The organism is Pseudomonas sp. ES4 (genome assembly GCF_050586665.1).
GTDB lineage: Bacteria > Pseudomonadota > Gammaproteobacteria > Pseudomonadales > Pseudomonadaceae > Aquipseudomonas > Aquipseudomonas frederiksbergensis.
The window spans coordinates 1-110,390 of sequence record NZ_JBOBDO010000020.1 but is presented as its reverse complement, the minus strand read 5'-3'; the positions used below and the strand labels follow the sequence as shown (position 1 = coordinate 110,390).

Below are 110,390 nucleotides of genomic sequence, written 5' to 3'. Positions count from 1 at the left end.
GCGGCACGTGTCCGGTGGCGACCACCTCGCGGGCCAACTCGCAATGACCGGCCTGATCATCGAAAAACACATCGGCGGCAAAGGCTTCGAGAAACGCTGACTTGGTCAGGCCGCCGAGAAACAGCGACTCGTCCAAACGAATGTCCCATTCGCGCAAGGTACGGATCACTCGCTCATGGGCCGGCGCCGACCGCGCGGTCACCAGTGCGGTGCGGATCGGACAGGCGTCTTCCGGGAACTCCCGTTGCAGCAAATTCAGGGCGGCGAGGAAGCCTTTGAACGGCCCGCCGCGCAGGGGCTCGCGGGCAGCCTCACGCTCGCTGGCCTGAAACGCTTCCAGGCCACCGGACTGATAGACGCGCTCCGATTCGTCGGAAAACAGCACCGCGTCACCATCGAAAGCAATGCGCAATTCATCACTGGCCGCACGGCTAGCGCCACCCGACAGAATGGTCGCCGCGGCGAACCCGGCATCCAGCGCACTGCGCACGTCTTCGGCATGCGTCGAGAGAAACAGGTCACAGCCGAAGGCCTTGAGGTACGGATAAGGACTGCGCCCGCCGACAAACGCCGCGCGGGAAATCGCCAGGCCATAGTGGTGGATCGAATTGAAAACCCGCAGGCCGGTGTCGGCACTGTTGCGTGACACCAGGATCACCTCGACCCGGGCGCGGCCAAGGCTGGCGTTCAAGTTAAGGAGTTTCTGTACCAAGGGAAATGCATCACCGGGCTCGAGGATTTCGTCTTCGTGTTCGATCTGATATTGCCGATAGGCTTCGACGCCGCTCGACAGATAGACCTTGTGGCTTTCGCTCAGGTCGAACAGCGCACGCGAAGAAATCGCCAGCACCAGTTTGTCGTCGATAGTCTTTGCCATGCCCTTCCCCCTCAGGTTGATCGACTCAGGTGTTACGTCGATCGATAAAACTCAAACTGCGATACAAGGCTTCGATTCGCGGCAACTCGCACCCTGCAGCCTTGGCTGCCGCCAGTGGCCGGGCGTAAATGGCCTCCAGCTCAAGCGGTCGTTTGTGCAGAAAGTCGTGGTACATGCTCGGCCAATAGTCCGGCATTTTCTCGGTCATCATGAACAGATGATCGGCATAACCGGCCGGTACGTCGTGACCGCAGGCGATTGCTCCCTGAACCACTTCAGCCATCAGCGCCTTGATCAGTTCCCGACTGTCGGCATCGGCCATCAACGGCGTGGTGCTGGCCTCGTGCAGCACCGACAGACCGTTGTAAGGGATATTCCAGACCAGTTTTTGCCAGCGCGCCTGATGCAGGTTCGCCATGGCCTGGGAGTCGATGCCGGCGGCGCGGAACAGTCCGGCGCCCTCCTCGACAATCGCCATGCGCGCCTGCTGGTCGGTTGCTGGGCCGCTGTGATAGCCGACATTGACCGCGCCGAGCGCCTGATGAGTGATGACGCCTGGTCCGTCGCGATGGACGCAGATATAGCAGAGCCCACCGAGCACGTGCAGCGAATCGGGAAGCAACGCTCGCAGACTGTCTTCAACGTCCAGGCCATTTTGCATCAGCAGCACTTTGGCATTCGGTGCTGCGGCTTGAATGATTGTCGGTGCCAGTTGGGCGTTGTTGGTGGTTTTCGCGCCCACCAGCAACCAGTCACAGGGCGGCATGTCTTCGGCACTCGAATACGCCTGAACCGGATTCAATGTCAGCGCGCCGTGCACTGCACTGTTGAGCCGCAATCCGCACTCGGCCACCGCCGAAAACTCACTGCGTAACAGAAAATGCACATCGAAACCGGCACGCGCCAGCATCAATCCGTAGAAACCGCCAATCGCGCCGGTTCCGATAATACCGATTGTCGGTTTGGTCACTGCCCCCATCATGGCAACTCCTCTGCAATTCGACTCAACGCCTGAGCCACGGCTGCATTGAGCTCCGTGCGGGTCAGGCGCGATTTTAATGCCCCGAAAAATTCGCCGTCGCGCACCACAAACAGCGCAGGCAAATAGAAAACCTGGTAACGCTCGACCACCCCGCCATTGTTCCCGGCATCGATCCAGCAAAGCCGATCGACATCCAGATCGAGTCGCGGCAATTGCTCACGGGCAAAACGGCAACTGGCGCAGCCGACGCTGGTGAAAATGACCAGCGACACACCGCTCATCGCCAGCAGCCGTTGGTCGGCGTCGAAATCAGTCAGTTCCGATTCGACCACTATACTGGGTGGAACAATGTCAGATGGCCGACACATGGAGTCCGTGTTCATGGGACGTTTTATTCCTCACCCTGACGATGTGCCCGTCGAATTAACGTTGCTCAAACCTGAGTGTATTTCACGGCAACAGCTGCACACTATCAGCCTCGGGGGCATGGCTTGCAATTATCACCGGGCGTGGCGCCACGGTACGGCGCTGGAAGTTCGCATGCCGACGTTGAACCCCGACATGCGTTTTCTGGGCTATGTAGCCTGGTGCCTGCGACGAAAACGCGGTTATCTGGTAGGCATCGCCTTCGTTGACGAACAGATGATGTTCAGTGCCCGGATGGGCGAGCAGGTGTGCCAGATCGAACGTTACTGCCGACTGCATGATGCGCATCACGATCTGCAGGAGATGCAGGCCCTGGCCCTCGAATGGGTCCAGGAACATGCCGAAGAGTTCTCTCACGACACGGTTCGCAAGGCATTTGCACAGGTCCTGCTGGATTAGCAGGAGCATTCTCAATTAGCTTTCCCCGCGAAAACTAATTGAGAATGCCCCTTAAACCGGTGTCTGCCCATTGTCGAGCCACGGTGTAACGCGCTAAGGTTCTGCTCCCCGACGCGCTTAATTTGCTGTGCTCCGCCGCGCGGGTTCGCTGGCGGCCGGCACCCGTGACCTGACGAGTAAACGATGGCTGATTTACCGATCAACGACCTAAACGTCGCTTCCAACGAGACGCTGATCACTCCCGATCAGCTCAAGCGTGATATCCCTCTGAGCGACGCTGCCCTGCGCACCGTCACCAAGGGCCGCGAAGTCATTCGCAACATTCTTGATGGCACCGACCACCGCCTGTTTGTTGTCATCGGGCCTTGCTCGATCCACGACATCAAGGCTGCCCACGAATACGCCGAGCGCCTGAAAGCGCTTGCGGCTGAAGTGTCCGATACCCTGTATCTGGTCATGCGCGTGTATTTCGAGAAGCCACGCACCACCGTCGGCTGGAAAGGTTTGATCAACGATCCGTACCTGGACGACTCCTTCAAGATTCAGGACGGTCTGCACATCGGTCGTCAATTGTTGCTGGACCTGGCCGAAATGGGCCTGCCGACCGCAACTGAAGCCCTCGACCCGATCTCCCCGCAGTACTTGCAGGACCTGATCAGCTGGTCGGCCATCGGTGCGCGCACCACAGAATCCCAAACCCACCGTGAAATGGCCTCCGGCCTGTCCTCGGCAGTCGGCTTCAAGAACGGCACCGACGGCGGCTTGACGGTCGCTATCAACGCCCTGCAATCGGTTTCCAGCCCTCACCGCTTCCTGGGTATCAACCAGGAAGGTGGCGTGTCGATCGTCACCACCAAGGGCAATGCCTACGGTCACGTGGTACTGCGCGGTGGCAACGGCAAGCCGAACTACGATTCGGTCAGCGTCGCACTCTGCGAGCAAGCGCTGAACAAAGCGAAGATAAAGCCGAACATCATGGTCGATTGCAGCCACGCCAACTCCAACAAGGACCCGGCCTTGCAACCGCTGGTGATGGAGAACGTCGCCAACCAGATTCTCGAAGGCAACCAGTCGATCATCGGCCTGATGGTCGAAAGTCACCTGAACTGGGGCTGCCAGGCGATCCCGAAAGACCTCGCCGACCTGCAATACGGCGTGTCGATCACCGATGCCTGCATCGACTGGACCGCCACCGAAAACACCTTGCGCAGCATGCACGCCAAGCTCAAGGATGTGCTGCCAAAACGCGATCGCAGCTGATCACTTTTCGCCGTACAAAAAAACGCCGGGCAATGACCCGGCGTTTTTTATGCGTTCGATTCTATGAAGCTTACTGGCTCAGCTTGGCTGCATGCCGCTGGTGGCGCTCCATGTAGCGCTCCACGTAGGAACACGATGGAATGACGGTGTAACCCATTTCCTCAGCGTACTCCAACGCCTTCTCGGTCAAGGCTGCCGCAATGCCGCGGCCACGCAGCGCGTTGGGCACGAAGGTGCGATAGATATCCAGGGTCTGTTTCCCCAGATCCATATAGGTCAGGTAGGCACGATGACCGTCCACATTGGTCTCGAACTGATGACCAGCCTGGTCATGGTGGATGGACAACGCCTCGCTCATCACTACTCCTCGCGGGTCTGGAATTCTGACCCCTACCTTACCGATGTTTTTCCGGCGAAGGAACATCTACGCCACCCCGTGCCTGAATGGACACCGAGAAGAACTGCACCCATCTCGCGCAACCGAGCACATATCAAATAGTAGGCACCATTGGCAGAAATGCTCAAGGTACGCTCGTCATCATGCTAAGTGCGGGGGGTACTGCTCCGGGTTACGCAGAGACGGCTCGACCAAGATCTCTGAAGATCGACAGCCTGAACATTGCCGGATGTTGAGACTTAAGACGAGCGCCCTTTGTTAAAGTCACCTCAACATGGAGAAAGATATGAGAGACGCCACGCAAAATCCGTACAAAAGTGTGGACGAATCCATCTAGACAGACTTTAGCCAAGATTCGGAAAAGAGCCGTGGCGCCGGAACTTTTCTTCGGCGGCTCGCTCAGCTCGGGCCTCCCAGCTGGGTATTTTTTAAACAATGCAGTTAAAAGTTGCTCGAAAAAGAATCAACGCCTACAATTTTTTTGGCTTCTTGCTTTACGTCAGTTTACTTACGACAAGTAATGGGTAGTATGTACGCCGGCTATTTCCTCACTCTGAGGAGACAGCTAACTTAATAGAAAGTCCTTGAAGGGGAACACGATGAACAACGTTCTGAAATTCTCTGCTCTGGCTCTGGCCGCAGTTCTGGCTACCGGTTGCAGCAGCGTATCGAAAGAAACCGAAGCACGTCTGACCGCTACTGAAGACGCAGCTGCTCGCTCCCAGGCTCGTGCAGACGAAGCTTACCGTAAAGCTGATGAAGCTCTGGCTGCTGCTCAAAAAGCACAACAGACTGCTGACGAAGCTAACGAGCGTGCACTGCGCATGCTGGACAAAGCTAGCCGCAAGTAATAGTCCTTCGGGATTGTTATCAAGCCGACCCATTTTTTGGGTCGGCTTTTTTATTGCCCGCTATTTCATACCGGCAATAAAAAACCCGCCGAGGCAGTCAGCACCGGCGGGTTCCTTTCATTGCATTACTGCAGCGGGTCGATCGGCGCAGTCGTCACCATCGGCGCCGAGGCATTTGGCACTCCGATTTCCACCGGCAAACCATCTTCGGCCGCAACCACGTCGCGGACCACATCCCAGTCCATGCGCAGGTTGTTGGTGATGTCCTCACGCTTGAGCATCGCGTTGATCACCGCGGTGTGCTTGTCGACCACAGAGGGATTGCCCTTGTCGTCCAGCGGCGTGTGTGCTTCCAGGTACACCTTGCCGCCACTGACACCGAACTTGTACGGGTCGCTGATAATGCGCACCGACGTGCCTACCGGCACCATGCTCGCCATTTCCAGCACGTTGTTGTTGAACATGCGGAAGCAACCGTGGCTGGTGCGCATGCCGATGCCGAACTTCTTGTTCGAACCGTGGATCAGGTAGCCCGGCGTGCCTAACGTGAACTTGAACGGCCCCAGAGGGTTGTCCGGGCCGGCCGGCACCACGTTCGGCAACGGGTCGCCATCGGCGGCGTGCTCGGCCTTGATCGACGCTGGAGGGGTCCAGGTCGGGTTCGGCGTCTTGGCGATGATGCTGGTATGGGCAATCGGCGAGCCCCAGCCTTCACGGCCGATACCCAGCGGGAAGGTGTACACCACGTTCCGGCCTTTGGGGAAGTAATAGAGGCGGTACTCGGCCAGGTTGATGACGATGCCTTCACGCGGGCCAGGTGGCAGGATGAAACGCGTCGGCAGCACCACTTCGGTGCCAGCGCCCGGCAGCCATGGATCGACGCCTGGGTTGGCCGCGACCATTTCCGAATAGCCCAGATCGTAGGTGGTACCAAGGTCGGCGAAGGTATCTTCGTACTTGGCCTTGATCACCTGGACCTGACCGATGATGTCTTCACCGGGCGGTGGCAGGGGCAGCTCCAATGCTGCTACGGGACCCGCCACACAGAGGGCGGCGAGAGACAGGTAGCGGGTGACGGCAGGAAAGCGCGGCAACATCCGGAAAATCCTTCGCATGATCGACAAGGGTATAAAAACGGGATTGTACACCGGCATCTGGAAATTCGGGGAGTTGACCGATAGCAAGCAATCTATCGGATTCTAAAGCTCGAAACGCAGTTCCGGCCAGATCGGCGAGGTGCCGCGTTTTTGCGATTCCAGAATGGCCCGGCACAGCGAGCACAGACGCTGGTCCTGGAACACACGGCGATCGACGCTCGACCAGCGCGGTTGTGCTGGCAACAGGCTGCCGCACAAGGTCCGGTCCGCCGAGCCGCCCAACTCCAGCTGACGGGTCACCAGATGTACCCGCACTTCCTGGCAGGCAAACAGATCCAGCTGTTCGTCAGGCTCGATCAGTTGGTAGGCAAAAAGTGACCAGGCAGGACGCGGCATCGGGGGCTCCAAATCGGGGGCGCCACCTTAGCCGAAACACCGCCGCTAGAAAAGCGTCAAAGCAGCGGTTTCAGTGTAGGCCAGACATTTTCCAGCAACTTGCCCTGAGCCCCGACAGTCGGGTGCAGGCCGTCGGCTTGCATCAAGTCTGGATGACCGCCTACGCCGTCGAGAAAAAACGGCACCAGGGGGATCTTTTTCTCCTCGGCCAACGTGCTGTAGACCTTCGCGAAGGCCTCGGTATAACGAACACCGTAGTTGGGTGGCAATTGCATGCCGAGTAGCAGCACCTTGGCGCCACTGGCGCGGGAGCTGTCGATCATTGCTGCAAGGTTTTGTTGCAATTGTGTTGGCAGCAATCCGCGCAGGCCATCGTTACCGCCCAACTCGAGGATTACCAACTCAGGCTTATGCTCTGCAAGCAGCGCGGGCAGGCGCGCCCGGCCTCCGGCACTGGTGTCGCCGCCAATGGACGCATTGACTACCTTATCGTCGAAACCTTCGCGCTTGAGCCGGTCCTCAAGCAGGGATACCCATCCCAACCGGGTATCCAGCCCGAAACCCGCGCTGATACTATCGCCAACGATCAGGACAGTACCCGCCGCTGCGCTCTGGGCCATGCACATCAAGGCCAGGCCAGCACTCAAAAACCACACACGCATCGGATTCTCCATGGGCGCAAGCATTCTCACCGCGAAGAACCTCAGCAAAGTGGTTCCCAGCGCGGAAGGTGAACTGACTATCCTGCACGAACTGAGCCTGAAACTGAACAAGGGCGACAGTCTGGCCATCGTCGGCGCCTCCGGTTCGGGCAAATCCACCCTTTTGGGCCTGCTCGCCGGTCTCGATCTGCCGAGCAGCGGTGAAGTCACGCTCGCGGGTCAAGCCCTGAGCAATCTCGATGAAGACCAACGGGCGCGCATCCGCGCCGAGCACGTGGGTTTTGTCTTTCAATCATTCCAGTTGCTGGACAGCCTCAACGCTCTCGAAAACGTGATGCTGCCGCTGGAACTCGATGGGCGCAAGGACGCCCGTGCGCGCGCCACCGAACTGCTGCAACGCGTCGGACTGGGCCAACGCCTGACCCATTCGCCCCGCCAGCTCTCCGGCGGGGAACAACAGCGCGTGGCGATTGCCCGAGCCTTTGCCGCCGAGCCCGATGTGCTGTTTGCCGACGAACCCACCGGCAACCTCGACAGCCATACCGGCGAGCGCATCAGCGATCTGCTGTTCGAGCTCAATCAGGAACGTGGCACGACCCTGGTGCTGGTGACCCACGATGAACGCCTGGCACATCGCTGCCGACGCCTGATCCGCCTTGACGCCGGCCTGCTCGTCCCGCCCCTGGAGGTTTAATGGCACGCCTGCCGCTGTTGCGCCTGTTCAGTCTTGCCATCCGCCAACTGCTGCGCGATGCCCGCGCCGGTGAGTTGCGCGTGTTGTTCTTTGCCTTGCTGGTGGCTGTGGCGGCGAGTACCGCCATCGGCTACTTCGGCGCCCGTCTGAACGGCGCCATGATGCTGCGTGCCACCGAGTTTCTCGGTGCCGACTTGCTGCTTGAAGGCAGCTCTCCCGCACGACCCGAACAGATAAAAAGCGGCACGGAGCTGGGCCTCGAACACGCTCAAGTGGTGGAATTTTCCAGCGTCATCGCCACTGACAATGGTATTCAGCTGTCCAGCATCAAGGCGGCCGACGACGTCTATCCACTGCGCGGCGAACTGAAAAGCGCCCCAGAGCCCTTCGCCCCGGAAGAACCCGGTGGCGGACCGAAACCCGGTGAGGCCTGGGTCGAAGCGCGACTGTTGACTGCGCTGGACCTGAAGATCGGAGACAGCATCGACGTCGGCATGCGCACTCTCAAACTGGCGCGAGTGCTGACCTATGAGCCGGACCGCGCCGGTAATTTCTACAGCCTGACGCCACGAGTACTGATCAACCTCAACGACCTCGCCGCGACCGGCGTGGTGCAACCCGGCAGCCGGGTCAGTTACCGCGAACTCTGGCGCGGTAAAGCCGAGGCGCTGGAAACCTATCGTCAATTGATCAAACCCAGCCTGGCCGCCAACCAGCGTTTGCAGGATGCCCGCGATGGTAACCGACAGATCGGCGGCGCCTTGGGCAAGGCCGAGCGCTACTTGAACATGGCCAGCCTGGTGGCGGTTCTGCTGTCCGGTGTGGCGGTGGCGTTGTCGGCGACACGCTTCGCTACCCGCCGATTCGATGCCAGTGCATTGCTGCGTTGCCTGGGTTTGTCCCGACGGGAAACCATGGTGCTGTTCAGTTTGCAACTGACGGTACTAGGGCTACTCGCCAGTTTCTGCGGCGCCCTCATCGGCTGGTTCGCGCAGTTGGGACTGTTCGCGCTGCTGCATGATTTATTACCGACCGACGTTCCACCGGGCGGTCTGTTTCCCGCTATTGCCGGGATTGGCACCGGATTGGTCGCGCTGGCAGGGTTTGCCTTGCCACCACTGGCGGCACTGGGTCGGGTTCCGCCATTGCGGGTGTTGCGTCGGGACATGTTGCCGATCCCTTCCAGCACCTGGATGGTGTACGGCGCGGCATTGGGCGCTCTTGGGCTGATCATGTGGCGTCTGAGCCTGGATCTGCTGCTGACGTTCGCCCTGCTTGGTGGTGGCGTGATCGCAGCGCTGATCCTTGGCGGCTTGTTGTTGCTGCTCCTGAAGAGTCTGCGCCGAATGCTGGCGCGCGCCTCTTTGCCGTGGCGCCTCGGGCTGGGCCAATTGCTGCGTCATCCACTGGCGGCCGCGGGGCAATCCCTGTCCTTCGGCTTGATTCTGCTGTCGATGGCGTTGATTGCATTGCTGCGTGGCGAGTTGCTGGACACCTGGCAGAACCAGCTACCGAAAAACGCGCCCAATTATTTCGCGCTGAACATCCTGCCGGCGGACAAACAGGCGTTTACCGATCGCCTGATCGAACTGTCGGCACAATCGGCGCCGCTCTATCCGGTGGTACCTGGACGGCTGATCAGCGTCAACGGTGAGCCGGTTCAGGAAATCGTCAGCAAGGACTCGGCCGGCGACCGAGCGATCCAGCGCGACCTGAGCCTGACATGGGCAGCGGATTTGCCGACGGGCAACAAACTCACTGCGGGTAACTGGTGGGCCGAACAGACCCCGGACGACATTCCCGGCGTATCGGTGGAAGGCAAAGTCGCCGAAAGCCTGAAGCTCAAGCTCGGCGATCACATGGTGTTTACCGTGGGTGGCGTCAATCGCGAAGCAAAGGTCACCAGCCTGCGGGAGGTCAACTGGGACAACTTCCAGCCTAACTTCTTCATGATCTTCCAGCCCGGCACACTGAAGGATCTGCCGGCGACCTACCTGACCAGTTTCTATCTGGCGGCCGGTCATGATCAGCAGATCGTGGATCTGTCCCGGGCGTTTCCCGCGGTAACCATCTTGCAAGTCGAAGCCTTGCTCGAACAGCTGCGCAGCATCCTCGCCCAAGTAACTCTGGCGGTGGAATACGTGCTGTTGTTCGTGTTGGCGGCAGGGATGGCGGTGTTGTTTTCAGGCTTGCAGGCGACGCTCGATGAACGCATTCGCCAAGGCGCCTTGTTGCGAGCGCTAGGGGCCGAGCGCCAACTGTTGGTCAAGGCCCGGCGGATCGAGTTCGGTTTGCTTGGAGCGGTCAGCGGATTGTTGGCAGCGCTGGGTTCGGAACTGGTAAGTATGGTGCTCTACCGCTACGCCTTCGACCTGCCGTGGCACCCCCATCCGTGGTTATTGGTGCTGCCACTGATCGGTGCGGTGCTGATCGGGGGAGCCGGTGTGTTTGGTACGCGCCGTGCGCTGAACGCCAGCCCCCTGACAGTCTTGCGCGAGGGTTGATAGACTCAAGCTCTCTCTATCACAAGAAGTTGCCATGAGCCGTTATCGCCCTCCCCGCCCCGCTGGCACCGCGCTGATCACGCCCGAAGGTGAAGCGCGAATGCGGGCCGAGTTTCATGAGCTCTGGCATGTTCGGCGGCCGCAGGTGACACAGTCAGTCAGCGAGGCCGCGGCACAGGGCGATCGCTCGGAAAACGCCGAATACACCTACGGCAAAAAGATGCTGCGCGAGATCGACAGTCGAGTGCGCTTTCTCACCAAACGGCTGGAAGCGCTCAAAGTCGTCAGCGAAAAACCGAGCGATCCGAACAAGGTTTATTTTGGCGCCTGGGTCACAATCGAAGACGAGGACGGCAAAGAGTCGCGCTACCGTATCGTCGGGCCGGATGAACTGGATTTGAAACTGGGCCTGATCAGCATCGATTCGCCGCTGGCCCGCGCCCTGATCGGCAAGGCGCTGGACGCCGAGGTTCGGGTTCAGACACCGACCGGTGAACAGTGCGTATATATCGTGGCTATCGATTATCTTTGAGCCGCAGCACTCTAAACCTCAACGGCGGGTAATCAGCCCCTGTCGGGCAACGCGAGTCAGTTGCTTGATCACTTCGGGTGCGTCCTCGAGGCTGGGCGATTGAATCACCGCCAGATCGAAACTGTCGCTGGCAAATCGAGCCAGCGATTCACCCTCTTCGACAAACTGGATCAGGAAGGCCACAGGCCCACCGGTGCGACGCGGCCAGCCATCGAGATAACGCAAGAGTGTCGGCTGATGTTTGCCGCCAAGCAGGATTTTTGGATTGCGCTGGGTGAGGTGTGCCGTGATCGGCGCGGGGCGTATAACAGGGCTTAGTGCATTCATTGTGTCGTGTCTCTGCCTCAAAAGTCTGCATGGCAGGTGAGAGGCAACACCGAACCAGCGCTTTAGCGGTATTTCGAAGCCTGTTTCAAGCTTCTATCGGCAACTGAATGAGTCACCTGGCGCCCCGCAAGTAGCTGTTTAAATCGGCGCATGGGCAGCATCCTAGAGAAGCTGACCGGACAGTGTCAAGAATGACGAGCAACAAAAAGGCCCGCGCAATGCGGGCCTTTTCATTGAGCCAGAGCGGTCAGCCGGCGATAGCGCGGTCAGCCGAGAGCTTGCCGGCGCCTTCGATCAGCACCGCGATGCTGCCGCCGAGTAGCGCCAGGGCAAATTCATAACCGTTGTTGGCCATGAACAGACCGTTAGGAAGGTGCACCGAGAAGATTGCCACCAGCGAGAGAAAGGTCAGGCCGAAGGCCGCTGGGCGAACCAGCAAGCCAATGATCAATGCCAGGCCGGCGAAGAACTCGGTACCACCGGCCAGCGTCGCCATCAGGTAGCCCGGCGCCAGGCCGATGCTTTCCATGTATTGCGCGGTGCCCGCCAGACCGTAACCACCGAACGCCCCAAAGAGTTTCTGTGAGCCGTGGGCAGCGAAGATGATGCCGACGAAAATCCGCAAGACAGTCAGGCCGTAGCCGGCGCGGGTAAACATTACCTTGTTGATCAGTGTGCTCATGCTGTGTCATCCGTTGTCAGTGTGTGTTGGTTGGCCGCTATATTAATCAGTAAATCACATGTTAAAAGCGCAATTAATCCGCCATAACAATCAGTTTATTCGATTATTTGCGTGAGGCAACTTTCTGCCCCTGGGGCTCCAACGACTCCCGCTCCCGATCGAACGCCAGGTAATACTTGTTCACGCTATTAACATAGCTGACGGCGCCCATTCCCACCTGTTCCATGGCGATGCGTTCAACCTGGAAGAACCACTGATTGGGATTCAAACCACGCCGACGAGCCTCGGCACGCATGCCCTGAACCCGTTCCGGCCCCATGTTGTAGGCCGCGAGCACGAACGCCATGCGCTCGCGCTCGTTGAGTTTGGGGCTGGCAAAGAACTTGCGACGAATCATCGCCAGGTACTTGGCCCCGGCCTGCACATTGGCATCGAGATTCTGAATGTTGTCGACCCCCACCCGTTGGGCGGCGGACGGGGTGATCTGCATCAGCCCGGTAGGGCCGCTGCCACTGCGGGCATTGGGTTGCAGGGCCGATTCCTTGAATGCCAGGGCCGCCAGATTCAACCAATCCATGCCTTGGGCTTCGGCGTGTTTTTGCAGCACCGGTCGAAGTTTCTCGAGGCGCTGTCGATCAGCTTTGGCCAATGGATAGTGCACTTGATACAAACGTCGATAGATCCGCAGGAACGCGGCATCCTGATCCGATGGTTTTTTGTAACCCGTCAGGAAGCGATCAATGCTCGCGCGCAACATTGAGGCGTCACGACGCACGAACCAGAACTCTTCGCCAGGCTCACTGATGAGCACCTGCCGATCAAAACGCAACTTGGGCAGGATCTTGCCCCAGCGTTCGGCAATGGGTTGCTCGACGATCGTCAGGTGAAAGATTCCCCCCTGAACCATCTCCAGTACATCCTCGACCGCCAGACTGGGATCGACCCACTCGATGGTCACCGGTGGCAGTTTGAGCAACGCGAGCTTTTGATTGATCTGGCTGACCGCGTCCCCGGCGGCACTGCCGGTGGGCAACGCCAGGGTTTTGCCAGAGAGTTGTTCGAGACGGGTGTAACGTCGCTCGCCTTTGATCCCGACCAATATCAACGGGATGTTGCTGGCAATCGGTTCACTGGTGCTGACCGCGTGGCCCGGTTGCAGGTCCAGCAGCTCCCCCGGCGCGACCAGATCACCCTCGCCGCGCTGCAACGCACCGATCAGTTGATCCTTGCCCTTGGGAATGATCTTGAGGGTAATTTCCTGACCGTCACGGGCGTGACCGTTGAGGTATTGCTCGAAGGCTCGCAAGCGGTGGTATTCAACACCGATGGCCTGGCCCTGGACTTCGCCGGAGCTGTTGCGGCTCTGGTTGACCAGCACCCGCAACACCCGACTGCTGCGAATTTCCGCCAAGTCGCGGACTTTCGCCGCAGGCACGGCTTGCAGCGGCCCGGCCAGACGCGCAACTGCCGGCATCGGCAGCAGCAACGAACAACACAGCAGTAGCAAAACCGAGGGACGTGTCATCCACTCTCCAGAAAGAATACTGGGCCGATTTCAAGAATTTTCATGAAATCGAACGACAGAAACAGAGCGCCGTGAGCGCTGGCAAAGTGCGAAAGACTGGCGCAGTGATGGCACCACGGCCACCCTGACCTGTCTCGCGGCATCAGGAGACAGCTTTAACTCATTGTAGTTCTTGGCTTTTCTTATAAATCTACAGCTCTGATATGCTTTCCGGCCTTTGGTCCGAGGTAGCACCATGCAACTCATCGATATCGGCGTCAACCTGACCAACCCCAGTTTTGCCGACAAACACCAGGCTGTACTCGACCGCGCCTACGCGGCCGGGGTCTGCCAATTGGTGCTCACCGGCACCAGTGTCGAGGGCAGCGAGCAAGCGCTGGAACTGTGCCGGCAACTGGACGAAACGGCTCAACGGCTGTTCGCCACCGCCGGCATTCATCCCCACAGCGCCAGCGACTGGAACGCCGACAGCGCCCAGCGCCTGCGCAGTTTGCTCAAGGAGCCAAACGTTGTGGCGGTCGGTGAATGCGGGCTGGATTTCAATCGTGATTTCTCGCCGCGCCCGCAGCAGGAAAAAGTCCTGGAAAAGCACTTGGAGTTGGCGGTCGAGCTGCAACTGCCGGTGTTCCTCCACGAACGCGACGCCAGCCAGCGCTTGCTGGAAATCCTTCGCGATTATCGTGATCAGTTGCCGGCCGCCGTGGTGCACTGCTTCACGGGCGAAAAGAAAGCGTTGTTCAGTTATCTCGATCTGGATTTGCACATCGGGATCACCGGCTGGATCTGCGACGAGCGCCGGGGCACGCACCTGCATCCGTTAGTGAAAGAGATCAAGCGGGGACGGTTGATGCTGGAGAGCGATGCACCGTATCTGTTGCCGCGCAGCCTGCGACCCAAGCCGAAAAATGGTCGCAACGAACCGGCGTATCTGACCGAAGTGTTGCGGGAAGTGGCGTTGCATCGCGGGGAGAGCGAAGAAGAGCTGGCGGCTCACAGCACGGCGTGTGCGCGAGCATTCTACGGGTTGCCTGCTGTTGACTGATGCAGCCTCAACGCTATCGCGAGCCTGATCAGGCCCGCGATACAAGCGTCGCGGTCTTGTCTTAGTGACTGCTACGCAACATTTCTTTAGGCACGTACTTGCCGATCTCGAACTTGCCGATCGCCGCGCGGTGCACTTCGTCCGGGCCGTCGGCCAGGCGCAGGGTGCGTTGCATCGCATACATGTAGGCCAGCGGGAAATCGTTGGACACCCCTGCCCCACCATGGATCTGGATCGCCCGGTCGATCACCCGTAAGGCCACGTTCGGTGCGACAACCTTGATCTGAGCGATTTCGCTTTTCGCAACCTTATTGCCGACGGTGTCCATCATGTACGCCGCTTTTAATGTCAGCAGACGTGCCATGTCGATTTCCATCCGCGAGTCGGCGATTTTGTCGATGTTGCCGCCCAGACGTGCCAAAGGTTTACCGAACGCAGTACGGGTTACCGCCCGTTTGCACATAAGTTCCAATGCACGTTCGGCCATGCCGATTGAACGCATGCAGTGGTGAATCCGCCCTGGGCCAAGGCGACCCTGAGCGATTTCGAAGCCGCGTCCTTCGCCCAACAGGACGTTTTCGTACGGCACACGGACGTTTTCGAACAGCACTTCGGCGTGGCCGTGAGGGGCGTCGTCGTAACCGAACACGGGCAGCGGACGAACGATCTTCACGCCTGGAGCATCCACCGGCACCAGAATCATCGAGTGCTGCGCATGACGCGGCGCGTCAGGATCGCTCAGGCCCATAAAGATCAGAATCTTGCAGCGTGGATCGCAGGCACCTGAAGTCCACCATTTTTTGCCGTTGATCACCCACTCGTCGCCATCACGCACGGCGCGGGCGGCCATGTTGGTGGCATCGGACGAGGCCACATCCGGTTCAGTCATAGCGAACGCCGAGCGGATCTCGCCACGCAGCAAAGGTTCGAGCCAGCGCTGCTTCTGCTCTTCGTTGGCATAACGCACCAGCACTTCCATGTTGCCGGTGTCTGGCGCGGAGCAGTTGAACGGCTCGGGGCCCAGCAGCGAACGGCCCATGATTTCGGCCAGCGGCGCGTACTCGAGGTTGGTCAGGCCGGCGCCGAGTTCGGACTCAGGCAGAAACAAATTCCACAAACCTTCAGCCTTGGCCTTGAGTTTGAGCTCCTCCATGATTGCCGTCGGCTGCCAGCGATCGCCTTCGGCGACCTGGCGCTCGAACACCGCTTCAGCGGGATAAACGTAGGTATCCATGAACGCGGTCACGCGCTCACGCAGTTCTTGCACCTTGGGCGAATAAGCGAAATCCATGGGCAGCTCTACCTTTTGACTGAGGGTTTTGATGAGTTGTTCAGGTCATGCAATCGATGCTAGAACAGCTACGAAAATTTACCTAGCCTATTCTCGGCGTGTATTAACATTCATCACCGATATATGATCGGCTGATCGAGAGCCCAACAATAAGAGTGCAGCGCAATGAATCTGAGCAAGGTCGACCTCAACCTTTTCATCGTCTTCGACGCGATCTACACCGAAGCCAACCTCACCCGCGCCGGGCAGATTGTCGGCATTACTCAACCGGCGGTCTCGAACGCCCTGGCCCGTCTGCGCGAGACCTTCAATGACCCGTTGTTCGTGCGCACCGCTCAGGGCATGGTCCCGACGCCCATGGCGCAGAACATTATCGGGCCGGTGCGCAACGCCCTCTCCCTGCTGCGGGTGTCGGTGCAGGAAAGCCGTATTTTCAACCCGTTGCAGGCGGTCAAGACCTACCGCATCAGCATGACCGACCTCACTGAAGCGGTAATCCTGCCGCCGCTGTTCCAGCGCCTGCGTCGCCTGGCACCGACGGTGATCATCGAAAGCTTCCTGTCCAAGCGCCGCGAGACCACCAAGGAACTGGCGGCCGGGCGACTTGATTTCGCGGTCGACGCGCCGCTCAATACAGACCCGCAAGTGCGCCACGTCAAGTTGATGGAAGACCGTTACGTGTGCGCCATGCGCAAGGGCCATCCGCTGGCAGGCAAAGAAAAGTTCACCCTCGACGATTACCTGTCGCTGACCCATATCCATATCTCCAGCCGCCGTAGCGGTCTGGGCCATGTCGACCTGGCCTTGGGCAAAATGGGCATCCAGCGCAAGATCGCCCTGCGATCCCAGCATTACTTGATGGCATCCCAGGTGTTGCAGCAGACCGACATGGTGATGACCGTGCCGGAACGCTTTGCCCGTCGCCATGATTTGTACTCGGTGAACCTGCCGGTCAACGATGTGCCGCCGGTAGAAACCCACCTTTATTGGCACGAAAGCACCGACCAGGACCCGGCCAACCGCTGGATGCGCGAGCAGATGATCGAGTTGTGCCAGCAGGTGACGGCACATGAGAAGAAGCTCGATAAGGTGTAGGACTTTGGACCGAGGTGCTCCCATCGCGAGCAGGCTCACTCCAGCATTTACCCGGGTCTTTCAGAAAGAATACGGTCGAATGTAGGAGCGAGCCTGCTCACGATGGGGCCGGCACTGACAGCAAAAACCCACGCCCCTTGACGTAAACGTCAACCTGCCATTAGCTTAGCGCCATGACCTTTTTCGAGCGCTTCCATGAGCAGCCAGACCTATAGCATTTCCGACCTCGCCCGCGAGCTCGACATCACCACCCGGGCCATTCGCTTTTATGAAGAGCAAGGCCTGCTCAGCCCCGAGCGGCGCGGTCAGGAGCGTATCTACTCGCCCCGTGACAAGGTCAGCCTGAAGCTGATCCTGCGGGGCAAGCGCATTGGTTTCTCCCTGGCCGAATGCCGCGAGCTGATCGAACTCTATGACCCCACCGGTGGCAATCAGAAACAGCTGCAAACCATGCTGACCAAAATCGCTGAACGCCGCGAACAGCTGGAGCAGCAGATGCTCGACATCGAACAGATGAAGCTGGAGCTGGACACCGCGCAGGAGCGTTGCACCCAGGCGCTGGAACAGACCATCAAAAACCAGGAACTCATCCAATAACCAAACGTAATGATCGTTCCCACGCTCCGCGTGGGAATGCAGCCCGTGACGCTCAGCGTCACACATCCAGAGCGTCCATTGCGGCATTCCCACGCAGAGCGTGGGAACGATCCCTAACTGAACAGGTGAATTGCTTATGTCCCTACCCACTCACGTTCGCCTGGTCGAAGTCGGCCCACGCGACGGTCTGCAAAACGAAGCCCAACCCATCAGCGTCGAGGACAAGGTGCAACTGGTCGACGCGCTGACCGCCGCCGGGCTCGGCTATATAGAAGTCGGCAGTTTCGTGTCGCCCAAATGGGTGCCGCAAATGGCCGGTTCCGCCGACGTCTTCGCGCAGATCCAGCGCAAGCCTGGGGTGACGTATGGTGCACTCGCCCCCAACCTGCGCGGGTTTGAAGATGCCATCGCAGCCGGGGTCAAGGAAGTCGCGGTCTTCGCTGCCGCGTCGGAATCGTTTTCCCAGCGCAACATCAATTGCTCGATCAGCGAAAGCCTGGAGCGTTTCGTGCCGATCATGGACGCCGCCAGGCAACACGGTGTCAGCGTGCGTGGTTACGTGTCCTGTGTGCTGGGCTGCCCTTACGAAGGTGACGTCGCGCCCGAGCAAGTCGCGCGGGTCGCTCGCGAGCTCTACGCGATGGGCTGCTATGAAGTGTCCCTTGGCGACACCATCGGCACCGGCACCGCTGGCGCGACCCGCAAGATGTTCGACGTGGTGTCGGCCGATGTACCCCGTGAAAAACTCGCCGGGCACTTCCACGACACCTATGGCCAGGCCATGGCCAACATTTATGCCAGCCTGCTGGAAGGCATCTCGGTGTTCGACAGCTCCATCGCCGGCCTCGGCGGCTGCCCCTACGCCAAGGGCGCCAGCGGTAACGTCGCGACCGAAGATGTGGTTTACCTGCTCAACGGCCTGGGTATCGAAACCGGTATCGACCTGGACGCGTTGATTCTGGCCGGTCAGCAGATTTGCACGGTGCTGGGGCGAGCGACCGGTTCGCGCGTGGCCAAGGCTCGTAGCGCACAGTGAGTGGGCGGATGTGTCCGGGTGTTACCGCTGCGTCTGAAACGTGGGGGGCAAGCGAGTAACACGGAAACAAATCGTCGGGTTTTGCCAGAACGAAAAATCCTACAAAATCACAAATCATTGTTTTTAAAGGATTTTTAAAAGTTGGCACGGCTTCTGCTATCTCTATGGCATAACAAGAACAAAAAAAGCGGCAAACCTAATAAAAATAAGACGTAACGACTCTGACATAACAAAAACAACACGGCAGAGACGCAGCTAACAGATTTTTTTGGAGAGGATGTGCTTTTCAGGGTGCTTTTCGGAGTAACCCGCAACCGGGCAGAGAACAATAAAACTACCTTCAGGTAGCTCCCGAACTGGTTGGATCGCTTGGCGAAAAAGTAGATCAGCGCTCAAAAAAATACGTTTGCTCTTGATCCCGGATGGGGATCGACAAAAACAGCGGTAAAGGGTCACGGTTTCCAAAAACAACAACAGACCGCCCCTCAATAATAAAAAAAGAGCACGTAACGACAAAATTAAAGGGGAGCTTCGGCTCCCCTTTGTGCTTTCTGGTGTTTGCCATTTCCGCTGCCCCCCCTGTGGGAGCGAGCCTGCTCGCGATAGCGGTGGTTCAGTCGACATCTATATTGGATGTGCTGCCGTCATCGCGGGCAGGCTCGCTCCCACAAGGAATGGTGGTCAGGCGTGATTACCGCGCAATTCCTCGATACTGATTTCCCGCATCCGAAACTTCTGGATCTTCCCGGTCACCGTCATCGGAAACTCATCGACGAATTTAAAGTAACGCGGTGTCTTGAAGTGCGCGATGCGTTCCTTGCACCACGCTTGCAGCTCCTGCTCGGTAGCACTGTGGCCCGGATGGAATTTGATCCAGGCGACAATCTCTTCGCCATACCGCGAGCACGGAATCCCGATCACTTGCACATCTGCCACCGCCGGGTGGGTAAAGAAGAATTCTTCCAGCTCCCGCGGGTAAATATTCTCACCGCCGCGGATGATCATGTCCTTGTTGCGTCCGGCAATGCATACGTAGCCTTCGTCATTCATGCTCGCCAGATCACCGGTGTGCATCCAGCCGGCCTGATCGATGGCCTCGGCGGTGCCTTGCGGATTGTTCCAGTAACCGAGCATCACGCTGTAGCCGCGGGTGCACAGCTCACCGATAGTGCCGCGCGGCACCAGGTTGCCCGCTTCGTCGATGATCTTGCTTTCCAATTGCGGCTGGGTGCGGCCGACGGTGGTAACACGCAATTCCAGTTCGTCTGACGGACCAGTCTGCAATGACACCGGACTTGTTTCCGTCATGCCGTAGGCAATCTGCACTTCGCTCATGTGCATTTCGCTGATGACCCGGCGCATCACTTCGATCGGACAGGTCGCCCCGGCCATGATCCCGGTGCGCAGGCTCGACAGATCGAATTCAGCACGCTTGGGCTGATCGAGCATGGCGATGAACATGGTCGGTACGCCGTAAAGCGCGGTGGCCTTTTCTTCGGCGACAGTGGTCAGGGTCAGCAATGGATCGAACGCATCGTTGGGGTAAATCATGGTGCTGCCGTGGGTCATGCAACCGAGGTTGCCCATGACCATGCCGAAGCAGTGATACAGCGGCACGGGGATGACCAGACGATCACTCGCGGTCAGGCCGAGGCTTTCGCCGACCATGTAACCGTTATTGAGAATGTTGTAGTGACTGAGGGTCGCGCCCTTGGGGAAGCCGGTGGTGCCAGAGGTGTACTGGATGTTTACCGCCTGGTCGAAATGCAGGCTGTTTTGACGTTCGCTCAACTGCTGTGCCGACACGCTCCCCGCAAGATCGGTCAATTGCGACCACGGCAGGAAACCCGATGGCGGCTGAGCATCAAGGCTGATGACACCGCGCAGCTCCGGCAGGCGTTCGCTCTGCAATTTTCCGATGGATTGCTCAGCCAGCTCGGGAACGAGGCCCTGCAGCATCCCGTGATAGTCGGAGGTCTTGAAGGCACCGGCGCAAACCAGCCATTGGCAACCGGATTGCTTCAATACGTACTCGAGTTCGGAGCTGCGGTAGGCCGGGTTGATGTTGACCAGAATCACGCCGATTTTCGCGCTGGCGAACTGGCTGATACACCATTGCGCGCAGTTCGGTGCCCAGATACCCAGACGATCACCGGCCTGCAAGCCCAGCGCCAACAGCGCTTTGGCATGCAGATCCACGGCTTCGGCCAGTTGCTGCCAGGTGTAGCGCAACTGTTGATGGCGCACGACCAGCGCCTCGCCGGTCGGGTATTGCGCGACGGTGTTATCGAACGCCTGGCCGATGGTCATCGCCAGCAAGGCTTTGTCCTGGGAACCACGGGTGTAACTACGCTGCGGGCTTGCACTGGGTTGATCCATGACGACCCCTATTGTCTTTATTAGTGGGTGTTACAGCGACCCCCAGAGGGAGCGACCTGTGGCGAGGGGATTGAGCGAAACGTCGCACCGCCCCGTTCGGCTGCGAAGCAGTCGCAAACCCGGTGAATACGGCTTCTCTGACACACCGTAATCACCGATTTGGGGCCGCTTCGCGACCCAACGGGGATAAATCCCCTCGCCACAGGTGCTCCCACAGAGGTTGTTCGCCTTCTATGAACTGGCTCTACTCTCGCTCAAGTTGACGTTAACGTAAAGGGTGATTGACAGCCATTCGTCACAGGCTTACGTTAACGTAAAGGTGAGAACCAAATCACGGCCTTCCCGACCCTACAAAAAAGCCAAAAGGTGACCCATGAGCTACCCATCCCTGAACTTTGCCCTCGGTGAAACCATCGACATGCTGCGCGATCAGGTTCAGTCCTTCGTCGCCAAAGAAATCGCGCCGCGCGCCGCTCAGATAGACATCGACAACCTGTTCCCTGCCGACCTCTGGCGTAAATTCGGCGACATGGGTCTGCTGGGTATCACTGTGCCGGAAGAATACGGCGGTGCGGGCCTGGGTTACCTGGCGCACGTCGTCGCTATGGAAGAAATCAGCCGCGGTTCGGCCTCGGTCGCCCTGTCCTACGGCGCGCACTCCAACCTCTGCGTCAACCAGATCAACCGCAACGGCAATCACGAACAGAAAAGCAAATACCTGCCGAAGCTGATCAGCGGCGAACACATCGGCGCCCTGGCCATGAGCGAACCGAATGCCGGTTCCGACGTGGTATCGATGAAACTACGCGCCGATAAACGCGGCGACCACTACGTCCTCAATGGCAGCAAGACCTGGATCACCAACGGCCCGGACGCCAACACCTATGTGATCTACGCCAAGACCGACCTGGAAAAAGGCCCGCATGGCATCACCGCGTTCATCGTAGAACGTGATTCCAAAGGCTTCAGCCGCAGCAACAAATTCGACAAGCTCGGCATGCGCGGTTCCAACACCTGCGAGCTGTTCTTCGACGACGTCGAAGTGCCGGAAGAAAACATCCTCGGCGTGCTCAATGGCGGCGTGAAGGTGCTGATGAGCGGTCTCGATTACGAACGCGTTGTGCTGTCCGGCGGCCCGACCGGGATCATGCAGGCCTGCATGGACTTGATCGTGCCGTACATCCACGACCGCAAGCAGTTCGGCCAAAGCATCGGCGAATTCCAGCTGATCCAGGGCAAGGTCGCCGACATGTACACCCAACTCAACGCCAGCCGCGCCTACCTCTATGCAGTAGCGCAAGCGTGCGAACGCGGCGAAACCGCCCGCAAGGACGCCGCCGGAGTCATCCTCTACAGCGCCGAATGCGCAACCCGAATGGCCCTCGACGCGATCCAGATTCTCGGTGGCAATGGCTACATCAACGAATTCCCGGCCGGTCGTCTGCTGCGTGACGCCAAGCTGTACGAAATCGGTGCCGGCACCAGTGAGATCCGTCGCATGCTGATCGGTCGCGAACTGTTCAACGAAACCCGCTAAACGGAGCTGTCCATGGCTATCCTGCATACCCAGCTCAACCCCCGTTCGGCGGAGTTCGCGACCAACAGCGCGGCGATGCTCAAACAGGTCGACGACCTGCACACCCTGCTCGCCAAAGTGCAGCAAGGTGGCGGCCCGAAGGCGCAAGAGCGCCACACCTCTCGGGGCAAACTGTTGCCTCGTGAACGGATCAATCGCCTGCTCGATCCGGGTTCGCCGTTTCTCGAGATCAGCCAATTGGCGGCTTACGAGGTGTATGGCGAAGACGTTCCGGCCGCAGGCGTGATTGCCGGGATCGGGCGTGTGGAAGGCGTCGAATGCATGATCGTCGCCAACGACGCCACCGTAAAAGGTGGCTCGTATTACCCGCTGACCGTGAAAAAACACCTGCGCGCCCAGACCATCGCCCAGCAGAACCGCTTGCCGTGCATTTATCTGGTGGACTCTGGCGGCGCCAACCTGCCGCGTCAGGATGAAGTGTTCCCGGACCGTGAGCACTTCGGACGGATCTTCTTCAACCAGGCCAACATGAGCGCCATGGGCATCCCGCAAATCGCGGTGGTCATGGGCTCCTGCACCGCCGGTGGCGCGTACGTGCCGGCCATGGCCGACGAAGCGATCATGGTGCGCGAGCAAGCGACGATTTTCCTCGCTGGCCCGCCGCTGGTGAAAGCCGCGACCGGTGAAGTGGTCAGCGCCGAAGACCTCGGCGGGGCCGATGTGCACTGCAAGATTTCCGGGGTGGCCGACCATTATGCCGAGAGCGACGAACACGCCTTGGCCATTGCGCGGCGCAGCATCGCCAACCTCAACTGGTGCAAGCTTGGCGAAGTGCAGCAGCGCACACCGATCGCTCCGCTCTACAACAGCGACGAGTTGTACGGCGTGGTGTCGGCGGATGCCAAGCAGCCGTTCGACGTGCGTGAAGTGATTGCGCGGTTGGTGGACGGTTCGGTGTTCGACGAATTCAAAGCGTTGTTCGGGACGACCCTGGTGTGCGGCTTTGCCCACTTGCACGGTTACCCGATCGCGATCCTCGCCAACAACGGCATTCTGTTCGCCGAAGCCGCGCAGAAAGGCGCGCACTTCATCGAGCTGGCCTGTCAGCGCGGCATTCCATTGCTGTTCCTGCAAAACATCACCGGTTTCATGGTCGGCCAAAAGTACGAGGCCGGCGGCATCGCCAAGCATGGCGCGAAACTGGTGACCGCGGTGGCGTGCGCCAAGGTGCCGAAATTCACCGTGATCATCGGCGGCAGTTTCGGTGCCGGTAACTACGGCATGTGTGGGCGAGCTTACGATCCACGTTTCCTGTGGATGTGGCCGAACGCACGCATCGGTGTGATGGGCGCCGAGCAGGCGGCGGGTGTTTTGGTGCAGGTCAAACGCGAGCAGGCCGAACGCAGTGGCCACGGTTTCAGCGCCGAGCAGGAAGCCGAGATCAAGCAACCGATCCTCGACCAGTATGAAGAACAGGGTCATCCCTACTACTCCAGCGCCCGGTTGTGGGACGACGGCGTCATCGACCCGGCGCAAACCCGGGATGTCTTGGCCCTGGCCTTGTCGGCGTCGCTGAATGCGCCAATCGAACCGAGCCGCTTCGGCGTGTTCCGGATGTGATCGGGAGAAAATCATGAGCGACTTCAATACCCTCGAACTGCTGACCGACCCGCGTGGTTTTGCGACCCTGTGGCTCAGCCGTGAAGAAAAGAACAACGCCTTCAACGCCGAAATGATCCGCGAACTGATCCTCGCGCTGGACAAAGTGTCGAGCGACACCAGCCTGCGGTTTCTGCTGGTGCGTGGACGCGGCAAGCATTTCAGCGCTGGTGCAGATCTGGCCTGGATGCAGCAATCGGCCGAACTCGATTACCACACCAACCTCGACGACGCCCGGGAACTGGCGGAGTTGATGTACAACCTCGCCAAGCTGAAAATCCCGACGCTGGCGGTGGTGCAAGGCGCTGCATTCGGTGGTGCGCTGGGCCTGATCAGTTGCTGCGACATGGCCATCGGCGCCGATGACGCGCAGTTCTGCCTGTCGGAAGTGCGCATCGGCCTGGCCCCGGCGGTGATCAGCCCGTTCGTGGTGCAAGCCATCGGCGAACGCGCGGCACGTCGCTACGCGCTGACTGCCGAGCGTTTCGGCGGACAACGCGCGCGGGAAATCGGCTTGTTGTCGGAGAGTTATCCGATCGCTGAGCTGGAACAGAAAGTCGAACAGTGGATCGACAACCTGCTGCTCAACAGTCCGGCCGCCATGCGCGCCAGCAAGGACTTGCTGCGCGAAGTCGGCCACGGCGCGCTGACCCCGGCACTACGCCGCTACACCGAAAACGCCATCGCCCGCATCCGCGTCAGCCCCGAAGGCCAGGAAGGCCTGCGAGCCTTTCTGCAAAAACGTCCACCGAGCTGGCAAGCCGAAACCACCACCAAGGAGCCGCGTTGATGAGCGCACCTGTTCTCACCACCCTGCTGGTGGCCAACCGCGGCGAAATCGCTTGCCGGGTGATGCGCACCGCCAAAGCCCTGGGCCTGACCACCGTCGCCGTGCACAGCGCCACCGACCGTGAAGCCCGACACAGCCGCGAAGCGGATATCCGCGTCGACCTCGGTGGCAGCAAAGCCGCCGACAGTTACCTGCAAATCGACAAACTGATCGCCGCCGCCAAGGCCAGTGGCGCTCAGGCGATTCATCCCGGTTATGGCTTTCTTTCCGAGAACGCCGGGTTCGCCCGCGCCATCGAAGAAGCGGGCCTGATTTTCCTCGGCCCGCCCGCCTCGGCCATCGATGCGATGGGCAGCAAATCCGCAGCCAAAGCCTTGATGGAAACCGCCGGCGTGCCATTGGTGCCCGGCTATCACGGTAAAGCGCAGGACTTCGACACGTTCCGCGACGCCTGCGCACGCATCGGTTATCCGGTGCTGCTCAAGGCCACCGCAGGCGGCGGCGGCAAAGGCATGAAAGTGGTCGAGGACGTCAGCCAGTTAGCCGAAGCCCTGGCCTCGGCCCAACGTGAAGCGAAATCCTCGTTCGGTGATTCGCGGATGCTGGTGGAAAAGTACCTGCTCAAACCACGTCACGTGGAAATCCAGGTTTTCGCCGACCAGCACGGCAATTGCCTGTACCTCAACGAACGTGATTGCTCGATACAGCGTCGCCACCAAAAAGTCGTTGAAGAAGCACCCGCTCCAGGCTTGAGCCCGGAGCTGCGTCGCGCCATGGGTGAGGCCGCCGTGCGATCGGCACAAGCCATCGGTTATGTCGGTGCTGGCACCGTGGAGTTTCTGTTGGATTCGCGGGGTGAGTTCTTCTTCATGGAGATGAACACCCGCCTGCAAGTCGAACACCCGGTCACCGAAGCCATCACCGGCCTCGATCTGGTGGCCTGGCAGATTCGTGTGGCCCGCGGCGAAGCGCTGCCGATGACTCAAGATCAGGTTCCGCTGATCGGCCATGCCATCGAAGTGCGGTTGTATGCTGAAGACCCGGGCAATGATTTCCTGCCGGCGACCGGTCGACTGGAGCTGTATCGCGAATCCGCGCATGGTCCGGGACGGCGGGTAGACAGCGGCGTCGAGGAAGGCGATGAGATTTCACCGTTCTACGACCCGATGCTCGGCAAACTGATTGCCTGGGGCGAGGATCGTGAACAGGCGCGACTGCGGCTGCTGAGCATGCTCGATGAATTTGCCATTGGCGGACTCAAGACCAACATCAACTTCCTGCGCCGGATCGTCGGTCATCCGGCGTTTGCTGCGGCCGAACTGGATACCGGGTTCATTCCGCGTTATCAGGAAGAGCTGCTGCCAGTCGCCTCAGATCTCAGTGACGAATTCTGGCAAGCCGCCGCCCAAGCATTTGCCCAAAGCCAGCCGAGGACAACTCGTGCCGATGACCCGGTTTCGCCTTGGGCCAACAGCAATGGTTTCCGGGCCGGACTGCCGACAGAAATCACCCTGCATTTGAGTTGTGAAGGCCAGGATCGCGCGCTGACGTTGGGCGACGCTGATGCCCACACCGCTCAACTCAAGGGCGACCAACTGCTGACCGAGCACAACGGCCTGCGCCGCCAGCATCGGGCAATCCGCCGGGGCGAGGTGCTGTATCTGCAATGGGAAGGTGAACTGCGCCGCATCGAGTCCTACGACCCGATCAGCGCCGTCGAAGCCAGCCACAGCCATCACGGCGGGCTGACCGCGCCCATGAATGGCAGCATCGTGCGGGTATTGGTGGAAGCCGGGCAAACGGTCGAAGCCGGGGCGCAGTTGGTGGTGCTGGAGGCGATGAAGATGGAACACAGCATTCGTGCACCACACGCCGGGGTGATCAAGGCACTGTATTGCCAGGAAGGCGAGATGGTCAGCGAAGGCAGTGCGTTGGTCGAGTTTGAAGACGCATGAAATGAAGATCGGTCCTACGCCTTGCGAGGACCGATCTGATTAGAACCTGGCGGTCGCCTGAACCACCACGCCGATAATTCGGCACTCCTCGGTGTAAAGGGCTTTCGGATACGTCGGATTGAGCGGGACCAGGTAACGCTGCCCGCCCTCTTCTATCAGTTTGCGGAAAACCGCCTCGGTGCTGTCCGGCCAGTGGGCAATCACCAACTTTCCGGGTTCCGGCACGATGGCCGGGTCCACCAGGATCATCATGCCCTCGGCAACGCTGATGCCAGTGGGTGCGGTCATCGCATCGCCGACCACCACCAGCCAGAATGCCGGACCCTGGGCGTGGTAATCGGTCAGTTCGAAACGTGGCTTGCCATACACCGGCAGTTCACCGTCGCGGACCTCGACAGGCGCCCGCCAGTCACTGACCGGGTAGCGGAAATAGGGGTTGTACTTTTGTGTCAGCGAAATCTCGTTGTCCTGTGGGACTAAAGGCTCCCGGATCACAATCGCCACTTCCAAAAAATCCATCCCGAGCGCCCGCAAGACACGGTTCATGTCTTCGATGCTCGGCTGACGGCGTTTATTCAGCCAGTGCCCCACGCCGCCCTGGGACATCCCGAGGCGATCTGCGAGTACTTCTTGAGTGACTTTGAGTTCACTCATCTTGGCCTTGACCAATTCAATCCATTTATCCATGTGCGGCACGATACGTGGGCACCTCCGGCCATCAAAACACAAATTGTAGTATTTAATCTCTCGTCATAAATACAGTTCGTACTAGGATTGGTTCACGGATCTGAATCTATCACGGAGTTTGCCATCGCCATGTCCATCCCCTGCAACGACCTGCCCGACATGCAAATCGACACTTCCCTCACCTCGCCAAAAGGCTCTGCTGCCGCGCAACGAGCGCTGGATTATTACTTGAAACCAGCTGTTTCAGAGGAAGTGGTCGAAGAACGTTTCTTTGACGTAAACCGCAACATCAGCAGCGAAGAAGCGCTGGTCCATGCCACGGATTTGCTGCGTTGTGCCGCCGCCATCGCGTACGAGTCAGCCAGCAATCTGCAAGGCGCACATCGGGACCTGGCGTTTTCGGCGGTGCACATGATCGACATGGCCAGGGCGATGGTGGATCGATCCCTGGAGGGCGATCAGAATGGATAAGACGCGGGTGCTGAGAAGGAGGACGGGAAAAGAACTTTCCTATCGCGCAGATAAAAACATTTGACTTGCAAACGAGAATGATTATTATTGCATGCAGCTGGTCGCGAGATCGGTCGATTGTCCAAGTGACCTTAGGTCGGTCTCCTGGACTATCTCCTCATCAGGCTAATCACGGTTTTTGACCCGGCTTTTTGCCGGGTCTTTTTTTTGCCAGTTATTCTGGCTTTACCTTCAGGCTAATGAAGTCTTTAAGTGCAGCAAATTCGAATGGCGCGGATGATATCAAAAGAATGTCCCATGGCAACAGAAGCCCGGCATCATTGGCCCAAACTAATCAAAAATAGCGCTTGAGAATCAATCGCACAGTCTCTAAGCTTCGTCGGCGTCATGGAGGACGCCCCCCGCTCAACCCAGAATTCCCCCCGGTTTTTCCCTTCCCAACGTGTAAAGTAACAGCCATAAAATCATATTCAGGAATCGACTATGACCGTGGCCAAATCCTCATTCGACATCAGTGCCAACTTCGACAGTGGCAATATTGAAGTGCTGGACATCAGCAATCCGTTGCAAGCCCTGCTGGCGATCAAACCAGACACCCGCAGTCAGCACTTTCAGTGGTTCCACTTCAAGGCCAGCGGTCTGCACGTCGGTCAGGAACACTGGTTTCGCCTGAACAATGCCAGCAAGTCCTCCTACAACAAAGCCTGGGATGGTTATCAGGCGGTGGCGTCCTACGACCACGTCAACTGGTTCCGGGTGCCGACCATTTTCGAAGGTGACTGCCTGCGCTTCAGCCTTGAAGCCACCGCCACCCACGCCTGGTTCGCCTACTTCGAACCCTACAGCCGTGGCCGTCATGACTGGCTGATCGAGCAAGCGCTGACCAAGGCTGGCACCGAACTGCTGGCCACCGGCAAAAGCGTCGAAGGTCGCGACATCCAGCTGCTGCGGAAAGGCACGGGCGCCGAAGGTCAACGCAAGGTCTGGATCATCGCCCAGCAACACCCCGGTGAACACATGGCCGAATGGTTCATGGAAGGCGTGATCGAACGCCTGGAAAATCACGACGATCCGATATTGAACAAACTGCTGACCAGCGCCGACCTGTATCTAGTGCCGAACATGAACCCGGACGGGGCTTTCCACGGTCACCTGCGCACCAACGCCATGGGCCAGGACCTGAACCGCGCCTGGCAGAGCGCCAGCCAGGAAATCAGTCCGGAAGTGCTGTTCGTTCAGCAGCAAATGGAAAAGTACGGCGTGGACCTGTTCCTCGACATCCATGGCGATGAAGAAATCCCTTACGTATTCACCGCCGGCTGCGAAGGCAACCCGGGCTACACGCCCCGGATCGAAAAACTCGAAGAGCACTTCCGCAGTCATCTCAAGCGCCAGACCAAGGACTTCCAGACCAAGCACGGCTACACCCGGGACGAACCGGGCAAAGCCAACATGACTTTGGCGTGCAACAGCGTTGGCGAGAAGTTCGACTGCCTGTCGCTGACCCTGGAAATGCCGTTCAAGGACAACAACGATGCGCCGAATGCGCTGACCGGCTGGTCTGGCAAACGCTCGAAGCAATTGGGCAAGGATGTGCTGACGACCGTGGCTGACATGGTCGATACCTTGCGCTGATCACCCTCGATGGCTGCATGTCCGGCATGCAGCCATGCCTCACTCGGCAGCGATCCGCTGGCAATCCTCAGGTCCCAGCAAGCGCCCATCCTCGGCACGTAATTCCAGCGTCTGCACCGGTCGGCCGTTCTGTCGGTCAACCACCCGCGAATGCGCCTCCCCTGCCTCATAGAAAAACGCCTCGCCCCATTGGCGCAATCCGATGATCAACGGGAACAGGCCTTTGCCCTTCTCGGTCAGCACATATTCCTGATACGCACTGCCGTCCGACGCCGGCACCAGGTCGAAAATGCCGTGGGCCACCAAAGTGCGCAGCCGCGCGGACAAAATATTCTTGGCCATGCCCAAACTGCGCTGAAACTCCCCGAACCGGCGTATGCCGTCAAACGCATCGCGCACGATCAGCAATGACCACCCATCACCAATGGCATCCAGGGAACGGGCAACCGGGCATTCGGCGTTTTCCATGCTTGTACGTTTAGCCATGAGCGCGCTCACATCCATCAAATGTAGTTGCAATATAAAACCAGCTTCCTTACCGTACAACTGGTTTCATTTTGAAACCACACAAGGAAGCCCGTCATGAAACCTGAACATCCATTGAGCGGCGCCGTGGTGCTGCTGTTTGCCATCGCCTGCGGCCTGGCCGTCGGCAATGTTTACTACGCACAAACACTGCTCGATGCCATGGCCGAGACTTTCGCCATGGACCCCGCAACCATCGGCATCGTCGTCACGCTGACGCAAGTCGGTTACGGCGCAGGCCTGGTGTTGCTGGTGCCGCTGGGTGACCTGCTCAATCGCCGGCGCCTGATCGTTACGCAAACTGTGCTGTCGGCGGTGGCCTTGCTCACGATCGCTCTGGCGCCTGACAACATCTGGCTGCTGATCGGCATGACATTGACCGGGTTATTGGCTGTCGTGACACAAGTGTTGGTGGCTTACGCCGCGACATTGGCCATCCCGAAACAGCGAGGGCGTGTGGTCGGTGTGGTCACCAGCGGCATCGTCGTCGGTATTCTGCTCGCCCGGACAGTGGCCGGCGGCATGGCCGACCTCGCCGGTTGGCGTTCGATCTATCTGTTGTCGGCGGGTTTGACGCTGGTGATGGCGTTGCTGCTGTTTCGTGTGTTGCCCAAACATGAAGCTGCGCAACCCGCCAGTTCCTACGGCGCTTTGCTGGGCTCGGTATTCAAGCTGTTCAAGGAAGAACCGGTGCTGCGCCAGCGTGCGGTGCTCGCGCTACTGACCTTCGCCAGTGCCATGGTGTTGTGGACGCCCATGGTGCTACCGCTGAGCGCCCCGCCGCTGTCGTTGTCCCACACACAAATCGGATTATTCGGGCTGGCAGGTGCCGCCGGTGCATTGGCCGCCGCTCGTGCCGGGCATCTGGCTGATCGTGGCCTGGGACAATGGACCAGCGGTTTGTCACTCTTGTTGATGCTGGTTTCCTGGCTGCCGATTGCCTTCACCCAGTCCTCGTTGTGGGCATTGCTGCTTGGCGTGATTACCCTGGATCTGGGTTTGCAGGCCGTGCACGTCACCAGCCAGAGCATGATCTACAGCGTGCGCCCCGAAGCCCAAAGCCGACTCACCGCCGGCTACATGCTGTTCTATTCGATTGGCAGCGCCTTGGGGTCGATCGGTTCGACGGCGATGTACGCGTGGGCCGGTTGGCTCGGCGTATGCCTGCTGGGCGCAGGCATCAATGCTGTGGCGTTGATTTATTGGTGGCTGACACTCGCCACAAAGGTCCAACCATTGGAAGCCGCGTCGCACTGACTGTGTAGCAGCTGTCGAGCCTGCGAGGCTGCTGCTACAAGTGAACGTAAGGGATCAGCCGCGATCCTTGCCCCGCAACATGCTGTCCAGCACGTCATCGCGGCGCACCCAGCCGTGAAATAATGCCGCCGCCAAATGCACCAGCACCGTCAGGAACAGCAAGTACGCCAGATACCCGTGAGCCTTGCGCAGGAACGCAAACACCTGCGCATTCGCCGGTACGATCGACGGCAACTGCAGCGAGCTGCTGAGCATCACCGGATCCCCCGCCGCTGAAATCATCGCCCAACCCAGCAGCGGCAGGATCAGCATCAACGCGTACAGCAAAACATGCGAAGCCTTGGCCGCCAGCGCTTGCCAACCCGGCAGATCCGCTGGCAGCGGTGGCTGTCGAGTGGAAAAGCGCACGGCCAGGCGAACGATCACCAACAGCAGAATCGCAACGCCCAAGGGTTTGTGCAGATGAATCAGCCACTCATGACGCTCGGACACTGAAGCGGCCATGCCCGCGCCGATAAACAGCATGGCAATGATCATCAGCGCCATCAGCCAGTGCAGCAATCGCGCTAATGGCGCGAAGTGGTTCGGTTGAGCGCTCATTGACGAGACTCCTGTTTATGGGCAGAGGGCAACTGGCTGACTTCGCTGGTACGACGCAAGTAGGAATTGGCGTACCCCGCTGAACGAGCGGCGAGCAATGGGTCGTCGGAACCTTCGATGCCGGCGGGCAGTACCAGCGGGTCGTAGTTGATATCGCGACATTCGCCACTGAGTTGCGGCTGGGTGCTTTCAAGTACGAGGGTGCCGGCGTTCAACACTTTGCGACCCTCGGGCCAGGCCTTGCTGGCGTCGTTGACCGGATCGCCAGGGTTGGCCAGCGTGATGTTCAACTGCCAACGCAGCGGTCCTGCGGAAATGCGCTGAACCAGGTCTTTCTCCAGGAATTCCCCCCCTTCAGGCGCCGTAGCACCCGCGGCATCCTGAGCGACGGGCACCATGCTCCAGCGCACTGCTTGCCGTTGCCCGGCCGCGTTCACCAGGTAAAACGCATTGACGCTGTTGTAGGTTTCCGTCACGTAACTGGCCGACGGCTTGGCGGTTTTGATCCAGGCCAGGAACGGTCCTGCTTCCGGATGCGAACCGAAGAATGCTGGCACGGCAGCCGGGTTCGGCTTGCCGGTGGCCGGGTCCGGTGACTGGGCCTGCTGCAATTGATAGAACGCTTCGGGGGTGCCCACCGGGAACACTGGCATGCTGTTCATCCCGGTGCGCCACTGCTGGCCGTTGGCCTGGGTGAATCGCAACGCCAGGCTGCGGATCGGCACGCTGTTGTCCGGCGCATAAGGATTGCCGGCCGGCAAGGCGAAACGCCCCACCACGGGGGTCCGCGCAACATTGAACACCTGAGCGCTGGAATAGCTGCGCGCCTCGCCACTGCTCTCGAAATGCCCGATCACGCACACGCCTTTGGAGTGATTGCGTCGGAAGCCGGGGTGCACGCCGTTGTTGGTCTCCAGCACATTGACCAGTTTTTTCGGGGTCAGGCGCTGTGGGTCAAAGGTGCCGTTGACGTAGGCAAAAGCCCCAGCCAGGGCGGCAACCACCACAGCGATACCGGCCAGACGTAATGTCAGGCTCGCGGCACTCAAGGGTGGCCGGGTTGGCGGTGACGAGCGATCTACCATGAAAGACTCCAGGGCCATCGGCCACAAGTGAGAAGGATCAAGCAGACGAACACCGTGGCGGTTTATTCCATCGCGCGGTATTTATTTTTTCAGGCGTGGAATAACCTCCAATGCCGGGCGTCTTCCTAGTCCAAAGCGTAGTGACTAGCCAGAACTTCATGAACGATATCGACGAACAACTGCGAGAAATCATTCCCGGACTGCGCCGGTTTGCCGTGTCATTGACGCGCAATCCCAGCAGCGCCGACGACCTGGTGCAGTCTTGCCTTGAACGCGCGCTGTCGAGTTGGGGCGACAAACACCCCGACGGCGACTTGCGCGCCTGGCTGTTTTCGATTCTGTATCGACAGTTTCTCGATGCTCACCGACGCTCCCGGCGTTATGCGCGGATGCTCGAATTCTTTACCGGGCGTGACGATTCACAGCCATCGGTGGAACGCACCGTGATCGCCCAATCAACCCTGCAAGCTTTCGACCAGCTCACCACCGAACAACGCGCCCTGCTGCTCTGGGTCTCGGTCGAAGGCTTGAGTTATAAGGAGGTCGCCGAGATTCTCGACGTCCCCACCGGCACCGTGATGTCCCGCCTGTCCCGTGCCCGCCAGGCCTTGCGCCAGTTGAGCGACGGCGAAATCACCCGCCCTTCCCTGCGGAGACTCAAATGATCAGCCTGCCCCCAAGCGAGCGTGACCTGCACGCCTATGTCGACCAGCAACTCAGCGATGCCGACCGACGTCTGGTGGAGACTTTTCTGGCCAGCAACGCGGAAGTGGCTGCCCAAGTGCGTGCCTGGCAGCAGGACGCCCAACAATTGCGCGCGGCATTGAGCGGCGCGCTGCAGCAACCGGCCAACCCGGATCTCGACCCGGCGCTGATTCGCCAACGCCTAAAACGACAATCTCGCCGTCACCTGGCCAGCGCCGCCGTGTTGCTGATCGCGGTCAGCGTCGGCGGATTCAGCGGCTGGCAAGCCCGGGAGATGACGCTCATCAGTGCCCAACTACCAATGACCGATGCCCTGCAGGCCTATCGCCTGATTGCCCAGCAAGGCATCCTGCCGGCCGATTACAAAGTCAGTGATGACGGTGACATGCAGGGTTGGCTCGACCGCTATTTCACTCAGGCCAATCGCTTGCCTGACCTTTCGGGCGCCGGTTTCAAACCGGTCAGCGGACGCTTGCTGAGCACCGAGCAAGGGCCGGCGGCGATGGTGGTCTACGAGGATCAGGGCGGCCATAAAGTCAGCTTCTACGTCCGCCCACCGGGTCCGAAAAACTACCTGTTGCCGAGGGGCAGTCGCAGCGATGGCGGGTTGCAGGCCGAGTACTGGTCAGGGGGCGGGTACAACTACGCGATGGTCAGCCCCACTGATACGCCGGCGGCGCAGATGCTCAAGCAAACCGTGCAGTTCTGACTTCCGATACTGATCGTTCCCACGCTCGGCGTGGGAATGCCTCACCGGACGCTCCGCGTCCGTTTTGGGACGCAGAGCGTCCCGGACTGCATTCCCACGCGGAGCGTGGGAACGATCGATTCCCTGTGGGAGCGGGGTCAGCCCTGCCCAAACACTTGCGAAGGCCTACGCAATAAAGGGTCGAACGGATTGATCCGCGGTCCGATCAGCGCCGCTTCGCGCTTAAGCATTTCGACCACCGTCGGCAATCGATCCGGCCCCAGCCGATCACTCACGGTCGCCACGCTCAGTGCCGCGACCGCCCGCCCTTCACGATCCAGAATCGGCACCGCCACCCCGGCCATGCCCTGCAACACGCCGGTGTTGCGCCCGGCATAACCGAGCTTGCGCACGTTCTCGACTTCCGAGCGCAGGAACACCTCGTCGTACAGGTGGAAATCCTTGAGCCTCGGCAAGTTGTAGTGAATCACCGTGTCGCGCTCTTCTTCCGGCAGGAACGCCAGAATCGCCAGGCTGCCCTGCCCCACGCCCAGCGCCACCCGCCCGCCGATGTCACCGGTAAAGGTGCGGATCGGAAACGGCCCTTCGCTGCGATCCAGGCAAATCGCATCAAAACCACTGCGCGCCAGCAAGAACAACGAATCCCCCAACGACGCCGACAGCCGCAGCAACGCCGGACGCACCAGTTCGCGCAGGTTTCCGGTGTTCCCGGCACGGGCCGCCAGGGCAAAAAACTCCAGACTCAAGCGATAGCGTTTGCTGCGCGCATCCTGCTCGACCATCCCTTCATCCATCAAACTACGCAGCAATCGGTGCGTGGTCGGTTGTGACAAGCCAATGCGCTGGGCCAGTTGTGTCACCCGTTCCCCGCCCTCGACGTTGTCACCCAGACTGCGCAGCACGGCAAACAGTCTGGAGACCGCGCCGACACCGACATCACTTTTGCTTTCATTCCGATCAATGGAATCTGTCATGGGTTTTCTCGAGTATTAATTTACTCACCGAATGAAACTGAAAATAGTCATCGTCTCAGTGAAATAGGCCATTGAGCCCATCCTATTCTTCGTCCTACTCTGCGTCCAGACAGGGGCGATTCGAACAACAGCGGCAGCCGACAGAAGTCGAGCGCCAACGCACCCCGCAAGACCTTTTCGTATCTGCCCATACAAAAAAGCGCGCCTTCGGGCGATGCATAACAATCTCAGGTGGAGCGCAGTTATGGCTTTTGTGCAACTTGAAGGACTCGGCAAACGCTACGGTGAGATCGACGCCGTCGTGGCCACCAACCTCTCGGTCGAGAAAGGCGAGTTCGTCTCGCTGCTCGGCCCCTCCGGCTGCGGTAAAACCACCACTCTGCAAATGATCGCCGGCTTCGTCGAAGTCAGCAGCGGACGCATTGTGCTGGACGGTCGCGACATCACCCACGCCAAACCCGCCAGCCGTGGTTTGGGCGTGGTGTTCCAGAGTTACGCGCTGTTCCCGCACATGACCGTGAAAGACAACGTCGCCTTCGGCCTGCGCATGCGCAAAGTGGCCAATGGCGAGTTGCAGCAGCGAGTGGACCGGGTGCTGAAACTGGTGCGCCTCAACCAGCATGCCGAGCGTTATCCGCGAGAGCTTTCCGGCGGCCAGCGTCAGCGTGTTGCGTTGGCTCGAGCTTTGGTGATCGAGCCGCCGGTGCTGCTGCTCGATGAGCCGCTGTCCAACCTCGACGCCAACCTGCGCGAAGAGATGCAGTACGAGATCCGCCGCATCCAGCGCGAAGTCGGGATCACCACGCTGATGGTCACCCATGACCAGTCCGAAGCGCTGTCCATCAGCGACCGGGTGGTGGTGATGCAGGCCGGGCGCATCACCCAGATCGACGCGCCGTACACCCTCTACGAACACCCGCGCACCGAGTTCATTTCCGGGTTCGTCGGCAAGGCCAATCTGCTGCCCGGCGAGCGTGATGACGCGGGTGTGGTCCAGGTTCGCAGTGGCGGCGAACTGATCCTGAGCCTGCGTCCGGAAAAAATCGACCTGCGGGACAAAGGTCAAGGCCGCCTGCAAGGCAATATCGTCAGCCGCTTCTTTCTCGGCAGCCAATGGTTGTACGGCGTCTCGACAACCCTGGGCGAACTCAGCGTGGTGCGCCGCAACGACGGTTCGGCACCGCTGACCGAAGGCACGGCGGTCGGGCTCGATTGGGACGCAACGTTGCTGCGGGTGCTAACCGTCGACGAGGTGCCGGCATGAGTACGCTTGTCGCCATTCGCCACGGACGCCAGGGTTACTGGCTGTCGGCACCGGCCCTGGCCTTGTACCTCGGCCTGCTGGTGATCCCGCTGCTGCTGACCTTGGTGCTGTCGTTCAACGTCTTCGACTACAGCTCGGGGATCAACGGCGACGCCTACACCCTTGATCACTACAGCAGCTTGCTGGGCGATCCGTACTTCTACGAAATCTTTCTGCGCACGATGTGGATCAGCGCCCTGACCACCCTGCTCTGCGTGGTGATCGGCGTGCCCGAGGCCTACATCCTCAGCCGCATGGGCGCGCCGTGGCGCTCGATTTTCCTGATTCTGATCCTCACCCCGCTGTTGATTTCGGTGGTGGTGCGCGCCTTCGGCTGGAGCCTGTTGCTGGGTGCCGACGGCCTGGTCAACCAGATCCTGCAAGCCTTTGGCGGCTCGCCGATGAAGCTGCTCTACACGCCGTTCGCAGTGGTGATTGCGTTGGTCCACGTGATGCTGCCGTTCATGATCATTCCGGTCTGGACCTCGCTGCAGAAACTCGACCCGGCCGCCGAACAAGCCGCGATGTCCCTCGGTGCCAGCCACTTCACCGTGATGCGCCAAGTGGTGCTGCCGCAGATCATGCCGGGCGTGCTCTCCGGCACCTTGATCGTGTTCGGCCTCGCCGCCAGCTCTTTCGCGATTCCCGGCCTGCTCGGCGGACGCCGGATAAAAATGGTCGCCACGCTGATCTACGACCAGTACCTGTCGGAGCTCAACTGGCCGATGGGCGCGGCCATCGCCGTGGCCCTGTTGTTGCTCAACCTGCTGATCATGCTCTCGTGGAACCGGATGATCGAAGGCCGCTACAAGAAGTCATTGGGATAACTCGTCATGTCCAAGAACGGTCCTTTCGCCCTGCTGTTCCATACCCTGGTGGTGCTGTTCATGCTGGCGCCGCTGGTGGTGGTCTGCCTCGTGGCCTTCACCCCGGAAAACACCTTGAGCCTGCCCACCACGGAGTTTTCCCTGCGCTGGTTCCGCGCCGTGTTCGAGCGTGCTGACTTTGTCGATGCGTTCTACAACAGCCTGATCCTGGCGTTTTGCGCGGCCAGTCTGGCGACGCTGATTGCGGTGCCGGCGGCGCTGGCAATCACTCGCTTCGAGTTCCCCGGCCGCGACTTTCTCAACGGTCTGTTCCTGTCGCCGATCATCATTCCGCACTTGGTGCTGGGTGTGGCGTTGCTGCGGTTGTTTGCGCTGATGGGGGTCAACGGCAGCTTCGCCTGGCTGATCTTCGCCCACGTGCTGGTGATCACGCCGTACGTGCTGCGACTAGTGTTGGCGTCGGCCATCGGCCTGGATCGCAGCGCCGAACACGCCGCGCAATCGCTCGGTGCCGGGCGCTTCACGCTGTTCCGGGAAATCACCTTGCCGATGATTCTGCCGGGGGTGGCCGGTGGCTGGCTGCTGGCGTTCATCAACAGTTTCGATGAGGTCACGCTGTCGATTTTCGTCACCTCGCCGGCCACGCAAACCTTGCCGGTGCGGATGTACGTGTACGCCACCGAATCCATCGATCCGATGATGGCGGCGGTGTCGGCACTGGTGATTGGGTTGACCGCGTTGACGATGATTTTGCTCGACCGGGTCTACGGCCTCGATCGGGTTCTGGTGGGCAAACAATGAGGGCGCCATGGCTCTGCTGAAACGACTGGCCGAAGGCGACCGCCCGGCCCTGGACTTTACCCTCGACGGCACGCCGGCCACCGGCCTGCTCGGCGACACTTTGCTGACGGCGGTGCTGACCTGCAGCGAACACTTGCGCGGCAGCGACTTCAGCGCCGAACCCCGTGCCGGGTTTTGCATGATGGGTGCGTGTCAGGACTGCTGGGTTCGACTGGGCGATGGTCGACGCGTGCGTGCCTGCTCGACGCTGCTCGAAGCCGGTCAGCAGATCAGCCGCGAACCGGGGCGGTCCCTATGAACACCTTTTCAATCTGCCGAAACCGGATCCCCTGTGGGAGCGAGCCTGCTCGCGATAGCAATCTGTCAGCCAGCATTAATGTTGAATGTACCGCCGTCATCGCGAGCAGGCTCGCTCCCACAAGGGATCTGCGTCGCTCACACATGAGGTGGGTATGAATTCGGTGGTCATCATTGGTGCCGGTCCGGCCGGCATTCGGGCAGCGCAGACGCTGGTTGCGCATGGACTTCGCCCGGTGCTGCTGGACGAAGCAGCACACGGGGGCGGGCAGATTTATCGGCGCCAACCGGCAAACTTCAAGCGCTCGCCGGTCAAGCTGTATGGCTTCGAAGCCGGCAAGGCCAACGCGCTGCATCGGACGATTGACGCGCTGCGCGAGCAACTCGATTACCGTCCCGAGACGTTGGTGTGGAACGCCGAGGATAGCGCGCTCGACACCTTGCATGAAGGCCGCGCCGCGCGGCTGGCGTTCTCCCGTGTGATTGTCGCCACGGGCGCCACCGACCGGATTCTGCCGGTGCCAGGCTGGACCCTTCCCGGGGTTTACAGCCTCGGCGCGGCGCAGATCGCCCTCAAGTTTCAAGGCTGCGCCATCGGTGAACGCGTGGTGTTCGCCGGCAGTGGGCCGTTGCTGTACCTGGTGGCATATCAATACGCCAAGGCCGGCGCCAAGGTGGTCGCGGTGCTCGACAGCTCGCCGTTCAGCGCTCAGGCCCGCGCCCTGTCCGGTCTGCTCTCGCAGCCGGCCACCCTGGCCAAAGGCATTTATTACCGCAGTTGGCTGACCGCCCACGGCATCCCGGTGCACCAAGGTGCCAGCCTCACAGGCATCGACGGCAAACAGCGTGTGCAATCGCTGACCTGGCGCAACGCCAAGGGCGATCAGCAACTGGAGTGCGACGCCGTCGCCTTCGCCCACGGCCTGCGCAGTGAAACCCAACTCGCCGACCTGCTCGGCTGTGAATTCGCCTGGAACCCGCTCAACCGCGCCTGGCTGCCGCAACGGGACAGCGCCGGTCGCAGCAGTGTCGCCGAGGTTTACCTGGCCGGTGACGGCGCCGGCATCATGGGCGCCGACGCGGCGGAAATGGCCGGTGAACGCGCGGCCCTGGCGTTGCTCGAAGACATCGGTTACCTGATCCCGCCGCAACGTGGGGCGCAATTGGAGCAAGCGCTGGGACGGATCGATACCTTCCGCCAAGGCCTGGAACGGGCCTTCATCTTTCCCGAACATTGGGCCGCCGAGGCCCCGAATGACGTGATGATCTGCCGCTGCGAAGAAGTGCGCGCCGGCGACATCCGCCAGGTTGTGCGCGAGGGTCATTGGGAGATCAACCGGGTCAAGGCGCATTGCCGGATCGGCATGGGCCGCTGCCAGGGACGGATGTGCGGCGCCGCCGCAGCGGAAATCATTGCCTGCGAAAGCCAGCGCGCCATCTCCGACATTGGTCGCCTGAGGGCTCAGGCCCCCATCAAACCCCTGCCGTTTGGTCTGGAGGTCGAGTCATGATCGAAGTCGATGCCGTCATCATTGGCGGCGGAATTGTCGGCGCCTCCGCCGCGCTGTTTCTGAGCAAGGCCGGGCGTCGCGTGGCGCTACTGGAGCGGGACTTCTGTGGCTCGCATTCCAGCGGCGTGAACTACGGCGGCGTGCGGCGCCAGGGGCGACCACTCTCGCAACTACCGCTGTCGCAACGGGCCCACGACATCTGGGGACAACTGCCACAGCTGATTGGCATCGACGGTGAGTATCAGCGCAGCGGCCACCTGAAACTGGCCCGCAGCCTCAACGATTTGCACGCCTTGCAAGACTATGCCGCCAGCAGTCGGGGCTTTGGTCTCGACTTACAGGTGCTTGAGCGCAGTGAATTACGCGCACGTTTTCCGTGGGTCGGCGAGGTGGCGGTCGGTGCCTCGTTTTGCCCCGATGACGGTCACGCCAACCCACGACTGGTGTCCCCGGCGTTTGCCCGGGCGGCGCGGCGACATGGCGCGCAGGTCCATGAACAATGCGCGGTGACGGCGGTGGAACATGACGGCCAAGGTTTTCGTATCAGCACGCAAACCGGTCTCGACCTGCACGCGCCCTGGCTTTTGAACTGCGCCGGAGCCTGGGCCGGCAGCCTGGCATCACAGTTCGGTGAGGCGGTGCCGATGCACGCCGGGCACCCGGCGATGTTGGTCACTGAGCCGTTGCCGCTGGTGATGAATGCCAGCACCGGGGTCGAGGGCGGCGGTATCTATGCCCGTCAGGTCGCTCGCGGCAATTGCGTATTGGGTGGCGGCCAGGGTTTTGCCCTTGATGGCGCCCGCGCCCGGCCGGGCCAGCACGCCGTGATCGAGATCCTGCGTCAAGCCGTCGAGCTTTATCCGTTTCTTGAAGGCGCCCAGGCGATTCGCACCTGGAGCGGCACCGAAGGTTACCTGCCCGATCGCCAACCGGTGATCGGCCACAGTGGCACTCAACCCGGTCTGTTACACGCATTCGGCTTTGCCGGTGCGGGCTTTCAGATCGGCCCCGCGGTGGGCCAGGCGCTCACCGAAATCATCTGCAGCGGCGCTTCAAAAACGTCGCTGGATGCGTTTTCCATCACCCGGTTTCACTCCATCTCCGTTGCTTGATAGAGGAAGGTCGCGCTAATGAATAACGTCAAACGCACTGCACTGCTCGGTATCTCCTGCTTGGGCGCCCTGCTCGCCGCCACCCAGGCCCAGGCCGAACCGACGCTTTACCTGGGCATGAACGGCGGGACCATGGAGCGGCTCTATGCCGACAAGGTGCTACCGGTTTTCGAGAAGGCCAACAACGTCAAAGTGGTGATCGTGCCAGGCACCTCCGCCGACATTCTGGCCAAGGTCCAGGCCAGCAAAGGCAACCCGCAGATGCACGTGATGTTCCTCGACGACGGCATCATGTACCGCGCCATCGCCATGGGGCTGTGCGACAAACTTGAAGACAGCGCCCCGCTGGCGCAGATTCCGGCCAAGGGTCGCATCAAGGATCAAGCGGTGGCGGTCAGCCTCGGCGTGACCGGGCTGGCGTACAACACGCGGCTGTTCAAGGAGAAAGGCTGGACCGCACCGACCTCGTGGATGGACATGGCTGACCCGCGCTTCAAGGACAAACTGGTGTTCCAGTCGATGGCCTCCTCGACCTTTGGCCTGCACGGGTTTTTGATGTTCAACCGGATTCAGGGCGGCAGCGAAACCGACGTCGAACCAGGCTTCAAGGCGTGGCCGAACACCGTCGGGCGCAACGTGCTGGAGTACATTCCGAGCTCGGCGAAGATTTCCGAAATGCTTCAGACCGACGAAGCCGCGTTGTTCCCGTTGACGCCGACCCAGGTCACCGCGCTGAAACTCAAGGGCATGCCGGTGGAGTATGCGCAGCCGAAGGAAGGCGCCGTGGTGCTCAACGTGGCCGAATGTGCCATCGCCAACAACACTCAGCCGGAATTGGCACAAAAACTCGCCGCTTTCTTGCTGACGCCTGAAGCCCAGGCCGCCGCGCTTGAAGACGGTGACCAGATCCCGTCCAACCCGAATACCCCGACCACCGACAAGACTCGTGGCCAGGTCGAAGCGATGAAACAGTACCTGGCCACTGCCATTGCGATCGATTGGGATCAGGTCAACGAACAGCGCCCAGCGTGGAATGCGCGGTGGAATCGCAGTATCGAGCGCTAACCCGAGGCAACACAGCAAACCCTGTGGGAGCGGGCTTGCCCGCGAATGCGTAAGGTCAGGAAACCGAATGGTGAATGACACACCGCCTTCGCGAGCAAGCCCGCTCCCACATTGGATCGGTGTACAACACAACTTCAGTGTGGGAGCGAGCCTGCTCGCGATAGCGGTTTAACAGCCACCCCACCTTTGCCGGTATCATGTCGCCCGCTTCCGGGCCTGTGCGCCCTCCTCTCGATCAATAGTGAATCTGTTCATGGATACCCTTGCCCAACTACGCGCCGGCCAACTGTCGGGCATTACCCGTCTGGACCTCAGCGGCGGCCTGACGGAGTTTCCGAGGGAAATCTTCGACCTGGCGGACTCGCTGGAAGTCCTCGACCTCAGCGGCAATGCCTTGAGCAGCCTGCCGGACGACTTGCACCGCCTGACCCGTTTACGCGTGCTGTTCTGCGCGGACAATCTGTTCACCGAGCTGCCCGTTTGCCTGGGCCAATGCGCCGCACTGACGATGGTCGGCTTCAAGGCCAATCGTATCGAGCGCGTGCCAGGCGCGGCCCTGCCACCGTTGCTGCGCTGGCTGATCCTGACCGATAACTGCATCACTGAGCTGCCGGCCGAACTGGGTGAACGCCCGCTCCTGCAAAAACTCATGCTGGCTGGCAACCGCTTGCAAGATTTGCCGCAGAGCTTGCGGCATTGCCATCGACTCGAACTGATCCGCATCGCCGCCAATCAGTTGAGCGAGTTGCCCGAGTGGCTGCTGACCCTGCCCAGCCTGAGCTGGTTGGCGTACGCCGGTAACCCGCTGGAGACCGAAGCCGATGCGGCTGCCCTCGAAGCCACACCCCGCATTCCGTGGTCTGAACTGCGTCTGGAGCAGCAACTGGGCGAAGGCGCGTCAGGGGTTATTTATCGGGCTGTTTGGGATCGACCGAACCACCCGGCCACAGCGGTCGCCGTCAAGCTCTACAAAGGCGAAATGACCAGCGATGGCTCGCCGTTACACGAGATGAACGCCTGCATCACCGCCGGTAGTCACCCCAACCTGATCCGGGTTAAAGGCCGCATCGTCGGGCATCCGGAAGCCCAGGCCGGGCTGGTGATGCAATTGATCGATCCGAGCTATCGCAATCTGGCCGGCCTGCCGAGCCTGGCGTCATGCACCCGCGACGTTTACGCCAACGACACCCGGCTCAGCGCTGGCGTAGCATTGCGCATCGCCTCTGGTATCGCCTCGGCAGCCGAACATTTGCACCAGCATGGCATCACCCACGGCGACCTCTACGGCCACAACATTTTGTGGAACGAGCACGGTGATTGCCTGTTGGGGGATTTTGGCGCCGCGTCTTTCCATGCCATCTCGGACAGCCTTGAAAGCCGTGCGCTGCAACGGATAGAAGTGCGAGCGTTCGGGATTTTGCTGGGGGAATTGCTGGAGCGGATCGACTCGGGGTTGAGCGATGAAGGTCGTGTGCATCTGGAGCAATTGCAGCAGCGCTGCTGTCAGCCGCAGGTGCTGGAGCGACCGGGGTTCGCGGAGATTGTACGAGTACTGGAAAATCGGTGACCGCTGCGCGGTCATTCGCGAGCAAGCCCGCTCCCACATTAGATCGCGTCCTTACAGACAACTCGGTCAATTGTGGGAGTGAGCCTGCTCGCGATAGCGGTATCACTGAAAAATCAAATTACCCCGCCAACCCGACAAACATGTCCTGCACGTCATCGTGGTTATCAAGGCCTTCAAGGAAGGCCTCGACTTCAGCCATCTGCTCATCGCTCAGACCGCTGACCGGGTTTTTCGGCTGATAGCCCAGCTTGGCCGACAACACGGTGAACCCTTGCTCGGGCAGGGCTTTCTGCACGGCGTCCAGGTCCGCAGGCTCGGTCAGGAACAGGGTCGTGCCCTCTTCGTCACCCGCCTCGAAATCCTGGGCGCCGGCTTCGATGGCGGCCATTTCCGGATCGGCGTCCGGGCTGTCCGGGGACGCCTCGATCATGCCGACATGGTTGAAGTCCCACGCTACCGAACCGGAAGCGCCCAATTGGCCCTTGCGGAACGCAACGCGGATTTCAGCGACGGTGCGGTTGATGTTGTCGGTCACGCATTCAACGATCAGTGGCACCTGATGCGGTGCGAAGCCTTCATAGGTCACGCGATGGTACTGCACGGTTTCACCCAGCAGGCCCGCGCCTTTCTTGATCGCGCGATCCAGGGTTTCCTTGGGCATCGAGGCTTTCTTGGCCTGTTCAACCACCAGCCGCAGATGTGCGTTGGTCGCGACATCGGCACCGTTACGCGCAGCGATGGTGATTTCTTTTACCAGTTTGCCGAAGATCTTGCCCTTGGCGTTAGATGCCGCTTCTTTGTGTTTAACCTTCCACTGTGCGCCCATTACTCACTCTCTTGATCTGTGGCGCCGAGACATCTATTGGCCGACGCATGGGCGCAAGTTTATACGCCCTAAAGTTGGCAATCGACCAAAAAATCCACCCTGTTAACCCGCATGACCCATCGACATCTTCACCGTCAGTTGTAGGGCGATTCTGAAACTTCGATTTGCGGTGACTATAAAGGGCTATGGTTTCGTACCCTCTGCGCCCGAATTCCATGGCAGAAGCGCGTTCGATGCACAACGACAAGGAAAGCCCCTTCACCCTGACACTTCTCGACGGCGATTTGAGTTTGCAGGTGTTGCAGTTCAGTGGCCGAGAAGCCCTCAACCAGCCCTATCGATTCGACATCGAAGTGATCGGCCTCGCGCCGGCCATGAACCTCGACCGATTGCTGCAACAACCGGTGTTCCTCAGCCTGATGGAGGGCCAGGGTCTTCATGGCGTACTTCACAGTGCCAGTCGCGAACATCGCGGCCCACACCGGATCGGCTACAAACTGGTGCTCGTGCCCTACATTCAATGGCTCGACCGGCAGCGTTCACGCCGGGTCTTTCATCACCTCAGCGTACCGATGATCCTGCGCCAACTGCTGGAGGAACATGATGTGCCCGAGGCGAGCTATCGCTTCGAATTATCCAGCGGACACTATCCCGTCCGGCCTTTTTGCATTCAGTACGAGGAGAGCGACCTGGCATTACTGCAACGGCTGTGCGAAGAAGAAGGCATTCACTATCACTTCGAACATCAGCGCGAAGGGCATGTGCTGATCCTGGCAGATGACAGCCTGAGCTTCCCCCAGGACCCCGTCCTTACGCCATTCCAGGGCAACGCGCCCGAAGACAGTGACGGGCCGACGATCAGTGAGTTGTTCCAGCGCCATGACTCGCCGCCCATTCCCTCACGACTGGAGGCCAGGAATCGTGGCTCGCAAAAACCCGACGATGGCGCGGCCAACCACGCGCTCAGCAAACCCTTACCGGTCATGGTCCGCCCCGCGCCCGAGCACATCCATCACGATCAGTTGAGCCGACGACAACTGGAACGTCTGCGTTGCCAGTACCTGCAGATCCACGGTCAAAGCAACCAGTGCGCACTGCGCAGCGCACGGATCGTGCAAGTGTCGGAACATCCACTGGCGAATTTCAACGATCAATGGCTGCTCACCGAAACCCGACATCAAGGGCAACAACCTTCGATTCTTGCCACCGACAAACCGGTCACTGTCGTTCATTACCGCAATCAGTTCACCGCCATTCCCTGGTCAACGGTATTCAGGCCGGCACTCAAACAGACCAGGCCGAGCATCCCGGGTTACCAGCCCGCCCGGGTACTGGGCCCTGCCGGGCAACCGCCGGCGCTGGATGATCGAGGTCGAATACAAGTCAGGCTGTGGCCAACCGCGCAAGCGGATCCGCTTGAATCTGTGGGTATCTGGTTACCGGTGGCCTTTGCAACGCCGGACGGTCGGATTGATGCGTCCAGCCTGCCAAAGGCCGGCAGCGACGTCCTGATCAGTTTTCTCGACAGTGACCCGGACCGACCGGTGCTGTGTATCGGCATGGGCCATCACCCGCGCACCCGGCCTGATCCCGAGCCACGCCGCGATAGCGATTTGCTGCTCGATTGGCTGGTCAATCGCTCGGACCCATCGCCCTGACTCAGCCCTTGTCGGCCTTGCCTGCCGCCGCCGCGAATTTCGCCAGACGCACATCCAGATGCCGCGGCCGATGCCCATGATCTTCGGCGCGCTCCTTGCGGCGGATGGCGTTGCGCACCATCAATGAGCCGAGGTAACGAATCGGTTCCGGCGGAAACAAGCCCAACGGGCCGTTGACCAGAGGCGAACGGGTCCAGGCATTATCCAGCCCTTGAACCATCGAGGCGAGAATCTGCCCGCCCATATGACACGGGCCAACCCCGCTGCCGGAGTATCCGAAACCATAAAACACGTTGCCGCTGGCGCTCATCTGACCGAAAAACGGCAAACCGGTGACCGAGCGATCAGACGGACCGTTCCAGGTCGCCTCGACCTTGACCTGGGCAAACGCCGGAAAGAACTCGCCCAGGCTGTGTTGCAACAAACCGGCATAGGGCGATGGCTGATCGAACACCGGCAACATTCGCCCGCCGTAAGCAAAGGTATTGCCGCCCTTGCCGAGCATGATTCGGCCGTCCGGGGTGTTGTGGTAGTAGTGCACGAAAATCCGCGAATCGAGCACGGTGACGCCGCTGGTCAAACCGATTTCGTCAAGCAGATCGGGGCGCGGTTCGGTGATCAGCATGTCGCTGGAAACAATCGCCACACTGCGCTCGAACTGTGGAAACGCCCGGGCCATCCAGGCGTTCATCGCCAGCACCACGCGATCCGCGCGAACTGTGCCGTTCGAGGTTTGTACCAGCGCAGGCTTGCCCTCCTGCAACCTCGTCATGGCGGTATGCTCGTGAATCTTCACCCCCAGCTGCAAGGCGACCCGGCGCAAGCCGCGCACCAGTTTGCCCGGTTGCACGCTGGCCGCCGCCGGGGAAAACCAGCCTTCCAGATGTTTGCTGGAACCGGCCATGCGTTGCACGTCGGCCACCGGTCGTTGGCTGAAAGAGTTGATGCCATTGCGCTCCAACGCTGCGATCACAGCATCGGTCGAGCCGCATTGAGCGCGGTTGGTGGCGGTATAGAGCGTACCGTCGAGGCGGTAATCGGCGTCCACCGCGTACTGCTCGCAAAAGGCGCCGATGGCATGAATGCTGCGCTCCGATTCCTTGACCAGCCGCACGGCTTCTTCGACGCCGAACAGCCGTTCAAGGGTGAAGTACTTGGCCGACCACGACAGTGCACAACCACCGTTGCGACCACTGGCGCCGGCGCCGCAGATATCGGCCTCGATCAACAGCACATCCAGTTCGGGGTTCTGTTGCTTGAGCATGATCGCCGTCCACAACCCGGTGTAGCCACCGCCGACAATGCAGACATCGGCGCGGGTGTCGCCCGCCAAGGGTTCGCATGGCGCGCAGGACTCGGCCGCCAGCGCCTGTTCCAGCCAGAAAGGTCTCATGGGTCAATCCTTAAGTACGCAGAGGTTTTACGCTGATCGGTTGGTCAGGTACGAAAGTGCTTTCGGCACGCAGGCCAGCCGGACGGCTGTTCCAGTGTGGGATCAACACCAGGGCCGAAAACAACGCGCAGCCAGCGAAGACGATGAACACCGTGACCGAGTCGAAGTAGCCCGGCAGCAATCCGCCGAGAATCGCCCCGACCGAGCCGCAACCGTTGACGAAACCGGCCGCTGTAGCACCCGCCTTGGCGGTGCCGAAATCGATCGCCGCCGCGCCGCTGATCATCGAGTCCGGTCCGTACAGGGTCAGGCCCATGACGAACAGCAGCGCCACCACCAGCATCACGCTGCCGGTATGCAGGGCACCCATGAACAACGCCAGGGTCACGGTCAGCGCCAACAGGCTGAGCACACACGCCGGCATGCGTCGAGCGCCGAACAGTTTGTCCGATGCCAGCCCCAGCAGAATCGGCCCAAGCAACCCGGCCAGTTCAAAGGCAGTCGGAATGATGGCCGCGCCGACCTTGCCCACCGAGGGCATCTGCTCGAAGACGATCACCGGGCCCCAGAGCAGAATCGCGTAGCGTGCCGGTTTCAGCAGAAAGTACGCGAGCCCCAGGACCAGCACGGTGCGGTTGCGCAGGATTTCTTTCAACGGTTCCAGAATGCTGATCCTGCTTTGCGCATCAGCCTCTTGCGCCGTCAGTTGCGGCTCCGGTTCCACCGCCGGCAAGCCAACGTCTTCGGGTTTGTTGCGCTGAAAAATAAAAAACAGCACGGCGACCAGCCCAACCACCGCCGCACTGGAAAAGAACGCCGCATGCCAGGTGCCGATCAGCGTATACGCCCACCAGCCAGCAAACGGCGACGCCACCAACCCACCAAAGGCGTAGCAGGAACTCCACAGCCCCAGCACCCGCCCGCGCTGTTCAGAGGGAAAGAAACTCCCGAGGTTCTTGCACAGCCCGGACCAGCCGGTGGACTGGGCGAACCCTTGAATCAACATGCAGGTAGCGAAGATTGGCAACGTCGCAAAACTGCCCATCACCAAGGCTGCCGCCGCTGAAATCAGCAACCCGCCAAACACTACGACCCTTGGACCAAAGCGGTCGGCCAGGATGCCCCAGGTGAATTGCCCGATGGCGTAAGCCGTGAGGTAGATGGCGTCGAGGTTGGCCATGGCCATTTTGTCGAGCATGAAGGTGGGATCTTCGGCGATCCCCAGTTTTGCCACGGAAAAGGCTTTGCGGGTGAAGTAGAACGCGGCGTAAGCGAGCCAGGTGATCGCGAAGATCTGCACGCGCCAACGCTTGATGGTGCCGATGTGCTTGTTCATGGTGGTTCTGACCTCAGGGTGTGAGTGTGCCGGCAGAAATTGAGAAATAACGCCTGTTTTTTTATTGTTGAGCACTTCGATATCGCAGCTTCCCTGAGGCGATATCGGTCAGATGAGTCCTGCTGTTGCACGCACAGGCTCATGGCCGCCGACGCTGTTCGACTGACCAGTCACCGGGGCTGAGGTGGATAAAAACAATTACTGATTAATAAGTGAAATCGATTTATCGTATTTCAAATATAAGCTCAGCTTGTTACTGGAGTTTTCGATGTCGGTTTCCCACGCCCAGCTCAAAGCCTTCCATGCCGTGGCCGTCCACGGAAGCTTTACCAAAGCCGCCGAGCGGCTATTCCTCACGCAACCGGCGATTTCCGACCAAGTGCGCAAGCTCGAAGAGCGTTTCGGTGTGCTGCTGTTCCACCGCAACAAACGCTCGGTGCGCCTGACGGATCTGGGTGAGCGGTTGTTGAGCATTACCCAGCGGTTGTTCGTCATCGAGGCCGAGGCTCAAGAGTTACTTCAGGAATCCCAGGCATTGCAGACGGGCACCCTGATTCTCGCCGTCGATGCGCCGGTGCATGTGCTGCCGCAGATCGCGCGGTTCTGCGAACGCTACCCCGGTATCAGCGTGAAGATCGAAACCGGCAACACCGATGAATCGCTGTTCCGGTTGTTCAATTACCAGGCCGACCTGGCGTTGCTCGGTCGCGATGTCAGTGACGAACGTCTGATCTCGCTGCCGCTGCGCAATGACCCGATGGTGGCGTTCGTTTCGCGCAATCACCCGTGGGCCGGCCGTGAGTCGATTTGCCTCGCGGACCTGGATGACACGCCTTTGGTGCTGCGGGAAATCGGTTCGGTGACGCGCCAGACGCTGGAAGAAGAAATGGCTCAGGCAGGCTTTCGCATTCGCCCGGCAATTCAGGTTGAAGGCCGGGAAGCGGCGCGGGAAGCGGTGGTGGTGGGGATTGGCGTTGGTGTTGTTTCTGCTGCCGAGTTCGGTGCAGATTCCAGGGTTTGCGCGTTGCCGATTACCGACTGCAAACGGCGGTTGACCGAGACACTGGTGTGCTTGCGCGAGCAGAGTTCGCGGCGGGTGGTGGCGACGTTTCTGCAGATGGTTCGCGAAAGCCTCCCCCAATGATCGTTCCCACGCTCTGCGTGGGAATGCAGCCCGGGACGCTCCGCGTCCCAAAGCGGACGCAGAGCGTCCATTGAGGCATTCCCACGCAGAGCGTGGGAACGATCCATTTTGTGAACGCTGTAGATCCAATGTGGGAGCGGGCTTGCTCGCGAAGGCCGCACCTCGGTCTATCGGCCGGGTGCCAACTCGAAAAACGCCTGTATCAAGCGCAAATCCCGCCGCCGCTCCATGCAGCCAATCATGTGTCGGTTTACCAACCCTTCACCAACAATCGGCACCGCAGCCACCCGCGGGTCGTGGCTGACCTCCACCGACGACACCACGCCAACCCCCAACTCTGCGGCGACGGCTTCGGTCACCGCCTCGCGACTGTCCAGCTCCAGCAACACCCGTGGACTGACCATCGCCGCCGCGCACGCCTCGTCGAAGGTGCGCCGGGTGATCGAACTGGGCTCGCGCAACACCATGATCACCTGATCCAGCGCCTTGAGCGGTACTCCCTTCGACATCTGCGCCCAGGGATGGCCATCAGGCACCAGCGCACAAATCCGTGATTCACTCAAGCCTTGCAAATGCAGGCCCTTGCGCGGTTCGACCTCGGTCAGCACTGCCACGTCGGCATGCTCCGACAGCAACGCCGCCAAGGTTTCCTGAGCATTGCCCAGCCGCAGGTTCACGGTAATGCCCGGATACCGCGCCCGCAAACTCGCCAGCATCGGCATCACCATGTGCGGCCCGTCCGCCGCAACTTCCAGACGCCCTGTCAGCAACTGTCGGTTGGCCTCGAGCATCACCTGCGCTTCTTCGGCCAGACCGAACATCGCCCGGGTGATCGCGGCCAGTTTGGTGCCCTCCTCCGTCAGTTCCACCCGTCGCGCGGTGCGCCGCAACAGGGTGATCTGGTAATGCTCCTCCAGCGCCTTGATGTGCCCGGTGACCGCCGGTTGGCTGATGAACAGTCGCGCGGCGGCCCGGGTGAAACTGCCCTCGCGGGCCACCGCATCGAATGCGCGGAGCTGGAACAGGTTCATGAATAACCCTCACTGATGACTGGCATAACAACAAACAATTTGATTGATAGCTCGGCAAATTGCAATTTAAGCCCCGTAGCTTCATCCCATCGATTGCGAGGACACGAGAATGAGTACTGCCGAACCCATCCTGCTCACCCCCGGCCCACTGACCACATCGGCCCGCACCCGTCAGGCGATGATGGTTGACTGGGGTTCATGGGATGACCGCTTCAATCAACTGACCGCCAGCCTGTGCGAACAACTGCTGGCGATCATCAACGGCGGCGACAGCCACCATTGCGTGCCCCTGCAAGGCAGCGGCACGTTCGCGGTCGAAGCGGCGATCGGCACGCTGGTGCCGCGCGACGGCAAAGTCCTGGTGCTGATCAATGGCGCTTACGGCAAACGCCTGGCGAAAATCTGCGAAGTGCTCGGCCGCTCCTTCAGCACCTTCGAAACCGCCGAAGACGAGCCGACCACCGCCGCCGACGTCGACCGCCTGCTGCGTGCCGACGCCAGCATCACCCACGTCGCGCTGATTCACTGCGAAACCAGCACCGGCATCCTCAACCCGCTGCCGGAAATCGCCCACGTCATCGCGCAACACGGCAAACGCCTGATCATCGACGCCATGAGTTCTTTTGGCGCCTTGCCGATCGACGCGCAACAGGTGCCGTTCGACGCGCTGATCGCCGCTTCGGGCAAATGCCTGGAAGGCGTGCCGGGAATGGGCTTTGTCTTCGCTCGCAAAGAAGCGCTGGCCAATGCCGCCGGTAACTCGCATTCGCTGGCAATGGACCTTTTCGATCAGCACACCTACATGGCCAAGACCGGCCAGTGGCGCTTCACCCCGCCGACCCACGTGGTCGCCGCCCTGCACGAAGCCCTGCTGCAATACAACGAAGAAGGTGGCTTGCCCGCCCGGCATCAGCGCTATGCCAACAACTGCCAGGTGCTGCTCGATGACATGGCCAGACTGGGGCTACGCAGTTTCCTGCCTGCCGCGATTCAGGCGCCGATCATCGTCACCTTCCACGCACCGAAAGACCCGCGCTACCAGTTCAAGGAATTCTACGAACGCGTCAAGGCCAAGGGTTTCATCCTTTACCCCGGCAAATTGACCCAGGTCGAAACCTTCCGTGTCGGCTGCATCGGCCACGTCAACCAGGCCGAGATGCACGCGGCGGTGGCGGCTATCGCCGAAGTACTGCGCGAGATGGAAGTCCTCGAAATCTGATTCACACCGCATTCCCCTGTGGGAGCGAGCCTGCTCGCGATAGCGGCCTGACATTCACCCTTGATGTCGACTGACAGGGACCTATCGCGAGCAGGCTCACTCCCACAAAAACAGCGCCTTTATTAGCCAGTTGCCACAGGATTTGATCACCATGAACTATACAAACCCAACCAAACTGCAAGCCGCCATCCTCGACTGGGCCGGCACCGTGGTCGATTTCGGCTCCTTTGCCCCGACGCAGATTTTTGTCGAAGCCTTCGCCGAATTCGACGTCCAGGTTTCCATCGAAGAAGCCCGCGGCCCGATGGGCACGGGCAAGTGGGACCACATCCGCACCCTCTGCGATCAGCCGCAAGTGGCCGAACGTTATCGCGCCGTGTTCGGCCGCACCCCGACCGACGATGACGTCACCGCCATCTACAAACGCTTCATGCCCCTGCAAATCGAGAAAATCGCCGAGCACTCGGCGCTGATTCCGGGCGCGCTGGACACCATCGCCAACCTGCGCCAGCAAGGGATCAAGATCGGTTCCTGCTCCGGCTACCCGAAACAGGTCATGGACAAAGTGGTCGAACTAGCCGCCACTAACGGTTACGTTGCCGACCACGTGGTCGCCACCGACGAAGTGCCTAACGGTCGCCCATGGCCGGCCCAGGCGCTGGCCAACGTGATCGCCCTGGGCATTGATGATGTCGCAGCCTGCGTGAAGATTGACGACACCGTACCGGGCATTCTTGAAGGTCGTCGCGCCGGCATGTGGACCGTGGCGCTGATCTGCTCGGGCAACGCGCTGGGCCTGGACTACGAAGGTTACCGCGCCCTCGGCAGCGACCAACTGGACAGCGAACGCAAGCGCATCCACGGAATGTTCGAAGGCTCGCGCCCCCACTACATGATCGACACCATCACTGATTTGCCGGAAGTGATTGCTGATATCAACAAACGTCTGGCCAAGGGCGAGATGCCACAGACTGCATAAAACCGCCACTATAAAAACGCCGTAACCCGGAAAGGGTACGGCGTTTTTTTATAATCGAACTTTTATTAATGATGCTCTAATTTATAAACTAAGCATCCGATACGATACTGCCAGAGCGTAGTCTAACCGCTCGAATTCACTCCGCATTTATTTGATTACCGCTGGCATCAAAAATTGAGCCGTCCGCATACTTTACACGGCCATCGGGGTACTGCTCGGTGCCATCCTTCCAGACCAGGCGTCTATCCGGATATTCAATCGTTTCATCCGGCCATACGATGCGACCGTCCGGGTACTCTACCCTTCCGTCCGCGTGCTGGATAATGCCGTCCGGGCGTTTCACCGAATTTTTATCGGCATTGACCAGACTGCCATCGGGCAGGGAAGTCGTACCGTCACTGTTTCGAATGCTGCCGAGGGTGTTCAGCAGGTTAATGAAGGCTATCGGATCAATGTTGATGTTAAGGGTTGGCCACTGCAGCGGCGGCCGGACAGGCCCCACTGGCTTGGTCGGCGGGATCGGCGCCTTCCCGGGAGGCAAGGCAGGCTTGACCGGTGGTTTAACGGGTACGGTCGGTTTTACGGGTGGCTTGACGGGCACTGTCGGTTTGACCGGAGGTTTGACAGGTACGGTCGGTTTGACAGGCGGCTTTACGGGCACGGTGGGTTTGACGGGTGGTTTGGTTGTTGGTTTTGGTTTGGGGATCGGCGCTTTAGCCATCATCTTTTTTACAACGCCGGCATAGATCTTGTTATTACTTGTCATTTTCACACTCATAAAAATCCTTTTTAGCTGCTCGACAAATACTATGATTTTCGAGCTTTTCAGTTTGTCTCCCTGACAAACTTTACGCCTTCAAAATAACCAACTTCTTTGAGCGATGCAAAGTCCTCCCAAATACCAAATATAAACAACAAACAGTTACACCCCTCTCAAAACCAGCTCAGTACTGATTCTTAATTACTTACTTCCAACCGCCACATGGGTGAATTCAGGTGAACCCGGCAAACACTGATGCAATGTCTGCATATCACCGACGACATCTGATAAAAAATTGACTCAACTCAGGCAGAAAGAAAGTAAGGGGATTACAGTAAAAGCACACCGTCGAATTAGAACGGTGGCTCGACCTGACCTGTGAGGAACACCGTATGCCCTGGAAGAATTCCGACTCACGCTACAGCACCGTATCGATCACGCTGCATTGGTTGATGTTGGTTTTGCTGGCGCTGGTTTACGCCTGCATCGAATTTCGCGGGATCTTTCCAAAAGGCAGTGGCGGGCGGACGCTGATCACCGAATCGCACTTCATGCTGGGCTTGACGGTGTTTGTGCTGGTTTGGCTGCGTTTGTTTGCTCGCAGCTTGGGCCCGGCACCGCAAATCTTCCCGGCCTCGCCTCAGTGGCAGACCATATTGGCCAAACTGATGCACTGGGCGCTGTACATTTTCATGATTGCCATGCCGATTCTGGGCTGGCTGGTCACCAGCGCAAAAGGTCATCAAGTGATGTTCTACGGCTTCGACCTGCCGCTGCTGATCCCGGAAGACAAGGCGTTGGCCAAGCAGATCGAGGGCTGGCATGAACTCGGCGGCACCATTGGTTACTGGCTGATCGGTCTGCATGCCTTGGCGGGGATTTATCACCATTACGTGGTGCGCGATAACACCTTGCTGCGGATGATGCCCAAGCGCGGGTGATTTCCGTCGTTCACTGGAAACCCCGGCGGCCCTGCAAACCGCCGGTATGAATGAAGATCAGGCGCGTGCCGCTTGCGAATCTTCCCGCTTCTGCTTGCAGCTTGAGCGCCAACAGGGCTTTGCCGGTGTACAGCGGTTCGAGGGGAACGCCGCTGGCCTGTTCGGTCTGATCGATGAATTCGAGTAACAGCGGATCGACTTTGGCAAAGCCGCCACGACTGGCGTCGAAGCACTCATAAGCACGATCCGGCAAACCCGCTTCTTGCATAACTGATTCGACCTGCTGCGCAACGCCGTGATCGTCGGGCACCGCCAATGCGCCATATACCGGGTGCTCGCCCGCCTCGGCCAGCACCACACCGGCCAGGGTGGTCCCCGTTCCGCAGGCCAGCCACCAGCCGTCGTAGTCGCTCCAGCCCAGACCCTTCAGCTGCTCGCTGACCATTGCCCTCAACTGCACGCAGCCCTTGGCTCCCGGCAAACCGCCGCCCCCTTCCGGCACCGGATGCAGATCGGGATACTGCGCCTGCCATGGCAACCAGAAACCCGGCTCGTGCCGTGCTCGATAACCGCCATAACCCAGCCAATGCAACTGCATGCCGAATGCCTGCAAGTCTTTCACCGTCGGCGTTTCTTGCGGATGCCCGCGCAACAGGCCAACGGTGCGGAAATCAAAACGCTGACCCGCCGCGGCCAGTGCATGCAGATGATTGGAGTGGGCACCGCCCAGACTGATGATGCCTTTGGCACCGATCCGGTCAGCGGCTTTCAGGTGTTCGATGAGTTTGAACCACTTGTTGCCACTGATCAGTGGGTCGATCTGATCGAGGCGCAGGATCGCGACTTCGATGCCAGCGTTGGTCAGCCAATCGAGATGAAAGGGTTCGAGGGGGGCCAGGGGTAGCCAATCGGTTGGCGGGAGAAGCATCGATACCGGCTCCGGATGAGGAGCCGGCATCTTAACAGCCGTTGTGGAGATTGATCGTTCCCACGCTCTGCGTGGGAATGCAGCTCGGGACGCTCCGCGTCCCTAAAGCGGACGCGGAGCGTCCATTGAGGCATTCCCACGCAGAGCGTGGGAACGATCCACGTTAGAGTTCAGCCGCCAACCGCGACCCCTGGTCGATCGCGCGTTTGGCATCCAGCTCCGCTGCCACATCCGCGCCGCCAATCAAATGCACGTTCTGCCCGGCTGCCACCAGACCCTCGTGCAATTCGCGCAGCGGATCCTGCCCGGCGCAGATCACGATGTTGTCCACCGGCAGCAGCTGCGGCTCGCCGGTTTCGCCGATGCGAATGTGCAGCCCCTCGTCGTCGATTTTCAGGTACTCGACGCTGTTGAGCATCTGTACCTGCTTGTTTTTCAGACCGGTGCGGTGAATCCAGCCAGTGGTTTTACCCAGGCCATCGCCGACCTTGGATTTCTTGCGCTGCAACAGGAACACTTCACGCGCCGGTGCGTGCGGTTCAGCCTTGATGCCGGCGACACCGCCGCGCGCTTGCAGATGCGTATCGATGCCCCACTCCTTCCAGAACGCCTCGCGATCCAGGCTGGTGGCGACGCCCTGGTGAACCAGGAACTCAGAGACATCAAATCCGATACCACCGGCGCCGATCACCGCGACGCGCTTGCCCACCGGTTTGCGCTCCAGGATCACGTCCAGGTAGCTCAGCACCTTGGCGTTCTCGACACCCGGAATCGCCGGGGTTCTTGGCGCGATGCCGGTGGCGAGAATGATTTCGTCGTAACCGCCCTCAACCAGTTTCGCCACGTCGACACGGGTGTTCAGGCACACCTCAACATGGGTGGTCTGCAGTTTGCGGTTGAAGTAGCGCAGGGTTTCGAAGAACTCTTCCTTGCCCGGTACACGCTTGGCGATGTTGAACTGGCCGCCAATTTCGCTGGCCGAATCAAACAGTGTCACCTGATGACCACGCTCGGCGGCCACAGTCGCTGCGGACAGACCCGCAGGACCGGCACCGACCACCGCGATTTTCTTGATCTGCTGCACCGGCAGGTAATTGAGCTCGGTTTCGTGACAGGCGCGTGGGTTCACCAGGCAACTGGTCAACTTGCCGCCAAAGGTGTGGTCCAGGCAAGCCTGGTTGCAACCGATGCAGGTGTTGATTTCATCGCCACGGCCGGCCGCGGCCTTGTTGACGAAGTCCGGGTCGGCGAGGAACGGTCGCGCCATGGAAACCATGTCGGCATCGCCTTCGGCCAGAATCTGCTCGGCCACTTCCGGGGTATTGATCCGGTTGGTGGTGATCAGCGGAATGCTCACCGAGCCCCGCAGTTTGGCCGTAACTTTGCTGAACGCGCCGCGTGGCACTTTGGTGGCGATGGTCGGGATCCGCGCTTCGTGCCAGCCAATACCGGTGTTAATAATCGTCGCACCGGCCTGCTCGATGGCCTTGGCCAGCGTCACGATTTCTTCCCAGCTGCTGCCGCCTTCCACCAGATCGAGCATCGACAGGCGGAAGATAATGATGAAGTTCGGGCCTACCGCTTCGCGCACCCGACGGACGATTTCCACCGGCAGGCGCATGCGGTTTTCATAGCTGCCGCCCCAGCGGTCAGTACGGTGGTTGGTGTGGGCGGCGAGGAACTGGTTAATGAAATAACCTTCTGAGCCCATGATCTCGACACCGTCGTACTCGGCCTGTTGCGCCAGGGTCGAACAGGTGACGAAATCGCTGATCTGCTTCTCGATGCCTTCCTCGTCCAGCTCTTTTGGCTTGAACGGGTTGATCGGTGCCTGAATGGCGCTAGGCGCGACCTGTTTCGGGCTGTAGGCATAACGCCCGGCGTGAAGGATCTGCATGCAGATCTTGCCGCCCGCCTCATGCACCGCGCGGGTGACGATCCGGTGCTTGAGCGCTTCTTCCTCGGTGGTCAGTTTGGCTGCGCCAGAGTACACCCCGCCCTCGTCGTTCGGGCCGATACCGCCAGTGACCATCAGGCCGACGCCTCCACGGGCACGTTCGGCGAAGTACGCCGCCATGCGCTCGAAACCACCGGGCTTTTCCTCAAGACCGGTGTGCATCGAACCCATCAGGGTACGATTGCGCAACGTGGTAAAACCCAGGTCCAGCGGGGCCAACAGGTGCGGGTAATGAGCGGCGGCCATCGGTAACTCCACATCGAGCGATCACGGAAAAAGTGCAGGAGCTCTACGGCCCCCGTCAGTCATGTTGAACAGACTAAGAGTCGCACCGCTGTCACTCAATGACCGTAACTGACAACTTATTGATCCAAATGTGCAGCGCCCCTTGGCAAGCGCCGGTATGCGCCCTACCCTAGTCGCGAATCCTGCACACGGCCGTTGACTGTTTCCCCATGCGCAAACTTCTGTACCTGACCTTCTCCATGGCATTGATTGCCGCCCTTACGACCTACGCCATGTGGGCCGCGGACCGTCCGGTGGGTCATTACCTGTCGGACCTGCGCATCAACCTCGCGGTCGACCAAGGCACACCCGCCGATCGCGGCAACCTGCTGGGCATCCAGCCCGAGCTGTTTCCCACCGACTATCAAAGCCCCGAGCGCCTGCACCGCAAGCTGGCGGCTTATTTGCAAAAGGCCCAGGAGCAGGGCCTGCTGAATGAAAAAACCATCGTCGTCCTGCCCGAACATGTCGGCACCTGGTTGATGGTCAGCGGCGAGAAAGATGAGCTGTACCAGGCCGCCACGCTCAAGGAAGCCATGAACTGGCTGGCGGTCAGCAACCCGCTTAAGTTCCTCCGCGCACTGATCAGCGCCGAGGGCGACAAACGTCTGGACGACGCGCATCTGCGCATGAAGGCCAAAGGCATGGCCAAGGACTACCAGGCACTGTTTGGTGGACTGGCGAAAGAATTCCACGTGACGTTGGTGGCGGGTTCTATCGTGCTACCTGAGCCCAGCATCATCGACGGCACCCTGAAAATCGGCCGCGGCCCGTTGTACAACAGCAGCGTGGTATTCGGTCGCGATGGCTCGCCGATCGGCCAACCCCAGCGCCAGATGCACCCGATTTTCGATGAACATGAAGTCATTGCCGCCAATGGCGAGCATACGCTCAACGTCGTCGATACCCCGGCCGGACGCCTGGGCGTGCTGATCGGCAGCGACAGCTGGTATCCGGACAACTACCGCAAGCTCGACCGCCAGGGTGCGCAGTTCGTCGCAGTCCCGGCGTTTGTGCTCGGGCGCGGCACCTGGGACCAACCGTGGCGCGGTTACAAGGGGCTGTCGACGCCTGTCTCGGTCAGTCTCAAGGCCGGCGAACTCAGCGAAGGCCAAGCCTGGCATCGCCTGACACTCACCGCTCAACCGCCCAGCAGCCAGGCAATCGCCGGCATGAGCGTGTTCCTGCGCGGTCAGTTCTGGGATCAGGGCAGCGCCGGTCAAAGTTTTCTCAGCAGCAATGGGCAGCAGTTCGTCGACGGCAATGCCCGTGGCGCACGTTTGCTGAACCTCTGGTTGTAACCGATGAAACCGTTGCCGATGCGCCTCGGCGATCTGTCGGTGGGCTTTGTTCATAGCCTGGCCGACGCCGTGCGCAGCCATGGCGTGGATCCTCAGCCGCTGCTCGAACAATACGGCCTCGACGCCGCGCGCCTCAGCGAAGCGGGGGCTCGGCTCTCGATCCCGCGTTACATGCGCCTGGGCCACAGCGCCATTCAACTGACCGACAACCCGGCACTTGGTTTGCGCATGGGTCAGCTCAGTCGCCTGAGCCAGGTCGGCCTGGCCGGGGTCACGGCCGCTCAGGCACCAACGGTGCGAGAAGCCGCGCGATGCCTGATTCGCTTCGAAGCCTTATATGGCTCCAACTATCGCGGACAATCGAGTTTTCACGAAGACGCCCAAGGTGCATGGCTGCGGTTTTACTCCATCAGCCCCTACAACGCCTATAACCGCTTCGTGGTGGACTCGATCATCGCTGGCTGGTTGCAGCAATTGTCCAGCGTCAGCCCTGCCCCATTGCGGGCCGAACGTATCGAGATCGAGTTTGAAGAGCCGGATTACCGAACGGCGTATGAAGTGCTGGGCGACTGCCCGATCCAGTTTGGCTGCGAGCACAATCAACTGCGCTTGAGCCTTGCCAGCCTCGCCCAGCGCAACCCGGAACACTGCCCGAGCACCTGGCGACACTTGCTGCAACTGTGTGAGCGGGAACTGGAGCAACTGACACGAACCCGCAGCCTGCGTGAACGCATCACTCAGTTACTGGGGCCATTGCTCAATGGTGGCCGGGAACCCGACCTGGAAGAAGTGGCGGCACGCCTGAAACTGCCAACCTGGACCTTGCGCCGCAAACTCGCCGAGGAAGGCACGCAATTTCGCGCGATCCTCAATGACACGCGTCGCGACCTGGCCATGACCTACATCCGCGATACCGAACTGGCGTTCGGAGAAATCGCCTACCTGCTGGGCTTTGCCTCGGCCGAAGCCTTTCAACGGGCCTTCAAACGCTGGAGCGGTCAGACTCCCGGCGAGTTTCGCCGCAGTCATCGCCAATCCGCTTGACGCTTATAGCTCGGTAGCGTCTTCGGCCGGTTCCAGCGGGTCCAGTTCAAACGCCTGATACTCGAGCAACTCTTCTTGATACTCATCCATTTTGAATCTCCCACGGCTCGTTGAAAAAACGCCTGAATAAATGACCAGCGCCCCGAGCATAAAGTGCCCACGTGAAAGAAAAATGACGCAGGCACGCCGCCCAGCGGCTACTTAATAAAACGTAGCAGGCGGTCAGGAATTTATCACAGGATTTTTTCGATACAGGCTGTAGGACAACGGCCTGGTTGACGCGGATCAATTTAACAGCGCACTACGGGAGCGGATTTGTCTGAACCGGTCCCGCAGCGTCAGAGCACGATTACTGGCCTGAAACAGGAATGGCCGAAATAGGCTCGGTGGGTGGCGGCAGGCTTGATTCGGGCGGCGGAGTGACCGTTTCCGTGGTGGATGCCGGCTCGGCGTTGTCGGCCGGAGCAATCGGAGCAGCTTCAGGCGGCGGTGCCACAGGCTCAGAGGCTGCTGGAGCAGCTTCAGCAGGCGCCGGCGCGGGTTCTGCCGCAGGTGCCGGGGTCGGCGCTAACGGAGCCGGTGCGGCCTTGGCTTCAGGCACACCGAGATCAGGTTTCGGCTTTTCCTTGATGTGCGCGGCTTTTTTCGCTTCCGGCGGCAGGAACAATTCGACCAAGGTAAAGAAACGTTCGTAGAACTTGGGTGACGATACGGTTTCGCTGGCAACCTTGACCATCGAGTCGTCGGACGAACCGATCGGCATCGACACAGAACCCAGCACGCCCACACCAACGCTGGCGGAGTTGTTGGTCTTCTTCAGCGCATAACGATCCTGCAAGGCGTTGGCGAACATGGTCGCGTGGCGCCCCTCACTGCCGTCATCGGCACAGACCACACTGAAGCTGATCTCCATGTGGGTCTCGCCGGTCTGCTGGAAGCTTTTGTGTCCGCTGACCAGTTTCGGGTCCGAGCTGGTGATGATGTAGCCCTGGCTGAGCAACGCCCGACGGGCGGCTTCGCACGTCTGCGCATCAGTCACCGGGTAGCTGCGCGAAAACGTTCCGGAGTCGTCGAAGTTCTCATGCTCGTAGATAGGGGCTTTCTTCGACGAGCAACCGGCCGCGGCGGCCAGCACCAACGCCAGCCCTGCAACACGCATGGGAATTGATTTAAACATTGAACATCCTGAGGAAAACGGTCCGGGGCGTATTGTGCAACAGATCGATGCTTAGCGGAGTATCGATTAGTGTCTTAAAACAGTTACAAGTCTACTGACTGTCATTTACAGCAAAAAGTCGCACGGTAAATTATTCAGGCGACGGATAACCCGTGCTGCTTTCGTTTCACCCATAAAAAACCCCAGCCTTTCGGCCGGGGTCTTTGTGTAGCGCAAAACTCAGTCAGGCATCAGAAGCGTTTGATCTCAGCCTGGCTTTCCAGAAGTTTGCGGTAGGCCGCAAAGTCTTGCTGGCCAATGCGCGAAGCGAGGAAGCGACGGTATTGAGCCTTCTCTTCTTCGGTCGGCGCAGCCGCTTCGTTCACGCCGTCCAGACGCACAATCACCAGGCTGCCATCAGCCAGAGTCACGTTGCTGAAGGTCGGCTTGTCCTTGGCGACGGGCTTCGGCATGCGGAACAGTGCCTGCAGCACGGTTGGGTCAACCCCTTCCTGGCCACGAGTAGCGGCCTGGGTCACTTTCCAGCTCTGACCGTCGATCGCCTTGTCCCGCGGAGTCTTGCCTTCGCGCAGGCTGACAATCAGCTCTTCAGCCTTGGTCTTGGCGGCAGCACTGGCGTGCTCCTTGGTCAGTTGCACGCGAATACTGGCAGCGACGCTTTCCAGCGGCAGTTGCGCAGGCTTCAGGTGCTCCTTGGCGCGCAGCACGATCACGGTTTCCGGATCGAGCTCGATGGCGGTGCTGTTGGCACCCTCATCCAGCACTTCAGGACTGAACGCTGCAGTGATCACGGCACGGTTGGCCGCAACACCTTCGCCACCTTCACGGCCGAACGGTTTGGACGTATGCACAGTGAGCTTCAGGTCCTGCGCCGGCTGAGCCAGATCGGAGGCTTCGAACGACGAGTCTTCCAGTTGCTTGGTCGCCTCGACGAAACGCTGCTCGACCTGCTGGGTTTTCAGCTCACGGGTCAACTTGTCTTTCAGGCTGGCGAACGTCGGCACTTCAGGTGCCTCCACGCCCAACAGCTTGATCAGGTGGAAACCGAAGTCAGTACGGATCGGCGCCGAGACCTGATCCTTGGCCAGCGCATACAGCGCTGTTTCGAAGGCTGGATCGTAGACGCCAGGACCGGCATAGCCAAGGTCACCGCCGTTGCTCGCCGAACCAGGATCCTGGGAGAACTCCTTGGCCAGGGCTTCGAACTTCTCGCCTTTTGCCAGACGTGCCTGGATCTCTTCGATCTTGGCCTTGGCTTGCGCTTCGGTCACCTTGTCGTTCACTTCGATCAGAATGTGCGCGGCCCGACGTTGTTCCGACAGGTTCGCGATTTCTTTCTGATACGCCGCTTGCAAGTCTTCGTCCTTGACGCTGACCTGATCAAAGAAGGAAGCCTTCTTCAACTCCACGTAATCAATGACCACCTGATCCGGCGTCATGAATTCCTTGGCGTGTTCGTCGTAATAGGCTTTGACTTCATCGTCGGTCAGCTTCACCGCCGCCGGTTCAGCCTTGACGTTCAGCGAAGCGAAATCGCGGGTCTGTTTTTCCAGACGGGCGAATGCCAGAACCTGTGCGTCGGTAACGAAACCACTGCCTGCCAGGCCCGCGCGCAACTGACCGATCAGCATTTCCTGAGCCAGCATCTGGCGGAACTGCATGCGGCTGTAGCCGAGTTGGCGAATAACCTGGTCGAAACGCTCTGGGCTGAACTTGCCATCAACCTGGAATTCAGGCGTTTGCAGGATCACCTGGTCCAAAGCAGTTTCGGAAAAAGCGAACTTCGAGTTTTCTGCGCCTTGCAGCAGCAGCTTGCGATCGATCAGGCCTTTGAGGGCCGATTCGCGCAGCATTTTTTCGTCGAGCAAGGAAGCATCGAAATCCTTGCCCAGCTGTTGCATGAGCTGACGGCGTTGCATATCGACCGCCTGGCTCAGCTCGTTCTGGCTGATTTCTTCACCATTGACCTTGGCCGCATCCTGGCTGTTGGTCGTCGCCTGAAAAATGGCCTCGATACCGGTGAAAGCCATCAGTACAACGATGATCCCGATAATGGTCTTGGCAATCCAGCCTTGTGAATTGTCCCTGATATTCTGCAGCATGCGTCCCCCAGAAACGGTTGAACTTCAAAATTAGGCAACCGTGGAGCGTGGGTAGAATCCGGATAGAAGAAAGGCGCATCCGAGGATGCGCCTTCTCGTAACTGGCGGAGCGGACCGATGACTCGAACGTGCGAGCCTCGGCGTCTCGGATCGGCGACTCGCCGACTGGACTACCGCTCCGCTGCCAGGTCAGGCATGACCCCGACCCGGATAGGCAAAAACCTGAATCGAACTTAGTTGACAGCTTCTTTCAGTGCTTTACCGGCTTTGAAACCTGGTTTTTTGGCTGCTGCGATTTCCAGCGTCTTACCGGTCTGTGGGTTACGACCAATGCGAGCTGGACGATCGGTTACGGAGAAAGTACCGAAACCAACCAGAACAACAGAGTCGCCAGCCTTGAGAGCGCCAGTGACGGATTCGATTACAGCGTCCAGCGCACGGCCAGCAGCAGCTTTCGGGATATCAGCGGATGCAGCGATAGCATCAATCAGTTCCGACTTGTTCACTCTAAGTCCCCTTATATCTATTTGAGTATGATTCTAAGTTTTTTGGTGAAAGCAAAAACGAGTGCTGAATGGCCTACAGACACTTAAGAGCCGCTTTATAACAAGGGCTCTAAAAAGCTGTCAACAAGCCACCCAGGCAAATGCGTACTAATGCGTGCTAATTCTTTCCTTAGAGTCAGACTCGCGTTTTTCATCCTTTGCAACTATCTCTGGAGCTACATCTGGCAAGGGCTCCGGCGCGTATTGCAGCGCAATTTGCAGGACCTCGTCAATCCATTTAACCGGTTTAATCTGCAGATCTTGCTTGATGTTGTCAGGAATTTCCTTCAGATCGCGTACGTTCTCTTCAGGAATGATCACCGTCTTGATTCCTCCACGGTGAGCTGCGAGCAGTTTTTCTTTCAAACCACCAATCGCCAGCACCTGGCCACGTAGCGTAATTTCGCCAGTCATGGCGACGTCCGCGCGCACAGGAATCCCGGTCAATGCCGACACCAGAGCCGTGCACATGCCCACACCGGCGCTAGGGCCGTCCTTCGGGGTTGCCCCTTCCGGCATGTGGATGTGCGTGTCGCGCTTCTCGTGGAAGTCCAGGGGAATCCCCAGGCTCTTCGCACGACTGCGAACAACGGTCAGGGCCGCAGTGATCGATTCGACCATGACGTCACCCAGGGAACCGGTCTTGATCAACTGGCCTTTACCCGGCACGACAGCGGCTTCGATGGTCAGCAATTCGCCGCCCACTTGAGTCCATGCCAACCCGGTTACCTGACCGATCTGATCCTGAGATTCGGCCAGACCGTAGCGGAATTTGCGCACGCCCAGGAAGTGTTCGAGCATCTCGGCAGTGACCTTCACCGAGAAGCGTTTTTCCATCGCGTGCTCTTTGACCGCCTTGCGGCAAACCTTGGCAATCTGGCGCTCCAGACCACGTACACCGGCTTCGCGGGTGTAGTAACGGATGATGTCGCGGATCGCTTCAGCGTCGAATTCCAGCTCGCCTTTCTTCAAGCCGTTGGCAGCAATCTGCTTTGGCGAGAGGTACTTGACGGCAATGTTGATCTTTTCGTCTTCGGTGTAACCCGGCAGACGAATCACTTCCATCCGGTCCAGCAAGGCGGGTGGAATATTCATGGAGTTCGAGGTGCAAAGGAACATCACATCGGACAGGTCGTAGTCGACTTCCAGATAGTGATCGTTGAAGTTGTGGTTCTGCTCAGGATCGAGCACTTCCAGCAACGCCGATGCCGGATCGCCACGCATGTCGCTGCCCATTTTGTCGATTTCATCGAGCAGGAACAGCGGGTTGCGGACGCCCACTTTTGTCATCTTTTGAATCAATCTTCCTGGCATCGAACCGATATAGGTACGGCGATGACCACGAATTTCCGCTTCATCACGCACGCCACCGAGGGCCATGCGCACGAATTTGCGGTTGGTGGCGTGAGCAATCGACTCCGCCAGAGAGGTTTTACCCACCCCGGGAGGACCGACCAGGCACAACACCGGACCACGAATTTTCTTCACTCGTTTTTGCACGGCGAGATATTCGAGGATCCGCTCTTTGACTTCTTCCAGACCATAGTGGTCTGCATCGAGAATGTCTTCGGCGCGCGCCAGGTCCAGGCGCACTTTGCTCTGCGCCTTCCATGGCACCTGAACCAGCCAGTCGATATACGAGCGCACCACGGTCGCTTCCGCAGACATTGGCGACATTTGTTTTAACTTGTTCAGTTCACCCTGGGCTTTGGCCAAGGCGTCTTTCGGCAAACCGGCGGCATCGATGCGCTTTTTCAGCTCTTCGATTTCGTTGTGGCCTTCGTCGCTGTCGCCGAGCTCTTTCTGAATGGCCTTCATCTGCTCATTCAGGTAGTACTCGCGCTGGCTGCGCTCCATTTGTTTTTTGACGCGACCACGAATGCGTTTTTCGACTTGCAGCAGGTCGATCTCGGCATCCAGCAACGCCAGAACGTGCTCGACCCGGGCCGACAAATCAATGATTTCGAGGATTTCCTGCTTCTGCTCGATCTTCAGGGCCATGTGTGCGGCCATGGTGTCGACCAGGCGGCCTGGTTCGTCAATGCTGTTTAGAGACGACAGGACTTCAGCGGGGACTTTCTTGCCCAACTGCACATATTGTTCGAACTGAGCCAGCAGGCTGCGTACGAACACTTCCGACTCGCGCTCTGGCGCGTCGACTTCGTCGATCAATGAGACTTCGGCACGGCAGTGGCCGTCCACTTCGCTGAAGCGCTCAACGGCGCCCCGCTGCTCACCTTCAACCAAAACCTTGACCGTGCCGTCAGGCAGCTTGAGCAGCTGCAGAACGGTAGCAATGGTACCTACACGATAAAGTGCTTCTTCACCGGGATCGTCGTCAGCAGGGTTTCTCTGAGCCAGCAGAAGGATCTGCTTGTCGCCCGTCATCGCTGCCTCGAGGGCTTCGATGGATTTCTCACGCCCCACGAACAGCGGGATAACCATGTGCGGATAAACCACAACATCACGCAATGGCAGGAGAGGCAATTCGATGGTTGTCTTCATGATTTCGCCTCTACGGCGGCCATAAGGCCGTAAACAGATGGAAGTGAGCTTGAAACCAAGATGGGGGCTACCTTCAAAAAAAACAAGCTTAAAGAAGGTGTTAAAACGCGCTAAAAGCAAAGGGGCCCGAAGGCCCCTTCTTTATTACAGCAGCTGGACGCTTAGGCGTCTGGCGCTGCCTTGGCAGCCGGCTCACTGTTTTCGTAGATATACAGTGGCTTGGACTTGCCTTCTATAACGCTTTCGTCGATCACTACTTTACTCACCTCGGACTGCGAGGGGATTTCATACATAGTGTCGAGCAATACACCTTCGAGAATCGAACGCAGTCCACGGGCACCGGTTTTACGTTCCAGGGCACGTTTGGCGACCGATTTCAGAGCGTCGGCCCGGAATTCCAGATCCACACCTTCCATCTCGAACAGCTTGGCATACTGTTTGGTCAGGGCATTTTTTGGCTCGGTGAGAATCTGCATCAACGCAGCCTCATCAAGCTCGTCCAGCGTGGCAAGTACCGGCAGACGACCGACGAACTCCGGGATCAGACCGAACTTGACCAGATCGTCAGGCTCGACTTCACGCAGGGACTCACCGACTTTCTTGCCTTCTTCCTTGCTGCGCACTTCCGCGTTGAAACCGATACCGCCCTTGGTGGAACGGTTTTGAATAACCTTTTCCAGACCGGAGAACGCACCACCGCAGATGAACAGGATGTTACGGGTGTCGACCTGAAGGAATTCCTGTTGCGGATGCTTGCGACCACCTTGAGGCGGGACGGAAGCGACCGTGCCTTCGATCAACTTGAGCAAGGCTTGCTGCACGCCTTCACCGGAAACGTCCCGGGTGATCGACGGGTTGTCAGATTTGCGCGAAATCTTGTCGATCTCATCGATGTAGACAATACCCATTTGGGCCTTTTCCACATCGTAATCGCACTTCTGCAGCAGCTTCTGAATGATGTTTTCGACATCTTCACCCACGTAACCTGCCTCGGTGAGGGTGGTTGCGTCGGCGATGGTGAACGGAACGTTCAGCAAGCGAGCCAGTGTTTCAGCAAGCAGGGTTTTACCCGAGCCTGTCGGGCCGATCAGCAAGATGTTGCTCTTGCCAAGTTCGACATCGTCATTCTTTTTGTCACGCTGGTTCAGGCGCTTGTAGTGGTTGTACACCGCTACGGCCAAAACCTTTTTTGCACGCTCCTGACCAATTACGTACTGATCAAGGATGCCGCTGATTTCTTTAGGCGAAGGCAATTTATGCGCGCTGCTTTCGGCCTGGGCTTCCTGCACCTCCTCACGGATGATGTCATTGCACAGGTCGACGCACTCGTCGCAGATAAAGACCGAGGGGCCGGCAATCAATTTGCGCACTTCATGCTGGCTTTTGCCACAGAAGGAGCAATAGAGCAGCTTGCCGTTGTCCTCGCCGTTGCGGGTGTCAGTCATTCGTTCGATCCAAATCCGATAGGCTTGCAACACAAGATGAAGGCTATTGCGGGCTTTTTCAAGCCCGCTGGTGATCGGACGCGCCGACCAACCCTATTTTGAGCTGCTTATTTTAAGCGGGGCGCTGATTGATCACTTCATCGATCAACCCGTATTCACGCGCGGCTTCTGCACTCATGAAATTATCGCGGTTGGTATCGCGCTCGATTTCTTCAAGAGTGCGCCCGCTATGCTTGGCCATCAGCGTGTTGAGACGCTCACGAATGAAGAGGATTTCCTTGGCATGGATTTCGATATCCGAAGCCTGGCCCTGGAAACCGCCCAGTGGCTGGTGAATCATCACACGCGAGTTCGGCAGGCAATAACGCTTGCCCTGGGCACCGGCGGTCAGCAGGAACGCGCCCATGCTGCACGCTTGACCGATACAGGTGGTCGACACGTTTGGCTTGATGAACTGCATGGTGTCATAAATCGACATGCCCGCCGTTACCGAACCGCCCGGGGAGTTGATATAGAGATGGATGTCCTTGTCCGGGTTTTCCGCTTCAAGGAACAGCAATTGCGCACAGATCAGGTTGGCCATGTAGTCCTCTACCGGACCAACCAGAAAGATCACTCGCTCCTTGAGAAGGCGCGAATAGATGTCATAGGCGCGCTCGCCACGAGCTGACTGCTCGACAACCATCGGGACCAGGCCGCCTGCGGCCTGGATATCAGAGTTCTGCTGAATATACGAATTACGGAACATGCTCTGCAGTCACTCCCAAATAGTTATGTCTTGAATACGCATAAGCCAGCACGAAGGCTGGCTTATGGTGTGTGCTTCTTACCGCAAAAACGATCAGTCGGCTTGTGGAGCTTCTACCGGCTTGACTGCTTCTTCGTAAGAGACCGATTTGTCGGTCACGCTAGCTTTCTGCAGAACAGTATCCACAACTTGCTCTTCCAGCACAACCGAACGAACTTCGTTCAGTTGCTGGTCGTTCTTGTAGTACCAGGACACAACCTGCTCAGGCTCCTGGTAAGCCGAAGCCATTTCCTGAATCATTTCACGAACGCGGGCTTCGTCAGGCTTGAGGTCGAATTGCTTGACCACTTCAGCCACGATCAGACCCAGCACGACGCGACGCTTGGCTTGTTCTTCGAACAGCTCGGCTGGCAGTTGCTCAGGCTTGATGTTGCCACCGAACTGCTGAACAGCCTGCACGCGCAGACGGTCAACTTCGTTGGACAGCAGAGCCTTCGGCACTTCGATCGGGTTGGTGGCCAGCAGACCGTCCATTACCTGATTCTTGACCTTGGATTTGATCGCCTGGCGCAGTTCACGCTCCATGTTCTTGCGAACTTCAGTGCGGAAGCCTTCCAGACCCGTTTCCTTGATGCCGAATTGAGCGAAGAATTCTTCGTTCAGTTCTGGCAGCTTTGGCTCGGAAACAGTGTTCACGGTTACGGTGAACTCAGCGGTTTTGCCTGCCAGGTCGAGGTTCTGATAGTCCTCTGGGAAAGTCAGGTTCAGAACGCGCTCTTCGCCGGCTTTAGCACCAACCAGACCGTCTTCAAAACCAGGAATCATGCGGCCGGAACCCAGAACCAGCTGAGTACCTTTGGCGGAACCGCCAGCGAACACTTCACCATCGACCTTGCCAACGAAATCGATGTTCAACTGGTCTTCGGTTTGAGCAGCGCGATCGGCCACTTCGAAACGAGTGTTCTGCTTGCGCAGCACTTCCAGCATTTTGTCCAGATCGGCATCAGCCACGTCAGCGCTCAGGCGCTCAACCGCGATACCTTCGAAACCGGCAACGGTGAACTCAGGGAACACTTCGAAAATCGCGACGTATTCCAGGTCTTTGCCAGCTTCCAGCGATTTCGGCTCGATCGAAGGAGCGCCAGCCGGGTTCAGCTTCTGCTCAACGACAGCTTCGTAGAAAGAGGACTGGATCACGTCACCGACCGCTTCCTGACGCGCATCAGCACCAAAACGGCGCTTGATTTCGCTCATTGGCACTTTGCCTGGACGGAAGCCAGCAATCTTGGCCTTTTGGGCGGTCTGCTGCAGACGCTTGTTGACCTGGCTCTCGATGCGCTCAGCCGGCACGGTGATGCTCATGCGGCGCTCAAGAGCAGAAGTATTTTCAACAGAAACTTGCATGGATATTCCTCGTTGCACAGACGTTAGCCGGCCGTTTCCGACCCCAGAATCAAGGGCATGCATTCTAGTGGGTCAAACTCAAGAAGTCACCCTACTGAAAACGGGTAAAAAAGCAGCAGGCAATTTATAGGCGGGGACAAACGGTTGTGCCGCGCCCTGTTAGCAAACACAGCCAATCATGCCAGGGCTCTGCACCAATCCTTCTATATATAGAAGGCATCGGCAATCCATCCCTGACAGTTGACCCCACAAGGGGACCAACGGGCGAATCAGCATCATCGAGAAACATAAATTCGACGATCCTAGCCGCCCTCTCGACCCAGAACTTGCGGCCGCTTTGAAAATTCAGACTTCTGAAACAAAAACGGCGCAGCCCTTTTCAGGTGCTGCGCCGTTTTCTGCTATTAAATAGCTACTTGTAAATGGTGCGGACGGAGAGACTCGAACTCTCACACCTTGCGGCGCTGGAACCTAAATCCAGTGTGTCTACCAATTCCACCACATCCGCATCAAGCTTTTAAAGCAAAGGCGCCAGACTGTTAATCTGGCGCCTTTCTAAATATGGGGTGGACGAAGGGGATCGAACCCTCGACAACGGGAGTCACAATCCCGTGCTCTACCAACTGAGCTACGCCCACCATATTGCCATGCTGCGTTACTTGTGCCAAAGCTGCCTAATGGCGCACCCGGCAGGACTCGAACCTGCGACCATCCGCTTAGAAGGCGGATGCTCTATCCAGCTGAGCTACGGGCGCCTTGTTAATCTGTATTCTTGGACGATTACAAACTAAGTGCTTTCAGTCTCACCGAATCAAACATCAACTCTGCTCGACCTTCTTAACCAGTGCTAGGCTGTGCCCGACAAGTGCGACGAATGTTATAGGTGACCCTGAAGGTCGTCAACTCTTTTTTAAAAAAAATTCATTTAATTAAAGGGGTTAGGGGAATTTGCAGACCAAGCGCCTTTGCCCTCACCTCATGACATGCGAGAATGCGTTCTCTTTTTTTCCCCTCTCGATGGTTAATCACGCGCAATGACTGCACAACTAATCGACGGCAAATCGATCGCCGCCAGCCTGCGCCAGCAGATCGCCAAACGCGTCAACGAGCGTCGCCAGCAAGGTCTGCGCACGCCCGGTCTCGCGGTGATCCTGGTCGGCAGCGATCCCGCCTCTCAGGTTTATGTCTCGCACAAGCGTAAAGACTGTGAAGAGGTCGGCTTCATTTCCCAAGCCTACGACCTGCCTTCCGAAACCACTCAAGAAGCACTGACCGATCTGATCGATCGCCTGAACGACGATCCGGCGATTGATGGCGTTCTGCTTCAGCTTCCTTTACCTGAACACCTGGACGCCTCCAAATTGCTGGAACGCATTCGTCCAGACAAGGACGTCGACGGTTTCCACCCTTATAACGTCGGCCGCCTTGCCCAGCGCATTCCACTGCTGCGTCCGTGCACCCCTAAAGGGATCATGACGCTGCTGGAAAGCACTGGTGTCGATCTCTACGGGATGGACGCAGTGGTTGTCGGGGCTTCCAACATTGTTGGCCGCCCGATGGCAATGGAGCTGCTGCTGGCCGGCTGCACTGTGACCGTCACCCACCGCTTCACCAAGGATCTGGCAGGCCACGTCAGTCGTGCCGATCTGGTGGTGGTCGCTGCCGGCAAGCCGGGGCTGGTAAAGGGTGAGTGGATCAAGGAAGGCGCGATCGTGATCGACGTCGGCATCAACCGCCAGGAAGACGGCAAACTGGTTGGCGACGTGATCTACGACACCGCCCTGCCCCGCGCTGGCTGGATCACTCCGGTCCCGGGTGGCGTTGGCCCGATGACGCGCGCTTGCCTGCTGGAAAACACGCTGTACGCAGCCGAAACACTGCACAGCTGAGTTCGCAACTTCATTGCTGCGACGAACAAAGGAACCCCGCCATTGGCGGGGTTCTTTTTGCCTGGATTTAAAACACTACCGCTCGCCGGAAACCTACAGGTTGTAGGGGTTTTCAAGGACTTTGACCTGTTCATTGATCAACCATCGACAGTTCTTCAGCCATACTCCTAAAATGCGTCGTTTTTAAAGAAACAACCCGTTACAGAACGGTTTATCCACACCTAACGAGTCTGCCAGCGTGAAAATCCGTCTTTCCATCCTGAGCCTATTTTTTGCATTTACCGGGACTTTCACCACGCCAACCGTCAACGCTGCCGACACCACTTCAGCGCCGCGAGATACGTCAACACTGAAGCTCGCTTCCAGCAGCGCATTGCTGATGGATCTGCAGACCAACAAAATCATCTATGCCAGTAATCCTGACGTGGTTAAGCCGATCGCTTCCGTCAGCAAGTTGATGACTGGGCTGATCGTGGTTGAAGCCAGACAGAACATGGACGAATACCTGTCGATCAACATCAGCGACACGCCGGAAATGAAAGGCGTGTTCTCCCGGGTGAAACTCAAAAGCGAATTGCCGCGCAGGGAAATGCTGCTGATTGCCCTGATGTCCTCGGAAAATCGCGCGGCTGCCAGCCTGGCCCATCATTATCCAGGTGGCTACGTCGCGTTTATTGCCGCGATGAATGCCAAAGCAAAAGCACTGGGCATGACCAGTACACACTTCGTCGAACCCACCGGCCTCTCCCCTCGCAACGTGTCCACAGCCCGCGACCTGAGCAAACTGCTGATCGCTGCGCACAAATACCCGCTACTGACTGAACTGAGTACGACCAAGCAAAAAACCGTCTCGTTCCGTAAACCCAACTACAGCCTGGGTTTCCGTAATACCGACCACTTGGTCAACAAGCCGAACTGGGACATCAAGCTGACGAAAACCGGCTTCACCAACGAAGCCGGTCACTGCCTGGTGCTGGTCACCAGCATGGGCAATCGCCCGGTTGCGCTGGTCATCCTCGACGCCTTTGGCAAGTACACACACTTTGCCGATGCCAGCCGTATTCGCAGCTGGGTTGAAACCGGCAGGGGCACCAACGTGCCATCTGTAGCCTTGCAGTACAAATCCGACAAGAATCTCAAGCATCGTCAGAGCAGCGTGGTTGAAGCGTCGAAATAAACAACAGGTAAAAGTAAGCCCCGATTCTTCGGGGCTTTTTTCGTCCAGCGTTAATCATTGGGCAACGGCATCTGGTCGTCATCCGGAATGCCATCCCCGGCACTCGGATCTCTCGTGCCGTGGGGATGTTCCGTTGGCACTACCATCGGACGCGCCAAGGGATCCCTCAATGGATCGTTCGGATCCATCACAGGGTCGATGTCTTTTTCAGGCGTGGTTGGAACGCTGTCCGGACGTTTGTCGTTGAAACTCGAATCGGTAGACATACGCACCTCACTCAGGCTCAGGGTTTCAGATCGGCGAGTGGATCGTAAGGCTTCGCGGGAGCCTTGGGATTGTCGCCCGGCTTCACATCCCTGGGTGCCTTGGCAGGTCCGATGGGGTCGACCTGAGGATCGGCGAGGTCCGGTGAATCGGGATCGAACCCCAACTCATCACCCGAAGAATGCTCAGACGAATGCGGGCCGACAGGGGTCTTGGAATGTGCCATGGGCGCCTCCTTTGAATCCGGCCCGGAGAAATCCGGGCCCTATTTCATTAGAAGTCGGCAAAGTGCAAGGGTGCCCGGCAAATGACGAACGGACTTATTGCGCGCTCAGCGCTTTCTTCGCCCTGGCGGCTGCCTGCTCCTGACCTGCCTGAGCAAGGTCGTTCGCGGCCTTGAGCCATCGCTGTTGATCGACATTGGCCGGCAATTGATTCGGCTTCTGGATCAGCACGGCCCAGCCACCGGCATCCTTGAGCGCCGCTTCAAACGAACCGAAGCCCATCAACTCTCGACGGTTCATGCCCGAGCGCAGCAGCACGGTCTGCTTCTGGCGGTTGTACCCGGCAAGAATGGCGTAACGCGGTTCAGCCCAGAACGCCGAGCCTTCGGTGAAACGCACCATGACCGGGTAACCGGCCGCAACCTGGGTCAATAGTGCCGGCAGATTGCTGTCGAGGGGATAGACGACCATGCCGTACTCGCGAGCGAGGTTCTGCATGTTCTGCTGCAACTGGGCTTCGGCACCCGGCAAATGCAACGGTTTTTCGAGCAACCCTGGCGTTATCACAATGCCTTGCTGGGACAACATGCTGGCCAGCACTTGCGGCCCACTTTGATTCGCCACGCCACGGTAGAACGTGCCACTGAGCTCGACGCGCTCCGGCAGCCGCTTGATTTCCGGTGCCACACTCCCCGCGCAACCCGCCAGACCGGCAACGCAGCCAACGACAAGCACTAAAGACCGAACTCGAGAAAATACCCGCACCATCATCACTCTCTTGATTTAGACGCCAGGCATCCGCGCTCCCGGCTTGGCCGTCGATCATAGGACGCCGCGCGGCAGCGGTATAGCCTTAAGCGGCAGATGATGGCATTCGATAGAGCGAACTGATTGGTGACAGCCGACCTTTGGTCAATAGTCTGAAACACAGCAGCGACTAGACTGTCATGTGCAAAGAGTGTGTGCCCGCAGCAGGGCGAAGAGGAGGCACTGATGAGCCTGGCGATGACCATTGTGATGTTGATTTCTGGCTGGCTGGCCGTTGCCGCCGCCATGTTATGGGGAGTCCTGCGCATTACCCGTCGGCACCATCATCCGGTTCAGTCGGCGCCAATGGCGAAACCCGATAAAACCACTGAACAGCACGCTGCCGCGCACTGACCGCCCCCCTTACGTATCCAAACAAAAACGGCCGCCTGGGCTCTTTCGAGCGCAGGCGGCCGTTTCGTTTGACGCGAGTTAAGCTTCAGCGGCTAAACGCTTCTGCTTCGCCCGCCGTGACATCATGTTCAAACTCTCGATCGTCGCCGAGAACGCCATGGCTGCATACACGTAGCCTTTCGGTACATGGGCGCCGAAGCCTTCGGCGATCAGCGTCATGCCGATCATGATCAGGAAGCCCAGCGCCAGCATCACCACTGTCGGGTTGTCGTTGATGAACTTGGCCAGAGGGTCAGCCGCCAGCAACATCACCAGTACCGACACCACCACCGCGATGATCATGATCGGCAAGTGTTCGGTCATGCCGACAGCGGTAATGATGCTGTCGATGGAGAACACCATGTCCAGCATCAGGATCTGACCGATAGCGGCAGCGAAGCCCAGGGTCACGGTCGAGGTGGCCGACGTTGGATCATCCGGCGCCGGGTCCATGCTGTGATGGATCTCGGTGGTCGCCTTCCACAACAGGAACAGGCCGCCGGCGATCAGGATCATGTCCTTCCAGGAGAACGTCTGGCCGAAGATATCGATCACAGGCTCAGTCAACTGGACGATGAACGCGATGGTGCTCAGCAGCGCCAGTCGCAGGATCAGCGCCATGCCGATACCAATGCGCCGCGCCTTCTGCCGATGCTGCTCGGGCAGTTTGTTGGTCAGGATCGAAATGAAGATCAGGTTATCGATGCCGAGCACGATTTCCATGACGATCAATGTAGCCAGGGCGACCCAGGCAGTGGGGCTTGCAGCAAGTTCTAAAAGGTATTCCATGGGTCAGTCCTGACTCGTTTAAGACGGTTTAGATTTCCTGGGACGAAGATTCGGTTTTGTCCGTTTCCTTGGCCGATTGTTCTTTCTTGCTGATCAGACCACCCGTGGCATCGCTGATCGCTTGCTCTGCGGCTTTGTGGGTATCGTCGATCGCTTGTTTGGCGGTTTCGGCAGCCTTGCCCATCAGTTGCTGAGCGCTTTTTTCGGCCTGGTCACAACCGGCCAATACCAGTAAAGACGTGATCAGCAGTGCCGTGGTTTTAAGCTTCATGATGCTTTCCTCGATAGAACAGACAGGGCGAAAAGGCCACCCGTCGATAGCGGGGCATTCTAGGGAGGCAAACACTTCAGGAAAATTCGTATTTTTAGCGGCTATACTTCGGGTTTAACGAACTGTAGGTCGTCATGCTCAACTATCGACAGCTGCATTACTTCTGGGTGGTGGCCAAGACCGGCAGCATCGTGCGCGCCTGTGAGCAGCTGAATCTGACGCCGCAGACCATCAGCGGGCAGATTTCCCTGCTCGAACAAACCTATGGCATCGAGCTTTTTCGGCGGGTCGGCCGGCAGCTGGAACTCACCGAAGCCGGTCGTCAGACCCTGCCCTACGCCGAGCAAATGTTCCAGTTGGGCGGCGAACTGGAGCTGATGCTGCGAGCCCAGCCCAACGAGCAACAGATTCTGTTTCGGGTAGGCGTGGCCGATGTGGTGCCCAAATCCATCGTCTATCGCCTGATTGCGCCGACCATGGAATTGAGCGAGCCGCTGCGCATCACTTGTCGAGAAGACAAACTGGAACGCCTGCTCGCCGACCTGGCGATCCAGCGGCTCGACCTGGTGATTTCCGACAGCCCGATGCCCTCGCACCTGGACATCAAGGGCTACAGCCAGAAACTCGGGGAATGCGGGATCAGCTTCTTCGCCACTGCTGGACTGGCGGCGCAATACGGTCAGGATTTCCCCCGCGGCCTGCACGGCGCACCGCTGCTGATTCCAGGACCGGAGACCGTGGTGCGCAGTCGCTTGCAGCGCTGGTTTGCCGAGCAGCAGATCCAGCCGCGCATCGTCGGCGAGTTCGATGACAGCGCCTTGATGCAGGCTTTCGGCCAATCCGGCAGCGGGATCTTCATCGGCCCAAGCGTGATTGCCGATGAAGTGATACGCCAATACGGCGTGGAACTGATTGGCCAGACCGACGCGGTGACCGAGTCGTTCTACGCCATTTCGGTGGAACGCAAGGTCAAGCACCCCGGCATTGTCGCCATTACCGAAGGTGCCCGACGCCAGCTGTTCACCGAGATGTGAGGTGTCAGGCGCAGACTTCGCGGGGCTTGAAGGTCATCAGCGCGATGGCCAGGAGGATCGAGGCGAGGATAAACGCGGCCGCCGCGAAACCAAGACCTTGCAGGCCTACACCGTCGATGACCCTGCCGCCGATCATCGCGCCCAGGCCGATCCCCAGATTAGCCCCGGCAATGTTCAGCGATGCCGCGAACGCCGGCGCTTCGGGTGCAGCCTTCATCAAGCGCACATGGCTGACCAGGAACAACGCCGCCTGGGTCACGCCCCAGATCCCCATCGCCGCGGCCAGACCCAGCGGCGAATGAATGTTCGGCACCAGCGCCACCAGGCCGGCGATCATGAACGCGCAGAACATCATCGAGGCGATCAACGGATGACGATCCACCGCACGGCCGCCCAGTGAGTTGCCGATCAAGCCGACCGCGCCGAAGCCCATCAGGCACCAGCCGACCACCGTGCCGTTGAAACCGGCCAGGCGCTCAAGAATGTCCGCCAGGTAGGTGTAGGCGGTAAACATGCCGCTGAACACCAGGACCGACAGCAGTACATGCCCCACCATCAGCGGGCTGCGCAGGATCCTGAACTGCGAACGAAAGCTCACCTGATGCTGATGCAGATTGGTTTTCGGCAGGTAGATAAACAGCAACAGCGCCTTGGCAAACGCGATCACCGCCAGAATGCCGAAGGCACTGCGCCAGCCGAACGCATCGGAGATCAGTGTGCCCACCGGAATGCCGAACACCGTAGCGCAGACAATCCCGAAACCGATCTTGGCGATGGCACGACCGGCGTAGTCCGGGCCGACAATGTCCACCGCGGTTTCACTGGCCAGCGCCCAGAACACCGGCAGCCCCAACGCGGGGATCAACCGGGCGACGGACATCACCCAGATGTTCGGCGCAAACGCCGCCAGGGTGTTGGCCAAGCCAAACATGATCAGCACCGAGATGAACAATTTTCGGCGCTCGAACCTTGCGAAATACGCGGTCAGGAATGGCCCGAATGCGGCGACCGTGAACGCGAACAAGGTCACCAGCAAACCCGCCTGGGGGATGCTGACTTCAAGGTCTCGAGCGATCGCCGGCAACAGGCCGACGATGACGAATTCCGTGGTCAGGACCGTGAAACCGGCGGCAGACAACAGAAGGATGGGCAACAGCATGCACAACTCCAGAAAACGACGACACCAGCGATAGCCCGAAGGCCCACTGGCATGACTTGAAAATGAGGATGGCGAATCTTAACAGAGTGTTTCCGATCAGGGTTGCACGAACCTGCCGATCTCGTTGATCCGCGGGCGGCAGATCGTCACAGGTCTGAAGGACAAGGACCACGCTGTGATAAAGTCCGCGCCCTGCGATACGTACACCCTGCTCATCGGCCATTGATTGGCATTGATGTCGCGATACCCCGCACCTAATAAAATCAGAGATGCCGTTTTATGACCGCTTTATCCCCTTCGCTATGGTTCCGCCTGAATCGCTTGAGCCTGGTCGCACAAATCATCATCGGCCTGATTGCCGGGATTGCCCTGGCCCTGTTCGCGCCAGAGGTGGCCAAGTCCACCGCATTCATCGGCAAAGTCTTCGTTTCGGCGCTTAAAGCTGTCGCACCGATTTTGGTGTTCGTGCTGGTCATGGCCTCGATTGCCAATCACAAGCACGGCCAGGAAACCCACATCCGGCCGATTCTGTTTCTGTATCTGCTGGGAACGTTTGCGGCGGCGGTGGTGGCCGTTGTCGCCAGTATGTTGTTCCCGTCGAGCCTGGTGTTGGCCACTCACGACGTTGCGGTCAGCGCACCGGGCGGTATCAGCGAGGTGCTGCAAAGCCTGCTGTTGAGCGTGGTCGACAACCCGGTCAGCGCACTGATGAATGCCAACTTCATCGGAATTCTGGCGTGGGCGATTGGCATGGGCATTGCCATTCGCCATGCCGGTGACACCACTCGTGAAGTGCTCGGCGACTTGTCCAACGGCGTGACCCTGATCGTACGCCTGGTGATCCGTTTTGCGCCGCTGGGTATTTTTGGCCTGGTGGCTTCGACCCTCGCCACTTCCGGTTTTGGTGCCTTGATCGGTTACGTGCATCTGCTGGCGGTCTTGCTGGGCTGCATGCTGTTTGTGGCGCTGGTGATGAACCCGGCCATCGTGTTCTGGAAGCTGCGTCGCAACCCGTATCCACTGGTGATCACGTGCTTGCGCGAAAGCGGCATCACTGCGTTTTTTACCCGCAGCTCGGCGGCGAACATTCCGGTCAATCTGGAATTGAGCAAGCGCCTGGGCCTGCACGAAGACACTTACTCGGTCTCGATCCCGCTGGGCGCAACGATCAACATGGCGGGCGCGGCGATCACCATTACCGTGCTGACCCTGGCGGCCGTGCATACGCTGGGCATTGCCGTGGACATTCCGACCGCCATCCTGCTGAGCATCGTCGCGGCGATCTGTGCCTGTGGCGCTTCGGGCGTGGCGGGCGGCTCGTTGCTGTTGATTCCACTGGCGTGCAGCCTGTTTGGCATCCCCAGTGAAATCGCCATGCAGGTGGTGGCCGTCGGGTTCATCATCGGTGTGCTGCAGGACTCGGCGGAAACCGCGCTGAACTCCTCCACCGACGTGCTGTTCACCGCGGCGGCGTGCCTGGGCGAAGACGAGAAAGCCCAACGGTTGGCGTAAAACCCGCGCACTAAAAAGCCCGCCAAGGTGCACACCTTGGCGGGCTTTTTTACGTCGGGAGGTTTAGAACGCGCCCATGTAATCGCGCTTGCCCACTTCCACACCGTTGTGACGCAGCAATGCGTAGGTGGTGGTGACGTGGAAGAAGAATTGCGGCAGACCGTAGCTCAGCAGGTAAGCCTGGCCGGTGAAGCGTTTTTCTTTCGGCGTGCCCTGACGGGTGATGATTTCGATGCCTTCCTTGCCGTCGATCTGTTCCGGTTTGATCTCGCCGATGAAGGCCAGCACTTTGGCAATCAGCGCTTGCAGCTCGGCAAAGGTGGTTTCGGTGTCGTCGTATTTCGGCAGTTCGACTTCGGCCAGACGCGCGGAAACGCCCTTGGCGAAATCAACGGCGATCTGCACCTGACGGACCAGCGGGAACATGTCCGGGTACAGACGGGCTTGCAGCAAAGCATTCGGGTCGATGTTCTTGGCAGTGGCGTGGGCTTCGGCCTTGTTCAAGACGTCGCTCAGGGCGTTGAGCATTTGTTTGAAAACCGGAACGGAAGCGGCGTACAGGGAAATAGTCATGGCAGTCTCGTGTTGTGACAGGAGGGAAACGTGGGGCGATTATAGCCATGCGCGGTCCCAGGTGAAGCGATAGATATTGGCTGGCTGTCCGGGATGACAACGGCCGTTGTCGGCATCGGCACCGACAATCGACCACTGTGCGCGCGAAGTTTCCCCCAGTTCACGGGCGGCCTGCGGATTGAAACACCGGCTCAGCAGTTCGTCCGGCACCAAGGCGTACGCCTGACGGTGTTCGCGCAACCATTGAGCGGCCTGCTCGACCGTGGAGCCGATCATCCCGAAATGCACGATCGGCTGTCGGGCGAATAACCAATGGCCCTCACGCCAGTTGACCAGCACCAGGTCTGCGCCCTGGGTCATCGCCGCTGCTTGCACCATCAGCGCCTCGTGGGGATTGGGCCCGTCCTTGACCGGATCGACGAAACCGCGCGCAAACCACAGCGCGAACCACGTGACGGCCAACACCTGGAACACCCGCCGACCGCGCGGGCGCTTGCCGAACCAGCGCTTGAACAGCCACGGAATCAGCGGTGCCGCAACCAGCACCAGCGCCGGTAACGCCGGATAGATGTACAACTTGCGCTTGCCGCTGCTCAGGCAGAAAAACAAAACCACCAGTACGACCCAGCCCAGCAGCACCAGCACTCGACCGTCGCGCTTGCGCAACTGCCTGCGCCAGGCGGGCACGAGCCATGGCAAGGCCAGCACCAACGGCATCCAGTATTGCGGGATGACGTTGACGAAGAAGTACCAGAACGGTTCTCGGTGGTCCCACGCGGCGGCATAGCGCCCCGCTGTCTGGCGCAGCAGAATTTCCCGTGCATAGGCGATTTCATCAGCGGCGCCATTGAAGGCGATGGACACCGCCAAGGGCAGCAGCCAGATCGCGACGGCGCCAAACACAACCAAAAAACCCAGGCACCACTTGCGCGTCTCGCCCGGCATGGCCACCACGCCAGGCCAGCCTTTGCGCACCGCGTAGGCATACGGAATCAGCATCAACGCCGGGAGAAAGCCGACCCCTTTGGTGATCACGCCAATGCCCATGGCCGCGCAACCCGCGTAGAACCAACGCCAGGCGGGCCCGAGCAACAAGTGACGGGCCAGGCCGTACAGGCCCAGAGAGGTGAACAGAATCAGAAAACTGTCGATCTGACCGGTCCGCAGAATGCTGTACGTCTGATACGTGGCCAGGTACAGCAGCGCGGCTGTTCGTCCGGCCTGCTGATTCCACAACCGGCGCCCCAGGTCATAGAGCATGGCCGTGACCGATGTGGCAGACAAAAGCCCCGGAATATAAAGGGCAAGGGCGGGCATCCCGGTGATCCAGGTGAAAAACGCCACCGTCCACATGAAAATCGGCGGTTTATCGCCGTAGATTTCGGCGGCTCGATGCGGAATCAGCCAGGAACCGTTGTGCAGCATCTCCAGCGCAACGCCGAGGAATCGCTCCTCGTCGACATTCTGCGGCTGGCGCAGCCCAAACCCGGCGCCGACCAATAAAAGAGCAAGCAACATCAACCCCAGGCATTCGACGCTGGGTGACAGGGTTCGGCGCACAGTTCAGTCCTTCAAGGTTTTGCTGCGGGCAATCAATTGCAGGTTGCGCAAATAGACGATGGAACCAAACGCCTGACCGGCGATAAAAACCGGGTCCTGTCGGTAAATGGCGTAAGCGAACAGCAGCGCGCTGCCGACGATGCTCAGGTACCAGAAGCTCACCGGAATCACGCTGCGTTTCTTGTATTCGCTGTACAGCCACTGCAGGACAAAGCGACCGGTGAAGGCGATCTGGCCACTGAAACCGACCACCAGCCACAGGGTTTCGCGAGACAGGTTCATCCTTCGATCTCCTGCGCACGGGCATGCAGGCGCGTGCGCCTGATCAGCCACCAGACGCCGATCAGATCGAGGATGCCCACCAAGGCCCGGTCGATGTTTCCGTATTTGGATACCCCGGCCGTGCGGGGCCGATGGTTGACCGGATGGGTGATCATCCGGCCGTTATGACGCTGGATCAGCGCAGGAATGAACCGGTGCATATGGTCGAAGTACGGCAAGCGCAGAAACGCCGCCCGCTGTATCAGTTTCAGCCCGCAGCCGGTGTCCGGCGTCTGGTCCTTGAGCATCCGGCTGCGCAACCCGTTGGCAAAACGCGAGGCCCAGCGCTTGCTCGCGGTATCGCGACGGTTGACCCGGTGCCCGGCCACCAACTGAAGGTCGACGCGGCCCTGCTCGCTGCGCACTAATGCCAGCATGCCGGGGATATCCGCCGGGTCGTTCTGACCGTCGCCATCGAGCGTGGCCAGCCATTGGCCCCGGGCGACAAGCGCCGCATGGTAGAGCGAAGTGCTCTGCCCCAGCGAACGCTCATGGCGCAGGATACGCAACGTACTCAGGCCGCTGTGCCGCGTCTGCCGTAGCTCCTGCAAGGAAGCGTCAGTACTGCCATCGTCCACGACGATGATTTCATACGCCTCATCGGCCAGTGCAATACGGATTTCTTCGAGCAGCAATTTGAGATTGCTCGCCTCGTTCTTTGCCGGAATCAGGACGGATACAAATATGTCTTGGCTCATAGAGGCCCCTATTTCCCTGGATTTTCATGATCAAGGGCCGACGTTTAATCTCTGATAAAAGTGGCTGTACCACTTCACAAATTCGGCTACGCCGGCTTCAACTGTCACTTGAGGACGGAAATCAACCCACTGCGCCAATGCCGACACATCCGCCCAGGTCTTGACCACATCGCCAGCCTGCAGCGGCAGGAAGTTGCGCCGGGCTTTCCTGTCCAATGCCGACTCCAGACACTCGACGAAATCCAGCAGCGCCACTGGCGTGCCGCGCCCGATGTTGAAGATCCGGTTGGCGCCATCGCCAGGGCCGTCCGATAACGGCGGTCTCGGGCACAGGCGCGCAATGCTTTCGACGATGTCGTCGATGTAGGTGAAGTCGCGCGACATCTGGCCTTGGTTGTAGAGGTCAATCGGCCTGCCGTTGAGGATCGCGTCGGTAAATTTGAACAGCGCCATGTCGGGGCGCCCCCAAGGTCCGTAAACGGTAAAAAAACGCAGGCCGCTGGCCTTCAGGCCAAACAGATGGCAATAGCTGTGGGCCATCAGCTCGTTGGCACGCTTACTGGCGGCATACAACGAAATCGGATGATCGACAGCGTCTTCGACGCTGAACGGCATTTTGCTGTTGGTGCCGTACACCGAGCTGCTCGATGCATAAATCAGATGCTCGGGGCGATGGTGCCGGCAGGCTTCCAGCACATTCAAGAAACCGGTCAGGTTCGATTGCGCATACACGTCCGGGTTGTCCAGCGAGTAGCGAACGCCCGCCTGGGCTGCCAGATGGATAACCTCTGTGAAGCCGTGATCCTTGAACAAAGCCATCAAGGCGGGTTTGTCGACGATATCCAGTGCCTGGAAATGAAAGCCCAACAGATTCTTGAGTTCATTGAGCCGTGCGTGTTTGAGTTCCACGCTGTAGTAGTCGTTGAGATTATCGATACCGACCACCTCAAGACCTTCCTGACACAAGCGCTTGACCGTGTGATACCCGATGAAACCGGCGGCGCCGGTGACCAGTACGGTCATATCGGGCGCGCGCCGATCAGCGCATTATTGCGGGTCGATACCCACGTCAGCTTCATGTCTTGCTCCACTGCACAATTAATAAGGCCGGTGACGTCGTCGATAGGAGTTTTCGCCGTACCCGTGATGAACCGCAGTCATCTGCAGTCATGCATACGGTGCACGTCTGATTGTTAAGATGGCGTAACAGATTGATTTAGGTTTTGTGACCATTGCCAAGGGGCGGCGACGAATTCAGTTGCCATTGGCACACGTCTATCTAAAGTGCATGCCAGCAGGAGAAAATCATGAATCCGGGAAGGAATACACAATCATGAGCACCGAGCAAGAAACGACCTTCGACGAACCGCGACTCAACAGCACGGAAATCCGCATTCTGGGTTCGTTGATCGAGAAACAGGCCACCAGTCCGGAAACCTATCCGCTAACCCTTAATGCGCTGGTGATTGCCTGCAACCAGAAAACCAGCCGCGAGCCGGTGATGAACCTGACCCAGGGTCAGGTCGGCCAAAGCCTGCGCGCGCTCGAAGGCCGCGGCTTTACCAAACTGGTGATGGGCAGCCGTGCGGATCGCTGGGAACACAAAGTCGACAAGGCCCTGGAACTGGTGCCGGCTCAAGTCATTCTTGCGGGGCTGCTGTTCCTGCGCGGTCCGCAAACGGTCAATGAACTGCTGACCCGCAGCGGCCGCATGCATGACTTCGAAGATGCCGAACAGGTGGTGCATCAACTGGAACGCTTGATCGCTCGCGGTCTGGCGCTGTTGATACCGCGCCAGGCCGGTCAGCGTGAAGACCGCTACATGCACGCCTTGGGCGACCCGGCGGACATCGAAGTGATCCTGGCGGCACGGCAGAACCCGACCGAACGTGGCGCGGGTGCTGGCGTATCGGTTGAGCGGATCGAAGAGCTCGAGGCGCGAATTGCAGCGCTGGAAGAGCGCCTGGCCCGCCTCGAATAACCCTGCGCTACTCGCCGTCCCAATAATCCACGCCGTCGGCCGGCCGGGCGACGGCGACGAAGCCCGAGGCATTGCCCTCGGCGTCGACCTTGAAGTCGTCCATCACCGCGTACTTGCCGGAATCCGGGTATTCGCAAATCTCGGGTGATTGTTGGGTGCTGACCGCCAGGTAGCGCAGTTCAGCGTTGCTGGTGTTGATGATCTGGTGCGCGGCTTCAGGGCCACCCGGCGGGCAGGCAATGACATCTCCGGCGCGAATGGGGAAACGCTCGGTGCCCAAGCGAATCTCCCCTTCCCCGGCCACGATGTAAAACATCTCCTCGTTGACCCGATGACTGTGAAACGGGCTGCCACGCATCCCCGGTTCCAGCGCGTACAGGCGATAACCCAGCTTCTGCGCGCCGAGTTGCTGGCCGATGCGTGCCTGCCGTTGCCGATAGCGGTCGGCGGTGTCTCCCGTCGGCGCAAACGCTTCGGGCAGCGGCTCAAGTTCGGCCTGATCCAGATTAAGAATGGCAGGATGCATGAGTCACCCCAGTCACGGTTTCGCTTGCGGGGCAGCAGGATAGCCAAGGCCACTGCGGGCAAATTCCACGGCTTTGTGAAACTGCTCAGCGGTCGGCCGCACGCCCGTGTACAGCACGAACTGCTCCAGCGCCTGGATCGCGATCACTTCCAAACCGGTGATCACTCGCTTGCCTTCAGCACGAGCGCGCACAATCAACGGAGTTTCCGAGGGGACTGCCACCACGTCGAAAACCGTCTCGGCAGCAGCGATGGATTCAGCATCGAATGCCAACTGATCGGCCTCGGGGCCGGACATGCCAATCGGTGTGACGTTGATCAACATCTGCGGCCGCTCCGAGCCCAGCTCCGCTTGCCATCGATAGCCCAGCGACTCGGCCAATGCCCGTCCGGAACGCTCGTTACGAGCAACGATCATGCCATTTTTGTAGCCACCATCGCGCAAGGCACTGGCCACCGCCTTGGCCATGCCGCCGCTGCCGCGCAGGGCAAAGGTCAATTCCTTCGGCACCTGATGGGTGTCAAGCAACTGGGCGATTGCGATGTAGTCAGTGTTGTAAGCCTTGAGATGGCCATTAGTGTTGACGATGGTGTTGATCGACTGAATGGCCGCGGCGGAGGGGTCCAGTTCATCGACCAGCGCAATGCACGCCTCCTTGAACGGCATCGACACGCCGCAACCACGAATCCCCAAGGCGCGAATGCCGCCAACGGCGCCTGGCAGATCCTGACTGCTGAAGGCCTTGTAGTAAAAATTCAGGTCCAGTTGCTCATACAGATGATTGTGAAACCGCAGGCCGAAGTTCCCGGGGCGTGCGGAAAGCGACATGCACAGCTGGGTGTCTCTGTCGGGGTTCATCTGCATGAAAAATCTCCTTGAGTAGCACTTTCAGATGGACGGGATTAGCCAATCCATCGGGTCTGATCGATCATAACGGCGTGCATGCACGCGGCATCTCTAGACTGTAAAGATGCTAGTGCAGACCTTACACAAAATTTACCCAACGGCTGTGCTGATTTTGAAAAAAACGCTGTCTTAGAAGTATCCCCGCGACAATCCTTGGGTCTATTGCAGACACAAGCGCCGGGGCGAAGAACCGAGGAACTATCATGATCCGGAAAATCCCCACAGTAGCCTTGCTGGTCGGTGCTCTTGCTATCGCAGGGCAGGCAGAAGCTGGCGGCGGTCACCACGGTCACGGTTGGGAAGGACCGGCGGTATTTGGTGCGATCGTTGGCACAGCCATCGTTGGTTCAGCCCTCATCAACAGCAACCGCCCAGTCTATGTACAGCAACCGGTTTACGCTCAGCCACAACCGGTTTACTACGGCCCACCTCCGGTTTATTACCAGCCAGCACCGGTCTACGTGCAGCAACCGGTCTATTACGGCCCACCGCCGGTTTATTACGGCCCGCCCCGTGGTTATTACGGTCCACCGCGCGGTTACTACGGCCCTCCCCGCGGTTATGGCCGCTGGTAACGGAATCAGCAGGCCCCGCCTCAACAGCGGGGCCTTTTTTGTGACCGTCCGTCGGCAGAGGTCTGGATAAATCTCGCCAAGGTCGCTGTCGGGACAGTCTTTGCGGCGAAAATTGGCAAGATTGACTCGCCATCCTTCCCCCGTGCTGGGGAAAACGGTCATATTTATGTCATGTCGGGTCCGCACTCTAGGACTTGTCCGTTAACAACAGGTTGATAAAAACAAGGACGACCTTATGCCCACGCAAAACCCGCACCGTATTGTCGGCTTGTGCACTTCCAGCAAGGTGTACAACGCATTGACCGAACTCAAGCACCTTGAAGGCCATCGCAGCGCCAAGTTTCTTTCGCTGCTGGCAGAAAACCTGGTGCGCAAAGGCCTGCTCAACGAGCAGGAAGTGGTTCATATGCTGGATCTGGTGGTCGACTGAAGCGAAGCCTCATTGGTATCAATGACGACTATCGAAAGCGTTGATTGTCCGATCAGGCGCTCGGTCCGTAAGGTAGCTCCAACGTTTGATGGAGGTACTTATGTCCCAGGTTCAGATCATGTCCGTTATCGGCAGCGCCGTTCCCGCACCGCTCAGAGCGCTGGGATTGCTTGCCTGTTGGTACCTGGTGCAGGACGGCGAACCGATCAGCGGCCCGCTCACCTCGCTGCCAGCCGCCCAGGCCCTGTCGCAACGTCTCGGCCAAGGCCAGATCAGCGTTTAAGGTAGCTGCACCCGCGGTTTGGTTTCAATGAAGATTGCCCAGCTCGACATGAACAGCGCAGCAATCAGCGGCCCGATCACAAAGCCATTGAGGCCGAAAATCGCCAGACCGCCCAGGGTCGAGATCAGGATCAGATAGTCCGGCATCTTGGTATCCTTGCCGACCAGAATCGGTCGCAGCACGTTATCCACCAGGCCAATCACAAAGATCCCGAACAGCACCAGTACCACGCCCTGCCAGATCGAACCGGCGAACAGGAAAAACGCCGCCACCGGCGCCCAGACAATCCCCGCCCCCACCGCTGGCAACAGCGACAGAAACGCCATCAACACCGCCCAGAGCAACGCGCTCGGAATATCCAGAAACCAGAAAATCAGACCGCCCAATGCACCCTGTGTGATTGCCACCAACAGGTTGCCCTTCACTGTCGCTCGAACCACCCGATTGAACTTGAGTTGCAAACGGCGTTTCTGGGTGTCCTGCAGCGGCACGGCAGCGCGCACTTTGCGGGCCAGTTCGGCACCGTCACGCAAAAAGAAGAACAGCAGGTAGAGCATGATGAAAAAGCTCACCACAAACTCGAACGTGCCTTGGCCAAAACTGAACGCCTTCGTGGCGATAAACTCATTGCCGGTCACCGCACTCTTGATGATTTTTTCCCGCAGCCCGTCCAGCTCGCCAACCCCCGCCCGATCGAGCAAGTGCTGGAAATACGGCGGCAGGCTGTGTTTGAAATGCGTCACATACCCGGCGATGTCCAGTTCGCCGCTTTCGATGCGGTTGTAGACCGAGGCCCCTTCTTGCACCAGCAAGATACTCAGGGCAATCACCGGCAGAATCGCGATCACCAGGCAGATGCTCAGGGTGAACAACGATGTCAGATTGCGTTCCCAGCCGAACTTCAATTGCAGTCGTCGGTGCAGGGGCGCGAAAAGGATGCCGAGGATCACCGCCCAGAACACCGCGCCGTAAAACGGCAGCAAAATCCAGATGAAGGCGGCAGTGACCAGCCCCAGCAAGATCACCAGTGATTTGTTTTGTACTGTCTCTTCGTTCATGTCCGATCCATGTCAGTCCGCAAGGACACAATGCCGCGCCCTGATGCTTAGTCCGCCACGGTTCGCGCGAGTGCCATCCGTTTGTTCATCAAGCATAGATCCAGATCAATGAACTCCGCGGACAAGCCGCTTACTCTCGGCGGCTTTTGTGACCGACGCTGCCATGACTCTCCTGCCTCCAGAACTGCTGGCCCCCGCCGGCACCCTGAAAAACATGCGATATGCCTTCGCCTACGGCGCCGATGCGGTGTACGCCGGTCAGCCGCGCTACAGCCTGCGGGTGCGCAACAACGAATTCGATCACGCCAATCTGGCCCTCGGCATTCACGAAGCCCAGGCTCAAGGCAAGCGCTTCTATGTGGTGGTGAACATCGCCCCGCACAACGCCAAGCTGAAAACCTTCCTCAAGGATCTGGCGCCGATCATTGCGATGGCGCCGGACGCGCTGATCATGTCCGACCCGGGCTTGATCATGCTGGTCCGCCGGCATTATCCGCAGATGCCGATTCACCTGTCGGTACAGGCCAACACGGTGAACTGGGCCAGTGTCGAGTTCTGGCAGCAACAAGGCTTGAGCCGGATCATCCTGTCGCGAGAGCTGTCCCTGGAAGAAATTGCCGAGATCCGCGAGCAAGTCCCGGCCATGGAGCTGGAGGTGTTCGTCCATGGCGCCTTGTGCATGGCGTATTCCGGTCGCTGCCTGTTGTCAGGCTATATGAACAAGCGCGATGCCAATCAGGGCAGTTGCACCAATGCCTGTCGCTGGAAATATTCGGCGCAAGAGGCTACGGAAAATCAGCTCGGCGAAATCGTGCAGACCTTCCAGCCCGAACCGACCCTGGGCATCGGCACCCCGACCGATCAGGTGTTCCTGTTGCAGGAAGCCAATCGGCCCGACGAACTGATGCCGGCCTTCGAAGACGAACACGGCACCTACATCATGAACGCCAAGGACCTGCGCGCGGTGCAGCATGTCGAGCGCCTGACGCAAATGGGCGTGCACTCACTGAAAATCGAGGGCCGGACCAAATCCCATTTTTATTGCGCACGCACCACCCAGGTTTACCGCCGGGCGATCGACGACGCGGTGGCCGGTCGCGCGTTCGACCGCAGCCTGATGACGGATCTGGAATCCCTCGCCCAGCGCGGCTACACCGAAGGTTTTCTGCGGCGGCACGTGCATGACGAATACCAGAACTACCAGCACGGCAGCTCGGTGTCGGAGCGCCAGCAGTTTGTCGGCGAGCTGACAGGCGAGCGGCGTGACCGGATGGCGGAGATCAAGGTGAAGAATCGATTTGGTTTGGGCGACCATATGGAACTGATGACACCCAAGGGCAACTTCCAATTCGATTTGCATCAACTGCAAAACGTCAGGGGCGAGCCTGTCGAAGTGGCACCGGGGGATGGGCACACCGTGTACTTACCGATTCCGGATGCGGTGGATTTGGAGTTTGGGTTGTTGATGCGGGATGTGAGTGTCACATGATCCCCCCACTGTGGGAGCGAGCCTGCTCGCGATGACGGAATCACAGCCAATATTGTTGTTGAATGTTAAACCGCTATCGCGAGCAGGCTCACTCCCACAGGTAACGAGTCAAGCGAACTCTTCGCGCAACATCCCCACAAACGCCTCCCGCGCCGGGTGTACCCCGGCGTTTTCATGCCAGTAAAACAGGTTGTCGATCGCTGTCAGCTCGGGGAACTCATACCCCGCGCAACCTGCCCCTTTGGCGTACTGATCGAACACGCCTTTTGGCACCAGCGCGACACCCGCACCGGCACTGACGCAGCCGACAATCGCCCCGTAACTGGCCAGGCTGACAATCGGCAACGCCTGCCCCTGCCGCAGCAACCAATGCTCCAGCGCCGCCCGGTAGGGACAGCCCTGGGGCCACATGAACACGGTCTTGTCCTGCAAATCCGCGATGTCCCGTACCGGCCCCAGAGACTTCGAGGCGATCAACAGAAGCTCCTCGCGGTACATCGGCGTGCGCTTGAGGTGTGAGCGCTCGACATCCACCGCAACGATCGCGCCGTCGAGCCGGTGATTGAGCGTGTCGTCGAGTAATTGGCCCCAGGTGCCGGTGGTCAGTTCCAACGCAACGCCGGGGAAACGTTTGTGGAATTTCGCCAGCAAACGCGGCAATCGGCCGGTTGCCGACGACTCGATGGCGCCAATGCGCAACGGCCCGGAGGGCTCGGCCGAAGGGTCCACCGCACGCTTGGCCTCCGCCGTCAGGGCAAGAATTTTTGAGGCATATGCCAGGAAGGTTTGCCCCGCCGGGCTGATTCGCAGCCCTCGGCCCTCGCGCAGAAACAGCGCGACACCCAGCTCCGCTTCCAGGGACTTGAGCCGTGCCGTGATATTCGACGGCACGCAATGCAACAACTCGGCCGCCCGGGCGATGCTGCCGACCTCGGCAACGGTCTTGAACATGCGTATCTGTGCCAGCTCCATACATCACCTAAAGTGAAGAGTTGACGCACTATAAGTCAGTTGTGGAGAACAGTCAGGCTTCTGATACTGGGTGCATCCGCCTACAGGTCCCGATCATGAAGCTACTCACGCCCTCCCCCGGTTCGCCGGTCAAAATCTTCCTGGCCATGGCATTTGTGGTCGGCTGCTGGGGTTACTCACCGACTGGCATTCACATCGGTTTGCAGGCCTATGAGCCTGGTCATCTGGCCTTGCTGCGGTTTCTGCTGGCGTCGGCATTCATGGCGGTGGTCGCGGTGTTCCGAGGCATTAACCTGCCGAAAACTCGTGACCTGCCATTGCTGTTCGCGCTCGGTTTCTTTGCCGTGAGCCTGCACCATGTAGCGCTGAATTTCGGCCAGCAAAGTGTCAGCGCCGGCGCCTCCAGTGTGTTGGCGCAATCGACGCCGTTGTTCAGCACGTTGCTGGCGCGTTTCGTGTTCAAGGACCGGGTGAGCGCGTGGCGCTGGGGCTGCGTTTTTCTGGGGTTGATCGGCGTGGTGATTGTGGTGGCCGGGGATCATGGACTGGGGAGCATCGACGCCCATGGTCTGTTGATCCTGTTGGCCGCGGTGTCGTGGAGTTTCTACTTTGCCTTGCAGAAGCACTACTCGCGGCGCTACGACGGGCTGACGCTGGTGTGTTACACGGTCTGGTTCGGGACGCTGCTGCTGTTGGTTTATCTCCCGGGGCTGGTGAGCCAGGTCATCACCGCGCCGGTTGAAGTGCAGCTGGCCGTCATTGGGCTGGGCATTTTCCCAAGTGCCCTGGCGTATCTCGCCTGGGCCTATGTGCTGACGCATGTGGATCTGAGCCGCGCGACGATGACGCTGTATCTGATTCCACCGACCGCCATGGCGATTGCCTCTTTTGCGCTGGGCGAGCGGCCGACGTTGATGATCGTTGCGGGCGCACTGGTGGTGCTGGTCAGCGTGTTGGCATTGAATCTGGAGCGCAGGCCGGTGGTTGCTCGAGTCACCGAGGCCTGATCCGGACCTGTCGTGCACAAAAAAAACGGCGCAGCAATGCAAACTTTGTGTCGTTTCTTAACTGATTGGTATCAGGCGCAATGACCGGGTTTCTCTTTATCGCCTGTCATCGGACAGCGGAGTTGGTTCATCTGGCGGAGGCACGTCCTCGGCGGCATCAGGGTCCATCCAGTCTTCAGGTCGATCAATGTCGACCTCGGTCGGGTCCCGCGAAGGGTCCATGCCGGGTGGCGCGTCGTGGTCCATGCGCGGCTCGTCGGTACCGGAAATGGGTCGAGTGGGGTCGGTGTTGGGCGTTGCGCCCCGGAACATCGAATCGTTAGCCATGACGCACCTCACTGATGAGGACCAGCAAATCTGGGCCGTATTCGTTGGAATCAGGGCCGCGGATGCGGTGCTATCGAGTAGACAAACGGTGGTCAGCCATCGGCCGAAAACCGGTCGCGGCTGTTGGTCAAGTGCAGCCACATGGCCGCCCGCGCCGCATCCGGGTCCTGGCGTTTGATCGCATTGAGAATGGCCTCGTGCTCAAGGTTGGCCAGTTGCCCCAGCTTGCTCAAATCTACTGCGCCGCGCTCGGCGGCATTGACGCGGGTGCGCGGGATCATGGCGCTGCCCAGGTGCTGCATGATTTCGCTGAAGCACACGTTGCCGGTAGCTTCGGCGATCAGCAAGTGGAAACGCTTGTCGGCTTCGACGCAGCTGTCGTTGTTGGCCAGCAGGCTTTGATAGTCGTCCAGCGCTTCGCGCATCTGCGCCAATTGATGCTCGGTGCGACGGGTTGCCGCCAGTGCGGCGGCCTGGGTTTCCAGGCCCATGCGCAACTCCAGAATGCTGCGCACCCCCAGCGCGGTATCGACGTTCAACCGCAGTCCCTGCTCCGGCGCTCGCTCGATAACAAAGGTGCCGATGCCGTGGCGGGTTTCCACGAGACCGGACGCCTGCAATTTCGAGATCGCCTCGCGCACCACCGTGCGACTGACGCCGTGCTCCTGAACAATCGTGTTCTCGGACGGCAGCTTGTCACCGGGCAGCATCTGCCCGAGCAAGATGCTCTGGGTCAGTTTGGCGACCAGGTCATGGGCCAGGTTATGGGTGCGCTTGCGGGCAGGCGCGTCGAGGTCTTCTTGCATGGCGGTCATCCGGAAGCAGGGCTACCGGAATCGTAGCACTGCGTCGGGCGGGAATCTCAGCAAAAACGCGCCGACCAACTTGTATGACAACACTCAACAAATCGAGCCTAAACGATCGAAACCAAGCTCATCCATTCGGCAGAAAGACTAATAAATCTCATGAATAACGCTATTTTGTTGGACGAAGGCACTTGCAGGACGAAAAAACGTAGTTGTATGATGTCTATCAACATCGCAACACCCAGTCACACCCCCGCATAAAAATAATCAGTGGGAGATAACGCAGTGAATACATCCATATCCGGGATGAACGATGGCGCCGATTCGGTCCTCAAGTCCGCCATCTCAAAAGTGAAACGCCATGTTCTGCCGCTGTTCGTGATCATGTTCATCGTCAACTACATCGACCGCGTGAACATCGGCTTCGTCCGCGCCCACATGGAACATGACCTGGGCATCGGCGCTGCTGCCTACGGCCTCGGCGCCGGTCTGTTCTTCATCGGTTACGCGCTGTTTGAAGTCCCCTCCAACATCCTCCTGCAAAAAGTCGGCGCGCGAATCTGGCTGACCCGCATCATGCTGACCTGGGGCCTGGTCGCCGCTTGCATGGCGTTCATCCAGAACGAAACCCACTTCTACATCCTGCGATTTCTGCTCGGCGTGGCCGAAGCCGGTTTCTTCCCCGGCGTGATTTACTACTTCACCCGCTGGTTGCCTGGCGTTGAACGCGGCAAGGCGATTGCCATCTTCCTCAGCGGTTCGGCGATTGCTTCGCTGATCTCCGGCCCGTTGTCCGGGTTACTGCTGCAAATCAGCGGTTTGGGCATGCACGGCTGGCAATGGATGTACTTCATTGAAGGGATGTTCTCGGTCGGGCTGTGCGTGTTCGTCTGGTTCTGGCTGGACTCCAAACCCCACGACGCCAAATGGCTGAGCCGCGCCGAACAAGACGCGCTGGTCAAGGCTATCGACGACGAACAACTGGCCCGCGAAGCCGCGACACCGATCAAACCGTCGTTGGGCAAGCTGCTCAAGGATCGCCAGATCATCCTGTTCTGCCTGATCTACTTCTTCATCCAGTTGACCATTTATGCCGCGACCTTCTGGCTGCCGAGCATCATCAAAAAGATGGGCGACCTGAGCGACATTCAGGTCGGGTTGTTCAACTCGATTCCGTGGCTGCTGTCGATCGTCGGCATGTACGCCTTCGCTTCGCTGTCAGCCAAATGGAAGCATCAACAAGCCTGGGTCGCCGCGGCACTGCTGATCGCAGCAGCCGGGATGTTCATGTCCACCACCGGCGGGCCGATCTTCGCCTTCGTTGCGATCTGCTTTGCTGCGCTGGGTTTCAAATCAGCGTCGTCGCTGTTCTGGCCGATTCCTCAGGCCTATCTGGACGCACGGATCGCGGCGGGCGTCATCGCGCTGATCAACTCGGTGGGCAACCTCGGCGGCTTCGTCGCGCCGACCACCTTCGGTCTGCTGGAAGAACGCACCGGTTCGATTCAGGGCGGGCTGTACGGCCTGGCCGCGACCTCGATCATTGCCGCAATCATCGTCTTCGCCGCACGCAATAAACCGAAATCCGCACCTGCCGTTGCACTGGCCGAACAAGCGCCCAACCAAGCCTGAATATCCGTTTGAAGGACATGAAAATGAATGCACAAGAAACTGCCAAAGCCCCGGTCATTACCAGCATGCAAGTTGTTCCGGTGGCCGGCCACGACGGCATGCTGCTCAATCTGAGCGGCGCCCACGGGCCGTTTTTCACCCGCAACATCGTGATCCTCAAGGACAACGCCGGTCATACCGGCGTCGGTGAAGTGCCGGGCGGCGAGCGCATTCGCCAGACCCTCGAAGACGCTCGCTCGTTGGTGGTCGGCAGTCCGATCGGCACGTATCAGAAGATCCTCAATCAAGTGCGCCAGACCTTCGCCGATCGCGATGCCGGCGGTCGCGGGTTACAGACATTCGATTTGCGCATCACCATCCACGCCGTCACCGGCCTGGAAGCTGCATTGCTCGATCTGCTCGGCCAGCATCTGGATGTGCCGGTCGCGGCCTTGCTCGGTGAAGGTCAGCAGCGCGATGAAGTGAAGATGCTCGGTTACCTGTTTTATGTCGGTGATCGCAACGAAACCGACCTGGCCTACCGTAGCGAGCCGGATGCCGACAACAACTGGTTCCGCGTGCGTCACGAAAAAGCCATGACCGCCGACGCCGTGGTGCGCCTGGCTGAAGCCGCCCACGCGCGCTACGGTTTCAAGGACTTCAAACTCAAGGGCGGCGTGCTCAGTGGCGATCAAGAAATCGAAGCCGTCACCGCCCTGGCCGAACGCTTTCCCGATGCGCGCATCACCCTCGATCCGAATGGGGCGTGGTCACTCAAGGAAGCCATTGCCCTGTGCCGGGATCAGCATCACGTACTGGCTTACGCCGAAGACCCGTGCGGCGCGGAAAACGGTTATTCGGGCCGTGAAGTCATGGCGGAATTCCGTCGCGCCACAGGTCTGAAAACCGCCACCAACATGATCGCCACCGACTGGCGGGAAATGGGCCACGCGATCCAGTTGCAATCAGTGGACATTCCACTGGCCGACCCGCACTTCTGGACCATGCAGGGTTCGGTCCGCGTGGCGCAGATGTGCCATGAATGGGGCCTGACCTGGGGTTCGCACTCCAACAACCACTTCGATATTTCCCTGGCGATGTTCACCCACGTCGCGGCCGCCGCGCCGGGTGACATTACCGCCATCGACACCCACTGGATCTGGCAGGACGGCCAGCGCCTGACCAAAGCGCCGCTGCAAATCGTTGACGGTTGTGTGCAGGTGCCGAAGAAACCCGGGTTGGGTGTCGAACTGGACTTGGATCAGTTGGCCAAGGCTCATGAGTTGTACAAAGGCATGGGATTGGGTGCCCGGGATGACAGCGTGGCGATGCAGTTTCTGATTCCGGGCTGGAAATTCGATAACAAGCGGCCGTGTCTGGTGCGTTGATTCAGCGGTCGCGCCTGGCCTGTTAGCAATCTTCCCGGCCCGCTTATGGGCGGCCGGGTTCAAAAACCGCTCGGAGCGTAGCGGTTAACCCCCTAAAATGGCGCGCAATCGAATCAATGACGGACCCAACCAACATGGACAGACTGAAAATTCTCGCCGTTTGCGTGGCGCTGCTCGCCTCCGGCCAATGCGTCGCACAGGATCAAATCGAGACGGTGGTGAATGCCGCCGTACAACCGGTCATGCAAGCCCAGGCCGTTCCTGGAATTGCCGTGGCCGTGACCGTCAACGGAAAGCCGCATTACTTCAACTACGGGGTGGCGTCGAAAGAAAGCGCACAACCCGTCACCGAAAACACTTTGTTCGAGATCGGCTCGGTGAGCAAAACCTTCACCGCGACCCTCGTCGCCTACGCTCAGGCCACCGGCAAACTGTCCCTGTCGGACAAGGCCAGCAGCGTGCTGCCGGATCTGCGTGGCAGCGCGTTCGATAACATCAGCGTGCTGCAACTGGGCACCTACAGCGCCGGCGGCTTGCCGTTGCAATTCCCCGACGATGCCGACGCACCAGACAAGATGCTCGGCTATTTCAAGCAGTGGAAACCGACCTATGCCGCGGGCACCCATCGGCAGTATTCAAACCCTAGCCTGGGGTTGTTCGGCTACCTCGCCGCCCAGAGTATCGGCGCGCCGTTTGATGACGTGATGGAAAAAACCCTGCTGCCGAAACTCGGGCTCAAACACACCTACCTCAAGGTGCCGCAAGCTCAAATGGGGCTTTACGCCCAGGGTTACAACAAGGAAGACAAGCCTGTACGGGTTGGGCCGGGGGCACTGGATTCAGAGGCTTATGGCGTCAAAACCAGCGCGGCGGACCTGATTCGTTATGTTGAAGCGAACATGAAACCGGCCCGCCTTGAGGATCCGCTGCAGCGGGCCATCGCCGCGACGCATACCGGCTACTACAAAGTGGGCGATATGACTCAGGGGCTGGGTTGGGAGTTCTACCCCTATCCGGTCAGCCTCGATAAATTGCTGGCGGGTAACTCGACGCAGATGGCGATGGAGGCTCACGAAGTCCAGTGGCTGACCCCGCCGCAACCTCAACCGGAAAGCGTGCTGATTAACAAAACCGGTTCAACGGGCGGCTTCGGTGCCTACGTGGCGTACGTGCCGTCGAAAGACATCGGCATCGTGATCCTGGCCAACAAAAACTACCCGAACCCTGAGCGGATCAAGATTGCTCATACGATATTGAGTGCACTGGCCAAGTAGCCAAGAAACGCGATTTCTCGCAGCGGCAAACAAAATGGGCGACCTCTTTGAGGTCGCCCATTGTCGTTACTGCGTCAGCTCAATGCAGAGTCGGCGGCTGAGCGTCAGGCGCACCACTTCTCGGATCAAGATTTTCCCGCGCCTGATTCACCAACAACTCGGTGACCGCCGCCAATTGCTGGATCGACAGCAGCAGCTGGCGGTTCGAACCTTCCAGTTTTCCGGCGAGGTTCGCGATCAGGACATTCAGGGAGGCAAGGTTTTCGCAGGCCTGATTCAGCAGGGTCAGCGTGTCGACACCAGGCGCAACAGTGAAAACCTGCCGGGTCGTGGGGGTACGCCTGGGGCTTTGGGTAACGGCGCCTTTTGCGGTTTCACACGGCTTCGCGGGATCGAGTTGATCGGCACCGTTTGGGGTTTGCGATGGATGCTTGCTGAACTTCTTCACAGACGAGGCTCCTTTTTGTGCCATTGGTGTTTACGTCCCTGGATCCCTCAGTGTCGCGGATTCCCACGTCCGACCGCTATTTCGCGGTGGCTGACGAAGGCTAGCCGTGCGCTCTGACAGAAACCAGTTCATAAACACCGACAGGACTTGCAGGAAACTTCCGAGACCAATGGAAATCGGTACATCGCCCCCCCGAAACACGCGTTTTTTTTAGCCGCCGAGTTCAATCATCCGGCATTTCAGGCGGCTTGGCAGGCTTCGCCGGTTTGCCCGGTTTTGCTCCCTTGGCGCCCTTGGCCGGTTCGGCTTCCGTGACCGGCGGTGGTGTCGGCACTGTGGCTTGTTGCTCCGTCGCCGGCAATTGGTCGACGGCGGCGAAAATCTCCTTCAGCTCGATCGTTCCCGATTGCTCAAGTTTCTTTTCCCCGTCCTTGCCCACCAGGATGACTTTGCTCTTGGCGCCAGCCCCCAACTTGAGCGAACGGATCAATGCCGCCGTGTCTTGCGGCCCCAGGTCTTTGCCCTCGCGCTGGCCCATCAGATTAAGCACGGTGTACAGGACCATGTTTCGCTCGGTGAACCCCTTGCGATTGGCCGGTTCATCCAGCGACTTTTTCAGACTGACCCACGTGGGATCGACCGTGCTCGGCGCGATGACAATCAACGGCCGGGACCTGCCCTTCTCCATGTCCAGCGGTGAGCCGTCATCGGCAGCGAGCAAGGGGCCGGCGAAAGCCAGCAGGGTAGTCAGGGTCAAAGACCTGATGAGCATGCGCATCTCCTTTTGATATCCACGCTCTAATGATTGCGCATCGCGGCGTTCGTTCCGGGTGACGCACGCAATATGTCTCGCCTGCCCCAAGCTTAGGTCAGGGCGGTCATTGCGCAACAGCCTGAGCTAATCTCATAAATCAATAACATCGCCCTGATCCGCCGTGAGGACCTCTGCATGAGCGCTCAGTTGAACCACACCATCGTCTGGTGTCGCGACAAGCAGACATCAGCCCACTACCTGGCAGACATCCTCGGCCTGCCCAGCCCCGAACCCTTCGGCCCGATGCTGATCGTCAAGTTCGACAATGGCGTGTCGCTGGACTTCTACGACAATGACCCGCCGATTGCCTCCCAGCACTACGCGTTTTTGATCGGTGACGAGGATTTCGATGCGGCCTTCGCCCGCCTGCAAGCCCGACAGCAACCCTGGTGGGCCGACCCCGGCAAACAACGACCGAACGAGATCAACGATTACGGCGGCGGCCGACGGGTTTACTTCGATGACCCGGACGGGCATCTGCTGGAAATTCTGACTCGGCCCTGAGCGCGCCTGCCAAGCTGGTTTGTTTGTGCAACCGCGGCCCGATCAAAAGGCCAGTTTGTACCCGATCAGCACCAGCATCGTGGCCAGGCAAGGTCGCAGCACTTCATCGGAGATGCGGCCAGTGAGGTGGCTGCCCAGGTAAATCCCCGGCAGTGAACCGATCAGCAAGTAACCCAATACGTGCCAGTCCATGTTGCCCATGCTCGCATGGCCGAGGCCGGCCACCAGGGTCAGCGGTACGGCGTGCGCGATTTCCGTGCCCACCAGGCGGCGGGTCGGCAGCATCGGATAGAGAATGAATAAGGCAACGGTGCCCAGGGCGCCGGCGCCGATGGAGGTCAGGGCAACCATGGTGCCGAGGACCAGGCCAGTGATCACGGTCAGCGCATTCAAGCGATTGCCGCTGGGGTTGTAATGACCGCCCGCGCGTTTGTGGGCGAAATCGAGCAGGCGCTTCTTGAAGAAAATCGCCAGCGCCGTGGCAAACAGGACAAAGCCCAAGGCCTGTTTGATGACCGCGTTCATCGCCTCCGGGGACGTTTGCAAGGTGCTCAGGAACCACAACGTCAGCGCCACTGCCGGCACGCTGCCGAGGGTCAACCAACCGGTGATGGCCCAGTCGATGTTCTTGTTCTTTCGATGAACCAGCACGCCACTGGACTTGGTAATCGCCGCGTACAGCAAATCCGTCCCCACTGCGGTGGCCGGATTGACACCGAACCACAACAGAATGGGGGTCATCAACGAGCCGCCACCCACGCCTGTCATCCCGACAATAAAGCCGACCACCAGACCTGCCACGACTAAACCGAAATTACCGAATTCCATTAACACGCCCACAAAAACGCATGAAAAATCAGGCCCGCAGCATAGCGATTTTTCTTATAACCACTTATATCGATGCGATCTATCTTTATGCCCTAAACACATCCCCCCTGTGGGAGTGAGCCTGCTCGCGATGACGGACTCACAGCCAGCATCATTGCTGAATGTTAAACCGCTATCGCGAGCAGGCTCACTCCTACAAGGGGTTCACTGTACTGGCAGGAAATTGAGGAACAGCAAACTCTGCGCGTAATTCAAACCGATCCGGCGGTAGCGCTCGTCCAGCATCTGCGTCAGCAGGTCCAGCCGGGCGACGATCTTGCCGAACTCCACGGCAAAACTCAGGTTGCTGCCCTCCTCCGAGATTTCGTTGGAGAACAGTAAAGGCTCGCCGTTCCTGTTTTGCCGCTGGCTGAGGATCCAGGTGGCTTTCTCGATGTTGCGGGCCGCATTGCTGACGAACGTCGGGTTGATCGCATCCGTCATGTAGAACTCGAGCCGATTGCCGTGCGCAGTGACGAGCATGCTGCCAATGGCATAAATGAAGGCACCGACCCGGTCGCCGAGAAACTCCGGGCTCATGGCATAACTCAGCGCTGCCAGGTCTTTTTTGCCTCCCAGGGTCGGCAGCGGCTGTTGCTGTTCGATGGCCATGCGCACTTGTTTGCCCGCGGTGCGGGCGTCAAGGAAGCCGGATTTTTTCAACTCGTCCGGGTTGCGCAGGTAGAGCTTGCTCATCAGCAGGTAGAGGCTGTCGAGGTTGTCGCGCATCGCCAGGGTCGCCATGCGGTCGACGCTGGTCTGGAGAAATTCCTGGGGTTTGCCTTCGCGGAACTGGCTGACGATGTCGCGGCCCTGCTGCTGGCTGCACCCGGAGGCGGCGAGCATCGACAAGCAAGCCAACAGCAGGCAACGGCGGCGGATTCGCGGGGTGGTGCGGGGTAAAACTCGAGCCATGGGTTATCGAACTTGGGCATGGGCCGGCGGTGGGGATTCGCCGCAGGCTGGCCAAGGGTAGAGCCGTGAATCCTGGAAAAGTGCAGTGCCGACCGTCCGCAAGCGTTGGCACCCGTTAAGCGGCGCCATCAAATTAGTCATACTTTATAATTGCAACATCGCCTGCATAAGCTATAAATCCTTCCTTGCTCCTATTAAAAACCGATTAGTAGTATGACTACTTTGTCAAAAACAATAAAAAGGAAGGTCAACCATGCTTCAATCCCGATACCCGTTCTGCGCCCTTGGACTGTCTCTGATGATCGCCACCCTCTCCGCCCAGGCCGCCGGCCTGTCCAGCGAACACAAGGCCTTTGGCAAAACCAATGACGGCACGCCCGTCGAGCAATACATCTTGCGCAACAGCCATGGGCTGACCGCCACGGTCATTACTTACGGCGGCATTTTGCAGTCGCTGAAAGTGCCGGACAAAAACGGAAAGTTCGACGATGTGGTGCTCGGTTTCGATGACGTGCAGGGCTATCAGAGCGGCACGGCGTATTTCGGTGCGACCATCGGGCGCTTTGGCAATCGCCTGGCCAACGGTGCTTTCGAACTGGACGGCAAGCGCTATCAGGTACCGCTCAACGACAGTTCCAATTCGCTGCACGGCGGCCCCCGGGGTTTTGACAAGCACGTCTGGAAAGCCCAGCCGAGCAACGGCAAGGATTCGGTCGGCGTGACCCTGACCTACCTGTCGGCGGACGGTGAAATGGGCTTCCCCGGCAACCTGAAAACCGAGGTCACCTACAGCCTCAATGAGCAAAACGAGTTGCGCATCGACTACAAGGCTTCCACCGATAAAGCCACGGTGTTGAACCTGACCAATCACAGCTATTTCAACCTGGCCGGCGCCGGTAACGGTGATGTGCTGAAACAGCTCGCCACCCTGCACGCCAGCCATTACACGCCAGTCACCGGCAAGCTGATCCCTACCGGCGAACTGGCCCCGGTGGCTGGCACACCGATGGACTTCACCCAGCCGACCGCCATTGGCAAGCACATCAAAGCCGATCACCCTCAGTTGAAATTTGCCGAACCGAAACAGGGCGGCTTCGATTTCAACTGGGTGCTGAACGCCGCAGGTGATGTGGGCCAACTCGCCGCCGAGGTCAGCGATCCGCAATCCGGTCGTCGCTTGCAGCTCTACACCACCGAGCCTGGTGTGCAGTTCTACACCAGCAACTTCCTCGATGGTTCGGTCAAGGGCAAGGCTGGCAAGGTCTACCCGCACTGGGGCGCGTTCACGCTGGAGACCCAGCACTACCCGGATTCGCCGAATCAGCCGAACTTCCCGTCCACGCGCCTGGACCCGGGCAAGACCTATGCCCAGAGCACGGTGATGAAGTTTTCTACCCAGTAAGGCCCAATGCGATCATGTAGCAGCTGCCGAGCCTACGAGGCTGCGTCCGAGGACGAAGTCCTCGCAACTCCTGCGCACGCGGTATTCCTGAAACACCTCATTGTTTGATTCGGCGACTGCTTCGCAGCCGAACGCAGCCTCGCAAGCTCGACAGCTGCTACAGGTCGATGGAACCACCGGGGTATTCTGTTGCCAACCGAAGGAGTACTCATCGATTCAAAATAAGGAGATTTGAATGCGCACCCTCGAGCTGGCTGGCGTCAATGTACCGGTGATCGGCCAAGGCACCTGGCGCATGGGCGAAGACCGTTCCCGGCATACCCAGGAAGTGGCGGCATTGCGCCTGGGTATCGAACTCGGCATGACCCTTATCGATACTGCTGAAATGTACGGTGAGGGCGGCGCTGAGGAAGTGGTCGGTGAAGCCATCACCGGCAGGCGTGATGAAGTGTTTCTGGTCAGCAAGGTGTACCCGCACAACGCCAGCCGCAAAGGGATTCCCCTGGCGTGCGAACGCAGCCTGCGGCGGCTGGATACCGATTACATCGATCTTTACCTGCTGCACTGGCGCGGCCAGTACCCCCTCGAAGAAACGGTCGAAGCCTTCGAACGCCTGCGGGTCGAAGGCAAGATCGGTCGCTGGGGCGTTTCCAATTTTGATGTCGATGACCTGGAGGAACTGGCCTCACCGGCCTGTGCCACCAACCAGGTGCTCTACAACCTGGAAGAGCGCGGCATCGAGTTTGATCTGCTGCCCTGGAGCCGCCAGCATCGAATGCCGCTCATGGCCTACTGTCCGATCGGTCAGGGTGGGCCTATGCTGGACCATATAACGCTCAAGCAAATAGCCGCCCGTCACCGTGTGACGCCGGCCCAGGTAGCGCTGGCATGGATGCTGCGTAACGAAGGCGTGATCGCCATCCCCAAAGCGGTCCGCCCCGAGCACCTGCAACTCAATGCGCAAGCGGCGCAATTGCAACTGGAGGCTGGGGATCTGGAGGCGCTGGAACAGGCGTTTCGCGCGCCACAACGCAAACAGCGATTGGCCATGGTCTGAGCCATCGCAGTCTGTCAGAGGGCTTCGGCATGAGAAGCACTGATCAGGACGATTCCTTTAATCTGCAACGCTTTATCCAGGCACAGGACCCGGTGTACAAACGGGTCCAGGCCGAGCTGAACGCCGGCCACAAGCGCAGTCACTGGATGTGGTTCATCTTTCCGCAATTCGCAGGTTTGGGCGGCAGCGAGATGTCCCGCCACTTTGCCATTCGTTCCAAAGAGGAAGCCGCGGCATACCTCAATCATCCGCTGCTGGGTTCACGGTTGCGCACCTGCACGCAATTGGTGCTGAACATCGAAAAAAGCTCGGTCGCCGGCATATTCGGCCATCCCGACGATCTCAAGTTTCACTCTTCCATGACGCTGTTCGCCCAGGTTGCCGGCGCTAACAGCGACTTTCATCGAGCACTGGACCAGTATTTCCACGGCATCCTGGATGACTGGACGTTGTTGCTGCTGGACTCAAAACAGGCCCAACTGCCCACCAATCAACGTTGAAAAGTCGTCGTCCACGAAGGGCAGAATGGCGTCCGCCACCGGTTGCAGCTGGCGGGTGACGTAGTGGTCGTAGTCGATGGGCGCGCTGCGGATTTCCAGCGGCTCGGGCCCGGCGACGGTGATCACGTAACTGATCCAGCCACCGTTCTGGTATTGCCGCGGACGGCCCTGCAGGTCGTTGTACTCATCGGCAATCCGCGCGGCACGCACGTGGGGCGGCACGTTGCGCTGATAGTCATCGAGGGTGCGGCGCAGGCGCTTGCGGTAGATCAGGCGATCGTCGAACTCCCCCGCCAAGGTCTTGCGCACGTAGTCGCGCACATACTCCTGATAGGGTTTGCGATTGAAGATGCGCAGGTACAGCTCCTGCTGGAATTGCCGGGCCAGCGGCGACCAGTCGGTGCGCACGGTTTCCAGGCCTTTGTAGACCATTTCGTCGGTGCCATCGGCGCGGGTCACAAGCCCGGCATAACGCTTCTTGCTGCCCTCCTCGGCGCCACGAATGGTCGGCATCAGAAAGCGCTTGTAGTGGGTTTCGAACTGCAACTCCAACGCACTTTCCAGACCGTATTGCTGCTGCACATGCTCGCGCCACCACTGGTTGACGTGATCCACCAGCGCGTGGCCGATCTGTGCGGCTTCTTGTTGACCATGGGCACGGCGCAGCCAGACGAAGGTCGAGTCGGTGTCGCCGTAAATCACCGTGTGGCCCTGGGCTTCGATCAACTGTCGCGTGCGCAGCATGATCTCGTGACCGCGCAGCGTGATGGACGACGCCAGGCGTGTGTCGAAGAAGCGGCAACCGCTGGAACCGAGCACGCCGTAAAAGGCATTCATGATGATTTTCAGGGCCTGGGACAGCGGCGCATTGTGTTCGCGCTTGGCGGTTTCACGCCCTTCGGCGACCCGGGCGACGATGGCGGGCAGGCAATGCCGGGTTCTGGAAAAACGCGCACCGCGAAAGCCTGGCACCGACTCGCTGTCATCCGGATGTTTAAGGCCCTCGATCAAGCCCACCGGGTCGATGAGAAAGGTACGGATGATCGACGGATAGAGGCTTTTGTAGTCGAGCACCAGCACCGATTCGTACAGGCCCGGTTGCGAGTCCATGACAAACCCGCCGGGGCTGGCTTGCGCAGGTTTGTTCCCAAGGTTCGGCGCGACGAAACCCTGGCGGTGCATCAGCGGCATGTACAGGTGCGTGAACGCCGCCACCGAGCCGCCGCTGCGATCCGCCGGCAACCCGGTGACGCTGGCCCGCTCCAGCAGAAAGGTCAGCAGCTCGGTCTTGGCGAAAATCCGCGTTACCAGCTCGCAGTCTTTGAGGTTGTACTTGGCCAGGGCCGGTTTGTCCTCGGCGAACATGCGGTTGATTTCGTCCATGCGCTGGTACGGGTTGTCGATCGACTTGCCCTCGCCAAGCAGGGTTTGCGCGACGTTCTCCAGGCTGAACGAGGGGAAACTCCAGGTCGCCGAGCGCAGGGATTCGATGCCGTCGATGATCAGCCGGCCCGCGGCCGAGGCGAAGTAATGGGTGCGGCTCCCGTGTTCGCGCCACTGCATTTCTTCGCCGCCACGCCCCAGTTTCAGCGGCACCGCCAGCCGCCGGGCGTGTTCGTGAAGCACGCGCAGGTCGAACTGCACGACGTTCCAGCCGATGATCGCGTCGGGATCATGGCGGGCGAACCATTCGTTGAGCTTTTTCAGCAGCAGGGTTCGGGAATCGCAGTATTCGAGCTGAAAATCCACCTCGCTGTCGCCGCCGTTGGGCGGACCGAGCATGTAGACCTGGCGCTCGCCGCAACCTTCCAGGGCGATGGAATACAACTCGCCCTGAGCGGTGGTTTCGATGTCCAGGGAGACCAGCCTGAGGCTAGGGCGATAGTCGGGGTCGGGTTTCATCTGGGCATCGAGCAGCAGGCCCTCGGCGTTCGGCGTGCCACTGAACCGGACCGGCGCGGTGATGAAACGCTCCATCATGTAGCGTTCCGGCGGGCGCACATCGGCTTCGAACACGTCGACGCCGGCCTTGCGCAGTGCGGTTTCAAGACGCATCAGTTGACCGTGCTGCTGGCAGTACAGACCGAGTACCGGGCGGTGCTCGAAATCCAGTAACGCCAACGGCCGCAGCTCGACGTTCTTTTCGCCGCGCAGCAACGCTTCAGCCTGATCGCGCTGGGCGGCGGGAATGAACGCCACCGAGGGTTGATGAGGCAGGCGGATCCGCTGGGGACCGGTGTCGGTCGCCAGCCAGAACTCGACTTCCGTACCGGCCGGGGTATCGCGCCAATGCCGGGTCAGGACGAAGCCCCGCTGTAAATCCACCACTGCAACCTCAAGATTTGATTCAAGGCGCAATTCTACGCGTCATCCAAGGCGATAGCCCGTCTCTGCGAGGTGGATGCAATCCCTGTGGGAGCGAGCCTGCTCGCGAAAGCGGTGTATCAGTCGACACCTGTATTGACTGACCCGCGGTCTTCGCGAGCAGGCTCACTCCCACATGGATCGAGTCAGCCCATGGATCAATGAATAACTGTGGAAAATTTCAGGTTTACCGAAGAAAAACTGCTGAATGGCGTTTTTTGAGCGTTATCTGCCGCTTTCTGCCTTGCCCTCAGCGCCGGTGTCTACGATTCTTCAAGGACAACGACAACACCTGAGAAACTGCCATGAAAACCGTCGCCCAACTGCTGAAGTTAAAGGCTGAACAGAATCATGAGGTCCACACCATTGCACCGCATCAAATGGTGCTGGAAGCCCTGATGGTCATGGCCGCCAAAAACGTCGGCGCCTTGCCGGTCCTGAGAAATGGCGAGGTTGTCGGCATCATCAGCGAGCGTGACTATGCGCGCAAACTCGTGCTCAAGGGCCGCTCCTCCGTCGGTACACCGGTCGAAGACATCATGGTATCGCCGGTGATCACCGTGGACACCCGTCAAACCGTCGAAACCTGCATGGGCATCATGTCCGACAAACGCCTGCGCCACTTGCCGGTGGTGGAAAACGGCCAGTTGATCGGTTTGCTGTCGATTGGCGACCTGGTCAAGGAAGCCATCGCCGAACAGGCTGAATTGATTCGCCAGCTGGAGCAGTACATCCGCGGCGAATAGATCAACCCGGCCAATGCCGCGCAAAGACCGGTGCCAATGTCGGGTGCCGGTCAATGCGCGTAAGCCACGCGAAAAATCCGGGCCTTGCACTGCGTAAATACTCGCGACTGCCCGCCCATCTTGAAACCACCGCCGCCAGCACATCCAGTGCCCCCGGCGTCTCGTCGCCCAGATACAAATCGCCCGAAAACTGATCGGCAAACACCTCCCAACTCCGGTGCAGTCGCGCGCGGGCGCCGGCCATGAGGTTTTGCCTGGACGATTCATCCGTCTCGGCCAGCCAGCGCTCGGGGTAGTCGATGATGCCAATCGCCGAATAGCAATTGCTGACGATGTACACCAGGCCGCGAATGGCCTGATCCCGCTCGGCGGCGATTTTCGGCAACAGGTTTGATTGGGGGAACGTGAGACCCAGGTGAATCAGAATCGCCGCGCTCTCGGTGAGAACGCTGCCATCGGGCAATTGCAGGGTCGGGACCTGCTTGAGCGGATTGAGCTTCTCCAGCGCGTGGGTCGCCTCGGGAGAGGTTTCAACGTCGATGAAGCGGTAGGGGATTTCGCACAGCTCCAGTGCCGCTTCTATCGCGGCAGCGCCGGAATTCTGGTGTCCGTATAGCTGGTACATATCGCGCGCTCCTGGCGAAACGAAAATAGAGTCAGCAGACGAGCGAATACTCGTCATCGGCCAGTCTAGCCGGTGAATAACGGGGCGGTGGCGCCATGCTCGCCTATGAGCATGGCGTCGAACGCTGGTCACGATGGCGGCCGAGGTGGGGAACTGAAACATCACGCTCATGTGGGGTGAGTCGTCCTTCCTATCATTGCCGTCGATGTTCACCATCACGGCAATGAAGTTCTCATAAAAAATCCGCGGCGTAACATCAGCCTCACACCAAACAACTACACCCCGGAGCACACCATCATGAAACGCCAAACTATCCTCAGCATTGCTTTCTCGGTTTTCGCAGTTAACGCTTTCGCCGCTACCTCTGTTCACCCGGTTGTCGCTGAAGGCGGCTCGGACCGTCTGATTGAAAGTCGTGTGGCCGAAGGTGGCTCCGATCGTCTGATCGAAAGCCGCGTCGCTGAAGGTGGTTCGGATCGTCTGATCGAGAACCGCGTCGCAGAAGGTGGCTCCGATCGTCTGATCGAGAACCGCGTCGCTGAAGGTGGTTCGGATCGTCTGATCGAAAACCGCGTCGCTGAAGGTGGTTCGGATCGTCTGATCGAAAACCGCGTTGCTGAAGGTGGCTCCGATCGCCTGATCGAGAACCGCGTCGCTGAAGGTGGTTCGGACCGTCTGATCGAAAGCCGCGCTGTATAAATGAATGGTTTTACCGTGGTACTCAATGAAAAACCCGGCCTTATCAGCCGGGTTTTTTTACGTCTGTCTTTTGCGCTCGGTCACTTGCCGGCCCGCGCCATGCAACGCTGATAGCGCTCATCGACCCGCTTGGCAAACCATGCCGTGGTGAGTTTGCGGGTGATCTTCGGGCTTTGCAGCACAATCCCCGGCAACACCGCACGCGGTAATGGCCGACCTTCCGCCTGTTCGGCCAGGGCAAAAACCCGTGCATAGAGCTGGGTGTTCTCGAATTCGAAGTTTTTGCCCTCCTCCAATTGGTCGCGAATGGTCGGATTGCGCATGCCCAGTTGCTTGCCGAGGGTGCGCACCGCCAATTCCGTGGTGCCTGGCATGATCGAATCGTAGCGAACCAGGTCACCATCCAGCGCCAGCGGTATGCCCGACGCGCGACTCACTGCGTTCTGAAACGCGGCATTGCGGCTGGCGTACCAACCGGCATTGAAATCGGCAAAGCGATACAGCGGTTGTTTGTAGCTCGCCGGATAACCGAGCAAGTGGGCGATACCGAAGTACAGGCCGCCGCGACGACTGAATACTTCACGACGGATCGAGCCGTTCACCGGATACGGATAGGTCTTCGCCTGTTGCTCGGCGAAATCGATGCTGACTTGCATCGGTCCACCGGTGCGCACCGGGTTGAGCCCACCGAACAGCGTCCGGCCCATGGGCACAATGCCGATGAAGTCATCGAAGATCGAGCTGAGCTCTTTTTCGCTGCGCGCCGCATTGAGCCGTTCGCTGTAGCTTTTGCCATTGGATGAACTCACCTGCAGCGCACCGCTCACCAGCAGGCCGGGAATGTGGGCTTTGTCGGCACGGCGGTCGATTTCCGCGCGGGCGATTTTGCCCAGGCCCGGTACCGGCGGGTCCACCTGGAAAGTCGATTCCTGCTCGGTGACCGCCAGGACCGAGCACAGGTTTTGGGTGGATGGATAAATGTTCTGGGCAGCAAATGCTACGTAGATATCGGTCGCCCAGCCCTGGCGATCGGTGGTTTTTGCCGGCAGCAGGCGCACGATCTCGGCCTTGACCTCGGCAGGCTTGCGCGCCGGGGGCTCTTGCGTGCGCTGAGTACCGCAACCCGCCAGCACCAGCAGCGCGGCGACGCTCATCATCAATCGTTTGGCTTGCATGTTGCTCCATCAAATCCGTTGAGCCGGGGTAACCATACGATCAATGGCATGGCGCAGGCTATGACTCTCACCGCCCCCCACTGTTCCCTGTAGCAGCTGGCGAAGCCTGCGTTCGGCTG

General features: G+C 59.3%; 108 protein-coding genes, 3 tRNA genes and 1 pseudogene (1 of these 112 running past the window's edge). 54 read left to right on the top strand and 58 right to left on the bottom strand.

The window, feature by feature from the left end; translation table 11 throughout:
- The 3 genes in view from ACQ4OB_RS20980 to ACQ4OB_RS20970 are tightly spaced (at most 25 nt apart) and all read right to left on the bottom strand, a layout consistent with a single transcriptional unit that may run on beyond the window.
- Nucleotides 1-877: the 5' portion of a 5'-nucleotidase gene (locus ACQ4OB_RS20980; protein ID WP_074878349.1), read on the bottom strand. It extends 29 nt beyond the left edge of the window; only the first 877 of its 906 coding nucleotides appear in the window; its start codon is at nt 875-877; the stop codon falls past the left edge of the window.
- 25 nt (nt 878-902) lie between these two features.
- Nucleotides 903-1,859, bottom strand: a complete 957-nt coding sequence (locus ACQ4OB_RS20975; RefSeq protein ID WP_430956374.1) for a putative 2-dehydropantoate 2-reductase — start codon at nt 1,857-1,859, stop codon at nt 903-905.
- Complete coding sequence (locus ACQ4OB_RS20970; protein ID WP_074878353.1) at nt 1,856-2,242, bottom strand: thioredoxin family protein; 387 nt, start codon at nt 2,240-2,242, stop codon at nt 1,856-1,858. Before ACQ4OB_RS20970 ends, ACQ4OB_RS20975 begins: the two co-directional genes overlap by 4 nt.
- Between ACQ4OB_RS20970 and ACQ4OB_RS20965 the strand changes: the two genes are divergently transcribed.
- Together ACQ4OB_RS20965 and ACQ4OB_RS20960 are read left to right on the top strand one after the other, a co-directional pair.
- On the top strand, nt 2,241-2,684 hold the full coding sequence (locus ACQ4OB_RS20965; protein ID WP_074878355.1) for a PilZ domain-containing protein: 444 nt from the start codon (nt 2,241-2,243) through the stop codon (nt 2,682-2,684). The two genes, ACQ4OB_RS20970 and ACQ4OB_RS20965, sit on opposite strands and share 2 nt — an antisense overlap.
- A gap of 183 nt (nt 2,685-2,867) precedes the next feature.
- Nucleotides 2,868-3,944, top strand: coding sequence for a 3-deoxy-7-phosphoheptulonate synthase (locus ACQ4OB_RS20960; protein WP_007899930.1), 1,077 nt, complete (start codon nt 2,868-2,870; stop codon nt 3,942-3,944).
- 70 nt (nt 3,945-4,014) lie between these two features.
- Here ACQ4OB_RS20960 and ACQ4OB_RS20955 read toward each other — a convergent pair whose 3' ends face one another.
- Entirely contained in the window at nt 4,015-4,302 is a 288-nt protein-coding gene (locus tag ACQ4OB_RS20955; protein ID WP_008057026.1) for a GNAT family N-acetyltransferase, read from the bottom strand.
- A 638-nt stretch (nt 4,303-4,940) separates the two neighbouring features.
- On the opposite strand from ACQ4OB_RS20955, the gene oprI reads away from it, so the two are divergent.
- Nucleotides 4,941-5,192, top strand: a complete 252-nt coding sequence (gene oprI, locus ACQ4OB_RS20950; protein WP_002553018.1) for an outer membrane lipoprotei OprI — start codon at nt 4,941-4,943, stop codon at nt 5,190-5,192.
- Between the two features lie 125 nt (nt 5,193-5,317).
- Here the strand turns inward: oprI and ACQ4OB_RS20945 are convergent, their stop codons facing one another.
- The 3 genes from ACQ4OB_RS20945 to ACQ4OB_RS20935 all read right to left on the bottom strand — a co-directional run bounded on the left by ACQ4OB_RS20945 (nt 5,318) and on the right by ACQ4OB_RS20935 (nt 7,347).
- Nucleotides 5,318-6,289 (bottom strand): L,D-transpeptidase family protein, encoded by a 972-nt coding sequence (locus tag ACQ4OB_RS20945; protein WP_074878358.1) that lies wholly within the window; start codon nt 6,287-6,289, stop codon nt 5,318-5,320.
- Between the two features lie 102 nt (nt 6,290-6,391).
- On the bottom strand, nt 6,392-6,685 hold the full coding sequence (locus tag ACQ4OB_RS20940; protein ID WP_003226812.1) for a hypothetical protein: 294 nt from the start codon (nt 6,683-6,685) through the stop codon (nt 6,392-6,394).
- A gap of 56 nt (nt 6,686-6,741) precedes the next feature.
- Complete coding sequence (locus ACQ4OB_RS20935) at nt 6,742-7,347, bottom strand: arylesterase (RefSeq protein WP_074878360.1); 606 nt, start codon at nt 7,345-7,347, stop codon at nt 6,742-6,744.
- A gap of 10 nt (nt 7,348-7,357) precedes the next feature.
- Here ACQ4OB_RS20935 and ACQ4OB_RS20930 point away from each other — a divergent pair, with 10 nt between their 5' ends.
- Genes ACQ4OB_RS20930 through greB form a run of 3 tightly spaced genes read left to right on the top strand, consistent with a single transcriptional unit; the run spans nt 7,358 to nt 11,077 of the window.
- A complete protein-coding gene (locus ACQ4OB_RS20930; protein WP_074878361.1) occupies nt 7,358-8,041 on the top strand; it encodes an ABC transporter ATP-binding protein in 684 nt (227 codons plus the stop codon).
- Nucleotides 8,041-10,545, top strand: a complete 2,505-nt coding sequence (locus ACQ4OB_RS20925) for an ABC transporter permease (protein WP_430956373.1) — start codon at nt 8,041-8,043, stop codon at nt 10,543-10,545. Before ACQ4OB_RS20930 ends, ACQ4OB_RS20925 begins: the two co-directional genes overlap by 1 nt.
- A gap of 34 nt (nt 10,546-10,579) precedes the next feature.
- The gene (greB, locus tag ACQ4OB_RS20920; RefSeq protein ID WP_074878365.1) at nt 10,580-11,077 is read left to right on the top strand and encodes a transcription elongation factor GreB; all 498 of its coding nucleotides are present in this window, start codon (nt 10,580-10,582) and stop codon (nt 11,075-11,077) included.
- Nucleotides 11,078-11,095: 18 nt separating this feature from the next.
- Here greB and ACQ4OB_RS20915 read toward each other — a convergent pair whose 3' ends face one another.
- The 3 genes from ACQ4OB_RS20915 to ACQ4OB_RS20905 all read right to left on the bottom strand — a co-directional run bounded on the left by ACQ4OB_RS20915 (nt 11,096) and on the right by ACQ4OB_RS20905 (nt 13,611).
- Nucleotides 11,096-11,404: a class I SAM-dependent methyltransferase gene (locus ACQ4OB_RS20915; RefSeq protein WP_430956372.1), complete on the bottom strand. Its 309-nt coding sequence runs from the start codon at nt 11,402-11,404 to the stop codon at nt 11,096-11,098.
- Nucleotides 11,405-11,651: 247 nt separating this feature from the next.
- The gene (locus ACQ4OB_RS20910) at nt 11,652-12,086 is read right to left on the bottom strand and encodes a DoxX family protein (RefSeq protein WP_074878368.1); all 435 of its coding nucleotides are present in this window, start codon (nt 12,084-12,086) and stop codon (nt 11,652-11,654) included.
- Between the two features lie 103 nt (nt 12,087-12,189).
- Nucleotides 12,190-13,611 carry a transglycosylase SLT domain-containing protein gene (locus ACQ4OB_RS20905; protein ID WP_102616319.1) on the bottom strand — a complete coding sequence of 474 codons (1,422 nt, stop codon included), beginning with the start codon at nt 13,609-13,611 and terminating at the stop codon, nt 12,190-12,192.
- Nucleotides 13,612-13,846: 235 nt separating this feature from the next.
- Between ACQ4OB_RS20905 and ACQ4OB_RS20900 the strand changes: the two genes are divergently transcribed.
- Nucleotides 13,847-14,653 carry a TatD family hydrolase gene (locus tag ACQ4OB_RS20900; RefSeq protein WP_074878371.1) on the top strand — a complete coding sequence of 269 codons (807 nt, stop codon included), beginning with the start codon at nt 13,847-13,849 and terminating at the stop codon, nt 14,651-14,653.
- A gap of 61 nt (nt 14,654-14,714) precedes the next feature.
- On the opposite strand, the gene ACQ4OB_RS20895 is transcribed toward ACQ4OB_RS20900, so the two are convergent.
- Nucleotides 14,715-15,944 carry an acyl-CoA dehydrogenase gene (locus ACQ4OB_RS20895; protein WP_074878373.1) on the bottom strand — a complete coding sequence of 410 codons (1,230 nt, stop codon included), beginning with the start codon at nt 15,942-15,944 and terminating at the stop codon, nt 14,715-14,717.
- Between the two features lie 165 nt (nt 15,945-16,109).
- Here ACQ4OB_RS20895 and ACQ4OB_RS20890 point away from each other — a divergent pair, with 165 nt between their 5' ends.
- The 3 genes from ACQ4OB_RS20890 to ACQ4OB_RS20880 all read left to right on the top strand — a co-directional run bounded on the left by ACQ4OB_RS20890 (nt 16,110) and on the right by ACQ4OB_RS20880 (nt 18,672).
- Nucleotides 16,110-17,039 (top strand): LysR family transcriptional regulator, encoded by a 930-nt coding sequence (locus ACQ4OB_RS20890; RefSeq protein ID WP_008148497.1) that lies wholly within the window; start codon nt 16,110-16,112, stop codon nt 17,037-17,039.
- A 195-nt stretch (nt 17,040-17,234) separates the two neighbouring features.
- The gene (locus ACQ4OB_RS20885) at nt 17,235-17,636 is read left to right on the top strand and encodes a MerR family transcriptional regulator (RefSeq protein ID WP_074878375.1); all 402 of its coding nucleotides are present in this window, start codon (nt 17,235-17,237) and stop codon (nt 17,634-17,636) included.
- Nucleotides 17,637-17,772: 136 nt separating this feature from the next.
- Nucleotides 17,773-18,672, top strand: coding sequence for a hydroxymethylglutaryl-CoA lyase (locus ACQ4OB_RS20880; protein WP_430956371.1), 900 nt, complete (start codon nt 17,773-17,775; stop codon nt 18,670-18,672).
- A gap of 681 nt (nt 18,673-19,353) precedes the next feature.
- Here ACQ4OB_RS20880 and ACQ4OB_RS20875 read toward each other — a convergent pair.
- Entirely contained in the window at nt 19,354-21,051 is a 1,698-nt protein-coding gene (locus ACQ4OB_RS20875; protein ID WP_074878380.1) for an AMP-binding protein, read from the bottom strand.
- A gap of 373 nt (nt 21,052-21,424) precedes the next feature.
- Between ACQ4OB_RS20875 and ACQ4OB_RS20870 the strand changes: the two genes are divergently transcribed.
- From ACQ4OB_RS20870 to ACQ4OB_RS20855, 4 genes are read left to right on the top strand one after another with little or no spacing between them, the layout of a single operon-like run.
- Nucleotides 21,425-22,588, top strand: coding sequence for an isovaleryl-CoA dehydrogenase (locus ACQ4OB_RS20870; protein ID WP_074878382.1), 1,164 nt, complete (start codon nt 21,425-21,427; stop codon nt 22,586-22,588).
- A 12-nt stretch (nt 22,589-22,600) separates the two neighbouring features.
- Entirely contained in the window at nt 22,601-24,208 is a 1,608-nt protein-coding gene (locus ACQ4OB_RS20865; RefSeq protein WP_430956370.1) for a carboxyl transferase domain-containing protein, read from the top strand.
- Between the two features lie 13 nt (nt 24,209-24,221).
- On the top strand, nt 24,222-25,037 hold the full coding sequence (locus ACQ4OB_RS20860; RefSeq protein WP_102616322.1) for a gamma-carboxygeranoyl-CoA hydratase: 816 nt from the start codon (nt 24,222-24,224) through the stop codon (nt 25,035-25,037).
- The gene (locus ACQ4OB_RS20855; RefSeq protein WP_430956369.1) at nt 25,037-26,992 is read left to right on the top strand and encodes an acetyl/propionyl/methylcrotonyl-CoA carboxylase subunit alpha; all 1,956 of its coding nucleotides are present in this window, start codon (nt 25,037-25,039) and stop codon (nt 26,990-26,992) included. Before ACQ4OB_RS20860 ends, ACQ4OB_RS20855 begins: the two co-directional genes overlap by 1 nt.
- 39 nt (nt 26,993-27,031) lie before the next feature.
- Here ACQ4OB_RS20855 and ACQ4OB_RS20850 read toward each other — a convergent pair whose 3' ends face one another.
- Nucleotides 27,032-27,679, bottom strand: coding sequence for a LexA family protein (locus ACQ4OB_RS20850; RefSeq protein ID WP_074878391.1), 648 nt, complete (start codon nt 27,677-27,679; stop codon nt 27,032-27,034).
- Nucleotides 27,680-27,808: 129 nt separating this feature from the next.
- Between ACQ4OB_RS20850 and ACQ4OB_RS20845 the strand changes: the two genes are divergently transcribed.
- A complete protein-coding gene (locus ACQ4OB_RS20845) occupies nt 27,809-28,150 on the top strand; it encodes a DUF6124 family protein (protein WP_074878393.1) in 342 nt (113 codons plus the stop codon).
- Nucleotides 28,151-28,633: 483 nt separating this feature from the next.
- On the top strand, nt 28,634-29,785 hold the full coding sequence (locus ACQ4OB_RS20840) for a M14 family metallopeptidase (protein WP_430956368.1): 1,152 nt from the start codon (nt 28,634-28,636) through the stop codon (nt 29,783-29,785).
- A gap of 39 nt (nt 29,786-29,824) precedes the next feature.
- Here ACQ4OB_RS20840 and ACQ4OB_RS20835 read toward each other — a convergent pair whose 3' ends face one another.
- Nucleotides 29,825-30,271, bottom strand: coding sequence for a winged helix-turn-helix transcriptional regulator (locus ACQ4OB_RS20835; RefSeq protein WP_430956367.1), 447 nt, complete (start codon nt 30,269-30,271; stop codon nt 29,825-29,827).
- 96 nt (nt 30,272-30,367) lie between these two features.
- Here ACQ4OB_RS20835 and ACQ4OB_RS20830 point away from each other — a divergent pair, with 96 nt between their 5' ends.
- Nucleotides 30,368-31,567 (top strand): MFS transporter, encoded by a 1,200-nt coding sequence (locus ACQ4OB_RS20830; RefSeq protein WP_430956366.1) that lies wholly within the window; start codon nt 30,368-30,370, stop codon nt 31,565-31,567.
- Nucleotides 31,568-31,621: 54 nt separating this feature from the next.
- Here ACQ4OB_RS20830 and ACQ4OB_RS20825 read toward each other — a convergent pair whose 3' ends face one another.
- Both ACQ4OB_RS20825 and ACQ4OB_RS20820 read right to left on the bottom strand, forming a co-directional pair.
- A complete protein-coding gene (locus tag ACQ4OB_RS20825; RefSeq protein ID WP_430956365.1) occupies nt 31,622-32,167 on the bottom strand; it encodes a cytochrome b in 546 nt (181 codons plus the stop codon).
- Nucleotides 32,164-33,252, bottom strand: a complete 1,089-nt coding sequence (locus tag ACQ4OB_RS20820) for a catalase family peroxidase (RefSeq protein WP_074878402.1) — start codon at nt 33,250-33,252, stop codon at nt 32,164-32,166. Before ACQ4OB_RS20820 ends, ACQ4OB_RS20825 begins: the two co-directional genes overlap by 4 nt.
- Nucleotides 33,253-33,410: 158 nt before the next feature.
- Between ACQ4OB_RS20820 and ACQ4OB_RS20815 the strand changes: the two genes are divergently transcribed.
- Both ACQ4OB_RS20815 and ACQ4OB_RS20810 read left to right on the top strand, forming a co-directional pair.
- On the top strand, nt 33,411-33,917 hold the full coding sequence (locus ACQ4OB_RS20815) for a sigma-70 family RNA polymerase sigma factor (RefSeq protein WP_430956364.1): 507 nt from the start codon (nt 33,411-33,413) through the stop codon (nt 33,915-33,917).
- Nucleotides 33,914-34,666: an anti-sigma factor family protein gene (locus ACQ4OB_RS20810; protein ID WP_430956363.1), complete on the top strand. Its 753-nt coding sequence runs from the start codon at nt 33,914-33,916 to the stop codon at nt 34,664-34,666. The genes ACQ4OB_RS20815 and ACQ4OB_RS20810 overlap by 4 nt, the downstream gene beginning before the upstream one ends.
- A gap of 137 nt (nt 34,667-34,803) precedes the next feature.
- Here ACQ4OB_RS20810 and ACQ4OB_RS20805 read toward each other — a convergent pair whose 3' ends face one another.
- Nucleotides 34,804-35,640, bottom strand: a complete 837-nt coding sequence (locus tag ACQ4OB_RS20805) for an IclR family transcriptional regulator (protein WP_430956362.1) — start codon at nt 35,638-35,640, stop codon at nt 34,804-34,806.
- Between the two features lie 244 nt (nt 35,641-35,884).
- Here ACQ4OB_RS20805 and ACQ4OB_RS20800 point away from each other — a divergent pair, with 244 nt between their 5' ends.
- The 8 genes from ACQ4OB_RS20800 to ACQ4OB_RS20765 all read left to right on the top strand — a co-directional run bounded on the left by ACQ4OB_RS20800 (nt 35,885) and on the right by ACQ4OB_RS20765 (nt 44,123).
- A complete protein-coding gene (locus tag ACQ4OB_RS20800; RefSeq protein WP_074878408.1) occupies nt 35,885-36,904 on the top strand; it encodes an ABC transporter ATP-binding protein in 1,020 nt (339 codons plus the stop codon).
- Entirely contained in the window at nt 36,901-37,770 is an 870-nt protein-coding gene (locus ACQ4OB_RS20795) for an ABC transporter permease (protein ID WP_430956361.1), read from the top strand. The genes ACQ4OB_RS20800 and ACQ4OB_RS20795 overlap by 4 nt, the downstream gene beginning before the upstream one ends.
- Before the next feature lie 6 nt (nt 37,771-37,776).
- Nucleotides 37,777-38,571: an ABC transporter permease gene (locus tag ACQ4OB_RS20790; protein ID WP_008148452.1), complete on the top strand. Its 795-nt coding sequence runs from the start codon at nt 37,777-37,779 to the stop codon at nt 38,569-38,571.
- Nucleotides 38,572-38,578: 7 nt separating this feature from the next.
- On the top strand, nt 38,579-38,869 hold the full coding sequence (locus ACQ4OB_RS20785) for a (2Fe-2S)-binding protein (RefSeq protein WP_008148449.1): 291 nt from the start codon (nt 38,579-38,581) through the stop codon (nt 38,867-38,869).
- A gap of 154 nt (nt 38,870-39,023) precedes the next feature.
- Nucleotides 39,024-40,379, top strand: coding sequence for an FAD-dependent oxidoreductase (locus tag ACQ4OB_RS20780; protein ID WP_430956360.1), 1,356 nt, complete (start codon nt 39,024-39,026; stop codon nt 40,377-40,379).
- Entirely contained in the window at nt 40,376-41,491 is a 1,116-nt protein-coding gene (locus ACQ4OB_RS20775) for an NAD(P)/FAD-dependent oxidoreductase (RefSeq protein WP_430956359.1), read from the top strand. The genes ACQ4OB_RS20780 and ACQ4OB_RS20775 overlap by 4 nt, the downstream gene beginning before the upstream one ends.
- 18 nt (nt 41,492-41,509) lie before the next feature.
- Nucleotides 41,510-42,556 carry an ABC transporter substrate-binding protein gene (locus ACQ4OB_RS20770; RefSeq protein ID WP_074878416.1) on the top strand — a complete coding sequence of 349 codons (1,047 nt, stop codon included), beginning with the start codon at nt 41,510-41,512 and terminating at the stop codon, nt 42,554-42,556.
- Between the two features lie 253 nt (nt 42,557-42,809).
- Nucleotides 42,810-44,123, top strand: coding sequence for a leucine-rich repeat-containing protein kinase family protein (locus tag ACQ4OB_RS20765; RefSeq protein WP_430956358.1), 1,314 nt, complete (start codon nt 42,810-42,812; stop codon nt 44,121-44,123).
- Nucleotides 44,124-44,241: 118 nt separating this feature from the next.
- On the opposite strand, the gene ACQ4OB_RS20760 is transcribed toward ACQ4OB_RS20765, so the two are convergent.
- Nucleotides 44,242-44,949 carry a YebC/PmpR family DNA-binding transcriptional regulator gene (locus ACQ4OB_RS20760; RefSeq protein ID WP_074878420.1) on the bottom strand — a complete coding sequence of 236 codons (708 nt, stop codon included), beginning with the start codon at nt 44,947-44,949 and terminating at the stop codon, nt 44,242-44,244.
- A gap of 233 nt (nt 44,950-45,182) precedes the next feature.
- Here ACQ4OB_RS20760 and ACQ4OB_RS20755 point away from each other — a divergent pair, with 233 nt between their 5' ends.
- Nucleotides 45,183-46,607, top strand: a complete 1,425-nt coding sequence (locus ACQ4OB_RS20755) for a type VI secretion system Vgr family protein (RefSeq protein WP_430956357.1) — start codon at nt 45,183-45,185, stop codon at nt 46,605-46,607.
- Between the two features lies 1 nt (nt 46,608).
- Here the strand turns inward: ACQ4OB_RS20755 and ACQ4OB_RS20750 are convergent, their stop codons facing one another.
- On the bottom strand, nt 46,609-48,000 hold the full coding sequence (locus ACQ4OB_RS20750) for an FAD-dependent oxidoreductase (protein ID WP_430956356.1): 1,392 nt from the start codon (nt 47,998-48,000) through the stop codon (nt 46,609-46,611).
- 10 nt (nt 48,001-48,010) lie between these two features.
- Complete coding sequence (locus tag ACQ4OB_RS20745; protein ID WP_074878426.1) at nt 48,011-49,336, bottom strand: MFS transporter; 1,326 nt, start codon at nt 49,334-49,336, stop codon at nt 48,011-48,013.
- Between the two features lie 268 nt (nt 49,337-49,604).
- Between ACQ4OB_RS20745 and ACQ4OB_RS20740 the strand changes: the two genes are divergently transcribed.
- Nucleotides 49,605-50,480 carry a LysR family transcriptional regulator gene (locus ACQ4OB_RS20740; RefSeq protein WP_074878428.1) on the top strand — a complete coding sequence of 292 codons (876 nt, stop codon included), beginning with the start codon at nt 49,605-49,607 and terminating at the stop codon, nt 50,478-50,480.
- A gap of 167 nt (nt 50,481-50,647) precedes the next feature.
- On the opposite strand, the gene ACQ4OB_RS20735 is transcribed toward ACQ4OB_RS20740, so the two are convergent.
- Nucleotides 50,648-51,511: a LysR substrate-binding domain-containing protein gene (locus ACQ4OB_RS20735; protein ID WP_430956355.1), complete on the bottom strand. Its 864-nt coding sequence runs from the start codon at nt 51,509-51,511 to the stop codon at nt 50,648-50,650.
- 109 nt (nt 51,512-51,620) lie between these two features.
- On the opposite strand from ACQ4OB_RS20735, the gene ACQ4OB_RS20730 reads away from it, so the two are divergent.
- Together ACQ4OB_RS20730 and phnX are read left to right on the top strand one after the other, a co-directional pair.
- Nucleotides 51,621-52,730 carry a 2-aminoethylphosphonate--pyruvate transaminase gene (locus ACQ4OB_RS20730; protein ID WP_074878432.1) on the top strand — a complete coding sequence of 370 codons (1,110 nt, stop codon included), beginning with the start codon at nt 51,621-51,623 and terminating at the stop codon, nt 52,728-52,730.
- Nucleotides 52,731-52,881: 151 nt separating this feature from the next.
- Entirely contained in the window at nt 52,882-53,709 is an 828-nt protein-coding gene (phnX, locus tag ACQ4OB_RS20725) for a phosphonoacetaldehyde hydrolase (protein WP_430956354.1), read from the top strand.
- 136 nt (nt 53,710-53,845) lie between these two features.
- Here phnX and ACQ4OB_RS20720 read toward each other — a convergent pair whose 3' ends face one another.
- Nucleotides 53,846-54,487, bottom strand: a complete 642-nt coding sequence (locus ACQ4OB_RS20720) for a hypothetical protein (RefSeq protein WP_430956353.1) — start codon at nt 54,485-54,487, stop codon at nt 53,846-53,848.
- Between the two features lie 374 nt (nt 54,488-54,861).
- Between ACQ4OB_RS20720 and ACQ4OB_RS20715 the strand changes: the two genes are divergently transcribed.
- Nucleotides 54,862-55,410, top strand: a complete 549-nt coding sequence (locus ACQ4OB_RS20715) for a cytochrome b (protein ID WP_074878436.1) — start codon at nt 54,862-54,864, stop codon at nt 55,408-55,410.
- Between the two features lie 10 nt (nt 55,411-55,420).
- Here ACQ4OB_RS20715 and ACQ4OB_RS20710 read toward each other — a convergent pair whose 3' ends face one another.
- Nucleotides 55,421-56,338, bottom strand: coding sequence for a 1-aminocyclopropane-1-carboxylate deaminase/D-cysteine desulfhydrase (locus ACQ4OB_RS20710; protein WP_430956352.1), 918 nt, complete (start codon nt 56,336-56,338; stop codon nt 55,421-55,423).
- Nucleotides 56,339-56,501: 163 nt separating this feature from the next.
- The gene (locus ACQ4OB_RS20705; RefSeq protein WP_430956351.1) at nt 56,502-58,541 is read right to left on the bottom strand and encodes an FAD-dependent oxidoreductase; all 2,040 of its coding nucleotides are present in this window, start codon (nt 58,539-58,541) and stop codon (nt 56,502-56,504) included.
- Between the two features lie 209 nt (nt 58,542-58,750).
- Here ACQ4OB_RS20705 and ACQ4OB_RS20700 point away from each other — a divergent pair, with 209 nt between their 5' ends.
- Nucleotides 58,751-59,881 (top strand): nitrilase-related carbon-nitrogen hydrolase, encoded by a 1,131-nt coding sequence (locus ACQ4OB_RS20700; protein ID WP_430956350.1) that lies wholly within the window; start codon nt 58,751-58,753, stop codon nt 59,879-59,881.
- A 3-nt stretch (nt 59,882-59,884) separates the two neighbouring features.
- Nucleotides 59,885-60,925 carry an AraC family transcriptional regulator gene (locus ACQ4OB_RS20695; RefSeq protein WP_430956349.1) on the top strand — a complete coding sequence of 347 codons (1,041 nt, stop codon included), beginning with the start codon at nt 59,885-59,887 and terminating at the stop codon, nt 60,923-60,925.
- A gap of 349 nt (nt 60,926-61,274) precedes the next feature.
- On the opposite strand, the gene ACQ4OB_RS20690 is transcribed toward ACQ4OB_RS20695, so the two are convergent.
- The 10 genes from ACQ4OB_RS20690 to ACQ4OB_RS20645 form a co-directional block, all read right to left on the bottom strand.
- Nucleotides 61,275-62,102: a DUF2242 domain-containing protein gene (locus ACQ4OB_RS20690; RefSeq protein ID WP_430956348.1), complete on the bottom strand. Its 828-nt coding sequence runs from the start codon at nt 62,100-62,102 to the stop codon at nt 61,275-61,277.
- A gap of 230 nt (nt 62,103-62,332) precedes the next feature.
- Nucleotides 62,333-64,204 (bottom strand): SurA N-terminal domain-containing protein, encoded by a 1,872-nt coding sequence (locus ACQ4OB_RS20685; protein WP_430956347.1) that lies wholly within the window; start codon nt 64,202-64,204, stop codon nt 62,333-62,335.
- Between the two features lie 233 nt (nt 64,205-64,437).
- Complete coding sequence (locus ACQ4OB_RS20680; RefSeq protein ID WP_002552737.1) at nt 64,438-64,710, bottom strand: HU family DNA-binding protein; 273 nt, start codon at nt 64,708-64,710, stop codon at nt 64,438-64,440.
- 147 nt (nt 64,711-64,857) lie between these two features.
- Entirely contained in the window at nt 64,858-67,254 is a 2,397-nt protein-coding gene (gene lon / locus ACQ4OB_RS20675) for an endopeptidase La (protein ID WP_074878448.1), read from the bottom strand.
- 161 nt (nt 67,255-67,415) lie between these two features.
- Entirely contained in the window at nt 67,416-68,699 is a 1,284-nt protein-coding gene (clpX, locus tag ACQ4OB_RS20670) for an ATP-dependent Clp protease ATP-binding subunit ClpX (protein ID WP_007946893.1), read from the bottom strand.
- A 112-nt stretch (nt 68,700-68,811) separates the two neighbouring features.
- On the bottom strand, nt 68,812-69,447 hold the full coding sequence (gene clpP / locus ACQ4OB_RS20665; protein ID WP_007901795.1) for an ATP-dependent Clp endopeptidase proteolytic subunit ClpP: 636 nt from the start codon (nt 69,445-69,447) through the stop codon (nt 68,812-68,814).
- A gap of 93 nt (nt 69,448-69,540) precedes the next feature.
- The gene (tig, locus tag ACQ4OB_RS20660) at nt 69,541-70,851 is read right to left on the bottom strand and encodes a trigger factor (RefSeq protein WP_074878450.1); all 1,311 of its coding nucleotides are present in this window, start codon (nt 70,849-70,851) and stop codon (nt 69,541-69,543) included.
- A gap of 423 nt (nt 70,852-71,274) precedes the next feature.
- Nucleotides 71,275-71,359, bottom strand: a tRNA-Leu gene (locus ACQ4OB_RS20655).
- 54 nt (nt 71,360-71,413) lie between these two features.
- A tRNA-His gene (locus ACQ4OB_RS20650) sits at nt 71,414-71,489 on the bottom strand.
- Between the two features lie 40 nt (nt 71,490-71,529).
- A tRNA-Arg gene (locus ACQ4OB_RS20645) sits at nt 71,530-71,606 on the bottom strand.
- 279 nt (nt 71,607-71,885) lie between these two features.
- On the opposite strand from ACQ4OB_RS20645, the gene folD reads away from it, so the two are divergent.
- On the top strand, nt 71,886-72,740 hold the full coding sequence (folD, locus tag ACQ4OB_RS20640; RefSeq protein ID WP_430956346.1) for a bifunctional methylenetetrahydrofolate dehydrogenase/methenyltetrahydrofolate cyclohydrolase FolD: 855 nt from the start codon (nt 71,886-71,888) through the stop codon (nt 72,738-72,740).
- A 238-nt stretch (nt 72,741-72,978) separates the two neighbouring features.
- Nucleotides 72,979-73,917: a D-alanyl-D-alanine endopeptidase gene (gene pbpG, locus ACQ4OB_RS20635; RefSeq protein WP_074878453.1), complete on the top strand. Its 939-nt coding sequence runs from the start codon at nt 72,979-72,981 to the stop codon at nt 73,915-73,917.
- 50 nt (nt 73,918-73,967) lie between these two features.
- Here pbpG and ACQ4OB_RS20630 read toward each other — a convergent pair whose 3' ends face one another.
- The 3 genes and pseudogenes from ACQ4OB_RS20630 to ACQ4OB_RS20620 form a co-directional block, all read right to left on the bottom strand.
- A complete protein-coding gene (locus tag ACQ4OB_RS20630; protein WP_074878456.1) occupies nt 73,968-74,183 on the bottom strand; it encodes a hypothetical protein in 216 nt (71 codons plus the stop codon).
- A 17-nt stretch (nt 74,184-74,200) separates the two neighbouring features.
- Nucleotides 74,201-74,407 (bottom strand): DUF6021 family protein, encoded by a 207-nt coding sequence (locus ACQ4OB_RS20625; protein WP_074878458.1) that lies wholly within the window; start codon nt 74,405-74,407, stop codon nt 74,201-74,203.
- A gap of 94 nt (nt 74,408-74,501) precedes the next feature.
- Nucleotides 74,502-75,231 (bottom strand): annotated as a pseudogene (locus ACQ4OB_RS20620) (peptidase C39 family protein).
- A gap of 167 nt (nt 75,232-75,398) precedes the next feature.
- On the opposite strand from ACQ4OB_RS20620, the gene ACQ4OB_RS20615 reads away from it, so the two are divergent.
- A complete protein-coding gene (locus ACQ4OB_RS20615; RefSeq protein ID WP_162842864.1) occupies nt 75,399-75,566 on the top strand; it encodes a hypothetical protein in 168 nt (55 codons plus the stop codon).
- Nucleotides 75,567-75,644: 78 nt separating this feature from the next.
- Here ACQ4OB_RS20615 and ACQ4OB_RS20610 read toward each other — a convergent pair whose 3' ends face one another.
- Together ACQ4OB_RS20610 and ACQ4OB_RS20605 are read right to left on the bottom strand one after the other, a co-directional pair.
- Nucleotides 75,645-76,394, bottom strand: a complete 750-nt coding sequence (locus tag ACQ4OB_RS20610) for a TerC family protein (protein ID WP_074878463.1) — start codon at nt 76,392-76,394, stop codon at nt 75,645-75,647.
- A gap of 28 nt (nt 76,395-76,422) precedes the next feature.
- Complete coding sequence (locus ACQ4OB_RS20605; protein WP_074878465.1) at nt 76,423-76,665, bottom strand: hypothetical protein; 243 nt, start codon at nt 76,663-76,665, stop codon at nt 76,423-76,425.
- Nucleotides 76,666-76,799: 134 nt separating this feature from the next.
- Here ACQ4OB_RS20605 and nhaR point away from each other — a divergent pair, with 134 nt between their 5' ends.
- On the top strand, nt 76,800-77,699 hold the full coding sequence (gene nhaR / locus ACQ4OB_RS20600; RefSeq protein ID WP_074878467.1) for a transcriptional activator NhaR: 900 nt from the start codon (nt 76,800-76,802) through the stop codon (nt 77,697-77,699).
- A gap of 4 nt (nt 77,700-77,703) precedes the next feature.
- Here the strand turns inward: nhaR and ACQ4OB_RS20595 are convergent, their stop codons facing one another.
- A complete protein-coding gene (locus tag ACQ4OB_RS20595) occupies nt 77,704-78,858 on the bottom strand; it encodes an MFS transporter (protein ID WP_074878468.1) in 1,155 nt (384 codons plus the stop codon).
- A 279-nt stretch (nt 78,859-79,137) separates the two neighbouring features.
- Here ACQ4OB_RS20595 and sstT point away from each other — a divergent pair, with 279 nt between their 5' ends.
- Complete coding sequence (sstT, locus tag ACQ4OB_RS20590) at nt 79,138-80,370, top strand: serine/threonine transporter SstT (protein WP_076028029.1); 1,233 nt, start codon at nt 79,138-79,140, stop codon at nt 80,368-80,370.
- 63 nt (nt 80,371-80,433) lie between these two features.
- Here the strand turns inward: sstT and ACQ4OB_RS20585 are convergent, their stop codons facing one another.
- From ACQ4OB_RS20585 to ACQ4OB_RS20565, 5 genes are read right to left on the bottom strand one after another with little or no spacing between them, the layout of a single operon-like run.
- Entirely contained in the window at nt 80,434-80,943 is a 510-nt protein-coding gene (locus ACQ4OB_RS20585; protein WP_074878472.1) for a DUF1993 domain-containing protein, read from the bottom strand.
- A gap of 39 nt (nt 80,944-80,982) precedes the next feature.
- Entirely contained in the window at nt 80,983-82,503 is a 1,521-nt protein-coding gene (locus ACQ4OB_RS20580) for an ArnT family glycosyltransferase (protein WP_430956345.1), read from the bottom strand.
- Nucleotides 82,504-82,506: 3 nt separating this feature from the next.
- Nucleotides 82,507-82,785 (bottom strand): lipid-A-disaccharide synthase N-terminal domain-containing protein, encoded by a 279-nt coding sequence (locus ACQ4OB_RS20575; protein WP_076028031.1) that lies wholly within the window; start codon nt 82,783-82,785, stop codon nt 82,507-82,509.
- On the bottom strand, nt 82,782-83,522 hold the full coding sequence (locus ACQ4OB_RS20570) for a glycosyltransferase family 2 protein (RefSeq protein ID WP_076028032.1): 741 nt from the start codon (nt 83,520-83,522) through the stop codon (nt 82,782-82,784). Before ACQ4OB_RS20570 ends, ACQ4OB_RS20575 begins: the two co-directional genes overlap by 4 nt.
- Before the next feature lie 30 nt (nt 83,523-83,552).
- Nucleotides 83,553-84,545 carry an NAD-dependent epimerase gene (locus tag ACQ4OB_RS20565; protein ID WP_430956344.1) on the bottom strand — a complete coding sequence of 331 codons (993 nt, stop codon included), beginning with the start codon at nt 84,543-84,545 and terminating at the stop codon, nt 83,553-83,555.
- Between the two features lie 310 nt (nt 84,546-84,855).
- Here ACQ4OB_RS20565 and ACQ4OB_RS20560 point away from each other — a divergent pair, with 310 nt between their 5' ends.
- Nucleotides 84,856-85,503, top strand: coding sequence for a YceH family protein (locus ACQ4OB_RS20560; RefSeq protein WP_102616349.1), 648 nt, complete (start codon nt 84,856-84,858; stop codon nt 85,501-85,503).
- Between the two features lie 7 nt (nt 85,504-85,510).
- Here ACQ4OB_RS20560 and ACQ4OB_RS20555 read toward each other — a convergent pair whose 3' ends face one another.
- On the bottom strand, nt 85,511-86,029 hold the full coding sequence (locus ACQ4OB_RS20555) for a cupin domain-containing protein (protein ID WP_074878484.1): 519 nt from the start codon (nt 86,027-86,029) through the stop codon (nt 85,511-85,513).
- Nucleotides 86,030-86,041: 12 nt separating this feature from the next.
- Nucleotides 86,042-86,893: a shikimate 5-dehydrogenase gene (locus ACQ4OB_RS20550; RefSeq protein ID WP_430956343.1), complete on the bottom strand. Its 852-nt coding sequence runs from the start codon at nt 86,891-86,893 to the stop codon at nt 86,042-86,044.
- Nucleotides 86,894-87,138: 245 nt separating this feature from the next.
- Between ACQ4OB_RS20550 and ACQ4OB_RS20545 the strand changes: the two genes are divergently transcribed.
- The 3 genes from ACQ4OB_RS20545 to ACQ4OB_RS20535 all read left to right on the top strand — a co-directional run bounded on the left by ACQ4OB_RS20545 (nt 87,139) and on the right by ACQ4OB_RS20535 (nt 88,223).
- A complete protein-coding gene (locus ACQ4OB_RS20545) occupies nt 87,139-87,510 on the top strand; it encodes a hypothetical protein (protein ID WP_430956342.1) in 372 nt (123 codons plus the stop codon).
- Nucleotides 87,511-87,745: 235 nt separating this feature from the next.
- Nucleotides 87,746-87,940: a hypothetical protein gene (locus tag ACQ4OB_RS20540; RefSeq protein WP_003179723.1), complete on the top strand. Its 195-nt coding sequence runs from the start codon at nt 87,746-87,748 to the stop codon at nt 87,938-87,940.
- Nucleotides 87,941-88,040: 100 nt separating this feature from the next.
- On the top strand, nt 88,041-88,223 hold the full coding sequence (locus ACQ4OB_RS20535; protein ID WP_074878491.1) for a hypothetical protein: 183 nt from the start codon (nt 88,041-88,043) through the stop codon (nt 88,221-88,223).
- Here ACQ4OB_RS20535 and ACQ4OB_RS20530 read toward each other — a convergent pair.
- The gene (locus ACQ4OB_RS20530) at nt 88,220-89,281 is read right to left on the bottom strand and encodes an AI-2E family transporter (protein WP_430956341.1); all 1,062 of its coding nucleotides are present in this window, start codon (nt 89,279-89,281) and stop codon (nt 88,220-88,222) included. The two genes, ACQ4OB_RS20535 and ACQ4OB_RS20530, sit on opposite strands and share 4 nt — an antisense overlap.
- Nucleotides 89,282-89,444: 163 nt before the next feature.
- Here ACQ4OB_RS20530 and yegQ point away from each other — a divergent pair, with 163 nt between their 5' ends.
- A complete protein-coding gene (gene yegQ, locus ACQ4OB_RS20525; RefSeq protein ID WP_430956340.1) occupies nt 89,445-90,770 on the top strand; it encodes a tRNA 5-hydroxyuridine modification protein YegQ in 1,326 nt (441 codons plus the stop codon).
- 108 nt (nt 90,771-90,878) lie between these two features.
- Here the strand turns inward: yegQ and ACQ4OB_RS20520 are convergent, their stop codons facing one another.
- Nucleotides 90,879-91,742 carry a LysR substrate-binding domain-containing protein gene (locus ACQ4OB_RS20520; RefSeq protein WP_074878496.1) on the bottom strand — a complete coding sequence of 288 codons (864 nt, stop codon included), beginning with the start codon at nt 91,740-91,742 and terminating at the stop codon, nt 90,879-90,881.
- 95 nt (nt 91,743-91,837) lie between these two features.
- Here ACQ4OB_RS20520 and ACQ4OB_RS20515 point away from each other — a divergent pair, with 95 nt between their 5' ends.
- Nucleotides 91,838-92,749: a DMT family transporter gene (locus ACQ4OB_RS20515; protein WP_430956339.1), complete on the top strand. Its 912-nt coding sequence runs from the start codon at nt 91,838-91,840 to the stop codon at nt 92,747-92,749.
- Nucleotides 92,750-92,845: 96 nt separating this feature from the next.
- Here ACQ4OB_RS20515 and ACQ4OB_RS20510 read toward each other — a convergent pair whose 3' ends face one another.
- Nucleotides 92,846-93,076, bottom strand: a complete 231-nt coding sequence (locus ACQ4OB_RS20510) for a hypothetical protein (protein WP_430956338.1) — start codon at nt 93,074-93,076, stop codon at nt 92,846-92,848.
- 92 nt (nt 93,077-93,168) lie between these two features.
- The gene (locus ACQ4OB_RS20505; RefSeq protein WP_074878501.1) at nt 93,169-93,882 is read right to left on the bottom strand and encodes a FadR/GntR family transcriptional regulator; all 714 of its coding nucleotides are present in this window, start codon (nt 93,880-93,882) and stop codon (nt 93,169-93,171) included.
- 285 nt (nt 93,883-94,167) lie between these two features.
- Here ACQ4OB_RS20505 and ACQ4OB_RS20500 point away from each other — a divergent pair, with 285 nt between their 5' ends.
- The 3 genes from ACQ4OB_RS20500 (at nt 94,168) to ampC (ending at nt 98,155) form a co-directional block, all read left to right on the top strand.
- Complete coding sequence (locus ACQ4OB_RS20500; protein ID WP_074878502.1) at nt 94,168-95,514, top strand: MFS transporter; 1,347 nt, start codon at nt 94,168-94,170, stop codon at nt 95,512-95,514.
- 23 nt (nt 95,515-95,537) lie between these two features.
- Complete coding sequence (gene gudD, locus ACQ4OB_RS20495; RefSeq protein WP_430956337.1) at nt 95,538-96,881, top strand: glucarate dehydratase; 1,344 nt, start codon at nt 95,538-95,540, stop codon at nt 96,879-96,881.
- Nucleotides 96,882-96,997: 116 nt separating this feature from the next.
- A complete protein-coding gene (gene ampC / locus ACQ4OB_RS20490; protein ID WP_371916937.1) occupies nt 96,998-98,155 on the top strand; it encodes a class C beta-lactamase in 1,158 nt (385 codons plus the stop codon).
- A 79-nt stretch (nt 98,156-98,234) separates the two neighbouring features.
- On the opposite strand, the gene ACQ4OB_RS20485 is transcribed toward ampC, so the two are convergent.
- Together ACQ4OB_RS20485 and ACQ4OB_RS20480 are read right to left on the bottom strand one after the other, a co-directional pair.
- A complete protein-coding gene (locus ACQ4OB_RS20485; protein ID WP_430956336.1) occupies nt 98,235-98,603 on the bottom strand; it encodes a DUF6124 family protein in 369 nt (122 codons plus the stop codon).
- Between the two features lie 223 nt (nt 98,604-98,826).
- The gene (locus ACQ4OB_RS20480; protein WP_430956335.1) at nt 98,827-99,375 is read right to left on the bottom strand and encodes a DUF4174 domain-containing protein; all 549 of its coding nucleotides are present in this window, start codon (nt 99,373-99,375) and stop codon (nt 98,827-98,829) included.
- A 177-nt stretch (nt 99,376-99,552) separates the two neighbouring features.
- Between ACQ4OB_RS20480 and ACQ4OB_RS20475 the strand changes: the two genes are divergently transcribed.
- Entirely contained in the window at nt 99,553-99,921 is a 369-nt protein-coding gene (locus ACQ4OB_RS20475) for a VOC family protein (protein WP_430956334.1), read from the top strand.
- A gap of 42 nt (nt 99,922-99,963) precedes the next feature.
- Here ACQ4OB_RS20475 and ACQ4OB_RS20470 read toward each other — a convergent pair whose 3' ends face one another.
- Both ACQ4OB_RS20470 and ACQ4OB_RS20465 read right to left on the bottom strand, forming a co-directional pair.
- Nucleotides 99,964-100,749: a sulfite exporter TauE/SafE family protein gene (locus ACQ4OB_RS20470; protein WP_074878514.1), complete on the bottom strand. Its 786-nt coding sequence runs from the start codon at nt 100,747-100,749 to the stop codon at nt 99,964-99,966.
- A gap of 204 nt (nt 100,750-100,953) precedes the next feature.
- Nucleotides 100,954-101,703, bottom strand: coding sequence for a hypothetical protein (locus ACQ4OB_RS20465; protein ID WP_430956333.1), 750 nt, complete (start codon nt 101,701-101,703; stop codon nt 100,954-100,956).
- A gap of 253 nt (nt 101,704-101,956) precedes the next feature.
- Here ACQ4OB_RS20465 and ACQ4OB_RS20460 point away from each other — a divergent pair, with 253 nt between their 5' ends.
- The 3 genes from ACQ4OB_RS20460 (at nt 101,957) to ACQ4OB_RS20450 (ending at nt 104,662) form a co-directional block, all read left to right on the top strand.
- Nucleotides 101,957-103,105: an aldose epimerase family protein gene (locus tag ACQ4OB_RS20460; RefSeq protein WP_102616341.1), complete on the top strand. Its 1,149-nt coding sequence runs from the start codon at nt 101,957-101,959 to the stop codon at nt 103,103-103,105.
- 235 nt (nt 103,106-103,340) lie between these two features.
- On the top strand, nt 103,341-104,162 hold the full coding sequence (locus ACQ4OB_RS20455; protein WP_430956332.1) for an aldo/keto reductase: 822 nt from the start codon (nt 103,341-103,343) through the stop codon (nt 104,160-104,162).
- A 29-nt stretch (nt 104,163-104,191) separates the two neighbouring features.
- Entirely contained in the window at nt 104,192-104,662 is a 471-nt protein-coding gene (locus tag ACQ4OB_RS20450) for a DUF1810 domain-containing protein (RefSeq protein ID WP_102616339.1), read from the top strand.
- On the opposite strand, the gene ACQ4OB_RS20445 is transcribed toward ACQ4OB_RS20450, so the two are convergent.
- Nucleotides 104,627-106,987 (bottom strand): DNA polymerase II, encoded by a 2,361-nt coding sequence (locus ACQ4OB_RS20445; RefSeq protein ID WP_430956376.1) that lies wholly within the window; start codon nt 106,985-106,987, stop codon nt 104,627-104,629. The two genes, ACQ4OB_RS20450 and ACQ4OB_RS20445, sit on opposite strands and share 36 nt — an antisense overlap.
- Before the next feature lie 344 nt (nt 106,988-107,331).
- Here ACQ4OB_RS20445 and ACQ4OB_RS20440 point away from each other — a divergent pair, with 344 nt between their 5' ends.
- Nucleotides 107,332-107,772 (top strand): CBS domain-containing protein, encoded by a 441-nt coding sequence (locus ACQ4OB_RS20440; protein ID WP_074878529.1) that lies wholly within the window; start codon nt 107,332-107,334, stop codon nt 107,770-107,772.
- A 1-nt stretch (nt 107,773) separates the two neighbouring features.
- On the opposite strand, the gene ACQ4OB_RS20435 is transcribed toward ACQ4OB_RS20440, so the two are convergent.
- Nucleotides 107,774-108,397, bottom strand: a complete 624-nt coding sequence (locus ACQ4OB_RS20435) for a glutathione S-transferase (RefSeq protein WP_430956331.1) — start codon at nt 108,395-108,397, stop codon at nt 107,774-107,776.
- A 297-nt stretch (nt 108,398-108,694) separates the two neighbouring features.
- On the opposite strand from ACQ4OB_RS20435, the gene ACQ4OB_RS20430 reads away from it, so the two are divergent.
- Entirely contained in the window at nt 108,695-109,096 is a 402-nt protein-coding gene (locus ACQ4OB_RS20430; RefSeq protein WP_102616336.1) for a hypothetical protein, read from the top strand.
- 80 nt (nt 109,097-109,176) lie between these two features.
- On the opposite strand, the gene ACQ4OB_RS20425 is transcribed toward ACQ4OB_RS20430, so the two are convergent.
- Nucleotides 109,177-110,271: a DUF1615 domain-containing protein gene (locus ACQ4OB_RS20425; protein ID WP_074878536.1), complete on the bottom strand. Its 1,095-nt coding sequence runs from the start codon at nt 110,269-110,271 to the stop codon at nt 109,177-109,179.
- Nucleotides 110,272-110,390: the final 119 nt, after the last annotated feature.

Excerpts from the sequence above, each read along its gene's own strand:
- ACQ4OB_RS20540 (WP_003179723.1), top strand. The coding sequence starts at position 87,746 with ATGCCCACGCAAAACCCGCACCGTATTGTCGGCTTGTGCACTTCCAGC.
- ACQ4OB_RS20915 (WP_430956372.1), bottom strand. The coding sequence starts at position 11,404 with ATGAATGCACTAAGCCCTGTTATACGCCCCGCGCCGATCACGGCACAC.
- ACQ4OB_RS20530 (WP_430956341.1), bottom strand. The coding sequence starts at position 89,281 with ATGAACGAAGAGACAGTACAAAACAAATCACTGGTGATCTTGCTGGGG.
- ACQ4OB_RS20555 (WP_074878484.1), bottom strand. The coding sequence starts at position 86,029 with ATGCATCCTGCCATTCTTAATCTGGATCAGGCCGAACTTGAGCCGCTG.
- ACQ4OB_RS20505 (WP_074878501.1), bottom strand. The coding sequence starts at position 93,882 with ATGCAAGAAGACCTCGACGCGCCTGCCCGCAAGCGCACCCATAACCTG.
- ACQ4OB_RS20450 (WP_102616339.1), top strand. The coding sequence starts at position 104,192 with ATGAGAAGCACTGATCAGGACGATTCCTTTAATCTGCAACGCTTTATC.
- yegQ (WP_430956340.1), top strand. The coding sequence starts at position 89,445 with ATGACTCTCCTGCCTCCAGAACTGCTGGCCCCCGCCGGCACCCTGAAA.
- ACQ4OB_RS20975 (WP_430956374.1), bottom strand. The coding sequence starts at position 1,859 with ATGATGGGGGCAGTGACCAAACCGACAATCGGTATTATCGGAACCGGC.
- ACQ4OB_RS20965 (WP_074878355.1), top strand. The coding sequence starts at position 2,241 with ATGGGACGTTTTATTCCTCACCCTGACGATGTGCCCGTCGAATTAACG.
- ACQ4OB_RS20880 (WP_430956371.1), top strand. The coding sequence starts at position 17,773 with ATGTCCCTACCCACTCACGTTCGCCTGGTCGAAGTCGGCCCACGCGAC.
- ACQ4OB_RS20855 (WP_430956369.1), top strand. The coding sequence starts at position 25,037 with ATGAGCGCACCTGTTCTCACCACCCTGCTGGTGGCCAACCGCGGCGAA.
- ACQ4OB_RS20955 (WP_008057026.1), bottom strand. The coding sequence starts at position 4,302 with ATGAGCGAGGCGTTGTCCATCCACCATGACCAGGCTGGTCATCAGTTC.
- ACQ4OB_RS20875 (WP_074878380.1), bottom strand. The coding sequence starts at position 21,051 with ATGGATCAACCCAGTGCAAGCCCGCAGCGTAGTTACACCCGTGGTTCC.
- sstT (WP_076028029.1), top strand. The coding sequence starts at position 79,138 with ATGACCGCTTTATCCCCTTCGCTATGGTTCCGCCTGAATCGCTTGAGC.
- ACQ4OB_RS20960 (WP_007899930.1), top strand. The coding sequence starts at position 2,868 with ATGGCTGATTTACCGATCAACGACCTAAACGTCGCTTCCAACGAGACG.
- ACQ4OB_RS20610 (WP_074878463.1), bottom strand. The coding sequence starts at position 76,394 with ATGGAATACCTTTTAGAACTTGCTGCAAGCCCCACTGCCTGGGTCGCC.
- ACQ4OB_RS20800 (WP_074878408.1), top strand. The coding sequence starts at position 35,885 with ATGGCTTTTGTGCAACTTGAAGGACTCGGCAAACGCTACGGTGAGATC.
- ACQ4OB_RS20695 (WP_430956349.1), top strand. The coding sequence starts at position 59,885 with ATGAAACCGTTGCCGATGCGCCTCGGCGATCTGTCGGTGGGCTTTGTT.
- ACQ4OB_RS20460 (WP_102616341.1), top strand. The coding sequence starts at position 101,957 with ATGCTTCAATCCCGATACCCGTTCTGCGCCCTTGGACTGTCTCTGATG.
- tig (WP_074878450.1), bottom strand. The coding sequence starts at position 70,851 with ATGCAAGTTTCTGTTGAAAATACTTCTGCTCTTGAGCGCCGCATGAGC.
- folD (WP_430956346.1), top strand. The coding sequence starts at position 71,886 with ATGACTGCACAACTAATCGACGGCAAATCGATCGCCGCCAGCCTGCGC.
- clpP (WP_007901795.1), bottom strand. The coding sequence starts at position 69,447 with ATGTTCCGTAATTCGTATATTCAGCAGAACTCTGATATCCAGGCCGCA.
- ACQ4OB_RS20830 (WP_430956366.1), top strand. The coding sequence starts at position 30,368 with ATGAAACCTGAACATCCATTGAGCGGCGCCGTGGTGCTGCTGTTTGCC.
- ACQ4OB_RS20685 (WP_430956347.1), bottom strand. The coding sequence starts at position 64,204 with ATGCTGCAGAATATCAGGGACAATTCACAAGGCTGGATTGCCAAGACC.
- ACQ4OB_RS20515 (WP_430956339.1), top strand. The coding sequence starts at position 91,838 with ATGAAGCTACTCACGCCCTCCCCCGGTTCGCCGGTCAAAATCTTCCTG.
- ACQ4OB_RS20770 (WP_074878416.1), top strand. The coding sequence starts at position 41,510 with ATGAATAACGTCAAACGCACTGCACTGCTCGGTATCTCCTGCTTGGGC.
- nhaR (WP_074878467.1), top strand. The coding sequence starts at position 76,800 with ATGCTCAACTATCGACAGCTGCATTACTTCTGGGTGGTGGCCAAGACC.
- ACQ4OB_RS20455 (WP_430956332.1), top strand. The coding sequence starts at position 103,341 with ATGCGCACCCTCGAGCTGGCTGGCGTCAATGTACCGGTGATCGGCCAA.
- oprI (WP_002553018.1), top strand. The coding sequence starts at position 4,941 with ATGAACAACGTTCTGAAATTCTCTGCTCTGGCTCTGGCCGCAGTTCTG.
- ACQ4OB_RS20865 (WP_430956370.1), top strand. The coding sequence starts at position 22,601 with ATGGCTATCCTGCATACCCAGCTCAACCCCCGTTCGGCGGAGTTCGCG.
- ACQ4OB_RS20605 (WP_074878465.1), bottom strand. The coding sequence starts at position 76,665 with ATGAAGCTTAAAACCACGGCACTGCTGATCACGTCTTTACTGGTATTG.
- ACQ4OB_RS20510 (WP_430956338.1), bottom strand. The coding sequence starts at position 93,076 with ATGGCTAACGATTCGATGTTCCGGGGCGCAACGCCCAACACCGACCCC.
- ACQ4OB_RS20740 (WP_074878428.1), top strand. The coding sequence starts at position 49,605 with ATGTCGGTTTCCCACGCCCAGCTCAAAGCCTTCCATGCCGTGGCCGTC.
- clpX (WP_007946893.1), bottom strand. The coding sequence starts at position 68,699 with ATGACTGACACCCGCAACGGCGAGGACAACGGCAAGCTGCTCTATTGC.
- greB (WP_074878365.1), top strand. The coding sequence starts at position 10,580 with ATGAGCCGTTATCGCCCTCCCCGCCCCGCTGGCACCGCGCTGATCACG.
- ACQ4OB_RS20845 (WP_074878393.1), top strand. The coding sequence starts at position 27,809 with ATGTCCATCCCCTGCAACGACCTGCCCGACATGCAAATCGACACTTCC.
- ACQ4OB_RS20535 (WP_074878491.1), top strand. The coding sequence starts at position 88,041 with ATGTCCCAGGTTCAGATCATGTCCGTTATCGGCAGCGCCGTTCCCGCA.
- ACQ4OB_RS20780 (WP_430956360.1), top strand. The coding sequence starts at position 39,024 with ATGAATTCGGTGGTCATCATTGGTGCCGGTCCGGCCGGCATTCGGGCA.
- ACQ4OB_RS20430 (WP_102616336.1), top strand. The coding sequence starts at position 108,695 with ATGAAACGCCAAACTATCCTCAGCATTGCTTTCTCGGTTTTCGCAGTT.
- ACQ4OB_RS20475 (WP_430956334.1), top strand. The coding sequence starts at position 99,553 with ATGAGCGCTCAGTTGAACCACACCATCGTCTGGTGTCGCGACAAGCAG.
- ACQ4OB_RS20925 (WP_430956373.1), top strand. The coding sequence starts at position 8,041 with ATGGCACGCCTGCCGCTGTTGCGCCTGTTCAGTCTTGCCATCCGCCAA.
- ACQ4OB_RS20625 (WP_074878458.1), bottom strand. The coding sequence starts at position 74,407 with ATGGCACATTCCAAGACCCCTGTCGGCCCGCATTCGTCTGAGCATTCT.
- ACQ4OB_RS20835 (WP_430956367.1), bottom strand. The coding sequence starts at position 30,271 with ATGGCTAAACGTACAAGCATGGAAAACGCCGAATGCCCGGTTGCCCGT.
- ACQ4OB_RS20940 (WP_003226812.1), bottom strand. The coding sequence starts at position 6,685 with ATGCCGCGTCCTGCCTGGTCACTTTTTGCCTACCAACTGATCGAGCCT.
- ACQ4OB_RS20745 (WP_074878426.1), bottom strand. The coding sequence starts at position 49,336 with ATGAACAAGCACATCGGCACCATCAAGCGTTGGCGCGTGCAGATCTTC.
- ACQ4OB_RS20425 (WP_074878536.1), bottom strand. The coding sequence starts at position 110,271 with ATGCAAGCCAAACGATTGATGATGAGCGTCGCCGCGCTGCTGGTGCTG.
- ACQ4OB_RS20440 (WP_074878529.1), top strand. The coding sequence starts at position 107,332 with ATGAAAACCGTCGCCCAACTGCTGAAGTTAAAGGCTGAACAGAATCAT.
- ACQ4OB_RS20570 (WP_076028032.1), bottom strand. The coding sequence starts at position 83,522 with ATGAGCCAAGACATATTTGTATCCGTCCTGATTCCGGCAAAGAACGAG.
- ACQ4OB_RS20870 (WP_074878382.1), top strand. The coding sequence starts at position 21,425 with ATGAGCTACCCATCCCTGAACTTTGCCCTCGGTGAAACCATCGACATG.
- ACQ4OB_RS20775 (WP_430956359.1), top strand. The coding sequence starts at position 40,376 with ATGATCGAAGTCGATGCCGTCATCATTGGCGGCGGAATTGTCGGCGCC.
- ACQ4OB_RS20720 (WP_430956353.1), bottom strand. The coding sequence starts at position 54,487 with ATGAGTGTGAAAATGACAAGTAATAACAAGATCTATGCCGGCGTTGTA.
- ACQ4OB_RS20465 (WP_430956333.1), bottom strand. The coding sequence starts at position 101,703 with ATGGCTCGAGTTTTACCCCGCACCACCCCGCGAATCCGCCGCCGTTGC.
- ACQ4OB_RS20850 (WP_074878391.1), bottom strand. The coding sequence starts at position 27,679 with ATGGATAAATGGATTGAATTGGTCAAGGCCAAGATGAGTGAACTCAAA.
- ACQ4OB_RS20970 (WP_074878353.1), bottom strand. The coding sequence starts at position 2,242 with ATGAACACGGACTCCATGTGTCGGCCATCTGACATTGTTCCACCCAGT.
- ACQ4OB_RS20815 (WP_430956364.1), top strand. The coding sequence starts at position 33,411 with ATGAACGATATCGACGAACAACTGCGAGAAATCATTCCCGGACTGCGC.
- ACQ4OB_RS20910 (WP_074878368.1), bottom strand. The coding sequence starts at position 12,086 with ATGAGCACACTGATCAACAAGGTAATGTTTACCCGCGCCGGCTACGGC.
- phnX (WP_430956354.1), top strand. The coding sequence starts at position 52,882 with ATGAACTATACAAACCCAACCAAACTGCAAGCCGCCATCCTCGACTGG.
- ACQ4OB_RS20890 (WP_008148497.1), top strand. The coding sequence starts at position 16,110 with ATGAATCTGAGCAAGGTCGACCTCAACCTTTTCATCGTCTTCGACGCG.
- ACQ4OB_RS20765 (WP_430956358.1), top strand. The coding sequence starts at position 42,810 with ATGGATACCCTTGCCCAACTACGCGCCGGCCAACTGTCGGGCATTACC.
- ACQ4OB_RS20630 (WP_074878456.1), bottom strand. The coding sequence starts at position 74,183 with ATGTCTACCGATTCGAGTTTCAACGACAAACGTCCGGACAGCGTTCCA.
- ACQ4OB_RS20595 (WP_074878468.1), bottom strand. The coding sequence starts at position 78,858 with ATGCTGTTGCCCATCCTTCTGTTGTCTGCCGCCGGTTTCACGGTCCTG.
- ACQ4OB_RS20785 (WP_008148449.1), top strand. The coding sequence starts at position 38,579 with ATGGCTCTGCTGAAACGACTGGCCGAAGGCGACCGCCCGGCCCTGGAC.
- ACQ4OB_RS20810 (WP_430956363.1), top strand. The coding sequence starts at position 33,914 with ATGATCAGCCTGCCCCCAAGCGAGCGTGACCTGCACGCCTATGTCGAC.
- ACQ4OB_RS20550 (WP_430956343.1), bottom strand. The coding sequence starts at position 86,893 with ATGCAGATGAACCCCGACAGAGACACCCAGCTGTGCATGTCGCTTTCC.
- gudD (WP_430956337.1), top strand. The coding sequence starts at position 95,538 with ATGAATGCACAAGAAACTGCCAAAGCCCCGGTCATTACCAGCATGCAA.
- ACQ4OB_RS20565 (WP_430956344.1), bottom strand. The coding sequence starts at position 84,545 with ATGACCGTACTGGTCACCGGCGCCGCCGGTTTCATCGGGTATCACACG.
- ACQ4OB_RS20905 (WP_102616319.1), bottom strand. The coding sequence starts at position 13,611 with ATGACACGTCCCTCGGTTTTGCTACTGCTGTGTTGTTCGTTGCTGCTG.
- ACQ4OB_RS20545 (WP_430956342.1), top strand. The coding sequence starts at position 87,139 with ATGATCCGGAAAATCCCCACAGTAGCCTTGCTGGTCGGTGCTCTTGCT.
- ACQ4OB_RS20860 (WP_102616322.1), top strand. The coding sequence starts at position 24,222 with ATGAGCGACTTCAATACCCTCGAACTGCTGACCGACCCGCGTGGTTTT.
- ACQ4OB_RS20520 (WP_074878496.1), bottom strand. The coding sequence starts at position 91,742 with ATGGAGCTGGCACAGATACGCATGTTCAAGACCGTTGCCGAGGTCGGC.
- ACQ4OB_RS20755 (WP_430956357.1), top strand. The coding sequence starts at position 45,183 with ATGCACAACGACAAGGAAAGCCCCTTCACCCTGACACTTCTCGACGGC.
- ACQ4OB_RS20575 (WP_076028031.1), bottom strand. The coding sequence starts at position 82,785 with ATGAACCTGTCTCGCGAAACCCTGTGGCTGGTGGTCGGTTTCAGTGGC.
- ACQ4OB_RS20885 (WP_074878375.1), top strand. The coding sequence starts at position 17,235 with ATGAGCAGCCAGACCTATAGCATTTCCGACCTCGCCCGCGAGCTCGAC.
- ACQ4OB_RS20710 (WP_430956352.1), bottom strand. The coding sequence starts at position 56,338 with ATGCTTCTCCCGCCAACCGATTGGCTACCCCTGGCCCCCCTCGAACCC.
- lon (WP_074878448.1), bottom strand. The coding sequence starts at position 67,254 with ATGAAGACAACCATCGAATTGCCTCTCCTGCCATTGCGTGATGTTGTG.
- ACQ4OB_RS20435 (WP_430956331.1), bottom strand. The coding sequence starts at position 108,397 with ATGTACCAGCTATACGGACACCAGAATTCCGGCGCTGCCGCGATAGAA.
- ACQ4OB_RS20585 (WP_074878472.1), bottom strand. The coding sequence starts at position 80,943 with ATGACTATTTCCCTGTACGCCGCTTCCGTTCCGGTTTTCAAACAAATG.
- ACQ4OB_RS20760 (WP_074878420.1), bottom strand. The coding sequence starts at position 44,949 with ATGGGCGCACAGTGGAAGGTTAAACACAAAGAAGCGGCATCTAACGCC.
- ACQ4OB_RS20930 (WP_074878361.1), top strand. The coding sequence starts at position 7,358 with ATGGGCGCAAGCATTCTCACCGCGAAGAACCTCAGCAAAGTGGTTCCC.
- ACQ4OB_RS20690 (WP_430956348.1), bottom strand. The coding sequence starts at position 62,102 with ATGTTTAAATCAATTCCCATGCGTGTTGCAGGGCTGGCGTTGGTGCTG.
- ACQ4OB_RS20470 (WP_074878514.1), bottom strand. The coding sequence starts at position 100,749 with ATGGAATTCGGTAATTTCGGTTTAGTCGTGGCAGGTCTGGTGGTCGGC.
- ACQ4OB_RS20480 (WP_430956335.1), bottom strand. The coding sequence starts at position 99,375 with ATGCTCATCAGGTCTTTGACCCTGACTACCCTGCTGGCTTTCGCCGGC.
- ACQ4OB_RS20840 (WP_430956368.1), top strand. The coding sequence starts at position 28,634 with ATGACCGTGGCCAAATCCTCATTCGACATCAGTGCCAACTTCGACAGT.
- ACQ4OB_RS20805 (WP_430956362.1), bottom strand. The coding sequence starts at position 35,640 with ATGACAGATTCCATTGATCGGAATGAAAGCAAAAGTGATGTCGGTGTC.
- ACQ4OB_RS20935 (WP_074878360.1), bottom strand. The coding sequence starts at position 7,347 with ATGCGTGTGTGGTTTTTGAGTGCTGGCCTGGCCTTGATGTGCATGGCC.
- ampC (WP_371916937.1), top strand. The coding sequence starts at position 96,998 with ATGACGGACCCAACCAACATGGACAGACTGAAAATTCTCGCCGTTTGC.
- ACQ4OB_RS20900 (WP_074878371.1), top strand. The coding sequence starts at position 13,847 with ATGCAACTCATCGATATCGGCGTCAACCTGACCAACCCCAGTTTTGCC.
- ACQ4OB_RS20750 (WP_430956356.1), bottom strand. The coding sequence starts at position 48,000 with ATGAGACCTTTCTGGCTGGAACAGGCGCTGGCGGCCGAGTCCTGCGCG.
- ACQ4OB_RS20700 (WP_430956350.1), top strand. The coding sequence starts at position 58,751 with ATGCGCAAACTTCTGTACCTGACCTTCTCCATGGCATTGATTGCCGCC.
- ACQ4OB_RS20895 (WP_074878373.1), bottom strand. The coding sequence starts at position 15,944 with ATGGATTTCGCTTATTCGCCCAAGGTGCAAGAACTGCGTGAGCGCGTG.
- ACQ4OB_RS20790 (WP_008148452.1), top strand. The coding sequence starts at position 37,777 with ATGTCCAAGAACGGTCCTTTCGCCCTGCTGTTCCATACCCTGGTGGTG.
- ACQ4OB_RS20715 (WP_074878436.1), top strand. The coding sequence starts at position 54,862 with ATGCCCTGGAAGAATTCCGACTCACGCTACAGCACCGTATCGATCACG.
- ACQ4OB_RS20730 (WP_074878432.1), top strand. The coding sequence starts at position 51,621 with ATGAGTACTGCCGAACCCATCCTGCTCACCCCCGGCCCACTGACCACA.
- ACQ4OB_RS20735 (WP_430956355.1), bottom strand. The coding sequence starts at position 51,511 with ATGAACCTGTTCCAGCTCCGCGCATTCGATGCGGTGGCCCGCGAGGGC.
- ACQ4OB_RS20795 (WP_430956361.1), top strand. The coding sequence starts at position 36,901 with ATGAGTACGCTTGTCGCCATTCGCCACGGACGCCAGGGTTACTGGCTG.
- ACQ4OB_RS20615 (WP_162842864.1), top strand. The coding sequence starts at position 75,399 with ATGAGCCTGGCGATGACCATTGTGATGTTGATTTCTGGCTGGCTGGCC.
- ACQ4OB_RS20820 (WP_074878402.1), bottom strand. The coding sequence starts at position 33,252 with ATGGTAGATCGCTCGTCACCGCCAACCCGGCCACCCTTGAGTGCCGCG.
- ACQ4OB_RS20945 (WP_074878358.1), bottom strand. The coding sequence starts at position 6,289 with ATGTTGCCGCGCTTTCCTGCCGTCACCCGCTACCTGTCTCTCGCCGCC.
- ACQ4OB_RS20560 (WP_102616349.1), top strand. The coding sequence starts at position 84,856 with ATGAGCACCGAGCAAGAAACGACCTTCGACGAACCGCGACTCAACAGC.
- ACQ4OB_RS20825 (WP_430956365.1), bottom strand. The coding sequence starts at position 32,167 with ATGAGCGCTCAACCGAACCACTTCGCGCCATTAGCGCGATTGCTGCAC.
- ACQ4OB_RS20705 (WP_430956351.1), bottom strand. The coding sequence starts at position 58,541 with ATGGCCGCCGCTCATTACCCGCACCTGTTGGCCCCGCTGGACCTGGGT.